Consider the following 108,470-nt stretch of genomic DNA (forward strand, 5'->3'; position numbering starts at 1 on the left):
TTGGGTCCCGGTGTCAGTTCGATGAGCGTGACCGTGAGAACGAAAGCAAATAGAGAGTTTTCGCTCATAGCTCAATTCGTGCGCTGCCAATGCAAGGTTACCTAGCTATCGGTCTAATAGCTTGATCTGGGTCAAACATTCCGTGGTATGCCGCCGCTCCCACGATTGCGCGTTAACACGGATGCGGCGGTTGCCAGTAGGGGCCGCAACAGCCGCGAGCTTCTGCGAGTAGCGTCCGACGTGGCCATTCAGGGTGACGACCTCACCTTCGCCGGCGATTGCCGTATGAGCTAACAGCTTGCCGAATGGTGCTGCGGCGAAAAACCAGCGGGTAAAAAAAAACCGCACGGCTTTGTTGATCCAAATCAGTCCGGCCCGTCGCTCTTTGACCGATGCTTGGCAGATCATCGCGTACATGAAGCTCTGTGGAGTTTGCCATGCTGGCTTTGGATGTCATGCGCACTTCTTTCACGACCATCAAACCGGGCGCGCCATTGCTCGATGCTATCCGTTCGCTGTTGGAAACTGGCCAGCGCGCCTTGCCTGTGCTCGAAGGCTCAGGGGCGCTGGTCGGTGTCATCTCCGAAGGGGACTTCCTTCACCGTCGCGAACTCGGTGTGCATTCGCCAGAGGGATTCTGGCTCGAATGGCTGCTGAGCAGAGAGGAGGGGCGGCAGCTCCGCGAGCGGACCCGGGCCCTGAGCGTCGACGCCGTGATGAGCCACCAGCCCGTTTGTGTCGACGAATGCGCGACCGTGGACGAGATCGTCGCCGAAATGGACAAGCATCAGATATCGCAAGTCATGGTTCTCCGGGATACGCGGGTCGTTGGCATCGTTGGCCGCGTGCAGTTGATCGTCGCTCTTGAGCGAATACTCGCGCGATCGGAGGGCGACTGACGCGGGAACCGCGGCAGGCAATTGTGGAGCGTGGGATTGATCCGAGAGCGCCTCTCGTCGAGCGCAAGAACAGCGAGAAGTAAGCTCAATGCCGTGCCTTGCCATTAAGAAAGCTATTGCTGAGTTGACCTTGCTCAAGATGTCTCTGGATGCGGTCTCGGATGCTGGGCAATGCCACTCGAATGCTGATGAGGCTTACCATGATTGACCAAGGAAAGTTGTCTGCCGTCGAACAGCGGGCGAACGGGACGGCCGTTGGTTGCGAGAAGCCAGGCGACCGCCGCTGGCTTCTGGATGCGTTGGAAGACGACGAGGTTCGTGAGGCTCTGAAGCATAGTGAGGCCCAGCCTCTCCAAGATGAACGGCAGGTCGGCGCATGACTGATGAGGACGGTCTGCGATCAAGACGTCCCAGCTCAATCCCGAAGGCGGCGCACGGTGTCGACGAGACGGTCGCATTTCCATGCGAGCAACCCGAGGGCGTCGAGGAGGACACCCGCACGCCCGGCGCTCTGCGCAGCATCCTGCAATCGTCAAGCTATCAAGAGGCGGATCAGGACGAAATTTTCCTGAAGAGCGAAGCCACCCGCGGCATTCGTCTACAGCTTGATTTCCTCAAGGCTGAGACCCAGCTACGCGAGCATCAGATTGCTCACACGATCGTCGTCTTTGGCAGTACTCGCATTTGCGAAGCGCAGGCGGCGCGCCGAACCGTCGCCTCGATAGTTGACGAGCTTTCGTTGAATCCCGATGATGACGGCTTGCAGCGCCGTCTCAAGGCGGCACGGAGTATCGCGGCGAAGAGCAAATATTACAGAATCGCGCGCGAGTTCGGGCAGATCGTCGGTGCCGCAGGCGAAAAGGCCATCGGCGGCCGCCTCATGGTCATGACAGGTGGCGGCCCGGGCATCATGGAAGCAGCCAACCGTGGTGCGCACGACATCGGGGCCCAGTCGATCGGACTAAACATCACCCTTCCGAAGGAGCAGAACCCTAACACATATGTCACGCCAGAGCTCTGCTTCAGGTTTCACTATTTTGCGATGCGAAAGTTGCATCTCCTGATGCGTGCGCGGGCGCTGGTGGCATTTCCGGGCGGCTTTGGCACGATGGACGAGCTGTTTGAGGTGCTGTCGTTGGCGCAAACCCGAAAGATCGGGCCGGTGCCGGTAGTGCTGGTCGGCGAGTCGTATTGGCGTCGCGCGTTTGATCCAGATTTCCTCGTCGAGGAGGGGGTCATCGATCCGGAAGACAGAGACTTGTTTTGGTTCGCAGAGTCCGCCGAGGAAGCATGGCTGGGCATTCTGCGGTGGTACGAAGCGGCCGGCCGGCCGCTTCTTCCGGTTGGCAACGATGCCTCTCGGGGAAAGTCGATCAATCAAGAGGTCGGATCGTGAAGCTATCCTTTCATGGCGCCGATCGAGTGGTGACCGGGTCCTGTCACCTGGTCGAATGCCTGAACCGACGCATTCTGATCGATTGCGGTCTTTTTCAGGGAGGCCGCGACCTGGTGGAAGACAATATTGCCGCCTTCGGGTTCGAGCCAGCAACCATCGACTATGTTCTACTGACCCACGCCCATCTGGATCACTGCGGCAGGATTCCATTGCTCGCCAAGCGAGGGTTCAGGGGTGAAGTGGTCACGACTGCGGCCAGTCGCGAGCTGGCTCGCCTCGTGCTTGTCGACGCCGCGCATCTCCAGGAGGAAGATGCGCAGCGGAGAGCCCGCCAACGGCGCAGGCGTGGGGAAGAGGATACGCCGTCGCCGCTCTACAGCGTCGTCGATGCGCTTAATTGCTTCGATCGATTTGGAAGGACGGCTGAATATGGACGGCCCGTGGAACTCGCAGATGGGCTCCGCGCGACCTTCTTCGATGCCGGCCATATCCTGGGTTCAGCGAGCATCCTGATCGAGGCTGCCGAGCGGGGCCGCCCACGTTCGGTCCTGTTTTCGGGTGACCTTGGCAACGCCGGTCGACCGCTGCTGCGGCTCCCCAGTCCTCCAGCTCGCGCCGACATGGTCGTCATGGAATCGACATATGGAGACAGGCGTCATCGGTCGCTGAAGGACTCCATCGAGGAGCTCTACGACGCGATCAGCAGCACGCTGGCACGCGGCGGCAACGTCATCATCCCGACTTTCGCGCTCGAACGCGCCCAGGAGATCCTCTACGTCCTGCGCCAGGGGATGGAGTGCAGCAGGTTGCCGCCGGCCATGCAGATCTTCCTGGATTCGCCGATGGCGATCTCGGCGACCGAGATATTCAAGCGGCATCCCGAATGCCTCGGCTCCGAGGCCGCTTCGATGTTTCGTGAAGGGCGGGACCCGCTGCACCCTGCAAACCTGCATCTGGTCCGCGAGAGCGCCGATTCGGTCGCCATCAACAGGGTAACCGGCGGTGCCGTCATCATGGCGGGGTCCGGGATGTGCACGGGCGGCAGAATTCTCCATCATCTGCGACACAACATCTGGCGCAAGGAGTCGGCTGTCGTGTTCGTCGGATACGCCGCCTCGGGAACGATTGGGCGGCAGATCATCGACGGGGCCAAGTCCGTGCGGCTGTTCGGCGAGGACATTGCGGTTCGCAGCACGGTCTACACGATCAACGGATTTTCAGCTCACGCCGATCAGCCGGAGCTGCTCGCATGGCGACGCGCGATCGAAGGATGCGAGGCAACATTCCTGGTCCATGGCGAAGAGCCGGCGATGCACGCACTCGCCGCGCATCTGGAGGGACAGCGGGTCGAGCTGCCGCGTCTGGGCGACGTATTTGATCTATAGACGAGCTGTGCAGCCGAACCGGACAATCCGGGCTAAATGATTGTTTTCAGCGGTTTGTCGTTTCAGCTCGCAGTCTTCATATCCTCGGGAGATTCGACGTAGAAGCCGGTATAGGTATCCACGAAGCAGAGGTGGTCGTGTACCTTCTTGACGCCGGCCGTGTTCTCCGCGACCACGATGGTTGCTTCGCGTGCATGGTCACTTGTGACGATGCCATGCAGATGGACAACGCCGTTGCAGACGGTTACCTCAAACCCGATAGGGCGCCAGCTCACAGCGTCGATCTGCCGGAGGATACGATCGCGGATATGATCGTCGTCTACGGTCGGATCCGGGATCTGGCGCGCCAGACTGGTCACGGCCTGGAGCAAGTTTGACCGCGTCACGATGCCGACAAGGTCCTTGCCGCGCATCACGGGTAGCCGCTTGATGTCCTTTTTCTCCATCAGGCGCACCAACTCCTCGAGCGGCGTTTGTTCTCCGACTGTAACCGGATCCAGTGTCATCACGTCCTCGATCCTGCGACCGCGCTCGTGGACGAAATCCTCGGCTGCACGGCCGGGTCCGAACAGGAACTGGAGAATCGCGGAGCGCTTGCGTTCGGTTCCGATCTCGCCCCGGCGCAAGAAGTCGCTTTCCGACACAATTCCTACCAACTTGCCGCCGTCGACGACCGGCAGGCCGCTGATGTGATTTCGCAGCATGATGTTGGCGGCGTCCTCGATCAAGGTCCGGGACGTAACGGTGACGACATTCCTCGTCATGATCTGGTGGGCGCGCATCGATGCCTCCGATGAGTCCTTTGAAGTCAAATTATGAGCTCTCGTGGGCTCAACCGCGGATTGTTGCCCTGAGTCAACAAAGCGACACGGGATTATGGGATTTGTCCGTGCCATCAGCGTTCGCCAAACAGCTGAGATATTCCTCGCCAAGTTGCTTTCAGTGAGCCTGCTTCTCCTCAAGCTTCTGATCCTCGGGGGACTTTAAGTAGAAGCCCGAAAAACTATCGCCCCAGCAGAGATGGTCATGCACCTCGAGTACTCCGGGAACATTCTCGGCCGCGACGATCGCGGCCTTTCGAAATCTACTTTCAGTAATCACGCCGCTCAGGTGGACGACGCCGTTTAGGACGATGACGTTCAGTCCCAACGGGCACCAGGCGTTCTGCTCGATCTCGTCGAGAATCCGTCGCCGGATCTGGTCGTCGTTCTCGGTCGGAGCGGGTACGTCGCGTGCAAGGCTCGCCACCGTTCGCAGCAAATTGCCGCGGGTGATCATACCGACAAGCCTGCCGTCGCGAATCACCGGCAGTCGCTTGACGTTGTTCTTTTCCATCAACCCGACGACCGTCGACAGCGGTGCATCCTCGGTCACGGTCACCAGCGTGCGAGTCATGATTTCCGAGACCTTGCGCCCATGTTCGAATACGTAGTCTTCGGCCCATTTTCCTGGTCCGAGGATGAAGGTCGCCAACCAGTTACGCTTCCTTTCGGTGCCGGTCTCGCTGCGATGAAGGAAATCGCCCTCTGTGATGATGCCGACGAGGACGCCGTCGTGATCGACCACCGGAAGCCCGCTGACGCGGTGCCGAAGCATGATGTTTGCCGCGTCGAGGATGGTTCTGTCAGGTGTCGTCGAAAGCACCTTCCGGGTCATGATCTGGTGCGCGTACATCGGAATACCTCACGTCGTTCTGAAGCGTAGCTTCCAGCTTAGCTTCTGATGCGTTGGGCACGTTGATCTGACGCAAGCGGCAAAGTGCGCGCGGTTTGATCTGGCGCAAATATCACGTGCGATCGCTGCGTTATAAAGCGTAGGTCCTTGCAGGCCGAACACGCACGTCCTTCAGAGAGGCCAGATCGTGTTGCCGGGCTGCGTTGGATGAAGGGCGGCGTTCGCCGGTGCATCCCCGTCGGTAGAGCCGCCCTTCCCCTGGACCGTTCCAATCTCGAAGACCGAGGGTCGCATGCAAAAGGACTATGCCGACGTCTGCAAGCACATCTCCAGCAATCTGGACCAGCTCCGCAAGGGTATTCCGGAAACCATGCGGGCGTTCTCGGCCATGGCGCAGGCGGCAACCAGAAATGGCGCGCTTGATGCACGAACAAAGGAGTTGATCGCGCTCGCGCTGGGCGTTGCCGCTCACTGCGACGGCTGCATCGGCTTCCACGCCGAGGCCCTGGTCAAACTTGGGGTCAGCCGCAAGGAACTCGAGGAGACGCTCGGATTGGCGATCTACATGGGCGGTGGACCATCTCTGATGTACGCCGCTGACGCGCTCGGGGCCTACGACGAGTTTCAGGAGCGCGCGGTCGTTGCCGAGCCCGCGATGGATTGATCCGATCGACACCACGCGCGGCGAGGCGGAGGGCGAAACTACCGGAAAGGACCGGAGCTGTCGTGCATCGATGACTGGGAGATTTGGGTGACGTGCTCTGGATATGTCAGGCAGCGGTCGTCGCAGCAACACGGGACCGAAGTGCAGCCGCCACGTCAGGCGGCGAAGAATGCCGTTGAGGTCGCGCAGGAGAAGTCGCGTGCCGAAAAGCCGCAGGACGACGCTTCCTATTGGGCGTCCCGCGCCGAGCGGACGAAGCGCCAGGCTGCGCGACATGAAGACCAGGCGACTCGCGATCTGTTCATGAAGATTGCGGCCGGATATGAGGCGCTCGCATGCTCGGCTCGCAGCGTCCGGCAGGATCCGGACTAGGCTGGCGACCGACGAAGAGTTCAGGGGATCGAGGCAATCTTGAACTGGCTCAACGTTGGCGGCGCCGCCGTGCGCAACGATAGGTGATCATTTCAGCTTGGTGGAGCAGGCACATGTATTTGGCCAATGTGATGGTTTACGTCGACCCTCAGCAACAGGACGAGGGACAAATTCGTGTCGCCGAAGGTATTGCGGATAGGTTTCATGCATCGCTCATCGGCGTTTCAGCGGTCGCTGTCGATCCGCCCTTTGTCGCCGAAGGAGTGATCATCGAGCAAACTACCAAAGATGACATCAGGCGGATGCGGGCTGATCTCGCGGCCAAGGGCGAGTGGTTCAGGAAGGTGGTCGGACGGGACCGCCATCAAGTGGAATGGCGATGGGGGCTGAAATCCCCGACTGAGTTCTTGTCGGAACAGGCCAGGGTGGCAGATCTGATTGTTTTCAAGCGGCAGAAAGTCCATTCCGACAATTTTCCCTATCTCGATTCGGCCGAGGCCATCCTGCGGATGGGGCGTCCCACGCTGTCGGTGCCGGAAAGCGTAACCAGCTTGTCGGCCGACCGCATCGTCGTGGGTTGGAAAGACGCCCGAGAGGCGCGTCTGGCGATCCGGGACGCGTTGCCCCTCCTGACCCACGCTTCGAAGGTGACCGTCGCTGAAATCTGCACGTCTGACGAGCAGGACGCAGCGACTCGCCGCCTGCGAGATGTCGCGAGCTATCTCGAACGGCATGGCGTCAATTGCCGATTCGACGTTCGCGTCCATACGGCTGAGTCGGACGCAGAGTATCTTGTCAGATTGGCAGGAAACGAAGGCGCCGACCTCATCGTCGCCGGAGGCTATGGACATCGGCGGCTCGGTTATTGGATGTTCGGTGGCATGACGCGCGGATTGCTGCAGCACGCTCCAATCTGCCTGCTGATGTCGCATTAGCTCGGCCGTGTCCCCCGGACCGCCGCCGGTTGGTGGTCTGCAGACCGTGTGAATTGATCACGATCAAGAGCCGTGAGCCGGAATGCGTTCAAGATGGGAATGCATCAAAGGAGGCACATTGCCATGACACGCAACGTCGGACTCATTGATCAGTACGCCCGGATCATCATCGGCTTGGCTCTGATCGCATACACACTGAAGGACGGCTCGCTTGGAGCGGGGTGGCTGGTCGCCGGGACCCTCGGATTCGTCCTGATTGCGACAGCATTCTTCTCGTACTGTCCGCTCTACACGTTGCTCGGAATCAACACTCAGCAGAAGTCCAGCTCGGTCTAGAGATCTGGTAGCGGAAATGAAGGAAGGCCTCACTCTCGCCGAGTTGCGAGCGCGACTCGATCGTCTCGGCGACGGCGCTGTTCTAAGGATCTCCGATCGTGATTATGAGCGGTTATTTGGGATCAACGAGATCGCAGCCGCCAAGGTCGCACAATTTGCCAGGAAGCATCATTGTGTGAGCGTTCCGGGAGCGGCCTCGGTGTACTTCCGAAAGTTGAACTCCAACGCGTATGGTTCGGTCGAGTTGGTGCAGGACGCGCCCCCGATGTCCAGCTGAGCCCGAAAACCGTTCAACGAACCTTCAGTCGAGAGTGATGATAGTCAGAAGCAGCTGGAAGATCTGCCAGCCGGCGGCGACCAGCAACGCTCCAACGATCAGCAGACGGCCGTACCATGAGACGGTCGGGCCGTTTCGACGATGGCGGCGTCGGAACAGCTGGTTGAATGTTGGGGTCGCTGTAAAGGCTGTGGCGGCCCGAGCATTGCTATCGCTCGTGTCGTCAAGTCTCTGTGCGTTCCGTTGCCGTGGTCGATCCATTTGTGGTCAAAGCCATTTATCGCACCAGTGCAAGGATCGCATTCGGGGGAAGAATGGCCTTGATGCGGATCAACTCCGATCCGCGATCCTGCTAATGGGTAGTGTCTGTGGGTTATCCAGCGTAGACCGTTTTGGCCGTGCGGCGGCTGGGAGCGCAAGATGCTTTCCAGCCTCGGCCATGGCGAGGTAGCCGATCGTTATCAAGGCAATCGCGCCGAGGAGCACAGGCGGCAGGTTCGCGAAACCGAACCAGGAACCGAACGGTCCCAGCGCCAGGAAGATGCCTGAAGCAAGTGCGCCAAGCGAGCCCAACGCCAGGATGCGATGCGGGCGGCTGGCGCGCCACGGCGGTCGCCGCGAGCGGATCAGAAAGATCACGAGGATCTGCGTAGCGATCGATTCCAGGAACCAGCCGGTTTGGAACGCGGCCGCATCGGTGTGGAAGACCTTCAGGAGAATGGTGAAAGTCGCAACGTCGAATAGCGATGAAATCGAGCCCATGACGAACGTGAACCGTAGGATATCCGCCATATTCCATGTTTGGGGGCACTCGGCATCCTCCTCGTCGATTTCATCGAATGGAATGCCGATCTCGGAGAGATCGTAGAGCAGGTTGTTGAGAAGAATCTGCAGCGGCAACAGCGGCAGGAACGGCAGCGCAATGGATGCCAGCGCCATCGATAGCATATTGCCGAAATTCGAGCTGGTTCCCATGCGGACATATTTCAGGATGTTGGCGAACGTGCGGCGTCCCTCGATCACGCCCGCGCCCAGCACCGACAGGTCCGGCGCCAGCAGGATCATGTCCGCGGCGGCGCGTGCCACTTCGGTCGCGCCGGCGACGGATATTCCGACATGGGCGGCATGAATCGCCGGAGCGTCGTTGACGCCGTCGCCCATGAAGCCGACGACGTGACCGCGCTGGCGCAGGGCTCGGATAATCCGCCTCTTCTGCTCGGGATCAATCCTGGCGAACAGGTCGATATCCTCGATCTGCGCAGCGAGCGCCCGATCGCTCAAATCGGCGATCTCGCCACCGGTCAGGATGCGACCCGAGGGGAGGCCGACGGCGTCCGCGACATGCGCGACCACCGCAGCGTGGTCTCCGGAGAGGACCTTGATGCCGACGCCTCGTGCCCGCAGCTCCCTGACCGAGTCGGCCGCATCGCGCTTGGGTGGGTCCGCGAAGGCGCAGAAGCCTACTACCGTAAGGACGGCTTCGTCCTCAGGGGTGACGTCGACCTGATCCAGTGCCATGGTCCGGATAGCGACGGCGAGCAGCCGAAAGCCTTGCCGGGCGTGGTCATCCTGCAGACGAACGAGCTGAGCGCGGTGGTTGTCATCCAGCGGTCGGGCCAATCCATCGACCTCGACCGCGACCGCGCGGGCCATGATCGCTTCCGGCGCGCCCTTGACGATCAAAAATCGGTCGTTGCCGCGCGCCGCAAGCACCGAGAGGCGGCGCCGCTCGAAGTCAAACGGGATCTCGGCGATCCGGGTCCAGGCGCCGCTTCCCGGCGGGCTGTCTGCGGCAAGTAACGCCTCATCAAGCGGGCTGTGGATGCCGGTCTGGAACGCGCTGTTCAATCGGGCCAGCTCGAGCACCCGATCGCTGGGGTGTCCCGCAGGATCCAGATGTGCCGCGAGCGTGATCTTGGCTTCGGTCAGCGTGCCGGTCTTGTCGACGCATAGCGTATCCATCGCACCGAGATCGTGGATCGCGGACAGTCTCTTGACGATCACCTGCCGCTTCGCCATCCGTTGCGCCCCGCGCGCCAACGTCACCGTCATCACCATCGGCAAGAGTTCGGGTGTCAGGCCGACGGCCAGCGCGACGGCAAACAGGAATGATTCCACGGCCGGCCGATGCGCCACGAGGTGGGCGAGCAGCACGAACAGCGTCAAGAAAAGCGTCAGCTTGAGAATGAGCAGGCCAAGCTTCTGGACGCCCTGTTCGAGGGCGCTTGGGGGATCGTTCGCCAACAGCTCGGCGCTGATCATGCCGAAGCGCGTACGACGCCCGGTCTCTACGACAAGCATCACCCCGCTACCGCCGACGACGCTGGTGCCGGCGAACAGGGCATTGTTCGCTTCCGCGGGCAGACTCGTGGCGCATGGCTCCGTCGTCTTCGTGGCCGGAAATGGTTCACCCGTCATGAGGGCCTCGTTCAGCTGGAAATCGTGGGCCATAAGCGCGACTCCGTCGGCCGGCACGAGGTCGCCGGTCCGCAACTCCACGACGTCTCCGGGAACGAGTTCGCTGATCGGCAGCGCCACAATTGCACCATCGCGAATGACATCGGCCTGGATGGCAACCGAGCGCCGCAAGGCATCGGCAGCGACTTCAGCGCGATGCTCCTGCAGGATGTCCAGCGTCAGTGACAGGCCCACCACTATCGTAATGATCACAAAGCTCGCGAGGTCGCCGCTGAACCCCGACACGGCCGCCGCCACGATCAGGATGGCAATCAGCGGATTGACCAAACGATGTACGATCTTCTGCAGGATCGATCGCGTGCGCGATGGCTCCGCGAGGTTCGGGCCGATCAGGGCGCGCCGCTTTTCGGCCTCCTGTTGGCGCAGACCGCACCGTTCGGTATCGAGACTGCGCAAGAGCGAATTGGTTGGCTCCCGCCAGAACGCTTCGACGGCTGGGCCATACGCAGACGGCTTGAGCGGCATGAGGATCTCGCGCGGTGCTGGAAGGATTAACAACGCAACCTAGTGCGGGCGGTTGGGTCCGAGATTGATGTGGCTCAAGCCAGCCCGGCCAGGACACGCATTGCCGGCAATCCATTGTTATTGAAACTCGCGATTCGATGGAGGCGAGGCCAGAATCTGGCAACGCCGCTCGCGACTTGACGCCCGGAGTGGCTTTGTTGTTTCTGGCCTGTCTCCGACCGCAATGGCTTGAATTACTTGGGATAGCGGTCTCAGTAGGGCGGAATTGCTGACGTTTGGCCGACAGCGAATTCGATAGGAGACACCGTAGTTTTACGGTGTACACAGTAACGTATGTTGTTATCCGCGTGTCAGTTCGACAAGATCGTTTTTGGCTCCTGTGCGAGGGGATTGAGCCATGGCTGATTTCGTTTTCAAGGCGAACATCGCCCACTACAAGGAGCTGCTGGCCACAGAGGCTGACGCACAGAAGATCGAAATGCTTCACAAGCTGCTGGCTGAGGAAGAGGCCAAGCTGGCCGAGTGGCGCAAGCAAAACCCAAGGCCAAAGGCCGCGGAATAAGGACCGGTTCACGATGGGCGCGGCGGTGGGTAGCCCATTGGGCGGCTGCGGGCCGGGCTGCTCCCGCCTGCATCGAGGCAGATTGCGTCGCGAGGCGGGACAGAAAATCGCAAGCTGGGTTGATGGAGATCAAGTCCGACACGCCTGGAATCCGCTTTGCTTGGGTCGCGCAGATTCACCCCCAACTGCGCACAGCCAGCCCCACTGAAGCTGCCGGCAGGCGTAAGCTGGCAGCTTCTTTGGGGAGGGTGTTTGGTCGGAGGCCTGTAGATCCTGATGAGAACCTACTACTTCGACACGAAGGACGGTGTCCCGGTCCGTGATCGGGTCGGACTTGAATTCGCGAACGCCTCCACTGCGATCACGCACAGCAAGCAAATGGCGAGCAGGATTCGCAGCGAGAAACCTTCTGGCGACCTCGATCGTCACGTGGTGGTCATCGACGAGTCGGGCGAGGAAGTTCACCGGGAGGCGATCGATCCTGCCTGAAAACCGAGCTGGCGCCTGATCTGGCGACGCCCAGGCGCCATCGGCACAATAATCGGGGCCTCTCGCCAGCTTAAAAGGGCTGATCGTCTTCCGTCGAAGGCTCTTCCTCCAACGAGACAAAGTCGCCGCCGCCATAGTCCTCCTCCGGCGGCGGGTAGTTGATTTTCACCAATTGGTCGTCGACCCGCTTCACACCCGCAACGTTCTCCACCGCAACGGTCGTGGCCTTGCGCGCATTGTCGTTCCGGATGTTACCGCGCAAGCTGACGACCCCGTCGCGCACACTCACGTTCAGCGCAGCCGGCCGCCAACGCGCATGCGCCAGTACTGCAATGACAGATGCGCAAATCTGGTCGTCGTTGCCGGAAGAGGAGGATAGGTCGAGACGAAGGTTCGCGATGGCGGTCATGAAATCCGTGCGTGTGACCATCCCGACCAGCTTTTTATCGCGTATGACCGGAAATCGCGTCACGCCGTGCGATTCCATGAGTTGGACGACCTGCTCGAGCGGGGTGTCCTCCTCGACCGTGATCGGGTTGGGCGACATGATCTGATTAACCGTGCGGCCGTGTTGACGGGCGAAGTCGAGTGCGACCTGGCTTGTGCCCGCGAGCATCGCAAGCCAGCGGCCGCGGCGCTTCTCGGTTCCAACTTCGACGCGGCGGATGAAATCTCCATCCGACAGGATCCCGACGAGAGTTCCATCCCGATCGACGACAGGAAGGCCACTGATGTGATGGGACAGCATCGTCTTGATGGCATCGATCGCCGAAGCATCGGCATCGATTGTGATGACGTTCCGTGACATGATCTCCCGTACGCGCACGGCGTAGACCCTCCGACATGAGCTGACAAATCCCAGCTAACTCCTGGAAGGAGCAACGTGCGTTGATCCTTATCAACCGGACGGTCGTGCAATTGCGCTGATATATCCGCCATTGGGCAGGCAACCGAGTTGGGCCAGCCGCCGACAGCTGGTAACAGTCCATGCCTTCTGATTGTTCGACCGGCCGCCTGAACGGCCGGAATATTCACCGGAATGCCGCGCGCCTGACGGTTCAACCGGGGAAGGGCGACGGCGTGCGCTTGGACCGCGATCTCCGGCTCGACCTGTGCCGAGGTCTTGCTCTCTGGTGCATCTTCCTCGATCACATTCCCAATAATGTCTACAGCTGGTTGACCCTGCGCCATTATGGTTTCAGCGATGCAACCGAAGTCTTCATGTTCGTGTCCGGCGTGACCTGTGCGCTGAGCTACAGCGATGTCCGTCGTCATGATGGGTGGGCTTCAGTCTTCGCGCATACGCTGCTGCGAAGCTGGGAGATCTATGTGGCCTTCCTAATCCTGACCGTGGCGCTTGCCGTGGTCGTGCATAGCTCGGGTAGCGACCAACTGGCGGACCAAGCCAACGTGAAGATTGTGCTGCAACAGCCAGGTGCAGCGCTGGCCCATGCCGCCATCCTGATGTATCGCCCTGTGAATACGGATGTCCTGCCGACCTTCGTGCTGTTTCATCTATCGTTTGCGCCCGCCCTCTGGGGAGTGTTGAAGTTTCCGAACGCGTCCCTGCTGGCCTCCGCGTTCATCTATGCGCTGGTTCAATTTTACGGCTGGAACCTGCCGGAGTGGCCAATCAACCAGTGGTACTTCAATCCGCTCGCCTGGCAGTTGCTGGTCGTCCTAGGGGCCTGGTGGGCGATCCGGGGCCATCGAATGTTCCGGCAGAACATCGCCTCGTGGCCTGTCGTTGCACTCGCGATAGCGTACCTCGGCTTTAGTCTCGTGATCACATTGAGCTGGGAGATCGAGCCACTGGCGGCCGCGATCCCGAGCTACATTGCGCGGGTGATCTATCCGATCGACAAGACGGATCTGGACCCGCTGCGGCTCCTGCATTTCCTGGCAATCGCTATCGTCGTGGCGAGGTTCGTGCCGTCGAATTGGCGGGGATTCGCCAGGCGTGGCCTGAAGGGCGCAATTCGTTGCGGCGAGCGTTCGCTCGAAACCTATTGTGTAGGCGTCGTGCTATCCCTGCTGGCGAGCTTGTATCTCATCGAAGTGTCCAGCAGCATCATGTCGCAGTTCGTGGTGAGTGCCGCAGGGATCGCGGTGCTCGTTTGGCTCGCCACATGCCTGGCCTGGATCAGCAAGCGAAGCAGGCAACATCCGCGACTGCTTTAGACGATGAGCCGGCCGCTATGGTCGCAATTTGGATCGCTCAGCTATGCCTGCTGAGGCGTGACCAAGGTGAGCATCGAACGCCGAGGCGACGCTTCGGGTGAGGAATTCCGCGTCATCGCTAATCGAGAGGTCATTACGACATCGTCCGCGATTAGCCTGTCGAGCCGAGAACGATCGATGAACGGCCGAACTCCGATTAAAGCGGTGCCGGCGGCATAATCGCAGCCGGTCGACGGCCATGTCGCACATGATGCGCTCGATGATGCCGGCGCGGAAACGGTCCCCCGCGGTCAGTATGTCCCCGCTGACCGGCCGCTTGCGCAACGAGGTACGCTTCGGTGCGTAGGCCGGCGACGTAGATGGCGACCGGTTCGTCACGTTTGGTGAGGGAGGTGTGGCACGCGCAGTACCAGCACATCGACCCGTAAAACGGCACATGCAGGTAGATCGAGGCCGGTCGCCGGGGGCGCAACCGACTTGAGCCATGTCCGGCAAACGGCCTCGCCGACCTCCGCAGCAAAATGCGGAGCCGCGTGATAGCTGTTGTAGCGCGCTAGCCTGTCCTGCCCATAAGTGATCGCCAGATTCGACAGCATTCGATTCCCTGCCTCGCGCTTGCGGCCGGTCATCGGAGCTTGGCGCGCCCTTCGCTCAGGCGGCCACGATCCGGTTCGACATCGCACACTTGCGCAGTTCCACCCGTCGCGAGGTCAGAAGTGAGATCACGCCGTTCTGCTCGAGCTGGGTAAAGGTGCGTGACACCGTTTCGATCGTCAGACCGAGGTAGTCGGCGATATCCTGGCGCGACATCGGAAGTTCGATGGCTGCATTCTTGACGGCGCGGCGCGCCATGTCATGAAGGAAGCCGACGACACGATCCTCGGCGCTGCAGATCAGAAGCATCAGATGCTCCTGGAAACGACGCAATTCCTGGGCCGTAGCATCCCACAGTTGCCGTGCCAGGTCCTTTTCGTGAGTCGCACGGACCATGAGCGCGGCGCGCTTGACCACGATGACCCGCGTCTCGGAGATGGCCTCGGCCGAGGAAATATGGGTCTCGCCGGCTTCGAAGCCGAAGATGTCGCCGGGCAGATAAAATGCGCCGATCTGGCGACGTCCGTCCTCCAGAACCTTGTAGGTTCGGACGGCGCCGGAAACGACCTGGTAGAGGTATTCTGCGGCCTCGTCCTCGCCGTAGATCTCGCTGTTGCGTGCGAACCGCATCGGCGTCCCAATCATGCCGAAGGGCCCCTCGACGCGCGCCTGCCGGTTGAGGATGCTGGTCGCGTAACGGCTATTCTCGATAGAAATGGCGTTCTGGGTCTGCATGGCGGCACTCCATGGATGGGAAGATCGATGGAGGCAGATTGATCGCATCTCCTGGATCAGGAAATTTGGATATTTCCCCTAAGTAGAAGCCACTTACGTACTTATACGTAGGCGCCGGAAAAAGTAGCCGCGCGGCGAGTACATCGGTCGCGCGGCGCGTCGCTCAAGAGGAGAGACTAGCGGCCGTTCTTGTCGGGATAGGCAGCGCGTGTGCTGGCTCCATTCCCGTCCTGTTCCCGAAGCCAGCGTGTCGTGCTGCGATCGGTCACGGCGAGCACGAGCGCAAAGATTGCGAAGATGAGACAGACGACCGTGACGACAAGCAGTGTGCTCATTGCCATGTTGGGCTCCTCGATCTGATCAGCTAGCTGCCTTGACGTCTTCCGGCGATTCCACGTAGTAGCCGGAATAACCGTCGACGAAGCAGAGGTGATCATGGACCTCCTTGACGCCCGAGGTGTTCTCGGCGAGCACGATCGCGGCCTGGCGCGCGCGGTCATCGAAGATCAGGCCGTGCAGATGCACGGCGCCGTTGCGCACCCAGACCTGGAAGCCGGCCGGCCGCCAGCCGGTGGCGTTGATTTCGCGCAGAATCCGTTCACGGATATGGCTGTCATCGGCGGTCGGATCGGGAACCTCGCGCGCCAGCGAAGCGACGGCCTGCAGGATGTCCGCCCGGGTGACGATCCCGACCATGGTCTTGCCGTTCACGACCGGTACCCGCTTCACGCCATGCTTGTGCATCAGGTGCACGATTTCGTCGAGCGCCGTCTGCTCTCCGACGGTGATCGGGTTCGCCGTCATGACATCCTCGACCCTGCGACCGCGTTCGTGCACGAAATCAGTCGCGGCTCGACCCACGCCAGTGAACAGCTCCAGCCATGCCGAGCGCTTGTGTCCTGTGCCGATCTCGCCGCGTTCCAGGAAATCTCCCTCGGACACCATGCCCCTGAGCGTGCCGTCTTCGTCCATCACCGGCAGGCCGCTGAGATGACATCGCAGCATGATGTTGGCTGCGTCCAGGATCTTCGTGTGCGGACTGACGGCGATGATGTGTTTGGTCATGATCTGATGCGCACGCATATCGGACCTCCGTGTTGAGAGTTGAAAAGTGAAGCTTAATGCATCCCGCGCATTGACCTTGCTCAACGGTCTGTTTGGCCACGCTCCAGAGATTTCAGGAATAGAATGAAATCGCCCACCTGGTCCGGCTCGAAGCTGAACTGGGGCATCGTCGGATGGCCGGTGACGATGCCTTCCGCCAGCGCTTCCTGCAGCATCTCGACCGGATAGCGTTCGTGCAATGTTCGGAACGGTGGTGCTATTCTCAGCGGGCTCGGGCTCACCCGATCGATTGCATGGCAGCGAGCGCAGTAGAGCTGCGCAAGGCGACGGCCCTGCTCCTGGTCCGCAGCGGCTGGAGTCAGCGCGGCGCAGATCGCGCTAATGACCACGAAGCCACGAGCGATATGGCTCTGGAATGTCCCGGCTGGATGCTTCACAGTTCGGCCCGCGCTTAGTGAGACATCAGGACCGGGACGGTCATGGCACGCAGCATGTCGCGCGTCACGCCGCCGAGCAGGTTTTCCTGCAGGCGGGAGTGGCCGTATCCGCCCATCACCAGAAGGTCGAGGCTCTCATCCGCCGCGATCGACAGCAGGATCGACTGAACTTCTGACCTGGACGCCGGCAACGACGTGATCTCGGCCGGAAGCCCCTCCTTTGCAAGGTAGCGCACCAGATGGTCGGTGGAGCTTTCAGAGGGGATCGGATCGGCCCCATCGATGGTGATGACGGCGAGAGCATCGGCTGCGCGCAGCAGCGGCATTGCGTCGTGGAGGGCGCGGGCAGCAAGCCGGCTGCCGTCCCAGCAGATCCCGATTCGTTTCGCTGAAAATGAGCCATGGAACGTGTAGGGCATGAACAGGACGGGACCACCGGCCTGGAACAATAGCTCCCGTGGAATCACGTTATCGTAGCTGTTGTGCTCGCCCTGCGGCTGCACCACCACGGTCAGGTCATGCAGCCGCGCGCTGGCGCAGATCATCTCGCGCGCATCGATGGGGAGTGCCCCCACGGCGCGGGTTGCGTAGGATATTTCTGCATTTCGTGCCTCGATTTCGAAGACGCGGAGCGCAGCCTCGGCGCGTTCCAGCGCCTGTGCATGTTCAGTCTCGAACAGCGAGGCGACCGCCACGCTCCCTTCAACGACGAACGGTACGCTGGCCGTTTCGTAGCCGATCGCCATTGCATCGAGATGTGCGCCCGTGCCGAGCGCGAGGGAGACTGATCCGTCGACCGCTGGACGTGGCGACAGCTCTGTCGGAATGTGGACGAGGATGTTCTTGAACATGGCCGTTCTCCAAAGGGTGGAAAAGCAAGTGCCATCAGAGCACGGGTCGAGGCTGGCCAATTTGATCTGCCTCATGCGCGTTCGTGGATTCTGATTGAGCGAGATCAATTCATCGAACGTGTACTTCGCGCAAATATTGCGTCGAGCTTGGAGGAGCCGGCATGGCGCGCGTCGCATTGGTTACGGGGGGCAGCAGGGGAATTGGCGCGGCGATTTCGCGCGCCCTCGCTGCTGCCGGATGTCGGGTTGCGGCCTGCTATGCCGGAAACGCAGGGGCCGCATGGTCGTTTCAGGATCAGACCGGAATTCCCGTATTCCAGTGGGATGTCGCGAACTTCCAGGCCTGCGCAGCCGGTGTCCGCGAGGTGGAGGCGGCGCTGGGCCCGATCGACATCCTGGTCAACAACGCCGGTATCGTGCGCGACGCCACACTGCATCGAATGACCAAGCCGCAATGGGACGCGGTAATCCGAACCGATCTCGATTCGTTGTTCAACATGTGCCGGCCCCTCATCGAGGGTATGCGGGCGCGCAAGTTCGGGCGGATCATCAACATCTCGTCGATCAATGGGCAGAAGGGCCAGATCGGCCAGACGAACTATGCCGCGGCGAAGGCCGCCGAACTCGGCTTTACCCGCGCGCTTGCGCTCGAAAGCGCGCGGTTCGGAATCACGGTCAATGCGATCTGTCCGGGCTACATCAATACCGAGATGCTGGCCGCTGTGCCGGCCGATGTCATGCAGAACTCCATCCTGCCGCAGATCCCGGTCGGGCGGTTAGGACAGCCGGAAGAAATTGCCCGTGCCGTTGCGTTTCTTGTCGGAGACGAGGCAGGGTTCATCACCGGATCGACGCTTTCGATCAACGGCGGCCAATACATGTGAAGAAGAGGAGGGATGACGATGCTCGCAACCGATGTGATGCGCAGTTCATTCGCGTCGATCAAGCCGACCGCCACAGTGCTCAATGCCGTCGAGCTGCTGCTTGAGACCGATCAGCGCGGCCTGCCGGTGATCGACGACGCCGGCGACCTCGTCGGCATGGTGTCCGAGGGCGATTTCCTCCACCGCGACGAGCTTGGTATCAGCCCGCCGTCAGGAAATTGGCTGGAGTCTCTGCTTGGCATCGCGGAGAATACGCCTGAACGCGAGCGCATGCGCACCCTGCAGGTCGGCTCGCTCATGAGTAGTTCACCGATCACTGTCGATCTCGATGCATCGATCGAGGACGTCGTCACGAAGATGGATATCTACAATGTCGCCCAGATTCCGGTGCTCGGCGCCGGAACGGTCGTCGGTATCGTCAGTCGCAGGGAGCTGCTTGCGGCATTGGCGCGCCGATTGAGAGAAGCAGAGAAAGCAAGCACCGGAGTTACTTCATGAGCGAGATGACCCTGCAATCACATGCGCACGCTGTCGTTTGGATCGATCACCTTATCGCGAAGGTTTTCGGCATTGGGTTGACAGGCGTCAGCGCGACGGCCGTCCATGCGCATGTGGCGTCGCAGCATCTGCATCACAAGGCGAATACGATCGGCGATGGTCGCGTCCAGGCCGATGCGACATTTCTTGCCAGGGTAGGCGAGGCCGTAAGCGGTTGCAGCGATTTGCTCGTCATCGGTCCAGGTATCGAGAAGGCCGAGCTGACGCAATTTCTCAGGGCGGAGCGGCCCGACCTCAATTTGCATGTCGAGCCGAGCGATCATCCCACCGACGCGGAGATCGTGGCGCTGGGTCGGAAGCGATTCCGCCTCGGCTGAGCGGCAAGGGCCGGCGTCTGAGCAGCTGCCAGACCGAAAGATAAATTGCGCCCGAGCTTGTCCGGCTCGAGCAAGGAGACGAGCGATGACAGTCCAAGCAGTTCTCGACCAGCCCACAACTCCTGCCAATGACGATGTGACGGGTGCCGAAACGTCTGCTCCAGTGCAGCGCGGGACCGAGCCATTGACGGGTACCGAATCGCTCGACCAGCTCGTTCACGCGGCAATGGCGCGATGGACCGGCGGGCTCTCGCCGGCCGGCCTTGCGCTGCCTTTTGCCGACTGGCAGCTCCATCTAGCGGCCTCACCCGGTAGACAGTTTCAGTTGGCTTTGAGCGCGCTTGCTGATGCTGCACGCTTCGCGCGCATGGTGTCGACGCCGCATGCTGCGTGGCAGCCTTGGTTCATGGTTAAGCCTCAACCAGGTGACAACCGGTTTGCCGACCAAGACTGGACATTGCCGGCCTTCAACATCATGGCACAGGCGTTCCTGCTGGCGGAGCAATGGTGGCATTCGGCGACGAGCGGCCTGCACGGCGTCTCGAAAGCAAATGCGGCCGTCGTGGATTTCACCGTCCGGCAATGCCTCGACGTCGTTGCGCCGTCCAACTTTGCATTCGGAAATCCCGAGGTGGTGCGCGAGGCAATGAATTCAGGTGGCGGCAACTTCGTGTCGGGCTGGCATAATTGGCTGGAGGATTGCAGGGACCTGTTGAGGGCCAAGCCATCGGGACCCGTCCCGTTTGTGGTCGGCAAGGATGTTGCGGCGACCAAAGGCAAGGTTGTCTATAGGAACGAGCTGATCGAGCTTATCCAGTACGCGCCGGCAACAGCCGACGTGTGCCCCGAGCCGGTGTTGATCGTGCCGGCGTGGATCATGAAGTATTACATTCTCGATCTCTCCCCGCGGAATTCGCTCGTACGGTTCCTGGTCGAGCGCGGCTTCACCGTGTTCATGATCTCGTGGCGAAATCCAGGGCCTGATGACCGCGACCTTGGCCTTGACGACTATCGCAAGCTTGGGGTCGACGCTGCGATCGACGTGATTCATCAACTCGCGCCTGAACGCGCAATCCATGCAGCGGGCTATTGCCTCGGCGGTACGCTGCTCGCGATTGCGGCAGCTCGGCTGCAGAAAGAGCGGCCCGGCTGCCTGCGCTCGGTGACACTCTTGGCAGCTCAGGTCGATTTCACCGATGCAGGTGAGCTGACGCTCTTCATGAATGAAAGCCAGGTTGCGTTCCTGGAAGATGTGATGCGGCAGCGCGGCGTGCTCGAGGCGGCCCAGATGGCCGGTGCGTTCCAGTTGCTACGGTCGAACGACATGATCTGGTCGCGCCTGATCCGCGACTATCTCATGGGCGAGCGTGCCGCACCGAGTGATCTGATGTCATGGAACGCCGACGCGACCCGCATGCCTTATCGGATGCATTCCGATTATCTGCGCAAGCTTTTTCTCAACAACGACCTTGCCGAAGGCCGCTATCTGGCGGAAGGGCAGCCGGTGGCACTTTCCGACCTTTGTGCCCCGATGTTTGTGGTGGGCACTGTCCGCGATCACGTCGCGCCCTGGCGGTCGGTTCACAAGATTCACCTGTTGGCCGCTGCCGATATTGCCTTTGTGCTGGCGAGCGGCGGTCACAACGCCGGCATCGTTGCTCCACCGTCGGAGGAGGGGCACAGCTATCAGTTGTTGGAGAAGAAGGCGGATCATCCCTATGTCGGCCCCGACGAGTGGCTGCGGACGGCGGTGAATCGCGACGGATCCTGGTGGCTGGAGTGGGTTCGCTTCCTCACGGCGCATTCCGGTGCGTGGGTGCCGGCGCAATCGGTGCTTCACGCGCCCGAGGATTTATCGTCGCTTGGTGATGCGCCGGGACAGTACGTCCTCCAGCATTGAACGTCACACCGGCTTGATCTGTCGCAAATCCCTCACCGCCGCGAGCCGTTACCATGGAAGAGGCACGCCAGGTTGCAGCGAGGAAGCCATGAGTCTGATCCTTCGCATCTTCTTCATATTTGCGGGATCCATCACCGCGCTGTTCGTCGCGCGCGATTCTCTGAACTTTGACGTCATGCAAATGTTCGTGGCCATCCTGCTCGTGATAGGGCTCCTGTTGGCCGGTAGTCTATGGAGCCTGTGGCGGCAAACGTGACAGCTCGAGCTCGGTCGATGGCCTTAAGATTAGGCGTCCGCTATGGTTCGCTGGCATCGGTGCCATTCGTGCACAATATTGCTATTGCATTTCACTTACGCGCTGGATCGGTGATGCAGCAGTCTCGAAAAGACTGAGCGCGGCGTCGGGTCCTGAATCGGAAGGCATGTCGAAGAGGCTTCGCTGGGTTGGCTCAGATCGTTTCCGCCCAGTTCGGAACGGTATCGCCACGGAGCGATCCACCAGCCGAGGGCCGGCTGTTCAGGCCGGCCCTCGGAAAGCAGATGGCGGATGTGTCGACGCGTCCGGAATGGAAGCGTCTATCGTCCTTCGAACTCGGTAGACCCCTTGGTGATGTTCATGAACATCAGGGCTACTGCCGATGCGGCAGCAACAAATGCTGCGGTCCATCTGACGGTGGAGACGGCAAAGGCGGCGTCAAGCCGCCAGCTTATGGGTGCCGGCTCGGTCGAGGCAAGCGGTACCACGTCGGGAAAGTACCAATTGCAGAATAGAGCGAGCACGACCGCGAGGATCGCACTACCGACAAAGATGAAGGTTAATCGCCGTTTCATGGAACTCCTCCTGTCAATGGGAGAATGTTGCCAGACCTGACGGCATCGACCAATTCAGGAGTTTCCCTTAGGAGATGTACCGCTCGTCCGTTCCGTTGGGGACGTCAGCAGGCGGGAAGTACTGCGTTCAAGCGTGGTGGAGGGCGCGCCGGAAGCGTCTACAACATCCCAATCGATCATTCCGGTTGCAATGTTGTCCTGGGTCAGGATCACATCGGACGTCGCGTCCGACGCGTCGTTCTGCCGCGATGCCACTCGGTGCAGCCGTGTGGCGCGCCCGGCGGTCAAGAAAATGCCGCGAAAGTCGACTTTTGCGTCGCGAGCAACGGCTTCCGCGGCACCACGCTCCACCGGCTTCAGGAAGGCCGCATCGAGTACTACCGAAACTCCCTGGCCTAATGTGTGCCCGCCACGATCGAGCATGGCCTGGTAGACGCGGTCTGATGCTTCGGGAGTGTAGGTCTCCGGCGGTAACGTGGCGTGCTCGGCAACGTGATAGAGCTGCTTGCGAATGACATCCGAACGCAGAACCAGCGCGCCCGGGGATGGCGCGATCAGATGCGCCATATCGCGCGCCAGCACGCTCTTGCCGGTACCGGACTTCCCGCCAACTGCAATTAGGCGGGGCGGCTTCGGTTCAATGAGCCGGCGCGCAAACTCGAAATAACGCCTCGCTTGGGCGCCGATCGCTTGATCGAGCTGCTGTTGCCGTGCCTTGGTGAAGAGCACGTTGGCCCGGATCGCTGCGCGCAATGACAGGAACAGTGGCAGCAAACACAACGCATCCGATTGCGTGTCCCAGGCGGTCTGCATGTAGCTATTGAACAACCTGTTGGCCACGGTCTCTCGTCTGAAGTTCAGCAGGTCCATCAATGGAAATGCGAGGTCGTAGAGGACGTCGGTCGTCGCGATATTGGGGTCAAACTCGATCGCATCGAACAGAATGGGTTCGCCGTCGTGCAGGACGATGTTGCCGAGATGTGCATCGCCGTGACAGTGACGGACCTGCCCAGCGGCGGCGCGGAAGCGCAACAGTTCGAGGTTGCGCGCGAGGGCCTGATGGCTCAGTTCGTGCAATCGATCAATTTCCTCCCGGGACAGAGCTGGCGCGGTGCAAAACTGCTCCGTATTTCGGTCGATGATGACCGGGAGCGAGGCAAGCCATGAGGATCCTCCGCGTCCGGTTGCGGTTCGATGGGATTCGAGCAGGATGGTGGCCAGTCTCTCGCCAAGCTCCGGGCGGATTGCATCCCGCTCTGCGAGATGATCGAGCGTCTTTTTCTCATCAAAGCGGGCCATTTCGACGGCCCATTCGACAACCGGACCGGTCCCTCCGACTGCAAGCCCATCGCGCCCGCGCGTGATCGGAACCACCCTGCGATAGATGGCGGGGGCGTGGCGCTTGTTGACCGCAATCTCATCGTCGCAAGCGCGCTGCCGCTTCTCTAAGGTCGAGAAGTCGAGATAGGGGAGCTTGACCGCTCGCTTGATCTTCAGGACGCGCGAAGGTTCGAGAAAGACGATCGAACAATGGGTGTCGACCCGCTTTACCGGCGCGTTCGGTTGGACAGGTCTGGCCAGGAAGGACAGTACGGCGGTCTGGTCGGTCTCGCCTGTGGCAGCCTCGGTTGATGATGCCGGCGTCATCATGGCTTCAGGACGGCTGCGCCGACGAGCTTGCCATCCCGCAACTGCGCTAGTGCTTCATTCGCCTGGTCGAGGGGAAAGACGGTGACGTGCGTCCGGATTCCAGCCCTTGCCGCTGTCTTGAGAAAGTCGACGCCATCTTGTCGCGTCAGGTTGGCAACGGAGACGATCTGCCGTTCACCCCAAAGGATATCGTAGGGAAAGCTCGGTATATCCGACATGTGAATGCCGGCACAGACCACCCGTCCGCCCTTTCGTAGCGTGCGCAGCGCAAGCGGCACAAGCGGCCCGATGGGGGCATAGATGATCGCGGCATCGAGCTCGGCCGGCGGCCGATCGTCCGAAGCGCCGGCCCAGCATGCGCCGAGCGATAATGCCAAGCGCTGGGCCTCGGTGTCGCCCGCGCGGGTGAAAGCGTACACATCCCGCCCTTGCCAGCGCGCCACTTGCGCCACGATATGTCCGGCCGCGCCAAAACCGTAGATGCCGAGTTTGCGGCCGTTGCCAGCCATCACCAGGGAGCGCCAGCCGATCAGGCCGGCGCAGAGCAGCGGTGCCAGCTCCGCATCCTCGCCGTCTTCGCCGAGCGGAAAGCAGTAACGCGCGTCTGCCACCAGGTGCGTGGCAAAGCCGCCGTCCCGCGTATAGCCGGTGAACAGGGGGGCGTCGCAGAGGTTTTCCTTGCCCTCCCGGCAGTAGGGACAATGCCCGCATGTCGATCCAAGCCAGGGAACACCGACGCGTGTACCGAGATGCGCATGGTCTACGCCGTCACCGATCGCATCGACACGGCCAACCACCTCATGGCCGGGAACGATCGGATAGGCGATGTCGGGCAGTTCTCCGTCGACGACATGCAGGTCGGTGCGGCAAACGCCGCAGGCATGGATATTGACGCGCACCTCGCCCGGGCCGGGAACGGGATCGGGCCGCTCGATATATTGCAGCCGCGCGCTGCGCGCTGGAAGGATCATGGCGTGCATGATGGAACTCGCCTGGGTCTGTGCCTCTCTTTTGATCACATGACATTGGTCCGGCTTTGATCCTGGTCAACGGCCGGGCGGCTGTTCCTGACTAGCTTTGGTTCACGAGCGACACTCAAGCAGGAGGTACTGATGGCGAATGACGCGATCCCCGTTCGAACCGAGCGCGCCATGATGCGGCGGGAAGACAACCCCTTCACGTTTCTGCAGCAGGAGATCGACCGGCTGTTCGACGGATTCGGCCGCAGTTTCCCAGCGTTCGCCCCGCCGCAGGCGATGATGCCGCGCATGGACGTCAGCGAAACCGACAAGACCATCGAGATCTCCGCCGAGCTACCCGGCCTCGAGACCAAGGACGTTCAGCTCAGCCTCGCCGATAACACGCTCACGATCCGGGGCGAGAAGAAGAGCGAGCGCGAGGAGCAGGACAAGGACTATCACCTGATCGAGCGCAGCTTCGGCGCATTCTCGCGGTCCGTTGCATTGCCCGAGGGCGTCAAGGCGGAAGACGTCAGCGCCGAGATCGCCAAGGGCGTGCTCAAGGTCACCGTCAAGAAGCCGGCTCCCAAGCAGAGCAGGCAGATCGACATCAAGACGGCGGCGTAGCCGCCCTGCGGGGCGCGTCGCTCGTCAGGCAGCGACGCGTCCGCGGAAAAGTCATCCATCCAAGGGGATCAGCCATGTACGAGTTTCTTCAGGAAACGGTTGCGAGCAACATGACGAGGTCGGTACGAAGCATCGCTCCCGAAATGACCGTCGGCGACTTGTACCGGTTGTTCGCAAAGGACGACTATGACGGCTATCCCGTACTCCGCGACGATGTCGTGGTCGGGTTCGTCACGAAACTCGACGCCCTGAAGGTGTTCGCCTGTCCGACCGATCACATCTTGCCGCGTTACGACGATCGCATGGGAACAATGGTCGATGAGATCATGTCGTCCGATGTCATCGCGGTTGAGCCGGACACAAGTCTACAGCGGGTTCTGCAACTGATGGTCGCACATCGGCTCAAGAGCCTGCCCGTGATAGACAAGTATCGCCACCTGGTCGGGATCATTGCTCGCGAGGATGTCATGCGGGCTCTGGCGCGCTGCACGAAGCGACAGACGCCTCCGCTCGTTCCCTGCGAGACGGTCCGATGTCTACGTTTGGTCTAGAACGGGTTCTTTCGCCTCGAACGGTCGCACTTGTCGGCGGTAGTTCGCGTCCATCTTCGCTCGGCTTGGCGGTGCTCATGAACCTCAAGGCGTGCGGCTTTTCCGGCCGCATCGCCGTGGTCAATCCAAACTACGCTGCGATCGACGGCGAGACTACGTCCCCGGATCTCAAGTCACTTCCGTTCGTTCCGGATCTCCTCGCGATCACGGCGCCGGCGGCCGCGATTACCGGAATCATCTCGGAAGCCGCCGCGCTCGGTGTCGCCGGTGCGGTAATCCTGACCGCCGGTCTCGGGCATGGCTCCGGCTCGATTGCCGAGACGGTCGCGCGGACCGCGCACATGCACGGCATGCGCCTGATCGGGCCGAACTGTCTCGGCGTCATGGTGCCGCGCGCGAAGCTCAACGCGAGTTTTGCCGCGCATCAGCCTGCCGACGGGCGTCTTGCCCTGATCTCGCAGTCCGGCGCCGTCGCTGCCGCGATGATTGAATGGGCGGCAGAGCGGCGGCTCGGCTTCTCCGGCATCGTCTCGATCGGAGACCAGCTCGACGTCGATGTTGCTGATTTGCTCGACTATTTCGCGCAGGACGATCACACCAACGCGATCCTGCTCTACATCGAGGCCGTCAAGGATGCGCGCAAGTTCATGTCGGCCGCCCGCGCCGCGGCGCGGCTTAAACCGCTGATTGTCGTGAAGGCAGGCCGGATGGCGCAGGGCGCCAAAGCCGCAGCCACCCATACCGGCGCGCTGGCCGGCTCGGACGCAGTCTATGACGCGGCGTTCCGCCGGGCCGGCATGCTGCGCGTGTACGATCTCCGCGAATTGTTCGATTGCGCCGAGTTGCTGGGCCGAGGCTTCGTTCCGCGCGGCAACCGGCTGTCGATCCTGACAAATGGCGGTGGGCTCGGCATCCTCGCGATCGACCGGCTCGTTGAGCTCGGCGGCGTTCCGGCGAGCTTGTCGGCGGAGACGATTGCGGCGCTCGATCGGGTCTTGCCACAAGGCTGGTCTCGCGCCAACCCCGTCGATATCTCCGGCGACGCCGATGCTGCCCGCTACGTGTCTGCGCTCGACGCATTGCTCGAGGACACTAACAGCGACGCCGTGCTGGTCATGAACGTGGAAACGGCGGTCGCGCCGACCGAAGGAATCGCCGAAGCGGTGGCGCGATACGTTCGTGACCGTCGGACCAGGAAGAGTGACGTTGCCGCGCTGGTGCTTGCATCGTGGGATGGTGCCGACGAGCGCACCGCAGCAACCTTCGAAGCTGCCCGCGTCCCGCATTTTCCTACCGAAGATGACGCGGTGCGCGCTTTCATGTACTTGGTGAGATATCGCGAGGCCTCCACCGCGCTGGCCGCAACTCCACCGAGTATCGCTTCGACGTTTGCGCCGGATACGTTGGCGGCGCGGCGCGTGATTGCGAAAGCGCTTTCCGAGGGGCGGGGATGGCTTGACCCAGTCGAAATCGCGGCGATGTTCAAGGCGTACGATATTCCAATCGTTCCGACGGTCGCTGCCCGCGACGCCGACGATGCCGCAGACAAGGCTGCGCCGTTTCTGGCCCAGGGACTTGCGGTTGCGGTCAAGGTGTTCTCCCGCGACATCAGCCACAAGTCGGATGTCAGCGGCGTTATCCTCGGCTTGCGGACGCGCGAACGTGTCGCCGAGGCAGCGAGGGCAGTATTGTCGCGTGCGCGGAACGCGCGGCCGGATGCCATCCTGCAAGGCGTGACGATTCAACCGATGATCGAGCGACGGGCGGCACGCGAATTGCTCCTTGGCATTGCCGACGATCCGACCTTCGGGCCCGTGATCGTATTTGGCCGCGGCGGCACCGCCGTCGAAGTAATCAACGACAAAGCACTGGCGCTGCCGCCGCTCGACATGAACCTCGCGCGCGACCTGGTCGGGCGTACCCGGGTCTCGCGGCTGCTTGCGGCCTACCGCGATGTGTCTGCAGTGCCGGCCGAAGCGGTGCCGCTTACCCTCGTCAAGCTGGCGCAGATGGCGGCCGATATTCCGGAGGTCGCCGAGCTCGACATCAATCCGTTGCTCGCGGACGAGACGGGTGTGCTGGCGCTCGACGCGCGCGTGGCGATCCGCAAGCCCTCGCGCTTGTTTGCCGGTCGGACGCGGTTTGCGGTGCGGCCCTACCCATCGCAATGGGAAGGAGAGCTCGCCCTGAGGAACGGCTCGCGCGTCGTGGTTCGGCCGCTTCGGCCGGAAGATGAGCCGATGGTCGAGAGCTTCTTCAGGAGAGTGACCGCCGAGGATCTCAGGCTTCGCTTTTTCCAGGCAATGAAGAATTTTTCGCACACGTTCATTGCGCGGCTGACCCAGCTCGACTACGCGCGCGCGATGGCCTTTGCGGCGCTGGATCCTAGCACCGGTGCCATGGTGGGAGCAGTCCAGCTTCATTCGGACTCGCTCTACGAGAATGCCGAATACGCTATCCTGCTGCAGTCCGACCTCAAGGGCAAAGGACTTGGATGGGCGCTGATGCAGCTCCTGATCCATTATGCGAGGTCGGAAGGACTAAAGCGGCTGTCCGGCGAAGTGCTGGCCGAGAACACCACCATGCTGTGCATGTGCCATGAGATCGGGTTCACCGCGGCCACAGAGCCCACCGACCACAGGATCGTCAATGTCGTCCTCGACCTCTCCCTTCCGGTGGTGGATGCCCTGGGGGCCGACATCCTGATCCGGCGCAGTCGCGATCAGAGCGGCGTAACGGCAACGACACGATAGGGATGCATGCCGTCCGCCTCGCGGACGGACACATACTCACCGAGCCGGAAGCGCTCATTGCCGAAATGATAGCCGGCTTCGTCCGCGACCGCGCCGGCGACATCATAGTGGAAGCGCCAGCTATTGTTCGGTCCGTGCACGACGTGGCCGAGCTGATCGGGTTCGTCGGGCCGTTGGCGAACGACGCGGCAGGCATCACGATGGGCTTTCGATGTCTCGGCGTCGATTCGTGACTCCGTGTCCAGCGGGGCGACGATGATGTAGCCGATGGCGGATGTGCCGTCGGGGTGATCGTGCTCGCGTGCACGTTCGAGCCGGACCTGTCTAAAGGAGGGCGGCAATGCAGTGTTTTGCAGAGGCTTGAAAGCGGCACGGTTCATCGAAATCTCCCTGAGCGGACCCGGCGCTGACGGGCCAAACATGTCAAATCGTAAGGCTTCGGCATGCAATGCAGTTGATTTTCGTCAAGAAACGCCCTTGAGACCGCTCAAGCCAAATTGCGTTGTGTCAAACACCGCCGGCGCCAGCCTCCTATGCTTGATGGACGAATTTGGAGTTGGTCCCTTGCTCAACGTACCGGCATTGACAGCGAATCCGGACGATCCGCGCGTGCTAACCGCATGCGGCGCTTGGAACGTTGCCAATGTCGAGCGCTTGGAGCGGCTGTGCGAGAGGGCGGCGCGCACCGACATCGGGGCGATTGATCTGCGTCGCGTCACCGCACTCGACACGGTTGGGGCTTGGCTGCTCGAAAGGCTGGCCCGCGGCGGTGCGGCTAGAGCATCCCTCACCGCTGCCGATGGTCCATATGGCGACCTGCTGGAAGAGGTGCGAGGACTGAACCGTTCCGGCCCCGCCGAACGCCGATCGGTCAACCCGCTGCTGCAGAGGATCGATCAGCTTGGCCGCGGCAGCAGGCGGCTGGCGTCGGATTCGGCGGCATTCCTGCATATGCTTGGCGCCTTCAGCACAGCGCTGCTTGGCATCTTCAAGCATCCGCGCTCGTTTCGCCTGACATCGACCGTTTATCAGCTCGGCCGGGTGGGATGGCAAGCGGTACCGATCATGGTGCTGATCACGTTCTTGATTGGCGCCATCATTGCCCAACAGGGCATCTTCCATTTCCGTCGCTTCGGCGCGGAGTCCTACGTCGTCGACATGGTGGGCATCCTCGTGCTGCGCGAGATCGGCGTGCTGATCGTGGCCATCATGGTGGCAGGACGCTCGGGAAGCGCCTATACCGCCGAGATCGGCGCGATGAAAATGCGCGAGGAGATCGACGCGCTCAGCACCATGGGGCTCGATCCCGTTGCAGTCCTGATCCTGCCGCGAATCCTGGCACTCGTGGTGGCGTTGCCGATCCTCGCTTTTCTCGGTTCGCTCGCGGCGCTTTATGGTGGCGGGCTTATCGCCTGGCTCTATGGCGGTATGAGTCCAGCGATTTTTATCGCACGGCTTCATGACGCGGTTTCGATCACTCATTTCGAGGTCGGTATCATCAAAGCGCCATTCATGGCGCTCGTGATTGGACTTGTCGCGGCGGTGGAAGGATTGAGCGTCAAGGGCAGCGCGGAGTCGCTTGGACAGCAGACCACTGCGTCGGTCGTGAAGTCGATCTTTCTCGTGATCGTCCTCGACGGCCTGTTTGCGGTCTTCTTTGCCTCGATCGGGATGTAGTCATGGCCGACACGCCAGCGATTCATATCCGCAACCTCGTGGTCGGATTCGGCGAGAAGATCATCCTCGATCATCTCGATCTCGACGTGACCGATGGCGAAATTCTCGGCCTCGTGGGCGCGTCGGGCGGCGGAAAGTCGGTTCTGATGCGGACATTGGTCGGCTTGCTTCCGAAGCGGAGCGGGCAGATTGACTTCGCGGGCGACAGCGAGGGCGAACGCCGCTGGGGCGTGCTGTTCCAGCAGGGGGCGCTATTCTCGGCCTTGACGGCGCGCCAGAACATCCAGTTTCCGCTGCGCGAGCGCGCGCGGCTGTCGCCAGGGCTGCTGGAGGAAATTGCGGACGCCAAGCTCGAGATGGTCGGTCTGACGCGCGAAGACGGGGACAAGTATCCGTCCGAGCTCTCGGGCGGCATGACCAAGCGGGTTGCGCTCGCGCGGGCACTGGCGCTCGATCCTTCGCTGTTGTTTCTCGATGAGCCGACGTCCGGACTCGATCCCATCGCAGCGGGTGAATTCGATACCTTGATCCGGACGCTACATCGGACGTTGCGCTTCACTGTGTTCATGGTGACGCACGACTTGAACAGCCTGCAAGCCATCTGCGACCGCGTCGCCGCGCTTGCCGACGGCAGGATCGCGGCAATCGGCCAGCTGTCATCGGTGCTCAAGTCCGATCACCCCTGGGTCCAGGCTTATTTTCATGGAGCCCGGGCGCAAAAGCTTGGCCTCGGCAACTAGGCAGAGAGAGACGCACATGGAAATCCGCGCGCCCTACATTGTCGTTGGTGCATTCGTATTGTCAGCGATCGTCGCCGTTTTCGCCTTCGTCTACTGGCTGAATAATTTCGGCGGAATCGGAAAGCGGGAGACATACCAGCTCGTCTTTACCGATCCCGTGCCGGGGCTGCTCGTCGGGGCAGGCGTTCTCTTCAACGGCATCCGCGTCGGCGAGGTCACAGCCCTTGAACTGGTTCCGGAACGCCCGCGCGAAGTTCGCGCCAGGATCGCAGTCGCCGAGCGCACGCCGGTGCATACCGATACGCGTGTCGGCCTCGATTTTCAGGGATTGACCGGTGTTCCGGTGATCGCGCTGGAAGGCGGCGATGATCCCCAGGCGTCGCCGGCACGCGAACCTCTGGTGGCCGAAAAGGGCGCCGGGCGGAGCATGACGCAGGCCGCCCGCGATGCGCTACGCCGGGTCGATGCCGTCCTGTCCGACAACGCCGCGCCGCTGCACAGCACGATCGACAATCTCAGCACGTTCGCCGAAGGCCTCGCGCGCAACACGCCGAAGCTCGATGGAATTGTTGCCGGACTTGAGCGCATGACCGGCGGTGGTACGCCCGCGCCGCGCAAGGTGTCGTATGATCTTCGCGCAGTGGATAGCTTCGGCGCGCAACGGCATGCGAATCTGCCCGAGCAGCTGGTCATAGCGGAGCCGACCGCGATCGCCCGCCTCCAGACTCAGCGCTTTTTGTTCACGCCCGATGAGGAAGCCCAGGGCTTCGAAGGTGCGCAGTGGAGCGACAGTCTCCCGGTGCTGGTGCAGGCGAGGTTGCTGCAGAGCTTCGAGAATTATGACGTCGAGCATGCGCCACTGCGCGCCGACAGCGGCATAGAAGGTGCGCCGCGTCTGCTGATCGACCTGCGCCGGTTCGACATTGTGCAGGGGTCCCAACCGCGCGCGACGATTTCCTTGTCCGCGAAGATCGTGGATCGAAATGGTATGGTGAAGGCTGCAAAGCTTCTCGAGAGTTCGGAAGGAATTGGCTCACTTGCACCGTCCGAGGCGGCCGCTGCATTCGATAAGGCTTTCGGCACCCTCGCACGGGAGCTCGTGATGTGGATTGCGGCGACGGACTGACCGCTGCAGCGTCTCACAACGATCGCCATGGATCAGAACTTGCCCGGCGGCTGCCGCCGTGCCAAGGGCGCCCCGGCCTAGCGACCTGTGGCCAGCAGGCTGCGGCAATGGCGGGCAATACTAACTTCCTCATTGGTCGGAATGACCAGTACGTCGACCGGACTGCCCTTCGCGGCGATACGCTGCGCGCCCTGAGCATTTGCGGCCGCATCGACGCTGACCCCGAGCCAGGAGAGGCGATCGCAGATGCTCTGACGGATTTCCGCGGCGTGCTCGCCGATGCCGCCGGTGAACACCAGGCCATCGAGGCCGGCGAGGGTATTTGTCATCACGGCGACTTCGGCGGCGACGCGAAATGTGAAGAGATCGACGGCTCCGCGAGCTGCAGGATCGTGGCTCGCCAGCAGGGCGCGCATGTCGGCTGACACCCCGGAGACGCCGAGCAGACCCGAACGTTCGTAGAGCAGGTGCTGCACGTCGTCGACCGACATTTTCTCTTCCTGCATGAGATAAAGCAGCACGCCGGGGTCGATCGTTCCACAGCGTGTGCCCATCACGAGACCATCGAGTGGGGTCAACCCCATTGTGGTGTCGACGCTGTCGCCCTTTCGCAAGGCGCAGAGGCTCGCACCATTGCCGAGGTGTGCTACGACGACGCGCTTGTCGGCCCATTGCGGCGCGATCGCGGCGAGCCGGCTGGCAACGTATTCGAAGGAGAGGCCGTGGAAGCCGTAGCGGCGGATGCCACGCTCCTCAAATTGCCGCGGAATGGCAAAGCGGCTCACCGGCGGCGCCAGGCGGTGATGGAAAGCCGTGTCGAAGCAGGCGATCTGCGTCAGCTCCGGCTGCAGCGACAGCACGGCCCGGACCGGCGCCAGACAGCGCGGCTGATGCAGCGGCGCAAGCGGCGTCAACGCCTCCAGCGCAGCGAGAGTCTGTTCTGCGATGACGACCGGTCTATAGAACTCGCGCCCGCCATGGACGATGCGGTGGCCGACGGCGGCGAGCCTGCTGCCGTCGAGATAATCCTCGATCCAGGCAAATATGTCGCTGAGCAGGCCGTTGTCCTCCAACGTGCCGGTCGCGCGGCGCTTCTCGAACAGCTGCTTGCCCGAGGCATCGATCACCACGATGCGCGGGGTCTTCTCCTGCTCGTCAAGCAGGCCCCTGCATTGCAGCTTTGGTTCGGCCGGCGCGATGTCGAACAGGCCGAACTTGATGCTGGACGAGCCGGCGTTGAGCACCAGGACGCTGTCGGACATAGACGGTCTCTCTCTCGCGCGCGTGGTCCCTGCCTCAGTCAATGGATTTGTGGTCTTTCGTGTTGTAGGGCCAGACCCAGTCACGGATCTGCGGCATGTCCTCGCCATGCTCGCGCACGTAGCGCGTATGCTCGATCAGGGCATCACGGAACTGCTGCTTGACATGGGCGGCCGCGATGTCGAGCCCCGGCACACGCTCGATTGCTTCGATGGCGAGATGGAAGCGGTCGAGGCCGTTCAAGACCACCATGTCGAACGGCGTCGTGGTGGTGCCTTCCTCCGCAAAGCCCCGCACGTGCATTCCGTCGTGATTGGTGCGGCTGTAGGTCAGGCGATGGATCAGATAGGGATAGCCGTGATAGGCGAAGATGACAGGCTTGTCGCGGGTGAACAGGCTGTCGAAGTCGCGGTCGGACAGGCCGTGCGGATGCTGGTCCGTCGGCTGCAGCGTCATCAGGTCGACCACGTTGACGACGCGGATCTTCAACTTCGGCAGCGTCCTGCGGAGCAGATCGACGGCGGCGAGCGTCTCCAGCGTCGGAACGTCGCCGGCGCAGGCCATCACCACGTCTGGCTCGGCGTCGACTGCTTCGGTGCCGGCCCACTTCCAGATGCCGATGCCCGCCTCGCAATGGGTAATCGCATCGCACATCGAGAGCCATTGCGGCGCGGGTTGCTTGCCGGCGACAATCACGTTGATGCGGTCATAGGTGCGCAGGCAATGGTCTGCGACCCAGAGCAGGCTGTTCGCATCGGGCGGGAAGTAGACGCGGACGATATCGGCCTTCTTGTTGGTGACGAGATCGACGAAGCCGGGATCCTGATGACTGAATCCATTGTGGTCCTGACGCCAGACATGCGAGGTGAGGAGATAGTTCAGCGACGCGATCGGCCGCCGCCAGGGTAGCGCCCGCGAGACCTTCAGCCATTTGGCATGCTGGTTGAACATCGAATCCACGATGTGGATGAAGGCCTCATAGCAGGAGAAGAAACCGTGGCGACCGGTAAGAAGGTAGCCCTCGAGCCAACCCTGACAGAGATGCTCGCTTAGAACTTCCATCACTCGCCCGTCGTGAGCCAGATGGATGTCATAGGGCTCGATGCCCTCCATCCAAACCCGGTCGGTGGCCTCGAACACCGCGTCGAGCCGGTTGGATGCGGTTTCGTCCGGCCCCATGATGCGGAAATTGCGGGCCTCCGCATTCAGCTCCACGACCCCGCGCAAGAACTTGCCGAGTTCTCGCGTGGCTTCGGCGGCGGCGCCACCCGGTGCGATGACCTCGACTGCATGCGCCCGGAAATCCGGCAGCTTTAATTCCCGCTTCAGGAGGCCCCCATTTGCGTGCGGGTTCGCTCCCATCCGACGGTTCCCTGCGGGCGCAAGGGCTTGCAATTCGGGCACGAGCCGGCCCTTCGAATCGAACTGCTTGTCGGGATCGTAGGAGCTCATCCAGTGCTCGAGCAGTCTCAGATGCTCGGGGTTGCCGCGTGGATTGGCGATCGGCACCTGATGCGCACGCCAGAAGCCTTCGACCTTCAGCCCGTCGACTTCCTTCGGTCCGGTCCAGCCCTTCGGGCTGCGCAGCACGATCATCGGCCATCGCGGACGCTTGAAGCCGCCGGTCTGCCGGCGCGCGGCTTGCCGGATTGAGCGGATGCCGGCGAGCGCGGTGTCGAGCGTGTCGGCCATCAACCGATGCATGGCACGGGGATCGTCGCCTTCGACGAATAGCGGCTCGTAGCCGTAGCCGATGAAGAGGCTGCGGATGTCCTCGTCATCCATCCGCCCCAGCACGGTGGGATTGGCGATCTTGTAGCCATTAAGGTGCAGGATCGGCAGCACCGCGCCATCCTGCACCGGGCTCAAGAACTTGTTGGAATGCCAGGACGCCGCGAGCGGACCGGTCTCGGCCTCGCCGTCGCCGACGACGCAAACAGCGATCAAATCGGGATTGTCGAACACTGCGCCATACGCGTGAACCAGTGCATAGCCGAGCTCACCGCCTTCGTGGATCGAGCCGGGCGTCTCCGGCGCCGCGTGGCTCGGAATACCGCCGGGGAAGGAGAACTGGCGGAACAGCTTGCGCAAGCCGTCCGCGTCGCGCGTCACCTCCGGGTAAATTTCCGTGTATGTGCCTTCGAGATAGGTGTTTGCGACCATGCCGGGACCGCCATGGCCGGGACCGCAGACATAGATGACGTTGAGGTCGGAAGCGCGGATTGCGCGATTGAGGTGGGCATAAATGAAATTGAGCCCCGGCGTGGTGCCCCAATGTCCAAGCAGGCGCGGCTTGATGTGCTCGGGCTTCAGCGGCTCTTTCAGGAGGGGGTTCGCCAGCAGATAGATCTGTCCAACGGAGAGATAATTGGCGGCTCGCCAATAGCGATCGAGCAGTTCAAGATCATCCGTGCGTGCTTGCTCGTTTGGAGTGGTCGCAGATTGCATGTCGCTCTCCCGGAATTCGAAGATGACCTCGGACGCCGCTATCGGTTCCACGTTAGAGGGCGAATATGACGAGAATGGCTTGAGCCAGCTCAAAGATGCACGCCAATTCGGACCGGATCGTCAACGTTCCCCCTGACGTGCATCACCACGGGACGTTCAAGGAACGGAAAGCTCGATGCCGCAAACGGAACCGGACGCCCGCGAGGTCAGTTTCGCTCGCGCTCCAGGAGTTCCGGTGATGCGTCGCTTCGTGAGCATGCCTGCATTGGCGTGGCGCTACGCGGTTGAGGACAACATCCGTCACCTGCCTGCGCTCTGTCGTCAGCCCTCCGGCGGACAAAAAGATGCCCGGCAAAAGCGAGCCGGGCATTAAATATCGAGACAACCTCACGGGAGTATGGGTGCTCGTCCTAGTAACTTCATGTAAGCATGCGGCGGCGCGCGGCGATTTGAGCCAGCGCAAGGAATCGCAGATTGCCCTTCACCGCAAATGGGGGGCGGATGGCTCTTGTTCCAGGTCGTTTGGCACCATTCCATATGTCCTCAGCACGGTGGTTCTCGGCTCTGGATAGCCGGTACAGACGATAGCTGCGGCACCAGCGTGGCCGAATGTCTTCCATAAATGTTTGGCATGCTCTATCGCCGCTGCAGGGCTACCGCACTTGGCCTGCGGGCCCGGAACGAGCCCGCCATCGGTCCGGTCATACGGCAGGGCAATGAAATGCGTGATCCCGTCCATTGATGCCCCTTTCTCGTTTGGTCGACGTCACTCAGCAAAGCATTGTGCGGTGATAGCTATTTTGATCTGCCTCAGCTCATTTCGTTTGATCCGCATCAAGGCGGAATAGGCGCATCTCGTAGCTGTTGAGGGTTCGAAACGGAGCTTGCTTGCCATTGAGCTCCCTCCTCTCGAAGATGGGCTGGTGAGCGTCATGGGAAACCTCGTGCATTTTCCGCAATCGCGTCGGACGAACCACGAAGAGGTGGCGTGGAGAGCGGACATTCGCCATTCCTTCCGTCAAGTGTTGTTGATGCTCGAACTGCAACTGCTCCAGGTCAGCGGCATGGTCGCCGGGTGTCCGGCCGGAGAGGCCAGGACGAAGCTGCAGCAGCAGCACGACCAACTACTCGGGCGCCTTGCGGCCACGCGACAGCATGTGCGAGCGCTCATCGGCGATTGATCTCGGCCCACATTACGGTCGGAACCATTCGCCGAGGCGCAACATTTCATCGGACTGACGATAGATCGCCCTGCTCCTCGCCATGCGAAAAATGAGCCCTGCTGCAGGATTCCGATAGCGGATTTTACGTGAGCTAAATCTCGCGGCCCAATAGTCCGCACCGGACCAGGCGGTCCATATTGACATGCCCATACCCAGGTCAGATCTCGCAACCTGTTTGCGGTAAATCAGTTGGTGAAAAGCGATGAATTTCAGGATCTCTCTGGCGCAGCGCATCTACGCAATTGTTGGGCTGAGCTTTTGCGGGCTCGCCGGCCTCGCCGCTATCCAGACGAGCAACTTGGCGGACGCTTTGCGCGGGCAGCGGCAGAGCGAGCTAAAGCACCTGACCCAGTTGGCTCTGAGCATTGCGCAGGAAGAGCATGATGCCGTCGCGGGCCGCGGGGTAGATGGAGACATTGCCCGTCGCAACGCTGCAGCCAGAATCGGCGCATTGAGGTTCGGCAACGGGGATTACTTCTGGATCAACGATCTCAGCCCCACGATGATCAAGCATCCGATCAAGCCGGAGCTCGATGGGAAAGACTTGCGTGACATTAAGGATCCGACCGGCAAGCGGCTCTTTGTCGAGTTTGTCGAGATCGTGAAGCGGAAGGGCGAAGGGTTCGTCGACTATCAGTGGCCGAAGCCGGGGTTGGATGCACCTCAGCCGAAGCTATCATTTGTCGCGGGTTTTCAACCGTGGAATTGGGTCATTGGGACAGGAGTGTATGTCGACGATCTCCAGGCGCAGCTTTGGGAACGGGCACGAAGCATCATCACGATCGCCGCAGCGATCGTACTTTCCGTGGGGCTGGTAACACTGCTGCTTGCCCGCCGGGTATCCAAGGCTCTCGTCACGATGACGGGCGCCCTCAACCGGTTAAGCGGCGGTGATTTCGACATGAAGCTCCCAGGGCTAGAGCGGCCAGATGAGCTGGGCGACATGGCGCGTTCGATCGAACAGTTCAGGGTCAGGGCTTCTGAAAAGGTGCGTGACGAGGCGAGGCGGGACGAAGAGAGGCGCCGCGCGACCGAGGAAGTCCGGGCATCAGCTTTGCAGCAGATGGCCGCAAATGTCGAGAACGCTACAAAAGTCGCTGTCGGCGAGGTTGCTTCCGGTACGGATCGGATGGCAAGGAACGCTTCCATGATGAGGGATACGGCACTTACGTTGGAGAGAAACAGCAGCAGTGTCGCTGCGGCTGCCGAAGAGGCACTTACAAATGCCCAGACCGTCGCAAGAGCGTCCTCGCAGCTGGCCGCCTCGATATCGCAGATCGCCGATCAGGTGGGGACGTCGCGTTCCTTGACGCTGGAGGCCGTGACGGCATCGACGGAAGCTCAGGCCACAATCGCCAAGCTGTCGGAAGCGGCGTCAAAGGTAGGCACTGTGACGAGCCTGATCAGCGAAATCGCCGGCCAGACGAACCTCCTGGCTTTGAACGCCACAATCGAGGCCGCACGAGCTGGAACGGCTGGCCGTGGTTTCGCGGTCGTTGCGGCCGAAGTGAAGTCGCTGGCCGAACAGACCGCGCGAGCAACCAATGAGATCGCGTTGCAGATCAACGAGATCCAAGAAGCGACGCATGCCTCGGTTGCATCCATCACGACCATTGGTGAGGTCATCCGCAGCGTCGAATCTGTGTCAGCCGCAATCTCGGCCGCGGTCGAGGAGCAAAACGTCGTCACGGCTGATATCTCGAGGACGGTCGAAGAGACGTCAGTCGCCGCCCGGGAGGTCGCATCCCAGATTGCATCAGTGTCGGCCGAAGCGGTTGAAACCGGCCGACGCGCCTCGGAAATGCACGATGGATCGACGGCTATTGCGGAGAATGTCGCCGAACTGCGCACGACGCTCATTCGTGTCATCCGCACGTCGACAAGCGATGTTGATCGCCGGCTGTTCTCGCGCGTGGCCTTTCGGCGGCCTGGAGCATTGTTGTGGCGCAGCGAGACGAAGCGTATCGAGGTCCGTGACGTGTCGCTCGGCGCGGTATTGATCGAGTGCAGCTTGCCGGACGCAGCGATAGGCGAGTCAGTCGAGCTGACGATCGAGGGGCTTTCATTCCGGCTTGGCGGTGTTGTCGGGCGTATGGACCGCGGCTCGGTGTTGATCAATCTGAATCTGACGGCAGAGAGCGAGCAAAAACTGTCCGAGATACTCTCAACCGAGCGCGCGCGGGCCGTAGCGGCCTAGAGACGGCTTCTCGGGAACGATTTTACTCGCAAGGCTGCGGCTTGCCTTGCGCCTCGGTGAGCGTCCTGGATGGTACTTCTCCAAAGGCAGATCGATACATCCTTGAGAACTCGCCCATGTGCCAAAAGCCGTGGGCCAGTGCAGTCGCCTTCACCGTGAGGCCGGGGTAGCCCATGCGCAAATGCTGTCGGACAAGCCAGAGCTGACGTAGCCTTCGGTATTGATTAATACCGGCGCCACAGATCGATTGTGCCGCGGTATGAAGCGTGCGAACCGAGATCCCGAGTTCGTTTGCTAGCTCATCGCATGTCTTGTTGGAGGCGGGGTTCGAAAAGATTGCATCGTCTATGCGATCAATGATCCGCTTGTAACGTTCCGCAATATTGGCTTTACCTCCTTCAAATGCCCCCCGACGAAGCACTTCATCGAGCGTGGAGAATAATGTTCCTTGTATTGCCGACAACTGGTGGCCGTTGACCGGCTTCGACTGGCGGGCCGCGAACGTCAACGTCGATTGTATAAGGGTCTGAAGGTATGCCAGCGAATCTTGTGGCAATACAAGCAACAGGTAGCCCGCGCTCAAATCTGTCCATTTCGGAGCAAGATATTCCGGTCGCATGGAGAGAATGGCAACCAGCCGCGGCTCCGGTTCGTACACCGTACAGTTTGCGCTCTTGTTGAGAACGATTATCGAATGACGGACCTCTTGTCCGTTGAGACGCGCAGACGTGACTTGGTCCATCGGGACAACGAAGATGAGACGCCCGGACAGCTCGTAGCCGTTGATGATCCGCGGGAACGTTCGTACGAGAGATAGAGTAGCCGACGGCAACGACAGACTGGCCCGCAGGACCGAGAATGGTTTTGCCGTGAGCGGAATGCTCGAAGCCTGCACATAATGCTCACTTTCGCGGAAATGATCGATGTCGGCATAGGCCTGCAGGTCGAGCGCGGGCGATGCCGAGAGGCCTTCGAAGAGCATTTGCTGTAACTCGATTGGGCGATCCGCGCACTATTGTACCGGCGGCGCCCAATTGAAAATTACGTACAATTACTTATGCCTCGGGGAGCGGAGCCCCACGGTTAGAGCCCGGCAGCGATCGCGATCCGCATCAGCTCCGACATGCTGCGGACGTTGGTCTTGGCCATCAGATTCGCTCTGTAGACCTCGACCGTGCGCGGGCTGATGCCAAGGTCATGGGCGATCACCTTGTTGATCTTGCCTGCTACGAGCCCTCGTAGGACATCGCGTTCGCGCGGCGAGAGGTCCACCAGACGAGCTTCAGCGTCGCGCTTGACCGTTCCGTCGGCCGGTGCTGCCGACTGCGTTTGCAGGGCTTCGCCGATTGAACGCAACAGAGCGTCGTCCTCAAACGGCTTTTCGATGAAGTCAACCGCGCCGGCCTTCATCGCCTCGACCGCAAGTGCGACGTCACCATGTCCGGTCATCAGAATGACCGGACATGTGGCTGCATCAGCCCTGAGTTTGCGGACGAGCTCGAGGCCGCTCATGCCGGGCATGCGTATGTCGGATACGATGCAGTCGACCGTCCCGTTGGCGAAATGATCGAGAAACTCGGTTGCCGTCTCATAAGTCGTGACGGCAAAGCCCTTGACATCGAGCAGGAAGGCCAGTGAGTCCCGCATCGCCGGATCGTCGTCGATGACAAGAATTGTACGCCGCGTCGTCATGCTTCTTCTCCGTCCTCCGCGAACGGGAGGATGAATTGAAAAACCGTGCCGCCTCCAGAGTTTGGCATCACATCGATGCGTCCACCATGGGATTCGATGATGGTCCGGCAGATCGAGAGGCCGACGCCCATGCCATGCTCCTTTGTCGTGATAAAGGGCTGAAACAGGCGGTCGGCGATGTCAGGGCTGATGCCCGGACCGGTATCGGCAATGGTGAACGTCGCTACACCGTTAGTCTTGGTGACGCCGACGGTCAATTCGCGGCGTGGGCTGGAGGCCATCGCCTCGATCGCATTGCGAATCAGGTTAAGCACGACCTGCTGAATCTGGATCTTGTCGACGATGATCGAGGGCATGTCCCGGTCGCTGCGGATCGCGAACCTGACGCCCTGCTCCTTGGCGCCGAGCAGCGCTAATGCGACAGCTTCTTCAAGCAGGGTGGCCGGGCTTTCCAGGGAGTGTTGGGTTTCGCCCTTGGCGACGAATTCGCGCAGACGCTTGATGATGTCGCCGGCCCGTAGCGCTTGCTGCGCGGCCCGCTCGAGCGCGTCCCGGATGCGGGCAGCTTCCGGCGTTTCCGGCGTCAGCAGCGCCCTCGCACCGCGCATGTAGTTCGTGATAGCCGAGAGTGGTTGGTTGATCTCATGCGCGATTGAGGACGCCATCTCCCCCATGGCGGTCAGTCGCGACACGTGAACCAGCTCGGACTGCAGCTCCTGAAGCCGCCGTTCCTGCGCACGACGCTCGGTGAGATCGCGGATAAAGCCGGTGAAAAAGCGTTCTCCGCGTACCTTGGCCTCGCCCACGGCGAGCTCCATCGGAAAGGTCGAGCCGTCGCTCCGTTCTCCGACCACGATGCGGCCAATGCCGATAATGCGCCGCTCGCCGGTCGTAAGGTAACGTTCGAGGTACCGATCGTGCTCGCCGCGATACGGCTGCGGCATCAAGCTCGAAATGTTCTTTCCGACGACTTGGTTCGCCTTCCAGCCAAACAGGCGCTCGGCTGTCGCGCTGAAGGAGCGAATGATGCCGTGGTCGTCGATGACGATCATGGCGTCAGGGACCGTGTCGAGGATCGACTGCAGATGGGCTTGGCGATTTCGCGCCTGATCGCTTTCCTTCAATAGCCGGTCGCCCATAAAGCCAAGGATCGGGCCGAGGACGGCAAAACAGGCGATATCGATCAGATTCGCAGGTTCAGTGACCAGACTTTTGCCGAGGAATTTGGCGCTGACGACGAGGCATAGCAGGGTGGTGGCGATCGCCGGACCGCGCCCGCCGGCGAACGCGGCAAACAGCACGGCGGGCACATAGATGATCGTGAAGGTTCGGTCTTCGAAATAGTTATCAAGCCCCGCTCGAACCGCGAATACGAGCGCGGCCGCTGTCGCGGCAGTGCCATAGCGATACCAGATGCGGTCGGTCATATTCCCCCGGCGAGACCCTCAGCCTGCCCAATTCTACAACGTTCGGACGCTTCATGCCACCAGCCGCTCAATCCAAGGCAGTTGCGACCTCGCCTATTTGACCCAGGCTCGCCAATGTGTGGGCTGTACCAGGAAGCGTTCGGCGGTCCCCGCCTTCACCCAGCCGCCCAGGATGCGGCGGCAGGGGAAGACGAGCTTGTGGATGGCGTTGCCCTCGATCACGGCGAGTTCAAGGTCTCGATCGAAGGGGGCCGTCGTGACCCCCTCCCATGTCGCGCTGAGGGCGCTCTCCGGGCGCTCTGGAGCGTCTCGTCCTGGCACGTCAAGCTGCCTCCTGAATAGCCTCTTCGACGGCGCGGGTCTTTCGTGCAAACAGGTTCAGCTCGATCGTACCCAGCGAACGCGCGGTCTCGATCGCGTACGTCGCGTCGTTCGCGCTACGCGCGGTCGCGCCCTTGGCCCAGTCCTGCAGAGCAGTGATCTTCTCGGCCACCGAGGCGGTGGAATTGAATCTGCGGAAAAGCTCCCAGGCTTCGTTCGATTCGATCTGGATCTGCTCGAACCAGTGCCGGTTTGCCTCGATCAGTTTCTCCGAGAATTCCGACTGAACCGCCATCGCGCGCTTCGCGTAGCTCTGGATGGCGTCGGAGACGGGACGGGCTTCGCTAAAGTTTGTCATTTCCAACATCCTTCGTTGTGGGGAGCATTGTTTCTCATGCGGGCGGCTCATGCGCGTTGACGCGTGTCAACTCGATAGCTTTTGGCCCGCGTGATTCTCGCGATCAGGCTAGCTGCGCTTGGGACTGACGACGGCACCGGTTCGCAGATTGATGAAGTGGACGCCGTCGCAGGCAGCGCAGGAGATCGAGTGCAGTTCGTCAGCCAGGGGCTCGGATGCGTCGGCAGGTAGCAGGCCTTGAACTCGATCGCCGGTGTTTGGACACGAGAAGATGATGGGGCGCCAAGCCCTTATGTCTGCCATTTGCGCGATCCTGACGGATGACCATCCTAAACGGTGGCGCGGCGCTCCGTTTTGACGCAGGTCAAAATTCCGGTCGGTTGGTCGGATCGGGGGCAGGCGGCGGCCTAGAACGGTCGGCGCCGATGGAGCTGGCGGGTGCTCGACTTGGCGGGCTGCCTGAGCGGCCGCCTTGGCGGCAAGTGCATCCTGGCGAACGTCACGACGACGACCGCCAGCACTCCCATCGAGGCAAGCAGGTTCTGCAACATGATTTTGATCTCCTGACAGGGCGTCAGCATCGTCGATCATCGGTCGCGTCGCCTTGATTTCCGTCAAGCGCAGGCGTTGAGGGAGATCAAAGCAGATGAGCCTGTTGCGTGTGACCTTGGTCGCGGGCGATGGAAGGAGATCAGAAATGCGCGCACATCAGATCATGGCAAGACACGTCATCACCGTTACAACCGAGACATCCATTCTCGATGCCGCCAAGCTGATGATGGATCACCATATCAGTGGCCTGCCGGTGGTCGATGTGGCCGGAAGACTGGTCGGAATCCTGTCGGAGAGCGATTTTCTGCGGCGAAGCGAGATCGGCACGCAACGCCGGCGTGGCCGTTGGTTTCAGTTCCTTCTCGGCTCCGGCTATGCAGCTTCGGACTTCGTCCACGAGCGCGGGCAGAAGGTCGGAGAGATCATGTCGTGCGATCCCGTCACCGTGACGGAGGAAACGCCTCTGCCTGACCTCGTCGATCTCATGGAAAAGAAGGGCGTTAAGCGCCTGCCGGTGATGAGCGATGGGCGCCTCGTGGGCCTCGTGACACGCGCGGACCTGCTGCGGGCAGTAGCGTCCATCGCACACCAGGTTCCGGATCCCACGGCGGATGACGAGCACATCCACGATCGTATCGTACGGGCACTCGACGGTGCAAACTGGTGTCCGCTCGGACTGCAAGTCTCGGTGCGCGACGGCGTGGTGCATCTCCGTGGGGTCATCTTGGATGAGCGGGCGAGGCAGGCGGCGATTGTTGCCGCGGAGAATGCTGCCGGCGTCAAGGAAGTGCACGATCATCTGTGCTACGTCGATACCTATTCCGGCTTCTATATCCAATCCGCGGAAGACGAACGAGCGGGGACCGCCAAAGCGGCGAAGGAGACGGTAGGATGATCATCCGTCCCGCAGTCATACTGATCCCGTTGATCGCGACCGCCGTGGTCGGCGCCGATGTCGTGGGAATCGCCGCAACGCTGCTTACGATCTGCGCGATCATTGGTTTCGCGATCGCGGCCGCCGGATGGACCGTCAACGGTAAGACGAAGTCGATACCGGCGGTCCGGCCGTCGTCCGCGGACTGGACATCTCACCACAAATAGCACCTCGTCTGATCTGGTCTCAGCTCCGGATGATGAGAGTTGGACGTCGCGGAAAGCGCGTCACCCGTGGTCCTTGCGGTCGAGGTCGTTCAAGGGGTTTGGTCGCCCCGGATGTCCTCCGCAACAAGGCAGCCGCTTTCAGGGCAGTCCGTTGCGACAGATCAATACGGGCATCGCGCGCCAATGGCAGCATGAGGATAGAATCAGCCCACGTGAGGGTGCCATGCCATCATTCGACGTTCGTTTCATCAAAACGGTTTGCGACGATACCGGCCACGAACACCGCGCCTGCCAGGCAGCGTTCAAGGTCGACGCCGCCTCGCTTTCCACGGCTGCACAACTGGCCGAAGCCGACTTCTGCAGACAAAAGGGTGTTCGCGACTGGACGATCTTTGCCGACTCCATGGAGCTTCGAACACCGCCGGCATTGGAATCAGCCTGGGGCGGCTAGCGATCTTGAGCGCGGTCGCGATCGATTGCCGCGACATTGCGCGTTTGACCAAGATCAAATCGGAGACCGGATCTCTCCGCTAGAGGTGGAGAACCAGAACGGGGCTTGAGAAATGACCGACCGATCAGCTGGCAATAGCTCGCCGCAATTCGAGAATCTACTCGGCCGCTTGCGAGCATTTCTTGCTCGGCGACACGAATTCGATCTCATGACGCCCCGAGAGGTCGACGAGATCGCTCACGAGCTCAACCTCTCGACGTCGGACCTTCGTGCGCTTGCCCGTGAGCAAGGCTCGCCGGAGCTACTCAGAAAGCGTCTTGCGCATGCAGGCTTGTCCGAGCAGATGCTCGCGTCGTCCCATTGCGATGTGCTGCGTGATCTGCAGCGGGTGTGCGGTCTATGCCGCGATAAGCCACGCTGCGCCGAGGATCTCGCGCGGGAGCGGCGGGCAAGTCCGGCAAAATATTGTCCGAATGAAATGACCCTGACCGCGCTGAGCCGCGGCGCCGGCGGCACGCAGCATGGCGCCGAAATTGATGCCGATCAAGCGGCTGGCAGCGAGACTGTGATTTTCATGCCGTCAGCGCATCCAAAGAAGGCCTCCACATGACAAGTCCATCTTCCGTTTCCAAGTCGATTTCCAAGTCGATGACGATGGGCGAAGCCGGTTTGGCATCGGGACTCGCGGTTTTTGCCTTCGTCTCCTTTCTCGGCGCGGCGATGGGGCACGATGCGGCGTTCAGTTTTCACGCGTCGCTTGCTTGCGCCGCCAGCCTGATCTCCGTGATCATGATCGGCAACCGCTATCTTGATCGTCCGGCCGAACTGCCTCCGGCTGAGATCGGCGGACGCCCCAACTACAATCTCGGTCCGATCAAGTTCGCTTCCGCCATGGCGATGTTCTGGGGCATCGCGGGTTTTTCCGTGGGTCTGATCATTGCCATGCAGCTGGCGTGGCCGGCGCTTAACTTCGACTTGCCCTGGACCACATTCGGCCGGCTGCGACCGCTGCATACGTCAGCCGTGGTCTTCGCGTTCGGCGGCAACGTTCTGATCGCAAGTTCGCTTTACGTCGTGCAGAAGACTTGCCGCACGCGCCTCGCCGGCGACCTCGCGCCCTGGTTTGTCGTGGTCGGGTACAACTTCTTCATTCTGATTGCGGGTACCGGCTATTTGTTGGGTGTCACGCAGTCGAAGGAGTACGCCGAGCCGGAGTGGTACGCCGACCTCTGGCTGACGATCGTCTGGGTGACGTATCTGCTCGTCTTCCTGATGACGTTGGTGAAGCGCAAGGAGCCGCATATCTTCGTCGCCAACTGGTTCTACCTGGCGTTCATCATCACGATCGCGGTGCTCCATCTCGGCAACAATCCAGCGCTGCCAGTCTCCTTCCTCGGCTCGAAGTCCTACATCGCCTGGGGCGGCGTGCAGGACGCGATGTTCCAGTGGTGGTACGGGCACAACGCGGTCGGCTTCTTCCTGACCGCCGGCTTCCTGGCGATCATGTACTACTTCATTCCGAAGCGGGCGGAGCGTCCGGTCTATTCCTACCGGCTGTCGATCATCCATTTCTGGGCGCTGATCTTCCTCTACATCTGGGCGGGTCCGCATCACCTGCACTACACGGCACTACCCGATTGGGCGCAGACCCTCGGCATGACGTTCTCGATCATGCTCTGGATGCCGTCCTGGGGCGGCATGATCAACGGCCTGATGACGCTGTCGGGAGCCTGGGACAAGCTGCGCACAGATCCTGTGTTGCGCATGATGGTCGTGTCGGTCGCCTTCTACGGAATGGCGACGTTCGAAGGCCCGATGATGTCGATCAAGGTGGTCAATTCGCTGAGCCACTATACCGACTGGACCATCGGCCATGTGCACTCCGGTGCATTGGGCTGGGTCGGCTTCGTGTCGTTCGGCGCGCTGTACTGCCTCGTCCCATGGCTCTGGAATCGCCAGCTCTATAGCCTGAAGCTCGTCAACTGGCACTTCTGGATCTCGACGATCGGCATCGTGCTCTACATTTCCGCGATGTGGGTATCGGGGATCCTGCAGGGCTTGATGTGGCGTGCCTACACCTCGCTCGGCTTCCTTGAATACTCCTTCATCGAGTCGGTCGAGGCGATGCACCCCTTCTACATCATCCGCGCGGCCGGCGGCGCGCTGTTCCTGGTCGGCGCCCTGATCATGGCCTTCAATCTCTGGATGACGGTCAACGCCGGCCGAGCCAGCGAAACCGAGGGTGCCGGCGCCCTTCAGCCTGCCGAATAGGTCACACAATGTCTCTCTGGAACAGACACAAGATCTTTGAGAAGAACTCGATCATCCTGATCGTCGGCATCCTGGTGGTCATTGCGATCGGCGGACTGGTCGAGATCACGCCGCTGTTCTACCTGAAGAGCACGATCGAGGCGGTCGACGGCGTGCGGCCCTATACGCCGCTCGAACTCGCGGGCCGCAACATCTATGTCCGCGAGGGCTGCTACCTCTGCCACTCGCAGATGATTCGACCACTCCGCGACGAGGTTGAGCGTTATGGCCATTATTCGCTCGCTGCGGAGAGCATGTACGACCATCCATTCCAGTGGGGTTCGAAGCGCACCGGGCCGGATCTCGCGCGCGTCGGCGGCAAGTACTCCGACGATTGGCACGTGACTCACCTGATCAATCCGCGGTCGATTGTCCCCCAGTCGGTGATGCCCGGATACCCCGCGCTCGCGAAGACGGAGATCGACCCGTCCGACGTCGCAGCTCATCTGCGGACGAATCGCGCAGTCGGCGTGCCCTACACGGACGAGCAGATCGCCAACGCGGCCGCCGATCTGAAGGCGCAGACCGATCCTGACGGTCCCGGCTCCGACGCTTTCCAGAAGCGTTATCCGAAGGCCGTGGTTCGCAACTTCGACGGCAAAGCGGGAAATCCGACTGAGCTCGACGCGCTGATCGCCTATTTGCAGATGCTCGGCACGCTGGTCGACTTCAAGCTCTACAACGAAAAAGCCAACCTGCGCTGAGGGCACGAGCATGAAAGCAATCATTCAAGTCGAGAATTTTGCGTCGAGCCTGGTCGGCACGCTCTGGACCCCTGTCTTTGTCGGAATCTTCATCGCCATCGTCGCCTACGCGCTTTGGCCCCGTAACAAAACCCAATTCGACGCCGCAGCTCGGATGCCGCTGAGTGAGGACTGAACGATCATGAGCGAGCACGACGAGATTGACCGCGTGTCCGGCCGCAGCACGACCGGTCACGAGTGGGACGGCATCAAGGAGCTCAATACGCCGCTGCCGCGGTGGTGGGTCCTGACGTTCTATGCGACGATCATCTGGGCAATCGGCTACTGGGTCGTCTACCCGGCCTGGCCGCTGGTCTCGGGTTACACAACCGGCTTGTTCCAGTATTCCACCCGCGCCAGTGTCGTCACCGACCTTGCCGATCTCGAGAAGCTGCGCGGCGAGAAGATGGCGGTGCTCGGCAACGCGTCGCTGGCCGACATCGAGAAGGATCCGGCCCTGCTGGCGTTGGCGCGTGCCCGCGGCAAGACCGTGTTCGCCGACAATTGCGCGCCCTGCCACGGCAGCGGCGGCGCCGGTGCAAAGGGCTATCCGAACCTGAACGACGACGACTGGCTGTGGGGCGGCTCGCTCGACCAGATCATGCAGACGATCCAGTTCGGTGCACGGTCGGGACACGCAAAGACGCATGAAGGGCAGATGCTGGCATTCGGCCGTGATGGGGTTCTCAAGAAGGACGAGATTGTTACGGTCGCCAACTATGTGCGCTCGCTCTCCGGTCTCTCCACCGCGCCGAAATTCGACGCTGCCGCCGGCAAGAAGATCTTCACCGAGAATTGCACCAGCTGTCACGGCGATAACGGCAAGGGTAACCAGGAGGTCGGTGCGCCTGATCTCACCGACAAGATCTGGCTTTATGGCTCCGACGAGGACACGCTCGTCGAGACCATCACCAACGGCCGCGCTGGCGTTATGCCCGCCTGGGTCGGCCGGCTGGATCCGGTCACGGTCAAGGCGCTCGCGGTCTATGTGCACTCACTGGGCGGCGGCAAGTAGCCGCCGCCGCAGGGCGGAGCCCGCAGGTTCGTTGACCAAGGTCAACTCCAGTCTTGGCGCGGGGATGTAGGCTTGAAGGATAGCCTCATTCGAGCAAACCGATGAACAAGCCCGTGTCGCCTGATGAACTCATAACCGACGAGGATGGGCCGCTCTACGCGCCTCGCAAAAAGGTGTTCCCGCAGAGCGTCTCCGGCCGCTTCCGCTCGATCAAATGGCGGTTGATGATCGTCTGTCTCGGTGTCTACTACTTTTTACCCTTCGTGCGCTGGCATCGCGGCCTCGGCGCGCCGAATCAGGCGGTTCTGATCGATTTTCCGAATAGCCGCTTCTATTTCTTCTTCATCGAACTCTGGCCGCAGGAGGTCTATTACTTCACTGGCCTGCTGGTGCTCGCCGCACTCACCTTGTTCCTGATGAATGCGCTGGGCGGCCGCATCTGGTGCGGCTATCTCTGCCCGCAGACGGTGTGGACCGATCTGTTCTATGCGGTCGAGCGTCTCGTCGAGGGCGACCGCCGCGCGCAGATCAAGGCCGATGCGGGGCCGATGACCGTCAAGCGCGCCGGTCGCCGCCTGCTGAAGCATGCGATCTGGCTGGTGATCGCCTGGTGGACAGGCGGCGCCTGGGTGCTCTATTTCGCCGATGCGCCGACGCTGGTGCATGATCTGGCGACCTTTCAGGCCCCGGCGGTCGCCTATATCTGGATCGCGGCCCTGACCGCGTCGACCTATCTGCTGGCGGGCCATATGCGCGAGCAGGTCTGCGTCTATATGTGCCCGTGGCCGCGGATTCAGGCCGCGCTGACCGACGAATGGGCACTCAACGTCACATACAAATACGATCGCGGTGAGCCGCGTTGCTCGGTCAAGAAGGCGTTCGACATTCGCTCGCTCGGCGAGAAGGCCGGCGATTGTATCGATTGCAACCAGTGCGTTGCGGTGTGCCCGACCGGGATCGACATTCGCGATGGCGCGCAGCTTGGCTGCATCCAGTGCGGCCTATGCATCGATGCCTGTGACGCCGTCATGACCAAGGTCAGCCGCAAGACCGGTCTGATCGGATACGATAACGATATCAACGTTCAGCGGCGCGTCGCCGGCAAGCAGGAGATATTCAAGCCCGTTCGCGCCCGTACCGTCGTCTATGCCAGCCTGATCACTATAGTCTGCGCGGTGATGCTCTACGCCCTGATGTCGCGGACGCTGCTCGACGTCAACGTGCTGCACGACCGCAATCCCATCGCGGTGCGTCTCAGCGACGGTGAGATACGCAACGGCTACACGATACGTTTCCTCAACAAGCGCGGCTTCGACCGCGTGATCGCGATCGATGTCGATGGACCGGCCGACGCGAAGCTGCATGTCATCGGTGCGGACTCCGTGACGCCAGACCGGCCGATGATCGTCATTGGCCGCGACACCACCACCGAGCTTCGCGTGCTGGTGACGGCGCCGTTCGATGAAAAGGCGGAAAAGTCGGTGCCGGTCACGTTCCGCGTCACTGATATCGGCCTCGGAGAGGTCGCTTCCGCGACCGACCACTTCGTGCTTCCCTAACCACGGAAACCTCGTCATGGCAGCCTCTCGTCCAGCCGCGCGGCCCATCACCGGACGTTTCGTCCTGGTCGCGACGATCGCATTCTTCGCCGTCATCATCAGCGTGAATATGGTCATGATGCGCCTTGCCATTTCGACGCTTCCGGGCACAGAGGTCGACAGCGCCTACAGTGCGAGCCTCGCCTATCAACGCGAGATCGATGCGGCCAGGCAGCAGAACGAGCGCGACTGGCGGGTCCAGGCCCATGTCGATCGGCGGCCTGACGGCAGCGCCGCAATTGCACTCGAGGCGCGCGACCACGCCGGCGCACCGCTTACGGGGATGAGTTTCCTTGCCCGGCTCGAACGACCGATCGATCGTCGCGCCGACCGGGCAATCGAGATTGGCGAGGCTGGAGGTGGGAGCTATAGCGGCCGCGCCGAAGGCGTCGCGGCAGGGCAGTGGGACCTCGTAATCGAGGGCGACGCCGATGGCCGGCGCATGTTCCTGTCGAAGAACCGAATCCTGCTGAACTGAAGGTGCATCCCATGCAGGCGGATATCGATTTCTCTCACTATCTCAAGAGCGCGGGCACCGGGCTCATGCATCTCGATCTCGCAGTCGAGGGCATCAACTGCGCGGGCTGCATGGCCAAGATCGAGCGCAATCTGTCAGCCATACCGGACGTCACCTCGGCCCGCGTGAACTTGACGGACAGTCGCCTTGCGCTGGAATGGAAGGCGGGTGCTCTCGAACCGGCGCTGTTCGTAAGTCGGCTCGCGGAGCTCGGCTACAAGGCCTATCCCTTCGAGCGCGATGATGCCGAAACCCTGGAGGCTCGACGTGCGCAAGGCCTGTTGCGCAGGCTAGGCGTCGCGGCCTTTGCCGCCATGAACGTGATGATGCTGTCGGTCCCGGTGTGGTCCGGCAACGTCTCCGACATGCTGCCGGAGCAGCGAGATTTCTTCCACTGGCTGTCGGCGCTGATCGTGCTGCCGGCCGCAGCCTATTCGGCGCAGCCCTTCTTCTCGTCGGCGCTGTCAGCCCTGCGAGCGCGCGGCGTCAACATGGACGTTCCGATCAGTATCGGCATCATTTTGGCGCTGGCAACCTCGGTGATCGAGACCGTAAACCACGCCGAACATGCCTATTTCGATGCCGCGATCATGCTGATCGCTTTCCTGCTCGCCGGTCGCTATCTCGACCAGAACATGCGGCGGCGCACTCGCGCCTTTGCCGGCAACCTGGCTGCCCTCAAGGCGGAGACCGCGACAAAGTTCATCAGTCCGACCGAGATCAGAACGGTCCCGGCAGCTGCGATCCGGCCCGGCGACGTCGTGCTGCTGCGGCCCGGCGAACGTTGCGCGGTCGATGGTAACGTGATCGAAGGCCGCTCGGAGATCGACCAGAGCCTGATCACGGGCGAAACCTTGCCAGCGATGGCGACGCCTGGCAGTGCTGTGTTTGCGGGGACGCTGATCCGTTCCGGCACGTTGCGTGTCCGCGCATCGGCCGGCTCGGGTGGTACATTGCTGGATGAGATATCTCAGCTGCTCGATCGCGCGCTGCAGGCGCGCTCGCGCTATCTTCGATTGGCGGAGCGCGCCTCGAGGCTCTATGCCCCGGTGGTCCACGCCACCGCATTGCTCACGATGCTGGGCTGGCTGGCCTATGGCGCGAGCTTTCATGATTCGATCGTGACAGCGATTGCAGTCCTGATCATCACCTGTCCCTGCGCACTAGGTCTTGCCATTCCGGCGGTGCAGACCGTCGCATCCGGTGCGCTATTCGGCTCGGGCGTGCTGCTCAACGTCGGCGATGCGATCGAGCGGACTGCCGAGATCGACCGGGTGATCTTTGACAAGACAGGTACATTGACGCTGCCCGAGCTCGACGTCGCCAATCTCGCGGAAATCCCGGACGATGTCGTGCAGCTTGCAGGCCGGCTGGCGCTCTCGAGCCGTCATCCGGTCGCTGCCGCGGTCGCGCGTAAGGCGGGTGTGGCCTCACCGTTGCCCGATATCCAGGAAGAGCCGGGCCAAGGTGTCTACGGCCTTTACGAGGGACGTCCGATCTGGCTGGGCCGCCCGTCATTCTGCGGCGCTGATGACCTGGCCAACGAGATCCTGTGCCACGATCCGGAAGCATCCGTCGTCGCATTCAGGTATGGCGAGAGCAGATATGCCTTCGCGGTTCGGCAACGGCTGCGGCCGGACGCGGCCGAGGTCGTGGCGGCGCTGACGCACATGGGCATCGCCGTCGAGATCGTGTCCGGAGATCGCGAGCCCGCGGTCCGGCTCGCGGCTGAGGTGCTCGGCGTGCATGAATGGCGTGCCGAGGTGTCCCCGGTCGACAAGATCGACCGGATCGAGGAGCTGGCGCGCCAAGGCTGCAAGGTGCTGATGGTCGGCGATGGTCTAAACGATGCGCCGGCCCTGGCCGCAGCGCACGCCTCGATGTCACCTGTTACGGCCACGGATATGAGCCAGGCGGTCGCCGATGCTGTCTTCCTTGGCGAGCGTCTTGCGCCGGTGCTGGCCGCGGTCAAGGTGTCGCGCAAGGCGTTGCGCTTGATGCGACAGAACCTCTGGCTTGCCGTCGTTTACAATGTGCTGGCGGTCCCGATCGCCGTTGCCGGCCTGGTCACACCGCTGATCGCCGCGGCGGCGATGTCGGGTTCATCGGTGATCGTGATGCTGAACGCGCTGAGAGCACGAACGAGGGAGATGGGCTGATGGAAGTTCTGATCATCCTGGTGCCGTTGGCGCTCGCGCTTGGCTTTGCCGGGCTACTCGGCTTTCTATGGTCGCTCAAGAGCGGCCAATATGATGACCTCGATGGCGCGGCATGGCGCGCCATCGCCGACGATGAGCCGGTCAACGGTCAGGGTCAGTCCAAATAATGAAAATACACAAGTGAAACCGCCGATGCGATCGTCAATGCGGTGCAGGCGAACGCCAGCAGGAGTGTCCAGTCCGTTCGCCGCGATTGCGGCACCCGAGATCGCAGGAGCAGGACCGAGACCAGCCGGTTGATGGCGCCAAACCGCGCCATCGTCAGCAGCAGCACATTGGCAGCACGTCGGGCTGCCAATAGCGCCAGTGTGTCGCGGACACTGTGACGGGTCGCATCGTGGTGGCATCGAACCATCCGTCGGCGTGCCGAATGCAGGGGAAACCGAGCGGATCTTGATCGGCATCGATTGCGGCAAGCTGGATCGCGCAACCGAACGGGGCGGATGCGATGTCTCGCCATCCTATCAAGGTCAGCCGTCGAATCATCGAGGTCAAAAGCCAACGCATATCGCAAGTTACTCCGCTGATGCAGCCATCGTGCCATGCTCACTCGCTTGAACCGTTGACGTAGCGCAATTGCAGAGCTGCGATCCGACACTTTCGATGAAACGATTGAGGCTTTGCTTGAGCGCCTACCCGCGAAGGCCCACTTAGCACAGAAATGAGGCCCGCAATGTCTCCAAATGGAGAAGTCCCCGGGCCTTGTCCTAGGTCAAAGCGCCACCATCGATCCGCTATAGATTGAAATTCTAGTCCGACCAATTCCCGTTCTATTGCTGGAACCTGTCGCCTCAAATAGCGAGGCTGTGTCAGGCACGTCGAGAGAGTGATGATACTGCTAGCTGATGCCGAAGCAATACTCGACGAAATTGAGCGCGACGCTGCCGAGTTGCTATCCGCGGAGCTTCGGAAACGAGTACAGCAATACGTTGACGAACAACGCGCAGCCCTCAAGGTGCTTCGCAAGCTCTATCAATAGGAGTTTGGCTCGACAAAGAAGAGGTGTCTGTGTGTCTGTGGTCTCGAGTGGGAGGCAACTGAAGCTTGTCGTGCAGGCAAACGCAAACTCTTCAATGCGGGCGGTTACGGCCGGTCGGCATATTTGGATCGCTGGCGCTGTGCTGCGGGACCTTTTCGCGAACGGTGTGGGTCGTGCGTTGTTAGATAGCGACAAGCCTTGTTCAGCCTTTTGCGCCGGCTTCGTGGCGGATGCCATGATCTTCGTGCCCGGGGGCGTCGAGCAGGAACGCAAACGAAGAATTCTCGGTTTCGACTCCTTGGAGCGATACGTCCAGTCGCGGCATGCAGGGCAGCCCGGCAGGAAGTTTCCCTGCCGGGCCGCGTCATCGGCGTTCCCGAGGGCAGGTCGGGCCGCTCAATGACCGGTGATCGCAGTTGCCTTTGTGGCGGCGCGTTGGACGTTCGGCGCCCATCGGACTGTCGAGTTTTCTTTTAGGCGCCAATGAGCATCACGGCTGCAATCGGATGAGCAAGGAGGCGACGCCCTCCGAGCTGAACAGGGCACCAGCGCTCAGATATCGCCGAGTCGGCACCAGGCGAGGTCGATTAACGTCCCGATCCGCCTAGATTGCGCTTGTAGTTGTTTGCGGTTCTCCGGATTTTCGATCTTTCCGATCACGATGGATGTCCGGGCATGAGTGATCTGAAGAGCGAAAACCGCCTCTTGTAGCGCTTCGCGCGCTTTCTGCCGGTGAGCGCTACAAAGCTCAAACGAATCGATCGGTGCTGTTCCGCATGCCAGCGACAGCGTGGGGCGGTGACGTTTACGTCGATCGAGGTTCGCGATGTCAGGCATGGCGCTTCTCCCTTGGCGTGTGCTCGGTGTTGATGTCCTTTCGAGAGGATATTGAGGGCGCCGCCTTAATTGCTTGATCAATCCGATTATCGGAATCCGGCAAATCGTGGGAATTTTGTGATTAACCTTTTGAAAACGGCATATGCCGATAGATTATCGGTATATGCAGATAATGCAGGTGCTCGATGAAGCAGGTTGTGTTGCCAATGCCCGAGGAACTGGCCGTGGTGGGCAGTTGCTGCGCCGCATTCAATGTCCGGAAGGCAAGCCGGGTGATTACTCGGCTGTATGCCGAGGCCTTTGCGCCCGTCGGCATCGAGCCGACGCAATTTATGCTGCTCGCCGCCTGTGCACGGCAGAGGACCGTGACCGTGGGAGCTCTTGCGGAGAGGATGGCGATGGACCCGAGCGCGCTTGCCCGCAATATTGCGGTACTCGAGCGCCGTGGGCTGGTGAAGGTCGCATTTGGAGTGGACCGGCGGGTGCGGAATATCTCGATATCCGCCCGAGGCAAGCAAACTCTGTCCCGCGCGCTGCCCCGCTGGCGGGCCATGCAGGCGAAGCTGGCCGCACAGTTTGGCGAAGACAATTTTCAGGCGACCATCGATCTGATGAAAAAGATGAAGCAGGCCGGCGAGGCGCTGCTCATCGATCCAAACCCATAAGAGGTCACGATGCCCGTCCGCTGGCTCGATCCGTCGCCGGTGCTGCGTGTCGAGCGTTTCAACAGTTTCGACGAATTTCGCCCCAACGATGTTATCGGCGGAATGAGAAGCACGCCGCTGGATGCGTCGCCCATCTCGGTCTCGCGGAGCATTCTGGCGCTTCCTGATTGCCTTCTCGTGCTACAGCGATCTTTCGCCCGGCGAATGGAGGGCGATCTCGGCGCAAATCGCGGCGTTGGGGTCGTTGTTCCTTTAGCCTTCCACGCAACGCTGAACGGCAGTGAGGTCGGCGATTCCACGATCGGCGTCATCCGCGGCCGAGCACCCGTCGATGTCGTCGAACGGCATGCAAACACCTATCTCATGCTGCGCTTCGGCTCCGACATGCAGAATCGCGGATGGACCAACTCCGGGAGAGGAATCGAGCTGTTCAGGCTGACGTCGGCGAAGATGCTGGCAATCCGATCGGCAATTCTTGACATGTTTTGCCTGGCGTCCACCTGCAGCGAACTCAGGGAATTCGAGCTGTTGAGCGGAAAGCTGCAGGAAACGCTTATCGCCGGGCTCGACAGCGCGCTCGTCGAGGATAGCGTCAAGCGAGCGCTTCCCGGCTCTTTCGACCGGCATCGAAAGCTGATCGAGCGCCTGGATGAACTGGTGGCGGCCGCCGCCGAGGCCGATCTCTACAGCGCCGGCCTCGCGCAGACCCTGGGCGTTTCCGTTCGTACGCTCCAAACCGCCGTACAGCACGTCTGTGGCGTTAGCCTGCATCAACACTTGCGATCGAAACGCATGTGGTCGGTCCGCAAGCTCCTCGTCAAAGGAGGCCCGCTCCTCACCGTGACCGCGGCGGCACGGGCCAACGGCTTCTGGCACATGAGCGACTTCGCTGGAAGCTATAGCCGTGCATATGGCGAGATGCCCTCGGAAACCCTGGCACGGGCGCGAGGGCTCTAGTCCGGCAAGAACGTCATGCGTCCGTTAATCCTTAACCTCTCCGCCGTCAGTCGGATTGCGTTCGTTGCCGGTTCGATCATGCAGCCCGACAGCCGTCGCGGGACATAGCGGAGGTGCCGCCTGCGCGGGAGGCCTCGAGATGACGTGCCTCTTTGATCAACCAATCTGCCGCTCGCAACCCCTTGGGCTTGAATACACACTCACGAATTTGGGTCGTCGATGAACCTTTGTGGACGCGCGAAAGCCTCCAGCAGGTCTCTTCGGTCTATGATGATTTCTCGGCCACGGATGCGCACGCCATGCTCGGTCAGATGCGCTAGATTGCGCGAAAGGTTCTCGCGGGTCGTGCCGATGTGGGATGCCAGGGTGGCGCGGTCGAACGGCAGGACGAGATGCTTGCCTGATGCGGCGCTTTGCGCCTCTGACAGGATCCAGTTGGCCAGACGTTCGACGCTTGATCGCGCCACATAGCCCTTCAATTTCTTCACTGCGCCGCGATAGGCCGATGCAAGCTCGCTCGTGACCGTCTGGGCAAACCCGATCTCCCGCCCCAGGATCGTCCGCACGCTTTGTGCCGGGATCAGCAGAATGCGGGATTCCTTCAACGTTCTCGCCGAGTTCAGGTAGCGCTGGTCGCCCACGACGGCCGCAAGGATGAAGGTCGAGACCGGTGCGAGCAGGGAAATTCCCCACTCGACTTCGTCTTGTTCGGTAAAGATTTCAACCAGACCATCGACCAGGACGTGCAGGAAGTCGGGAGGATCGCCCTCGTGAATGAGGTGCACACCGATCGGAAACTGCTGCAGCAGCGCGCCTTGCAGCAGGTCATCGAGACTTTGCTCGGTCATCCGCGCGAACAGAGGCAAGGACTTCACCTGGTCGAAATCATCAGAGCGCAACTGGTCAATCTCCGTGACGTGTGACAAATATCAAATCATGATGCCACAAATTGCAATTAGAGGGACGTGTTTTTGCAAATTCAGGGTGCCTTTCTCACACCATCGACGAGATCATTGATCTGGAACAACCACGGACGCGCTGATCTTTGCGCATGAGTACCTCCAATGCCGGTGGGTGATTGGAGACATCAATGGGCGCAACTGGTTCAAGCTCTTCGCATAGTGGTCGAGCGCTCTGGCTTTCGACAATTTCCTTCACGATCTGCTTTGCGGTCTGGACGATATTCTCGATCATCGGCATCCGGATCAAGCAGGAGCTCGGTCTGAACGACACCGAGTTCGGGCTGCTGGTAGGCACCCCGATCCTCAGCGGCTCGCTGATCCGCCTCGTGCTTGGTATCTGGACTGACCAGTATGGCGGGCGGCGCGTCTACACGGTTGTGATGCTCGCTGCCGCGGCCGCTACCTACCTGCTGACGTGGGCGCACACCTATCCTGAATTCCTAATCGCCGCACTTTTCGTCGGTGTCGCGGGAGGGTCCTTTGCGGTCGGCGTCGCCTACGTGTCCCGCTTTTTCCCGACCGCCAGGCAGGGCACGGCGCTCGGCATTTTCGGCGCCGGCAATGTCGGCGCCGCGGTCACGAAATTCCTCGCTCCGTTCGTGCTGGTTGCCTATGGCTGGCAGACGACTGCGCAGGTCTGGGCGGCCGTGATCGGCGTGATGGGTATCTTGTTCTGGCTCCTTTCCGAGGAAGACCCGGTGGTGCGCGAGCGGCGTGCCAGAAACGAGAAGCCGAAGAGCGCCTGGCTCGAGCTCGAGCCGCTCAAGAACATCCAGGTGTGGCGCTTCTCGCTCTATTACTTCTTCGTGTTCGGGGCCTTCGTCGCGCTCTCGCTGTGGCTGCCGCAGTATCTGATTAAGGTCTACGGCGTCGATATCAAGATTGCCGGGATGCTGGCGGCGATGTTCTCGTTTCCGGCGAGCGTTTTCCGCGCCTATGGCGGCCATCTCTCGGACCGCTATGGCGCGCGTCGCGTCATGTATTGGACGTTCCTGGTCGGAGTAGCGGCAACCTTTGTGCTGTCCTACCCGCCGACCGACTATCTCGTGAAGACCGTGAACGGCACCGTCGGCTTCCATCTGGAGATGGGGCTGGTGCCGTTCGTGGTGACTGTGTTCGTTCTGGGCTTCTTCATGGCGCTCGGAAAGGCTGCGGTCTACAAGCACATCCCAGTCTACTATCCGCAGAACGTCGGCGCGGTGGGCGGTCTGGTCGGCATGATCGGCGGTCTCGGCGGTTTCGTGCTGCCCATCGCCTTCGGCGCGCTCGTCGATCTGACTGGACTCCGGACCAGCTGCTTCATGCTGCTGTTCCTTTTGGTCACGATCGCGCTGGTTTGGATGCACGTCTCCATCAGGCAGATGGAGCGCGGCGTGGTCGGCGAAGCACTCAAGAAACTTCCAGAACTCCCGGAGATGCAGGAGATTCACCGACCGCAGCATGTCGGCGCTCTGTCCGGCGCCGTCCTCACCGACTGGCGGCCGGAGGACGCGGCGTTCTGGGCGGGCGGCGGCCGTGCCATCGCCCGGCGCAATCTCTGGATCTCGATCCCGGCGCTGCTGCTGTCTTTCGCGGTCTGGCAGGTCTGGTCGGTGGTGGTGGCCAAGCTGCCTTCGGTCGGATTCAGCTTCACGACTGACCAGCTGTTCTGGCTTGCGGCGCTGCCCGGCATATCGGGTGCGGTGCTGCGGATCTTCTACTCCTTCATGGTGCCGATCTTCGGCGGCCGGCTGTGGACCACGCTTGCCACTTGGTCGCTGCTGCTGCCCGCTGTCGGTATCGGCTATGCCGTGCAGAATCCGGCGACGCCGTATCCGGTCTTCCTGGGGCTCGCGCTGTTGTGCGGATTCGGCGGCGGCAATTTTGCCTCCTCGATGGCCAACATCTCGTTCTTTTTCCCTCGCGCGGAGAAGGGAAACGCGCTCGCGCTCAATGCGGGGCTCGGCAATCTCGGCGTCAGCGTCGTGCAGTTCGTCGTGCCGATCGTGATCACCGTGGGCGTGTTCGGTTGGTTCGGCGGCGATCCGACCGCGGTCAAGAGCGGGAGCACCGATGTGCCGCTCTGGCTGCAGAATGCCGGCTTCGTCTGGGTGCCGTTCATCGTGGCCAGCGCCTTTGCTGCCTGGTTCGGCATGAACGACATTGCGTCCGCCAAAGCCTCCTTTGCCGACCAGGCGGTGATCTTCCAGCGTAAGCACAACTGGATCATGTGCTGGCTCTACACCGGCACATTCGGTTCGTTCATCGGCTATTCAGCCGGCTTCCCCCTACTGACGAAGACCCAATTTCCCGCTGTCGATGCGTTGCAATTCGCCTTCCTGGGCCCGCTGGTCGGTGCGCTCTCGCGCTCGGCCACGGGGTGGATGGCCGACAAATGGGGCGGCGGCCGCGTCACCGTCGGCGTGTTCGCGCTGATGATGGTCGGCGTGCTTGGGGTGCTCTATTTCCTCGGCATCAAGGATCAACCTGGCGCGTTCTGGGGCTTCTTCGCGATGTTCCTGCTGTTGTTCTTCGCGACCGGGGTTGGCAACGCGTCGACCTTCCAGATGATCCCCAACATCATGCGGCGGGAGATGGACCGGCTGATGCCGACCGCTGATCCCGCGACCCGGCTGCGGCAGGCCGAGAAGGAATCGGCCGCCATCACCGGCTTCACCTCGGCGATCGCTGCGTTCGGTGCGTTCTTCATTCCGAAGTCGTTCGGTACTTCGATCGATCTCACTGGCGGCGTTCAGGCGGCATTGTGGGGATTTTTCATCTTCTATGTAACCTGCATCGTCATCACCTGGGCTGTCTATACCCGCAAGGGTGGCCTGCTTCATGACATTGAACGGCGCGCTCGGATCTCGCCCGCCACCCAGCCCGCGGAATAAGGAGACGAGGGATGAGCCATTTCCTGGACAGGTTGACATTCTTCACGCGCGCCAAGCCGGATTTTGCCAACGGTCACGGCGTCACAACAACCGAGGATCGCTCCTGGGAGGACGGCTACCGGAGACGCTGGCAGCACGACAAGATCGTGCGGTCGACGCATGGCGTGAACTGCACCGGCTCCTGCTCGTGGAAGGTCTACGTCAAGGGTGGCATCGTCACTTGGGAAACCCAGCAGACCGACTATCCGCGCACGCGCCCGGACCTGCCCAACCATGAACCTCGCGGCTGCGCGCGCGGCGCCAGCTACAGCTGGTACCTCTATTCCGGCAATCGCGTGAAATATCCGCTAGTGCGCTCGCGGCTGCTGAAATTGTGGCGCGAGGCGCGCGCAGTGATGACGCCGGTCGTTGCCTGGAAATCGATCGTCGAAGATCCGACGAAGCGAGCCGCTTATGTGCAGAAGCGCGGCCTTGGCGGCTTCGTCCGCGCCAGCTGGACCGAGGTCAACGAGATCGTGGCCGCCGCAAACGCCTACACCGCGAAAACCTATGGTCCAGACCGCGTCTTCGGTTTCTCGCCGATTCCGGCGATGTCGATGGTGAGCTACGCGGCAGGCGCACGCTATCTCTCTTTGCTCGGCGGCGTCTGTATGTCGTTCTACGACTGGTATTGCGATCTGCCGCCGGCCTCGCCGCAGACCTGGGGCGAGCAGACCGATGTGCCCGAAAGCGCGGACTGGTACAATTCTGGCTTCCTGATCCTGTGGGGATCGAACGTCCCGCAGACCCGCACGCCGGACGCCCATTTCTATACCGAGGTCCGCTACAAGGGCGCCAAGAGCGTCGTGATCTGCCCGGACTATTCAGAAGCTTCGAAATTCGCCGATCTGTGGGTGTCACCCAAGCAAGGCACCGACGCGGCGTTGGCGATGGCCATGGGGCACGTGATCCTCAAGGAATTCCACGTCGATAGGCAGACCAGATACTTCAACGACTATGCGCGCCAGTATACGGACATGCCATTTCTGGTGCGGCTGGTGAAATCCGAGGGACGGCTCGTACCCGAGCGGTTCGTGCGCGCCTCGGATTTCGCCACTTCTCTCGACGAAGCCAACAATCCCGAGTGGAAGACTGTGGCCTATGATGAGGCGACCGGTGAGATCGTGGTGCCGAACGGCTCGGTCGGCTTCCGCTGGGGCGAGCAGGGCAAATGGAATCTGGAGGAGCGGGACTCAAAGAGCCGCGACACCAGGCTGCAGCTTTCGCTCGCCGATACCAGGGATGAACTGGCCGAGGTCGCATTCCCTTATTTCGGCAATCGCGAGCACGATCATTTCCAGGGTACCGATCATCCGGACGTCTTGACGCGCAAGGTGCCGGCCAGGCGCATCCAGCTCAAGGACGGCGAGGCGCTGGTGGCGTCCGTCTATGACCTGTTCGTCGCCAATTACGGTGTCGATCGCGGCTTCGGCGACGATCATCTCGGCAATACCTACGACGAGGTCGAACCCTACACGCCGGCCTGGGCGGAGAAGATTACCGGCGTGCCACGCGACCAGATCATCACGGTGGCGCGCGAATTCGCCGCCAATGCCGAGAAGACCGGCGGCCGCTCCATGGTCATCCTCGGCGCCGGGTTGAACCACTGGTACCACATGGACATGAACTACCGCGGCATCATCAACATGCTGGTAATGTGCGGATGCATCGGACAATCCGGCGGAGGCTGGTCGCACTACGTCGGCCAGGAGAAGCTGCGGCCGCAGTCCGGCTGGACGCCGCTCGCCTTCGGTCTCGACTGGGGCCGTCCGCCGCGTCAGATGAACTCGACCTCGGCCTTCTACGCCCACACCGATCAATGGCGTTACGAGACATTGGACGTGAAGGAAATCCTGTCGCCGACGGCGCCGCAAGGTCCGTGGGATGGCGCGCTGATCGATTATAATGTTCGCGCCGAGCGGATGGGATGGCTGCCTTCCGCACCGCAACTCGAGACCAATCCGCTGGAGGTTGCGAAGCTCGCGGCAGCCGCCGGGCTGGAGCCCAGGGACTACGTCGCGAAATCGCTTCGGTCGGGCGATTTGAAGCTGTCATGCGATGATCCGGACGGACCGAAGAACTGGCCGCGCAACATGTTTGTCTGGCGCTCGAACCTGCTGGGCGCATCAGGCAAGGGGCATGAATATTTCCTGAAACATCTGCTCGGCACCAAACACGGCGTGCTGGGTAAGGATCTCGGCGAGGACGGCAGGAAAAAGCCGCTTGAGGTCAAATGGCACGAAGATGCCCCGGAGGGAAAGCTCGACCTGCTGGTTACGCTGGACTTCCGGATGTCCACGACCTGCATGTACTCGGACATCGTGCTGCCGACCGCGACCTGGTACGAGAAGAACGATCTCAATACCTCCGACATGCATCCCTTCATTCACCCGCTATCGGCGGCGATCGATCCAGTCTGGGAATCCCGCAGCGACTGGGACATCTACAAGGGAATCGCGGAAGCCTTTTCGAAGGTCGCGCCGGAAGTCCTGGGCGTCGAGAAGGACGTCGTCCTCACCCCGATCATGCATGACAGCCCCGGCGAGATCGCCCAGCCTTTCGACGTCAAGGACTGGAAGACGGGTGCGATTGATCCGATCCCGGGCAAGACGATGCCGGCCGTGACCGTGGTCGAGCGCGACTACCCGAACCTCTACAAGCGTTTCACCTCGCTCGGGCCGCTGATGAACAAGCTCGGTAATGGCGGCAAGGGCATGAGCTGGAACACCGATCATGAGGTCGAGCTGCTCAAGAAGCTGAACGGCGTCGTAACGGAGGAAGGCGCGTCCAAGGGGCTTGCCCGCATCGAGAGTGCGATCGACGCCTGCGAAGTCATCCTTAGCCTCGCTCCGGAAACCAACGGTGAGGTCGCGGTCAAGGCATGGTCATCCCTCGGTAATTTCACCGGGCGAGATCACACCCATCTGGCCGTCCCGAAGGAAGACGAGAAGATCCGCTACCGCGACGTGGTCGCGCAGCCGCGCAAGATCATCTCCTCGCCGATCTGGTCGGGCCTGGAATCCGAGAAGGTCTGCTACAACGCCTGCTACACCAACGTCCACGAATTGATCCCGTGGCGCACGCTGACCGGCCGTCAGCAGCTCTATCAGGATCATCTGTGGATGCGTGCCTTCGGGGAAGGTTTCTGCGTCTACCGGCCGCCGATCGACACCAAGACGGTCAAGCCGGTGATCGACCGCAGGCCGAACGGCAACGACTCCGTGGTCTTGAACTTCATCACGCCGCACCAGAAGTGGGGCATTCACTCGACCTATACCGACAATCTCCTGATGCTGACGCTGTCGCGCGGCGGTCCGATCGTGTGGATCAGCGAACTCGACGCCAAGGCGGCGGGCATCGTCGATAACGACTGGATAGAAGCCTACAACACCAACGGCGCGCTGGTCGCACGCGCGGTGGTCTCGCAACGCGTCCGACAAGGCATGTGCATGATGTATCATGCACAGGAGAAGATCGTGAATGTCCCGGGCTCCGAGCAGACCGGCCAGCGCGGCGGCATCCATAACTCGGTTACCCGTACCGTGCTCAAGCCGACCCACATGATCGGCGGCTACGTACAGCAAGCCTACGGCTTCAATTACTACGGCACGGTCGGCGCCAATCGCGATGAATTCGTCATCGTTCGCAAGATGTCGAAAGTCGACTGGCTCGACACGCCCGCCGCAGATCAACCCGGGACGTCCCAGCTGGAGGCCGCACAATGAAGATCCGCGCCCAGATCGCAATGGTGCTGAACCTCGACAAGTGCATCGGGTGTCACACCTGCAGCGTCACCTGCAAGAACGTGTGGACCAGCCGCGAAGGCATGGAATATGCGTGGTTCAACAACGTCGAGACCAAGCCCGGCATCGGCTATCCCAAGGATTGGGAGAACCAGGCGCGTTGGAAGGGTGGTTGGAAGCGCAATCGCAACGGCTCGATCCAGCCGCGCATCGGCGGCAAGTGGCGGGTGCTGGCGAACATCTTCGCCAATCCCGACCTGCCCGAGATCGACGACTATTATGAGCCGTTCACCTTCGACTACCAGCATTTGCAGCAGGCGCCGGAAATGAAGGCGATGCCGACGGCGCGGCCGCGCTCGCTGGTGTCGGGCGAGCGGATCGAGAAGATCCAGTGGGGCCCGAACTGGGAGGAGATCCTCGGTGGCGAGTTCGAAAAGCGCGCGCAGGATTACAATTTCGAAGGGGTGCAGAAGGACATCTACGGTCAGTTCGAAAACACGTTCATGATGTACCTGCCGCGGTTGTGCGAGCACTGCCTTAATCCGGCGTGCGTCGCCGCTTGTCCATCGGGCGCCATCTATAAGCGCGAAGAGGACGGCATCGTCCTGATCGACCAGGACAAGTGCCGCGGCTGGCGCATGTGCGTCTCCGGCTGCCCTTACAAGAAGATCTACTACAACTGGTCATCGGGAAAATCGGAGAAGTGCATCTTCTGCTACCCGCGCATCGAAGCCGGCCAGCCGACGGTGTGTTCGGAGACCTGCGTCGGCCGTATCCGCTATCTCGGCGTCGTGCTGTACGACGCCGACCGTATCGCGGAAGCAGCGAGCAAGCCTGACGAACGTGATCTCTACCAGGCCCAACTCGACATCTTCCTCAATCCGAACGATCCGCAGGTGATCGCCGAGGCCGAGCGGCAGGGCATTCCGCATGCCTGGCTCGAGGCGGCGAAGACCTCGCCGATCTGGAAGATGGCGATGGAGTGGAAGGTCGCATTCCCGCTGCATCCGGAATACCGTACCTTGCCGATGGTCTGGTATGTGCCGCCGCTGTCGCCGATCACTTCGGCCGCCTCCGCGGGCAGGATCGGTCTTAACGGTGGCATGCCGGACGTGAAGTCGTTGCGGATTCCGATGCGCTACCTGGCCAATCTGCTGACCGCGGGCGATGAAGCGCCGGTGACGCTGGCGCTCGAACGCATGATGGCGATGCGCGCCTATATGCGGGCCAAGACGCTCGACGGAGTCGTCGACGAAGCCATCGCCAGACGGGTTGGGCTGGAGCCGGCCCAAATCGACGAGATGTACCAGATCATGGCGATCGCCAACTACGAGGATCGTTTCGTGATCCCGACTGCGCATCGTGAACTTGGCGCCGACGCCTTCGACATCCGTGGCTCCTGCGGCTTCACCTTCGGCAATGGCTGCTCCGGCGGCGAGACTGAAACCAACCTGTTCGGTTCGCCCCGCAAGGCAAAGAATCCGATGGAGATCGCGTAATGAAGACGTTCAAGGTCCTGTCGGCCCTCCTGAGCTATCCGACTGAGGCGTTGATCGCGGCCGCGCCGGAATTTCCGGCGGTGCTCGATGCCGAGAGACTGGTGCCGGCGGCGTGCCGTGGTGCCGTCGATGTGCTGATCGAGGAAATCGCCATCGGCGATCTCTACGACCTGCAGGAGCGTTATGGCCTGCTGTTCGATCGCAGCAAGACGCTCGCGCTGCATCTCTTCGAGCATGTCCACGGTGAAAGCCGCGATCGCGGCCAGGCCATGGTCGATCTCAAAGCCATGTACGAGAATGCGGGGTTGGCGATCGCGGCAAACGAATTACCTGATTACGTGCCGCTCTTCCTTGAATTCCTGGCGACGCAACCGTTTGCGGAGGCACGCGAGCTTCTCGGGCAGACCGCGCATATTTTCGCGGCGCTCGCCGAACGGCTCGGGCGACGCGAGTCGAGCTATAAGGGCGTTTTCGACACGCTAGTCAAGATCGCTGCCGAAGCGCCGCGCCGCGATATTGTCGACGAGCTTCTGAAGGCGCCCGAGACCGACCCGATGGACCTGGTGGCGCTCGACGCAGCTTGGGAAGAGGAAGAAGTCCGCTTCGGGCCCGGCGCCCAGGGTCAGAGCGCCTGCGGTCACGAAACCCTGATCGCAAAGCTTCGGCACGCCCGCCGCGCCGTGGGGCCGGCGCCGTCACACCCGCAGTAGAGGGCCAGATCATGCAGACGCTCAATGCCATCGTCTTCGGCTGGTATCCGTACCTCTGCCTCACCGTCTTTCTGTTCGGAAGCCTCATGCGCTTCGACCGCGAGCAGTATACCTGGCGCAGTGGATCCAGCCAGTTGCTGCGGCGACGGCAGCTCGTCTGGGGCTCGAACCTGTTCCACGTCGGAATTCTCTTCATCTTCTTCGGCCACCTCGTGGGACTGCTGACCCCGATCTGGGTATTCGACATGCTCGGCGTCTCGCATGGCTTCAAGCAGATGCTGGCGATCGTCGCGGGCGGCACCGCCGGACTGATGTGCCTGGTCGGGATTTCTCTGTTGACGCACCGGAGGCTGTTCGATCCGCGCATTCGCGCCAACTCCTCCTTCGGCGACACTGCAATCCTCTTGATCCTGTTTGTCCAGCTGCTTCTCGGCCTTGCGACCATTCCCGTATCGCTCGGGCATCTGGATGGGCATGAGATGGTGAAGTTCATGGGATGGGCGCAGGGCATCCTGACGCTGCAGCCAGGCATCGCCGCCAACGTTCTGGACGTGCACCCGATTTTCAAGGCGCACCTCGTATTGGGTATGACGATCTTCCTCATCTTCCCCTTTACGCGATTGGTCCATATCTGGAGCGCGCCGGTCTGGTATCTCGGCCGCCGCGGCTATCAGGTCGTGCGCCGCCGCGACGCTGCGTCGCGCGGCGCCAGCCGTCCTGTGCAACCTGCGGAGTAGAGCCATGGATTGCTCGCTCGCCGACAGCCTCCCCAAGCCGAAGACCGTCAGCGTCAATGGCACCATCATTCCGCGCGAGGCAATCGCGCGCGAGGTGCAGAACCACCCGGCGGAAAAGCCGATCCTGGCCTGGCAGGCAGCAGCACGGGCTTTGGTCGTGCGGGAATTGTTGCTGCAGGAGTCACGGCGCCTCGAAGTTTCCGCGGAGCCGCTGCGTGACGCCGAAGGTCGGAGCGAAACCCCGGAAGAGGCGGCAATGCGCGCACTGATCGAACGGGAGGTCGTCACGCCCGAACCGAACGATGCCTCATGCCTGCGCTTCTACGAACAGAACCAACATCGTTTCAGGACCGGTGATCTCTACGAGCCAGCCCATATCCTCATCGCGGCTCCGCCGAATGATGCTGCTGCGCGAAGTGGAGCCCGCGAGATCGCGGAGAAGATATTTTCATCCGTGCGGGAAGGCCCCGCCCTGTTTGATCAGCTGGCGCGCAGCCGTTCCGATTGCCGGACCTCGGCGGAGAACGGAGGTCGCCTCGGCCAGGTGACGCGTGGCCAGACGATCGAGGAATTCGAGGTGGCGCTGGCCCGCATGCACGAGGGCGAGCTCGCTATCGTCGAAACCCGCTATGGCTTACATATCGTTCGGCTCGATCGGCACGCGCCGGGGCAAGTCCTGCCGTTTGAACTCGCCCGCGACCGCATCGCCGACTACCTCGCAACAAGCGTGCAGCACCGATCGCTCGCTCAATATGTCGCCGTACTGGCCGGCCGTGCAGAGATCACCGGAATTGCACTCGCGGGCGCCAGCTCGCCGCTTCTGCAATAGGGAAACACCATGCAGCTCGGGCAAATCATCAGGAATTTCAGCGAAGAGGCTGTCGCGGCCGATGCGCTGCTCAGCTGTGGTGATCTTACTCTGTTGGCGCGCATCGGTTCCACGGCTGATCGCTTTGACGAGACGGTCGGAGAATACGCCGCAGGCGCGGTGCGGCGTTTTGCCAACTCAGCATCGAGCGAGGACTGGCTTGCGTTGATGAATACGGTCGAACGCACCGACGACCCGGGCTTCCGCTGCCTGACGCACATGCTGCACTGGTCACTGAAGCGGGACGAAGCCCAGGGCACCGTATCGCACGTGGGGTGTTCATGTGGAGGCGGCGGGGGGTGCACATGAGCGACAAGCGTGAAATCGGCGGCACGGGCTGCTCCCGAAGCCTTGCGCGGATCGGCATTCTCGTGGTGTCTGACCGCGCCAGCCGAGGCGAGTACAAGGACCAGGGTGGGGAGGCAATCAACAGCTTCCTAGCTCGGACCATCCGTTCGAACTGGATCGCGATCGTCAAGATCATCCCGGATGGTGTTGAAAGCGTTGCCGGCGCACTGATCGAAATGTCGGATCGGGAGACCTGCGACCTGATATTGACGACCGGCGGGACAGGGCCGGCGCCGCGCGATTTGACACCGGAGGCCACACGCAGCGTGATTACACGCGAGCTTGCCGGCTTCGGCGAACTGATGCGCCGGGTCAGCCTGGAGCAGGTTCCGACCGCGATCCTCTCGCGGCAGACCGCTGGGACACGAGGCCACTGTCTGATTGTCAATCTGCCCGGGCGGCCATCGTCGATCGACATCTGTCTCGGCGCTGTCTTCCCGGCCATTCCCTATTGCCTTGATTTGATAGGCGCACGTCCCATTGAGGTGAATCAAGATGTCTGTCACGCTTTCCGCCCGGACGCCTGAAGTCGTACCGCCGCGCACGCCATCGCTGGCGGCAATCGTTTATCCGCAGAACAAATACCCTGCGGCGGCCTTTGAGGCGCTGGTCGCATCGTGTCGTCGCAGCAGATTGTCGCTTGCCGGCGTCTTGCAGCATCTGGTTGACGCGGCGTCGGAGCGACGATGCGATGTCCTCCTGGAGGATCTAAGCACCGGTCATCGCACGTCGATCTATGAGGATCGCGGTGCCGGCGCGTCGGGCTGCCGGCTCGACGAGTCGGCGCTTGCAGAGGTCGCCGCGCAGATCGAAGGCTGCCTGGCAGATGCACCGGATGTGCTGGTGCTCAACAAATTCGGCAAGGCCGAATGCGGCGGTGGCGGACTGCTCGACCTCATCGCCAAGGCGATGGAGCGTAATATTACCGTAGTGATTGGCGTTCCCCAGAACAATTTGGCCGCGTGGCGCGGTTTTGCTGGTGATTTCGGAACGGAGCTGTCGACCGACACCAGCGAGATCGAGAGATGGGTGAAGGTCCTGCGCGAGCTCGCGGTCCCACGTAGTGGATAGGACGTCGTCGACGTCGAAGCCGCGAGCGAGTTCGAACCGCGGGAAAACGGATGGGGAGTCTTCGCTGAGTTGCCGGCCGACCCGATGATGTGGGTGCGGATATTCAGCGAGCTCGCAGTCTTCGGTCTCCTCCTCGGAGCCTTTTCGGTCGCTTGAGCGGTGGACCCCTCGCGCGGCGCTGCCTGCGATCTATCGCTAACTGACACAGCAAACGGCGGAAAAAAGAAGCCCAGCAACTCGGCCGGGCTCTGAGTGTCGAGACAACGCCAAAGGGAGGAATGGGTCGCTCGTCTTGAACGGTGCAATTGAAGCACGCTGCGGCTCGATCGTATTTGAGCCAGCGCAAACTAAACCTACGATCCTTGTCTACTCGGAGCCCGCTCCCGATTCGGGGAGTTTTCGTCGTGCAGATCGTCTTCGAGCGGGTCGCGATCATCGACCAATAGACGCATCGGCATTGCGAAATCGGTCGCAACGAACCAAGTCTTCCAGGCAAGCCGTTGCCGGCGACGCCTGGCCCGAAGGCGAATTGCGGAACTGGAGAGCATCCTTGGTCCTCGTGTTTCGGTCATGAGAACCCGTCACCGCATTGCCATGGTTGACGTGGCGCAAGAAGTGATGGCCGCGGTAATACGGGTGACAGGCCAGACGATGAGCATTCGCGAAGATATGCAGGTGCTGCGCCTGTTGACGGCGTTCTTGAGGATCGGAGGCCCGGATGCGCCGGCGGATCATGCCCAACTGTCTTGAGGAGGGGACCGCCCGAACGGATCGAGATCCGGACGAACGCCGTTAGCCGGTTCGATCAGCAGAAACGGCAGCGTACTTGCAGATTGCGCTTCTCAGACGGCGCGGCTGTGGAGCGCCGTGGACCGGGCGAGATGAGCGTCAAATGCGGAAGCCAAGCTCCGGACCAGAAATTCAGCGCCAGCGGTTACCGAGATCAGATCGTTCCTCATGGTCACCGCTCCATCCGCGACGAGGCTTTCGAGTCGTGATCGGTCCACGATGGCCGCATCCGGATCGCGGCCGTGCGACCTGGCGATCTTGGAGAGATCGACGGCCATGTCGCACATGACACGTTCGATAATGTCGCCGCGGAAGCGGTCGTCTCCGGTGAACGCGTAGCCCTTGATGGTCGCGAGTCGCTCCTCGGCGATGCGCGCTAGGTAGTCGCGTGTCGCGACCGCGTTCTGAACGAAGCCCTGCCGCATCCGCCCGATGGCGCTTGCGCCGAGGCCGACAAGCGTTTCGGCGGCATCGTTGGTGTAGCCCTGGAAGTTCCGCCGCAATCGGCCCTCCCGCTTCGCAACGGTGAGTTCGTCCGAGGGGAGTGCGAAGTGATCGAAGCCGATGCGCACGTAGCCCGCATCGGCGAGCGCCTCGGCTATCGCTTCGGACTGCAGATGTCGTTCGGTGCTGTCAGGCAATGCGCCTTCATCGATCTTGCGCTGGTGCTTCTTGAACGAGGGGACATGCGCATAGCCGAACACGGAGAACCGATCCGGCCGAAGTTCGATGCACCTCGCGACGGTGTCGAGGCAGGAACTCACCGTCTGAAGCGGCAGCCCATACAGCAGATCGAAATTGAGTTTGCCGATGCCGTTCCTTCGCAGGCCCTCGACGCACCGGGCAGTCTGGTCGAAGCCCTGTAAGCGGTTGATGGCGCGCTGGACCGCGGGGTCGAAGCTCTGCACGCCCAGGCTGGCGCGGTTGACCCCACTGAAGCCCAGAGCCTCAGTCATCGGCTCGGTCAACGTGCGCGGGTCGATCTCGACGGCGATCTCGGCTTCGGGTACCACGAAGAAGGAATAGCGCAGCGCGCCGACCAGATCGGCGAAGGTCTCGGGTGTCATGATCGTCGGCGTGCCACCTCCAAAGTGGATGTGCGAGATCGGCTGCCGATGGCCGATACTTTCCGCAACAAGATGCGCCTCGGTGCGCAGGCCCGAGGCGTAGATGGCGATCGGATCGTCCTTCTTAGTGACCGAGGTGTGGCAGCCGCAGTACCAGCACATGGACCGGCAGAACGGTACGTGCAGGTAGATAGAGGCCGACCGTCGTGGGGAGATCGACTTCAGCCATCCGCGATATTCGGCTTCGCCGATCGACGGATTGAAGTGCGGGGCCGTTGGATAGCTGGTGTAGCGGGGGAGCCGGTCCTGACCGTACCGTCTTGCGAGATCCGAGCGCATCGTCTGCCTTTCCATTGTACGAGGACATTGCCGGATGCGGCGTTCCCGAACGTTGCGTCAGGTCAACTTCGGAGCAGTTGGAAGGGACGCCGGACAGGTCAAGGCCGTGTCTCTCAAGGCGTGTCGTTCTTCCAATGACCCTGCTTCTTCAGAGCGTCGGCTACCTCCCTGGGCATGTAGTTTTCGTCGTGCTTCGCCAGAACAGTGTCGGCGCGAAACACGCCGGCTCCGTCCAGGGCGCCTTCGGCGACGACGCCTTGACCTTCCCTGAACAGATCGGGGAGGGTGCCTCTGAAGCTCACAGGGATGCTGCCTCCTCCATCAGCGATACTGAATGTGGCGGCCAGACTGTCTCCGCGCGTCAGCGAGCCTGGCTGGACCAGCCCGCCGAGGCGGAAGCGCTTGCCTGATGCGATGTGCCTCTCCGCTGCCATCGTGGGTGTGGTGAAGAACACGATGGAGTCGCGGAGCGCGTTGAGGACAAGTCCCGTCGCGATGGCGAGCACCGCGAGCGAACTTCCGATCATCGCCATCCGTCGTTGTCTACGTTTCATGCCTTAACCGCGATCGGTTTGCGCCGTGCGCTCGGAGGACATTGCGACAGCCCTTGTAGGGGCTGAGCCGCGGCCGGACCTTGCGCCAGCTCAAGATGGGTTCCGAATTGTCTATGCCCGTCGCAGCAGCTTCACGGCTTTCCGGAAAGCGTCGGCGACGGCAGCTCCGGGACGTTCGACGATCAGGCGGAAGCCGAGGTTCGTCGGCGGAACTCCGGCCGCGCAACCGCCCGACTTCGGATCGCGGACGAAGTCGGTCATGTAGGCGCGATGGGCCCCTTCGACGACGCGTACGCCGCAATTGGTGTTCGTCACCTGCTCGCGATTCCCCTCCAACGAGGCGCGGATGAAGCACGTATTCGTCCACTCCCAGATGTTTCCGGCCAGGTCGTCGAGGCCCTTGCTATTGGTCCCGAACGTGCCGCCGGGCTGCGGGGCGGTCTCGGCCGGTTTCGAACGGTTCGATTCGGCTTCGTAGCGCGCGATCCATGCCTGGGCGGGGTCGGCGGGGTCGACGACCGGCAGCGCTTCGTCGCGTGCCTTTTCGGCCGCGGCGAAAGTCCATTCCTCGTCGGTTGGCAGCCGATGCGTGACGCCTGTCTTCAGAGAGATCCAGGCTGCGTAGGTTGAAGCGTCGTGCCAGCTGACGCCGACTATGGGAACGTCCCGCCGTCCGGACTGAAATCCGACGCGCGGACAGGCGCCTTCTTCGACGCATCGGTCGTATTCCGCGACCGTGACCTGCCGCTTCATGACGAACAGGTCCGCCGGCAGGCCGAGCCTGCGCAGCGGCCCTTCCACCGGCTTGCCGCTTCGCGAGAAGTCGCCGGCGGCGCGGTAGCTGAAGGAGGCTGGCGCCAGGCGGCTGATCCCCTCCGGATCGACCTGGGTCGGAGGCGTAAGAACGGTCGCGAGCGCGGGCGCGGCCAGCGCGCCGGCGAGCATCGCAATCTTGATCTTCATCAGCATCAGCATCACGGGTCTCCTCAAGAAGAACGGCCCGCGGCGAACCGCGGGCCGCGCTCGACGCCACCTACCGGGTGACGGCCACCGGATCGGCGGCGCCGACCTTGTCGGGGGGGACGGGGCTGGGAGGGGTGACCTGCTTCATCAGGTCATCGTTCCACTTTCCTTCGACCTTGAAGTGTGCGGCGGCACCCAGTTCGACCGCCTCGATCAGGTTATGGTTCACGTAGGCGTAGATTCCGGGCTCGCGGAAAGTATAGAGTGCGGCACCGGCCGAACCGCCCCGGACGAACCAGGTCTCAAGGTCCTTCTCCGGCGGATTGTTGAATTTGCCGGTCTCCCAGACGTAGTCGCCGTGGCCACCGATCAGGTGCGGACGGGTGTCGCGATTGGCCTGCGAGTGCACGATCAGCACGGTCTCGCCGACCTTCGCGGTCATGGCGTTCTTGCCGGTAAGCGAGCCGACGCTGCCATTGAAAACGACATGCGTCGGAATCAGCTTGCGCATGACCTCGGTCGTGTCGGCATAGGATTCACCGAGCGTCTCATAGGTCTTGTATTTACCGTTCTCGTCCTTCGGCACGTAGAGATCGTTCTCGCCGATGTAGTAGATCTTGTCGTAGTGTAGCGACCTGCCCGCGCCGTCCTTCAGACCGTCGCGCGGCAGCACCATGACGGTGCCGTGCATGCCCGACACGACGTGCCAGGGGATCATGCCTTCGGGCGCGCAGTGGTAGACGAACACGCCGGGACGCGTGGCCTTCCAGCGCAGCTTCACTTGCTCGCCCGGATTAACCTTCGTCAACGCGCCGCCGCCGAGGCCTCCCGTCGCCGAATGCAGGTCGATATTGTGCGGCATGGAGTTGGTCTCGGGATTGACCAGTGTGAGCTCCATATAGTCGCCTTCATGCAGCACCATCATCGGGCCCGGCATCGAGCCGTCGTAGGTCATCGCCCAGAACTTGGTTCCTGCAGAATCGATCACGACCTCCTTCTCGCGGATCGTCAGCTTGAACTCGACGATCTTGGGGCCTGACTTGGTCGCCTGGTCGTGAGGATGCACGGCGGGCGGCGCCACCAGCGTCACCTTCTCGCGCGGAAGATTCAGCTCGTCCGCAGTCTCCGCGATGGCCGGTGCCGTCATCATCAACGCCGCGATCGCGGCGCCCATCAAAGCAGTCCTTCGCGTGAGCATGATCGCTCTCCATCGGTTGATCTCTGCAATTCGATGGGTGGATCATGAGCCATGCAGACGCGAAGGTCTTTGTGCTGGAACAACGTTCGCGATGGATCTGCGAAACAGTTCTTCGGCGGAGGGTTGCGTTAGGAGCAAAAAGAGCTTGAGCGCGACCGGTTACGGTGGCTGCATGGCAAAGGATGCAATCCCAAGTACTGGGATGCCCGTCGACGACGTGATGCACCGTTGGCGCTCACGGTCCGCGTTTTCCTGGATTCTAGGATGCGATGCGTCGGCTGTCCGATCGTATCATTTCAATCGATCGCCGAGGCGTGCGCCGAGCATTCCGTTGATGCCCGAAGTCTTTCTGCCAAAGATACTGGCTGCCAAGGATACTGGACGCGGCTGCCTAAGGTCCGCGCCGGCGTAACTGGATGGCTTCGTCGCCTTCGGCGAGGCCGTGCAGCCGATGCGCGTTGCGGAGCACGATGCGCTGCCTGCCGCCCTCGACCAGCCCCTCGTTTTCCCAGGCGCTGAGGATCCGACTGACGGTGTGCAACGTCGTTCCGGTCATCTCGGCGATGTCTTGTCGGCTGATCGGAAAATCGATCTCGACGCCGGTATCGACCTTCTTTCCGGCCTGCTTGGCCAGGCGCAGCAGCGCATGCGCCACCCGCTGCTCCACCTGCTCATTCGAGATCTCGATCACACGTGCCTGGGTGTCCTGAAGGCGGCTGCCCACCGTCTGTAGTGCGCTCGCGGCAAGCGTCGGATACTTGACGATCAGCCGCTGCCACGACGATGACGGCCACGCCAACGCGATGCTGTCGACGGCGGCGACAGATGTCGCCGGATAATGCGTCATGTTCATGGCCTGCGCGACGCCGAAGAGTTCGCCGGCGGAGACGTAGCGTACCACGGTCTGCTGGCCTTGCGGTGTCGTCTTCTCGACGCGGAGGTGGCCGTGCAGCAGTAGAAAGAAGCGGTCGGCGTGAGTGCCTTGGTCGAAGACCGCGCTGCCTTTGATGTAACGGACCGAACGTGCCTCGCGCAGCAACTCGTCCTGCTCGAGGGGAGACAACCCCGCGAACATGGGCAGATTAGCGACCAGCGACCGGTCGACTGCGGCCATAAGAAACCCCTCAGATAAGGCCGGGAGACTACCCGCCTGGGAGCAAGCCTCAACGTGCTGGCCTGTTTCTTACCCCGGCAAACCGTCCAGAAACTTGCGCTGGCGCAATCTCTGGGACCTGGAAGCGGTTTATGTGCTGCTGCGGGGCCCGACCATCCCGGGCTGGATGTTTCATAGGAACGCGAAGATGAGAATGATCGCGAAGATGGCTGTCGCGGCGGCCCTCGTTCTGGCCGGGGGCACCGCGCGCGGAGCCGAGGTCGAAGTCAAACTGCTTAACAAGGGAAGCGACGGCGCCATGATGGTGTTCGAACCGGCGCTGGTGAAGGTTGCACTGGGCGATACCGTGAAGTTCGTCGCGACTGACAAGGGCCACAATGCCGAGACCATCAAGGGCATGCTGCCCGAGGGCGCGGCTGCGTTCCAGGGCAAGAACGGCGAGGACGTCGCCGTGAAGTTTGATCAGGAAGGCGTCTACGGGGTGAAGTGCCTGCCCCACTACGGAATGGGCATGGTGGCGATGATCGTCGTCGGGTCGCCCACCAATCTCGATCAAGCCAGAGCCGTGCCCCAGGTCGGCAAGGCGAAGCAGGTGTTCGCGACGCTGTTCGACAAGCTCGAAGCGAGTAAGACCGCGGCCAAGTGATCGCTGCGGCTATCGCCGCCATACGCCCCAGTGCGGATGGACGAGGACTGCCTCGTCCGACCGTGCGCTGTACTAGACGCTGGAACGGCGCCGGCTCGGGAAGCGAAGGCGTGTTCGATCCCGAACGCGCGTATGTTGCCGAGTTCGCGTTCGCAATCATCGATCGAGCTTACGGCCGCATGAACATGAAATCGGTGTCCGGATCGCAGTTGTCGGCGACGAAGTGCAGTTCGGACTGCACATCGGCGACACCTCTGTTGACCAGATACTGGGACACGACCAAACCGAGTAACGCGCGGCATAGACCATCACGGTCGACGCCCGTGGCATCGGCTTGTTTGAGGGCGGCATCGAAGTGATGCCTGGCGATATCCGAAGCGGACAATTTTGTCTCCTTGCTGAGCTATCGATTCTCCGCTTCCGCCGAGCAGCAGGTGCAGCAGTTCGGCTTGGCGCCGGCTAAGATCGTTGCAGCAACTTCATCGTCGATGCGGCGGAGGGGGTCCGTGACGACGGTCTCGGCCAGCCTCCGCTCGATGCCGCTGTCGTTGCGGCCCTTGCCGCGTAATCTCTCGAAAATCCGCATTTTGCCCTCTGTTTGACGGTTCGAAAATAGCGCGAGTGCCGATCCGATCTTTGTCGTGGATCAAACAGATCGGTGAATGAGGAGCTAGTTTGCGCTCCGACAAAGAAAGGCCGACCGCACGCGTCTAATCTGGCGTCTATTCGATCGGGAACGGCGACCATGGCGACGATGCAGAAGTTGAGGAACTACAGAGGCCCGGCGCTCCTGTCGCATGGCTTCCGACCGTTCTTCCTGTTCGCCGCCATCTATGCCGGGGCGGCGATTCCGTTGTGGCTTGCGATCTTTGCCGGCCATGTTTGGCTGCCGACGGCGTTCGCGCCACGGGACTGGCACGTCCATGAGATGCTGTTCGGCTATGTGGGCGCCGTCGTTGCGGGCTTTCTCTTGACCGCGATCCCCAATTGGACGGGACGGCTGCCGATCCAGGGAGTGCCGCTCGCGCTGCTGTTCGGATCCTGGGTCGCCGGGCGGGCCGCAACGTCGTTCTCCGATATGATCGGCTGGCGAGCCGCGCTCGCGATCGACGCCGCTTTTCTGGTTCTTCTCGCGGCGGCGGCCGCGCGAGAAATCGTCGTCGGACGAAAGTGGAACAACCTGAAAGTCGTCGCGATCGTCTCCTTGCTTGCCGGCGCAAACATCGCCTTCCATATCGAAGCTCATATCACCGGGCTTGCGGAGTATTCGACGCGCGCCGGTGTGGCCTTGGTCGTTACGCTCGTTTGCATCATTGGCGGCCGGATCGTGCCGAGCTTCACGCGCAACTGGCTCGCGCGCCGCCCCCCGGGACGACTACCAGTTCCTTTCAATCGGTTCGACGCGGTCGCGATGGTCGCCGGCGTCTGCGCCATGGCCGCGTGGGTGATGTTCCCGACGGGGCGGTCAACGGCCGTCGCTCTTGCGGCTGCCGGTCTATTGCATTTCGTTCGTCTGCTGCGTTGGGCCGGAGACCGGACCTTCTCCGATCGCCTCGTCTTGGTCCTGCACGTCGCCTACGCCTTCGTGCCAGTTGGGTTCTTCCTCTGCGGGCTTTCCGCGGTCGATTTCGTCTCCCCCGGTGCGGGCCTGCATGCCTGGACCGGAGGCGCGATTGGCTCGATGACGATCGCGGTCATGACGCGTGCATCGCTCGGACATACCGGACAGGCGCTCAAGGCTTCAGGGCCCGTTCAAGCCGTCTACGCCGCCATCGTGATCGCCGCCGTCGCACGTGTCTGCGCCGCGATCGAGCCGAGCCACTCGGTTGCCCTTCTGATGGTGTCCGGCATCGCATGGACGTTTGCCTTTCTCGGTTTCGTGGCCGCCTACGCGCCGCTTCTCTGCCGCGCACGGAAGTTCTGATCATGATCGGCACGAACCTATCCCGATGGACGATGACTTATTTCGCGGCGGCGCTCGCGTGGCTGTTCGTCGCGCTTGGTCTGCTGGTCGCCGGAGTCGGCTATCCCGCCGGCGACATCGCGTCGCCCGACACTCTCGTCCTCGTTCACGTGATCTGCATCGGATGGTTGAGCCTTGCGATGTGCGGAGCGTTGTTCCAATTCGTGCCTGTTCTGGTCGCCAAGCCGCTGTTTTCCGACAAATGCGCTTTGCCGGCGCTTGCCTTGCTGACGGTGGGGCTTCTGTCGCTGCTCGGAGGGTTTCTTTGCTTGGGCGGCCGTCTCCCGCCGACGCTCTGGTTGCTGCCACTCGGTGCCATTCTGCTCGTCGTAGGCTTCGGTTTGGTTGTCCTCGATCTCGGTTTGACGGCTTGGCTGCGTCCAATCGGGCCGGCTCGCTTCGTCCTTGTGGGGCTGGCTTCACTGTGTGCCACCATGGTACTCGGTGCCATTTTCGCGTTCGCGCTCGCCGGATGGGCGGGGTCGGTGGGAGGAGTGGTTCTCGCAAGCGGCATCCCGCTGCACGCCATCGCCGGCCTCGGCGGCTGGCTTACCTTGACCGCCATGGGCGTCAGCTACCGTCTTCTGGCAATGTTCATGCTGGCGCCCGACGTCGACGACCGGCAAAGCGGCGTCACGCTCGCTGTGGGGGCGGTGGCCGTTGCCTTCGCCGTGGCGAGCGGAGCGCTTGCGATTGGGCTCGCCGCCGGTCTGCAGATCGTGCTGTCGATCGCTGGGGTCCTTGGCATCGCATCGGCTGCCCTTTACGGGCGAGACGTCGTCGGCATCTTCAGCAACCGCAAGCGTCGCCATCTCGAGCTCAACATGCGGATGGCGACGCTGTCGTTCGCGAGCCTTGCAGGCGTGGCACTGCTCGGAATCGCGCTCGTCGCGTTCGGCGCCTTCCTCGCGAACGTGGGCGCGTTCGCTTTCCTCGCGATTTTCGGCTGGCTGTCGGGTCTGGTCCTCGCGAAACTCTACAAGATCGTCGCATTCCTGACCTGGCTGGAGACCTATGGCCCCGTGATGGGGCGCGCTCCGACCCCGCGCGTCCAGGATCTCGTTGCCGAGGACCGGGCGACGAAATGGTTCGTTATCTACTATGCGGCCGTTTGGGCCGGTACAGCGGCTCTGCTGGGCGGCGAACCGGCCGCGTTGCGCGTGGCCGCAGCGGCAATGACCGTCTGCGTGGTCGGCATCGTCCACGAAATCGTTCGGATCCGTCGGCTTGCCGACGTCGCTAGACCGCTGCGGCTACCCGTCGGCGCGGTCGCGCCGCACCTGCTGTTCGCAAGAAAATGAGAGATGAATATCATGACCCAGTACATCGACGTCGACGTCCGTCCGATCCTGCGTGCTGGAGGCGAGCCGTTCTCGGTGATCATGTCGGCGCTGGAGAACCTCGCGCCGGGGCAGGGATTGCGACTCTACGCGACGTTCAGGCCGATTCCTCTGTTCGCGGTGATGCAGAAGAAAGGCTTCGCGCACACCGAACAGTCTCTCGAAGGCGGCGAGTGGGAAGTCCTCTTCACTCCCGCCGAGACGCAGTCCGAGGAGCACGCGGTGGCGGCATCGAGCTTCGACAACTGGCCAGACCCCGCAGTCACGCTGGACAACCGGGATCTCGACCCTCCGGAGCCGATGGTCCGGATCCTCGCGGAAGCGGACAAACTTGGGCCCGGTGAGACGTTGTCGGCACTGCTGCGCCGGGAGCCGGTGTTCCTGTTTCCGCAGCTCGAGAAGCGTGGTTTCCGCTGGCTCGGCGGCTTCACTTCGGACGGCACCGCTTACGAGCTGACTGTCCGGGCCCCATCATGACCAGCGAACTCGTCGACCGCGTGCGCGATGCGCTGCGGGCCGTGATCGATCCGGAACTCGGCGAGAACATCGTCGATCTCGGGTTCGTCTACGACATCACCGCCGAAGCAGGGGCGGTCCGGATCACAATGACGGCGACGACCCCAGGATGCCCGGCGACCGGTTTCCTGAGGGAAGGGGCACAGGCTGCCGCGTCCACCGTTTCAGGGGTCGTCTCTGCCGACGTGACGATGACTTTCGAGCCGGCATGGGACCCGTCCTACATCGAACCCGCCGTCCGGGCCTCTCTCGGCTTCGCCGCAGTGAACTGACCGCCATGGCCCTTACCATCGAGATCGATCACGCCAAGACCCGCGCCAGGGCCGCAGCCGCCGCCGGCCAGCCGGTCGTGCCCCAGTCCGTCAAAGGCCCGATCCGCAGGATCAAATGGGCTGTCCTGCTCCTGACGTTGTCGATCTACTACGTCACGCCGTTCATCCGTTGGGACCGGGGGCTTAACGCACCGGACCAGGCTGTCCTGCTCGATTTCGCCAACGGTCGCCTTTACGCCTTCTTCGTCGAGATTTGGCCGCAGGATCTCTATCTCGTCACCGGTCTGTTGGTGCTCGCGGCCACCATCCTGATCCTGACCAATGCGCTTGCGGGCCGCCTGTGGTGCGGATTCGCCTGTCCGCAGACGGTCTGGACCGACCTGTTCCTGCTGGTCGAGCGGCTGATCGAAGGTGATCGCCGCCTGCGGCTGAAGAACAGAGATGCGTCCCTGACTCCGAAGCGGGCGGCGCAGGTCGTCGCGAAGCACGCGGCTTGGCTGCTGATCTCCTTCGCGACCGGCGGTACGCTGATCTTCTACTTCACCGATGCGCCGGGCCTGCTACGGGGGTTCGCTTCCGGAGAGGTGTCCACGAACGCGTTGACCTGGATCGTCGTCTTCGCCGGCACGACCTACGGCCTGGCCGGCTTCGCGCGCGACCAAGTCTGCACCTTCATGTGTCCGTGGCCCCGGCTGCAGGGTGCGATCTGGGATCCGGAGGCGTACACCGTCAATTATCGCGACTACCGCGGTGAACTGCGGATGTCCGCGAAGAAGGCCGCGGCAGTCCGGCTCGAGGGCAAGCCCGCCGGCGACTGCGTCGATTGCGGCCAGTGCGTCGCCGTTTGTCCGATCGGTATCGACATCCGCGAGGGACCGAACTTCGCATGTATCAACTGCGGGCTCTGCGTCGATGCCTGCGACGGGGTCATGTCCAAACTCGGTCGTGCCCGCGGTCTAATTGACTACGAAAGCTGGACCAACATCGAGCGCGGCCGTCGGAAGGAGGCGCCCGTCAACCGCCTGGTGCGGCCGAAGACGATCGGCCTGACGGCCGCAAGCCTCGCGCTTGCCGGCATCATCATGGTCGCGTTCGCGACCAAGACCACGGCGATCCTTTCGGTCCAGCACGACCGGGATCCCGTGGCGGTCAAGCTCTCGGACGGCTCGCTGCGTAACGCCTATACGGTGAAGCTTCTGAACAAGTCGTCGGCTCCCCACACCTATGCGCTGTCCGTCAGCGGCGTCGATGCGAGGCTTGCCATTGTGGGCGTCGAACACGGCTCATCGGTCGTGATTGGGCCCGAGACTTCCGAAGCGTTGCGGGTCACCTTGACGGGGGCGGCGGACAGTCAGGGCGACGTCGTGTTCACGGCGCGGGACGAGACCAACCTCGTCCTTTCAGCAAAGGACAGATTCGTCGACCGATGACCGCATGTCTCGATCGACGAATCTTCGACGCGCTCGACTTCGTCAAGGAGACCGTAAAGTCCCGGATTAGGGCTTTACCGGATTTGCAAGTTCGCCCGAAACGGACCTAAGTCGGTTACCTTTGGAGCATGCGCATGACAACCGTCGAACACTTCGAGCCCTACGCCGCCGGTCCGTCCCGGTCGAGCGAGTTTGCGAAGACACGCGATGCGACGCCGACGAGGCGCATGGGCCTGCGTCCTCTGATTTCGTTGTATCCCTATATCGCCCGCTATCGCGGGCGCGCGATGCTCGCATGCGTGTCGCTCACGGTTGCGGCGGTCACCACGCTCGCGATTCCTGTTGCGGCACGACGGATGGTCGATTTCGGCTTCGATCCGGATGGCCTTTCGGCGATCGACGGCTACTTCGCGGCCATGATCGCGGTTGTGGCCGTGCTGGCCTGCGCCAGCGCCTGCCGATATTATTTCGTGGCGACGTTGGGTGAGCGCGTGGTGGCTGACGTCCGGCGGGATGTCTTCGGTCATTTGCTCCGACTGTCACCTTCTTTCTTCGATCGATCGAGTAGCGGCGATCTCACGTCGCGGCTGACGGCAGACACCACGCAGATCAAGGCGGCGGTCGGCGCATCTGCTTCCGTGGCTTTGCGCAACCTGATCATGCTGCTCGGGGCGATCGTCATGATGACGGTCACAAGCCCGAAGCTTTCCGCAATGGTCCTGCTCGTCATTCCTGCCGTCGTGATCCCCCTGATCGCATGCGGTCGGTGGGTCCGGCGGCTTTCCCGCAACGCTCAGGATACGCTCGCCGATGCAACCGCCTACGCTTCGGAGCTGATCGGCGCGATCAGAACGGTACAGGCCTACAACGGCACGACGATCGCCACCGATCGCTTCGGTCGCGAGGTGGACGAAGCCTATGAGGCCTCTCGCGTTTCGACCAGGGCGAGGGCCGTTCTGACCCAGATCGTCATCTTCATCGTATTCAGCAGTGTTGTGGTCATTCTCTGGGCCGGCTCTCGCGACGTGGCGATGGGAGCCATGAGCGCCGGACGTCTCGGTCAATTCATACTCTACGCGGTCTTGGCTGCGACGAGCCTCGGCCAGCTCAGCGAGGTCTGGGGCGAAGTGTCCGCGGCCTCGGGCGCAGCGGAGCGCCTGTTCGAGATACTGCGCCTCAAGCCCGAGATCGCAGCCCCGAGCCGGCCGTTGAACCTGCCGCTGGCCGGTCAGGGAAGCCTGGCGTTCGAAGCCGTCAGCTTCGCCTATCCGGGAAGGCCGGACGTTCGGGTGCTCGACGACGTCGCGTTCTCCGTGCGCTCCGGTGAGAAAGTCGCCATCGTCGGGTCGTCTGGAGCCGGCAAGAGTACGTTGTTTCACCTTCTCTTGCGGTTCTATGATCCGAGTTCGGGACTGGTCTCGCTCGACGGAGTTGCCGTCCACGAGGCCGATCCCGAAGAAATCCGCTCGCGCATCGCCCTGGTTCCGCAGGATCCGGTCATCTTTGCCGCCTCCGCCCGAGACAACATCCGCTTCGGGCGCCCCTCCGCGACGGATGCCGAGGTAGAGCGCGCCGCCGACCTGGCCTCAGCTTCCGGGTTTCTGGCCGTGCTGCCGGATGGACTCGATACGCGACTGGGCGAACGTGGCGTCATGCTGTCCGGTGGGCAGCGCCAGCGTATCGCCATCGCGCGCGCGATACTGCGCGATGCTCCCCTTCTGCTGCTCGACGAGGCCACCTCGGCGCTCGATTCCGAGAGCGAGGCCGTGGTCCAGGCCGCGCTGCAGGGGCTCATGAAGGGACGAACCACTCTCGTCATCGCGCACCGTCTTGCTACCGTCCTGTCCTGCGACCGCATTCTGGTGATGGATCGCGGCAAGATCGTCGAACAGGGCACCCATGAGGAGCTGTCGTCGGCCGGCGGTCTTTACGCCCGCCTTGCGCGGTTGCAGTTCGGAACGAACTGAGCCGACGCTTCGGATGTCAGATGCTGTGAACATCGAAGATGAACCGCAGGCGCGATATCGAAGCTCGCGGTCGTTCGACTCGAGCGCGTTTCCGTCGTCGTGTTCGGATCTCGATTTTCTGACTGCATTGGGCGAACGTCTTCGCGAACTTCGTACGGCTCGCGGCATGTCGCGCAGCGAGCTCGCCGACGCCTCGGGAGTGTCCGAACGCTGGATCGCGCGGATCGAGAGCGGCAAGGGCAACGTCACGATCCTCCTGCTACGGCGTCTGGCTTCGGTGTTTCGTCAACGACCGGTTCAGCTGGCGGTGGATATCGAGACGAGTTTGCGCTGCAACAAGGAGTTGTCGGACGGTATGTGAGACCTTCGTTCAGGAAGGCTTCGGCGTGAGCCTAACGGAGATGGACGATGAATATCGATATCAAGGCGGATGAGACCTTCTGGCGCAATACCATGCTGCCTGAGGGCTTCGTGACGAAGTGGCTGGTTGCCGACGGTGAACTGGCAAAAGAGGGGCACGGCATCGCCGTTGTCCGTATCGAAGGCGCGCTGCACGATATCGTCGCTCCGTGCCACGGCCGCGTGAAGATCGAGACGGGCGTCAACCACGTTATCGAGCCCGGATCGCTGCTCGCCACGCTCGTTCCCGCCTGACGGGAGAAACGCCATGCTGAAGGTCGCAAGCATCATCTTGGTCGCTGTAGCGCTGCTCGCATTCGTAAGCTCCGCTCCATCGCTTGCCGAGCATGAACGCGTCGCCGTCAGCCAGGCCTGGACCCGTGCCACGCCTAAGGGTGCCAAGGTCGCGGGCGGCTATCTCGCCGTCGAGAACCGCGGTGCTCGCGCTGATCGCCTGCTGTCGGCAGTAAGCCCCGCCGCCCGCAAGGTCGAAATTCACAGCATGACCATGCAAGACGGCATCATGACGATGCGTCCCCTCGACGACGGGCTGGCAATCCCTCCGGATGCGACGGTCACTCTCGCGCCAGGCGGCGACCACATCATGTTCATCGGATTGACCACGCCGTTCGAGGAGGGACAACGTATTCCGGTGTCGCTGAATTTCGAACGCGCAGGCAGGGTCGAGGTCACGTTCGAGGTCGTCAGCGTTGGCGCAAAGGGGCCGCGGCTGCAGATCGTGTCGGGCGATCCGGCACCGCTGACGGTCTTGCCGGCAAATGCGGTCCCGCGCGGCGAGCCCTTCTTCACCCATATCTGCGGAACGCGGGTGATGGCTGACGTCACGGTCACGCCTCGCCCCGGCGGGCCTGTCGAGATCGACGTGAAGCTGGAGGACGGCGATGAGAAGCCGCTCGCGGTCGATGGGCTCTCTGTGGCCTTGTCGAATCCGGACAAGCACATCGCTCCGGTAGAGGCCACGGCCGAACGAATCGCGGCGGACAGCTGGCGCGTCCGCATGACGGCCGCAGTAAATGGCAAGTGGTCGCGGTCTCTCGGAATCGACACGACGAAGGAGGATCACATCGACATTGCGGCTCCAATCATCATCGAGTGATGGGTAATCCGTCGAACTGGCAGCTGCGCCAGGGACATGCCGGTAAGGCTCTCCGCCGACGTCAGCGAGATCGAGCGCTGGCGGCGCTCCTGCGGATGGGATGGGCAAGTCGCCCAAGCTCTACTTGTTTTCGGCATTCCTCGTAGCCCAGCTTGCCGCTACCAGCGCCTTCTGAATGCTCCGGGGCGGCGTTTGCACCTGAAAGAACAAACTAGGCCGTGTACCCAGAAGCCCGGCGGCGTGATGCGACTAAGACAATGTCTGCTTTGCTCCTATAGCGACCGACTTCGGGCGGCAGCGCAATATGTCGCGATGGGCCAGTACCGGACGACAGGCTGCTATCGCGCCATGGTAGCGTTAAGGGCAGCAGGGCCGCTTGGATCTCGGAGCACGGCAGGCTTGCTGTTCCTGCAGCCATCGGTCGCGCGGTTTGCAGCTTGACGGACGTGCCGAGAGATAAATCCGGACCACAGTGTCCCTGTTATCCATGCGCTCCGCACGATAGATTTGCATCGGCCGGACGCCGTCGCTCACCTCAAAGGTCAGTTTGGCTTGCGGATCAAAGCCGACCGCCTCGTCGACCTTGCGGATGATCGCGAGAAACTTCCCGGCGGGCATGTGGCCGCTGTTCTCCTCCTCGATGTCCCAGAGCTGAATGAAGGTCTCGCTCCAGGCCTCGGGGTTCGCGCCGCAGTCGAGCGCCTTGAACGCGCCGGTTTTGACTTCGGTGACGTGGTAGCTGGGACGGATGTCCCTGCCGTCGTAACTGAAGATCAGCGGCTTCGCCTTGTGTGCCTCAAGGTTGGATAGGAGAACGGCGAACGAAAGTTCTTCCACCGGCAGCAGGGCCCCAACCGTCGAGCGGGTATTGGCAAGCGTGTTCATGGCTGCTATCCTCATTTCAATGATTGTTGAATTATAGGATTGTCGAAAGATGGAGGAGCGTCAAGCCCGAACCGCCTTTGCCGCGCTGTCGCAGGAAACGCGGCTGCGGATCGTGCGGTTGCTGGTCCAGGCCGGCCCCGATGGGATGGCTGCGGGAGCCATTGCCGAGGCGGTCGACGTATCGCCATCCAACGTCTCCTTCCATCTGAAGGACCTGGAGCACGCCGGCATGATCGTTCCCCGCCGCGAGGCGCGCTCGATCATCTACTCGGCGGATTTCACCGGCCTGCGCGATCTGATCGCATTTCTGATGAAGGATTGCTGCGCAGGCCATCCGGAAATCTGCGCGCCAGCGCTCGCCGATGCCCAGTGCAAGCCCTCCATAAAAAAGAAGAAGGCGCACGCCTGATGCGCGGCTTCGATCTGCCACGGCGCCTGGTGGCCGAGGGCCTCGGGACGTTGCTGCTGGTCACGACCGTCGTAGGCTCCGGCATCATGGCCGAGACCCTGACCAGGGACGTGGCGCTGGCGCTGCTCGGCAACACACTTCCGACCGGCGCCATTCTGGTGGTGCTGATCACGATCCTCGGTCCGATATCCGGCGCACACTTCAATCCGGCGGTCACGCTCGTGTTCATGCTCAAGGGTGAACTCCGCCCGCCGCACGCGGCGCAATACATCGCGGCACAGGTGCTTGGCGGAATTCTGGGGGCGATGGTCGCGCACGCCATGTTCGGCCTGCCGCTCCTGGAGTTCTCCGCAAAGGCCAGGACAGGGTTTCCGCAGTGGTTTGCGGAATTCGTTGCCGCATTCGGACTGCTCGCAACGATTATCGGCGGCATTCGATTTCGTGAGGCCGCAATCCCGTGGCTGGTGGGGCTCTACATCACGGCCGCCTACTGGTTCACCGCGTCAACGTCCTTCGCCAATCCGGCCGTTGCCATCGCGCGATCATTCACCGACACGTTTTCCGGCATCCGCGCGCAGGATCTGCCGGGATTCATCGTCGCCGAACTGTTGGGGGCCATGGTCGCGCTGGCATTCATGACATGGCTGCTGCGGGGCGCGGAAACCACAAAGGAAGCGATCCGATGACGATCACGATCTATCACAATCCAAGTTGCGGGACGTCGCGTAACACCCTGGCCATGATCCGCCAAAGCGGGGAAGAGCCGGAGATCGTCGAATATCTCAACAATCCGCCTTCGCGCGACAAGCTTGTCTCGCTGATCGCCGTCATGGGCATGACCCCGCGCGCGCTGCTCCGCGAGAAGGGTACGCCTTATGCCGCGCTCGATCTTGCCAATCCGAAATGGAGCGATGACGAACTGATCGATGTCATGATGGCGCATCCGATCCTGATCAACCGGCCGATCGTGGTCTCGCCGAAGGGTGTCAGATTGTGCCGGCCGTCGGAGGCCGTCCTCGATCTGCTCGCCGCCGACATCGGCCAATTCGTCAAGGAAGACGGCGAGGTGATATCGCCCAAGGAACCAGGCAAGCCGCCGGGTGCGCGCGCCGGATGAGCCACCGTGCCGATAACGTTCTGATCGTCGCGCTCGGTACCACGCAAACCCTTGCCTGGGCGTCGAGCTATTATCTGCCTGCCATTCTCGCGGACCCGATTGCGCGGGACCTCGGCATCTCGACCAACTGGCTGTTCGCCGCGTTCTCGATGGCGCTGGTGATTTCCGGACTGCTCGGTCCGCGCGTCGGCCGCCAGATCGACCGCATGGGTGGGCGCGACGTGCTATGCGCGTCCAACCTCATTCTGGCGTCCGGTCTGATCCTGCTCGGGCTTTCGCAGGGTGGCTTCCTGATGGCGGTGAGCTGGCTGTTGCTCGGCGTCGGCATGGGGCTTGGCCTATATGACGCGGCCTTCGCCGCGCTCGGGCGCATCTACGGCAACGCCGCGCGCCGCTCCATCACCGGCATTACCTTGATCGCGGGGTTTGCCAGCACGATCGGCTGGCCGCTCAGCGCGTGGGGACTTGCCACCATCGGCTGGCGCTGGACCTGCTTCGGCTGGGCGGCTGCGCACATTCTGATCTGCTTGCCGCTCAATGGTCTCCTGATCCCCAAGCTGAAGCGGGAGCACCGGATCGCGGCCGATACGCCGAAACCGCATATTCCGATCGACCGTGCGATGGTGCTGCTCGCGTTTGCGTTCGCGGCGGCCTGGAGCGTCACGTCGGCGATGGCGGTTCATCTGCCGCGCATCCTGGAGTCACTCGGCGCGACGCAAACGCAGGCGATTGCGGCGGGCGCGTTGATCGGCCCGGCGCAGGTGGCAGCGCGGATTGTCGAGGCGAGCCTGCTGAAGCGCTTCCATCCGCTATGGTCGGCGCGATTGGCCTGCATCACGCACCCGCTGGGCGCCTGCGTCATCGGCCTGTTCGGCGGTGGTTTCGCCGGAATCTTCGCGCTGTTGCACGGCGCGGGAAACGGAATCCTGACGATCGCGCGCGGCACGCTGCCGCTCGCGATATTCGGTCCAAAGGATTACGGCTATCGCCTCGGATTGCTCGGCGCTCCGTCGCGCCTGTCGCAAGCTCTTGCGCCTCTGATATTCGGCTTCCTGATTTCGCCGCTCGGCGGCTATACGCTTGCGGTCACATCGGCGCTCAGTCTGGCCGCGCTTCTGGCGCTGATCGTACTTACGGCGGAGAAAAAGTCTTCTACGTAACAAGATCGCCTGGATGACCGTCGTCCGCTTCGGGTCACAAGGCGACATCCCAGGGGAATGGGGTCGCGTGCGGCTCAGCCCTCGAAAGCGGACATCCCGGATTCATGAGTACGCGCCCGAGCAGTCCCGTGGGAGAAGCCAGGATGAGAGTGGCCGGCTCCCGCTATCACGGTGTCAACACGTCCCGACCTTTGGGCGGGCAGGGCCGCGACATGTCCTGCCCAGCGTTCAAGCGCCTCGCGCATCTCGGCTGCGTACCGGGCGCGGTTATATACGCCGGCAACGCCCGCCCGATGGCCGCTGACATGGTTTAGGATCGCCTCCACGATGTGAGGCAACACGCCAAGCCGATCGGCCATCACCGTGGACGCTGATCTCCGAAGATCATGAACCGTCCAATGGGGCAGGGGTTCGCCCAGAGCATCCGCGATACGCGCATCAAGCGCTGCCTTCGATTTTGACCAGCCGGAGAACCCGCGGTGCGGGTCACCACTGCGTCGGGGTCCCTCGCCAAAGAGGAAGTCTCGGCCATTTCGGCGGGGTGGGACCAGGGCCAAGGCCGCGGGAACCAATGGCAGCAAGTGCTCGCGATGGTTCTTGGTCCGAGTGGCTGGCAGCGTCCAGAGTCCCGAACTGGTATCAAGTTCGGCCCATTGCATACTGCCTACTTCGTCACGGCGTTGGGCTGTGAGTAGCAACAACCGCACGATGCGACCGTAGTCGTCATCGCCACAGGCCTGCCAAATGGCTGATAGCTCCGTTTCCGTGAGGACCCGTTCGCGACTTCCCGGCTGCGTTGGTCGATTGGTGCCGAGAACCGGGTTCGCGGCAATGTCGAGCCCCTCGCGTATTGCCCAATTGAACATTGAGGACAGGGCTGTGCGTGCGCGGGCTGCTGAGACGGCTCCATGAGCTGATGCGATGTCAGCGATACGAGCCGAGATATGACGGCGGGTGATTTGGAAAACCGAGACCGGATGTAGGGGTTTCCAGCTGACCAACAAGTAGCGTTCGACTTCCGAATAGGTCCGGGGCTTCAGCCTTTCTTTGGCGTTCCGGAGATATTGATCCGCGATTACCGAAAGCGTGTCGGCCGCCTGCAGGCGCGCCTTGGCTTTCTCGTCCGCGGGGTCTTTGCCGTTGGCAACCAGGCCCAAAAGCCGCTTGGCTTCCTTGCGTGCCAGCTCGGGTGTCCACGGCGCGCCGTGAGGACCGATGGTGACAAAGCGCTGCCGACCGAACACTCGATACTTTAGGACGTAGGTCGCTTGGTCGCGTTGACGCCGAACACCAAAGCCCCGCACCGCTTCGCGGTGGTCTGCATCCCAAATAGTCTCGCCCGGCTTGAGCGCTTGCACTGCGCGGATCGTTATACTCGAAACAGCCATCGATCGCCTCTGTAGCTACCACGTAGCTACCACCATAGCGGTAATTGCAGCGCAGGTAAGGCGAGAACCGGCGGACTTATTTATTGATAATACTACAGTTTTCGCACGAAGGGCGGGAATGGCGTAGCTCCGGCGGAGCCCTTGCTGTGTCTGTGGAACAGGAGGTCGGTGGTTCGAGCCCACCCAACTGTACCATCCACACGACCACCACCCAACGCGATATCGCTGGATCGGACCATCGCAGGCTCGCTTGCCGCGTCGTTGATCGCCGCCAGCGTGTCATTGCGTCCGCTTGCACTTCGTCGTCGCATCACCCACACTCCGCGCAACGACGCTTAAGCAGCACCTTGGGGGGACGCATGGGGACCGCCGGTTCAAGGAGTTTTTCGTTTGCGTTGATATCAGCTGTCGGGCTTGCCGCGTTGCTGCTGCCGGGCCGAAGCGAGGCCTACACGGCCGACCAGCAGCAGGCCTGCACCCCGGACGCATTCCGGCTCTGTGGCCCCGAGATTCCCGACGTCGATCGCATCACGGCCTGCATGATCAGGAACAGGGCGCTGCTGTCGCCGGCCTGCCGCGTGTTCTTCCGCGGCGGTCCCGAGCTGCGTGAGGCGAGCGAACGCGTCGAGCGACGGCCAGCCAAGCGGAAGGTCGTCAAGCCGCACAAGCCGAAGAAGTCGGCCCACTGAAGTCCAGCTTCCTGGTTCCCACCGCGCGCACGCCAAAGCCCGGCGCGTTGTCGTGACACGAATTGCTTTTCGCTCCGCGCGACGCGCGTGGTGGATCGCGCGGTGGCGATTTCAAGACTGCGATGCGCGACAGACTGACGCCTTGTGACGCTGTCACGCAGCATCATCTCTGGGCTTGTGTTGTTTGCCAAATTCGTTCCGCCTTTTGGAACGGATGGAGTGAGATGCGTGAGCGAAGACTACAAGCAAGAGATCGATCGGCACTTCGCCTGGTTCGAGGCCAAGCTTCCGGACAAGCCGTCGCGCTTTGTCGCGTGGCTGCGCAAGCCGTCGTCGCGCTATGTGCGGATTCCGCTCGCGGTCCTCCTGATCATCGGCGGCATCTTCAGCTTCCTGCCGGTGCTCGGACTCTGGATGCTGCCGCTCGGACTCCTTTTGTTCGCGCAGGATGTTCCGTTCCTACAGAAACCCACCGCGCAATTGCTCGGCTGGATCGAGCGCAAGTGGATCGCGCGCGAACGCGCCAAGGATGCTGCAAAGGCTGCCGAAAAGCGCTAGGCCTTGAGTCAAATCAATCGCTTAGCGCTTCCATTTTCGGTTGTGTCATAAGTGCAGTGTGACTCAAAAAGCAAAATGCACCGGTAATCTTGGCCGCTTTGCGGATTGCAAGAAGTTTTTTCTTTCGCGAATCAGCGCGCTGATTCATTTTCGCCTCCTGGGGTCAATCTGGAGGCCAACGTATGAACGTGATTGTTTTCGCTTCGCGTAAGGGGGGCTCGGGAAAAAGTACCCTGGCTGCTCACCTCGCTGCGCAAGTGCACAAGGCAACGAAGCCCTGTCTGCTGATCGATGCCGATCCGCAGGGCTCGCTGACGCTCTGGCACAAGCTGCGCGGCACCAACGAGCCGGCGATCAAGACGGCGGTGAACTCGGTCAGCGGGATCATTGCTCAAGCCAAGCGCGACGGCATCGAGTGGGTGTTCATCGACACGCCGCCGAATCTGTCGGCCGTGGTCGACGACTCGATCAAGAACGCCACGATGGTGATCATTCCGGCGCGGCCCGGCGTGTTCGACGTCAACGCGGTGCAGGAAACCATTCAGACCTGCCGCTCGATGCGCAAGCCCTATGCCGTCGTGATCAACGGTGCGCCCGCGCAGCGTGACGGCGCCGAAAGCCGCATCGTCGCGATCGCGCGCGAGGCGCTGGCGAAATTCCGCGCGCCGGTGTGGAGCGGCCAGATCACCAACCGCGCCGATCTGCTGATGGCGCTCGGCCAGGGTGAAGGCGCCCGCGAATATTACGCGGAAGGCCGCGCCGCCGCCGAGATCAATCGGCTGTGGGCTGCGATCGAGCGTTCGATCAAGGCGATTCGCGGCACGGCGTCGGCGTCCGGCGCGATGCACAAGCAGGCGGCGTAACAACGCCGCTTTCGTTCGAACCGGAAGAACGCGCGGTGCCCGCGCGTTTTTTGCGCGCTGAAGCGACGAGGCAATCGCTGATTGTCTCGCTTGCGCCTGCGGCGGGATGGATGGCGCTAGGCCACCATCAGCAGATAAAATACGATCACCGGCGCCAGGGTCAGGATCACCGACCAGATGCCGACAGCCCATAAAATATCCTCGGTCGTGAAGCCCGGCTCGGCACCCGGCCTCACGGCAGCAAAACCATTCCTGGAATTCACGACGCCCCCGCGTTGGTCTTGGCAATGCGGAGGCTGATACGCGGCCGGCTTTAAGATCCCGGCCGGAATTTCGCTGGCATTTGCGCGCGGGCACTACTTCGGATTAACCACGGCATGGGCGGCACGCCGCCTCCGGCCGGGCCGAAAGCCTCAGTGCATTGCCCCATCCCGGTCGCGGATCGCGCCGAGATGCTCGTTGATCCGGAATACGATCAGGATGAACTCGGCGCAGATGCGCGAGAACACGACGCCGACGAACACGCTGGCGATCGACGCGAGCAGCTGGATGAAGCCGACGAACGGGCTGATCGCCATCGCGGTGAGGCTCCACAGGATGCCGGAGATCCCGAACAGCACGATCACCGCGATCACCAGCCAGTAGAACGTCTTGATGATCGTGGGCGTGATGAAGCGGTCCCACTGAAACAGATCCTGGAAATCGAACATCATGGTTCTCCCGGCCACCGAAATATGATTCGCGTCTCGTGCATCCTACTGCGTCACCCCCGGCGTGATCACTTCATCCCGGGAGCCCGCAAAGAGGCGTCGATCAGGACGAGGCGTTACGCCGGCCAATGGTTCGGGATCGCGCCGGAGCGCCTCCGCACCAGGGGGATCGCAGAAGCCCAATCGGTCTCGCCTGCGCGAGCCCCGGACCGGGCGCCGGCAGTCCAGGGGCGAGCTATGCGAGTGGGCCGGTTGTGATTGCCGCAAATAACGGCCACAATCGGGCTTCCCTCCGGCATATCCTCATCCAATGACCACGCTGACCTTCGAAGACTTCAAGCCCGGCCGCTTCGGCACGTTCGGCCCGCGCCACGTTTCCCGCGAGGAAATCCTCGCCTTCGCCGCCGAATTCGACCCGCAGCCGATGCATCTCGACGAGGAGGCGGCGAAGAAATCCATGCTCCGCGGCCTGTCGGGCTCGGGCTGGCATCTCGGCTCGCTGATGATGCGGATGCTGTTCGACGGCTTCATCGGCCGCACCGCCTCGCTCGGCTCGCCCGGGGTCAACGAGATGCGCTGGGTGGCGCCGCTGCGTCCGGGCGACGATTTGACGCTGGATGTCGACGTGGTCGAGGCGCGGGTCTCGAAGAGCCGGCCGGAGACCGGCATCGTCACCTTCAAGGGCACCATCCGCAACGCGCGCGGCGAGATGCTGTGCGAGATGGAGTCGCCGATCATCATCAGCCGCCGCGACGGCGCGGGCGCATAGGAGACATCATGCGCTTTTTTGAAGATATCGAGATCGGCGCGCGGCGCGAGTTCGGCTCATTCACCTTCACGCCCGAGGACATCAAGCGCTTTGCCGCGCAGTTCGATCCGCAGCGCTTCCACCTCGACGAGGAGGAGGGGCGCAACTCGCTGTTCGGCGGGCTCGCCGCATCGGGCTGGCATGTCGCCAGCGTCTGCATGAAGCTGCTCGTCGCCGACGGCAAGCGGCTTGCGGCGGAAGCCGCCGCGCGCGGCGAGAAGGTCGCGGTGTGGGGACCATCGCCCGGCTTCCGCGAGTTGCGCTGGATCCGCCCGGTGCTGGCAGGCGATACCATCAGCTTCACCAACCAGGTCGAGACCAAGCGCACGTCCGAGAAGCGGCCCGAATGGGGCATCCTTCAGGCCCGCAACACCGGCGTTAATCAGCGCAATGAGGTGGTGTTCTCGTTCCTCGCGACCGCCTTCGTGCCGCGCCGGAATCCCGGTTCCTGATGTTGCCCGCACGCCTCTGATGTTGCCCGGACGCCATGGTGGCAGACTAAGTCTGCTGCCGACGGAGTTGTGCGTTGCGTGGAACTCATTTTTTGCTAACGCATTTTGAACCTTTGTCACTGCTCTATGATTTGAGAGCACGGACATCCGGGCAAGGACGACTGGGGATACCATGGCAGATCGCAGCGCGCTGAAACTCGTCGGCATTATCTTCGCGACGGTAACGCTGGTGGTGATGCTGGCGACCGGATTGGTCGTGAAGGGTTTTGCCGACGGCAATTATTCCTTCGAGACCACCGCGAGCATCGATCGCTGATCGACCGTCTGTAACCGTCGGCGCTCGGGGGAGCGCCAGCCAGCGCCTGTTTGCGCCCTTCAGTGTGACTCGTCGGCGGACCGCGTCACACTTCGTCTCCCCGGATTAACGATTCCAGATCAGCACCATCACGACGGTCGCGGCGGCCAGGATGCCGATGAACCGGATCATGATCGTGCCTATGCCCTGCTGCCGCTGGCGCAGCGGGATGGGATCGGCGGCGTTGTCCGGCCGGACGCTCTGCATGAATGCTCTCCAAATCGATGCCCCGCTCAGGCGCGGTCCGGTGGTCAACTCCGGATTGGACGCGGGCCCGGCATCTCCAGTTCAAATCGGCTTCGGCAAAAATGACGTCGCCGGAGTTTACACCGCGACAAATAACGAATTGTTCTACGCGGAGCCGGGCACGCAAAACGAAGCCGCCGCCTCACGAGGAGGCGGCGGCTTTTGCCGGTTTGCAGACCTGATCGGGATCAGCTGTTGCGCAGGCCGTCGGCGGCGCGCTTCCACTGCGAGACGTTGTCGGCGATCATGCGCGTCGACTTCATCGCGGCCTGGCTGAGCTGGGCATAGCCGGAGATCTCGCGCTGGACGCGCTGGCCCTCGGCATGCAGCAGGTCGCGCAGGCTCTCGAGCTCGCCGATCAGCTTCTCGATCTCGGCGAGCGAGGTGCCGGCGACGCGCTGGATCAGCGAGTTGACGTTGCTGACGGTGGCGTCGGTGTTGGCGTCGGTCGGCGCGGTCTCCGGGCTCGCCACCGGGCGGCGCAGATAGGCGATGTCGTTGCGCACGAAGTCGCGGATGCCGGCTTCGACTTCCGAGACCGCAGCGAGGTTGGTGTCGACCTCGGAAGCAGGCGTTTCAGCTTCCTCGGTCCGGTTGGTGGCGTTCATCGGCTTTCCCCTGGTCGCAATAGCGAAGCGCGGCTTGTCCCCCGCACGACGAATTGATGAAGTTACGGACCTATCAGTGCCGCCGAATTTGACCGCATCTGGGCCAAGTTGGGGCAATGCCTGATCATTAGCGCGACAGGGCTAACAGATCGTTCACCATGTGCGCTTGTAGCCGGCGCTGATGCTCTTGCTGGTCGTGCCCTGGGAGGTCTCGCCGACCGAGCCGGAGACGGTGACGCCGTCGAACAGCTTCTGCTCGGCGCCGATCCGGCGCAGCCATTTGTCGTCGGAGGTCGACAGGGTCTGGCCCGCGGTGATGCTGGTGCCGGTGTCGTTCACGGAGAGGCGTGCCGACTGATCGGTATCGTAGCTGCGCGATGGGTGGCCGTCGATGCCGGGCACCGGGACTACGCCCTGCTGGATCAAATTGTAGCCGCTCTGCAGCGTCAGCGAATACTGCTCCGACAGCGGCACCGACTTGCTCAGGGAGGTGCCGACCTTGCTCTGGTCGGCGCCCGGATCGACCCGCGCCTCGACCGAGGTCTTGTCCCAGATCGAAGCCACGCCGCCGGTCGAGATCGAAGCCCAGGCCGAGCCGCCGGATTGGGGCAGGCTGCCGCCATTGGCGAGCCGCTCCGACAATTGCTCCGATGTCGTGGTCGAGCCCTGCTGCCTGGCGACCGTCATGTCGGCGCCGATGCGGGTGTCGAGGAAGGGCGAGATCGACTGCTTGACCGACACCGCCGAGGAGCCGTTGGCGTTGTTGTTGGTGGTCCAGGACGGATCGTTGCCGGCGATGCCGCTGCGCTTGGCCGCGCTCTTCGGCGCCAGCGTGGGCAGGCTGGTGGAGTCGGTGTCGAGCTGGCTCCAGTCGAGCTTGCTCTCGTCGATGTCCTTCAGGAGGTCGGCATCATTGGCATCGGCCGCCGGCGGCGCCTCGTCGGCCGCGGCACCCGCGCCAGCGTCGGCGTCGTCCTTTACGCTGTCCTTGGCGTCGTTCTGGGCGGCGGGCGTGATCTGCAAGGGCGGGCTCTGCGCCGCGGCCGAAACCGCTATCGCCACGCTGAAGCCGGCCGCCAGCACCGGCAGCCTCGCCCAGCCAAATCGCAATGTGGAGGTCATTCCCAGCCCGCAAATTCCAGAGCGGCAGCATGCATTTGCCGTGGCGCAAAATTGTGGCAACGGCGCCGCGAAAGCAAGTGATAGGCCCGTGATATGCGGGTGCAATCGTCACGTCCCGGGCGGGCCCGGGACATGACGAAGCCGTGAAATCGGGAAGCCGTCAGACCGCGATGCGCGGCAGATGGATCGGGTAGCCGACGGTCTGCTCGACCAGGTCGAAACTGTCGACCATCATGCGGAAGCTGGTCAGCTTGCCGGCCTTGAACTGCGTGAAATGCGCCACCCGCAGCGAGATCGGCTTGTTGGAGTCGAGCGCGGTCAGCGAATAGCGCAGCATCGAGGCCGCGGAGTCCGCCCCCAGCATGATCGACTCGCGGTCGAAACGGTGAACCCTGAGGTTCTCGCCGATCTGCCTGATCACCTCGAGCACGGCGGCCTTGCCGCGGCGCGCGCCGAAGAAGGAAAACAGGTCGATCGGCCCGTAGATGGCCCACTCGACCTCGTCATCGAGCAGCGGCTCGATGTCTGCAAGCTGGCGTTCGTTGATCGCGCGATGCAATGCGCGCGAAAAACGCCAGAGGCTATGCTCTGTCATTTCGGTTCTCGTCCTGAAACTGGATTTTCAACGCAAACGAATGGCAGGGGGTCAGCGCCGACGCCCTGCCAGGTTGCTGCACATCGCTATTGCCGGCTGAAATAGTGCGGAACGGCAAAAACGCAAATGACATTTTTGCAATGCACAATTGCAGCGGTCATGACCGAAATGTGTGACCACCCGCTAGGTTGCCACCGCAATTCAGCGGTCGCGCTGCCGCAGCGGTTGCCGTTCGATCACGATCTCGGCGTCGCGGATCGCCACCACGGCGAACAGCAGCGCGCCGCCGACGCCGCCGATCGCGGCGCCGAGCGGCATGAAGGTGAAAAACACCAGCGTTCCGCTGTCGATGCCGGAGGTTTTGGCCATTCCGATCCAGGTGAGCCCGGCTCCGATGCCGAGCGCGGCGCCGCCAAGGGCGCCCAGTGCAAGACCAAGCACAGCGAGCAATGCGACTTTCATGGTAATTCCAGCCCCGACCGCAACAAGCCCAGTGATAGGTCAGCGCGGGGCCGTCGAGGTTCAACGCCGGCGGGGGAATTTGCGGGACGGGGCGGGCGGATGCGCTGCCGTGGTTTTCCGGCAGCTTACTCCGCGGTCTGCCCGATCAGCGCTGCGGCGATGTCGCGCTCCAGCACCTGCTGGACGAGGTCGTAGGTGTCGATGATCTCGCGGATCTCGGTGATCTTGCCGTCGCGCAGCGTGTAGAACACCGCGACGTCGAACTGCACCACACGGCGGTTGCCACGCTTGCGCAAGAACACGCGCAGCTGGGCTGCGACCTTGTCGCCCTGGGCCACCACGACCGGTGCCTCGTAGCGCATCTCGGAATAGCGTTCGTGGATCGTGGTCCACATCTGGCGCAGCGCGGGCTTGCCGCGGTGCTGGCCCATATGCGGGAGAATGTCGATCGGGGCGTTGGCCAGGAACGCGACGTCGTCGCTGCAGCGCTCCAGCGCGCCCTCGATGCCGCCGGCATAGTAGACGTCGAGGAAGTTCAAGACGCGCTGCCGGTTCAATTCCTCGCCCATGATCGACTCCGCCGGTTCCATCCGACTCGCCTTGATTTGCTTGGCCCACATTGTGACCCGAAGCCTTGCACAATCAAACACATGTTTGACGCGCGAAAGGCGATTAGGTTCGGCAACCAACGCGTGCATTGTGGCGTAAAATGGGTGCCATGCCCCGGGTCGCCGCGGGTGGCCAGGACGGCGTGGCCTGCAATTTATTCCGCGCCGGCGCGGCCGAATCTTCGCCTTCGTGACCTTGCCGGGACCAGGCCGGCCCGTATGCTTCGCGGCGGAAGGCGGCCGGACAGAGCCGCCACACTGGGGAGAAACCGATGAAGCGCATCGCCCGATTTGCCGCCGTGCTGTCGCTGCTCGCATGGCCGGCGCTCCTGCCCGCCCTCGCACACACACCGCAGCAGCCGCCGCACCAGCTCTACAATGAAGGCGACCTCAAGCTCGAGAGCGGCGAGGCGATCAAGGACTTCTCGATCTCCTACGTGACGCACGGCACGCTGAACGCGAAGAAGTCCAACGCCATCCTGATGGTGACCGCGATCTCGGGCAATCATCACCGGCTCGATTTCATGATCGGCCCGGGCAAGGCGCTCGACACCGACAAATATTTCATCGTCTGCACCGATGCGATCGGCAACGGGCTGACCACGTCGCCGAGCAATTCGAAGGCGCAGCCGCGGATGCAGTTTCCGAAATTCGTCATTCGCGACATGGTGGAATCGCAGTACCGGCTGATGAAGGAGAAGCTCGGCATCGACCATGTCGTCGCCGCGGTCGGCCCCTCGATGGGCGGCATGCAGGCCTTGCAATGGGGTGTCAGCCATCCGGATTTCATGGACGCGCTGGTCGCGATGGTGCCGCTTGCGAAGACGCCGGCCTGGTCCGTCGCGGTGATGGAGGCCTCGCGCAAGGCGATCATGAACGACCCGGCGTGGCAGGACGGCAATTACCAGGCGCCGCCGGAGAAGGGCCTGAAACTGTTCCGCGACATCGTCGCGCTGCTCGCGGCGCGCACGCCCGACATGTATGTGGCGCAGTTCAAGTCCGGCCCCGACGTGCTGCCCTGGATGGCCGAGCAGGAAACCGCGCTGTGGAAGCTGTTCGACGCCAATGACTGGATCTACCAGAGCTGGGCCTATGACCGGCACGATGTCGGCACCACGGCCGGTTTCGGCGGCGACACCGCCAAGGCGCTGGCCTCGATCAGGGCGAAGACGCTGATCCTCACCGGCACCAAGGATTTGCTCAATCCCGAGTTCGAGCCGAACGAGATGGGCAAGAATATCCCCGACGTGACGATCAAGACAATCAGTCCGGGCAGCGTGACCGGCCACGCCTCGGCCGGCGGCTTCTTCCCGGCGGATGTCGCGTTTCTCAACCGTGAAACCGGCGCGTTCCTCGACGGCGTGACCGACAACGGCAAGAAGCTGAACTGATGAAACCGCACTGATCGCGTCTCAAAGACGTGAAGAACCGCGGGGCAGGTGGCCGCGAATTAATGAAACCTCGCCCTGCGCGCCCGGTTGGTCCGGCATGGGCGACGCATCCGCGATCAGGAGTTTCGTCATGAGCACCACCATGCCGCTTGCGGTCGCCAGTTTTCCTGTCTGCAGATAGCTCATGTGAGCGCGCGCCGCGCGACGGTGAGCCGGCGCCGACGCCGGTCCTGGCCTTGAGCTCCTCCGGGGCCGATCGGAGCCATCACGCCGGCTCGCTGTCGCGGCGCGCCTAGCTTTCCCTCGCCCCGCTTGCGGGGAGAGGTCGGATCGCATCGCAAGATGCGATCCGGGTGAGGGGGTACAGGTCTAACCTCGTTCCCAACTCGCGGAAGCAGCCCCTCACCCCAGCCCTCCAAGAGCAAGCTCGCTTGTCTCGGCCCCATAAGAACGGGGCGAGGGAGCGCGCCGCCATCGCGGCTGCTGCTCAACCTAATCTCGCCACGCTAATCCGCCGGCGCGGCCTTTATTCCGCCGGCGCGGCCTTGCCGCTCACGAGGTCGATGATGAAGCGCCTTTTCTTCTCGTTGCCCTCCGGCACGAAGGCCTCGCCGGGCAGCAGGTCGTGAAACAGTTCCTTCGGCTTCGCAAAGCCTTCGCCGCAGGCGGTGCGGATAATCTCGTCGTCGGCATAGTCGACGTCGACCGCAACCGTGTTGCGGCGCGGGCCGGCGGCGAGGTTGGAGAGGCCGAAATATTTCGGGCCCTCGTTGCACATCACGACGTTGGCGCCATAGGCGCTGACCGCATCCTCGGCGCGGAGCAGGAAGTCCGGCGCGATCTCGATCCGCTTGCCGGCCTTCTTGGCAAACTCCATCCGCGCCACCGCGCTTTCGAGGATGCCCTGTCCCATGTGACCGACCGAGCACACCAGCGCATCCTGCTGCTCGTTCCTGGGGACCACGATGCAGTCGTGGCCCTGCGCGCCGGGCAGGAAGCGCAAGAAACGGTTGGCAAAGCGGGTGGCCGCGCCGTTCTGCTCGAACAGCGCGACGCCGCCGAAATCGGTCGCGTGTGGCTCGCACTCGCTTTCATAATTGACGACGAGCAGCGCATTCCCGGCGATGAAGCGTCCAGTGTAGCGCTCCTTGGTCAGCTTGACGTCGCAGGCGCGGCCGCCGGGATAGGATTTGGCCCGCGTGCAGGTCGATCCCTTGATGTTGGCGGGCGCGCAGAATGTCGCGAGCAGCGCGCGGTCGCTGTCCTCGGCGCGGGCCGGGCTGGAGATGAACTGGCTGGTGACGAACAGGATCGCTGCGCCAAGCGCCGGCGCGAGGAGGGCAATATGTGATGTCCGCATGATTTTCAAAACACTGTCCGCAATGCGGCGGCATTTAGAGCATGATCGAGGCCTGTGCGCAGCGTATTTCTGCGGCGAAGCGGCGGGAACCGGCGGGGTGGCTCGGCCGTTGATGCCTGACAATTCCATTGGAGCTGCATCATGAAATCCATTCTTGTCGCATCCATTATTGCAGTCAGTGCGCTTGCCGCAACTTCGCCCGCCGACGCCAAGGGCTGCATCAAGGGCGCAGTCGTCGGCGGCGTTGCCGGCCACTACGCTGGCCATCACGGCATGCTCGGCGCCGCCGCGGGATGCCTCTACGGCCGCCATCATGCCAGGCAGCAGGAACGTCAGCGCCAACAGCAACAGGCGCAGCCCTCGCAGCAGGAGAAGCTGTGAGGCCCGGCCTGTTGTAATGTCGCGTTTCCGGAACGCCGCCCGTACGGGCGGCGTTGTCTTGTTGCGTAACGGAGACGATGATGACGAAACCAAAGACAAAGACCATCCAGCCCGTTCCCGACGATAACAAGAGCCACAAGGGCCCCGGCAGCGCCCCCGCCGTTCCCCTCGACACCACCAAGGGCCATCGCGACGACGAGAAGCACAACATCCGCGAGCAGGCCGCGCACGGCAACCTGACCCAGAACACGAGCAACAAGCGGTCGGGGTAGGGGCGTGATCGCTCGGTAATCTCCGCCGTCGTCCCGGCGAAAGCCGGGACCCATAACCACCGCATTCGATTGTGAACGGGATCGTGGCCCCCAGCGTGGCGCAACAATGCGCATCTTGGGTAATGGGTCCCGGCCTTCGCCGGGACGACGGTAGGAATCCGTTTCACCTCTCAAACAGCGTACTCGGCGTCATCACCCGCGCATGCGGGTGATCCAGTATTCCAGAGGCCGCGGTGCTTGAATCGAGAAGCCGCGGCGTACTGGATCGCCCGGTCGAGCCGGGCGATGACAGTTCCTGGGATGGGTGGAGCGAATTCAGGAGCGAAGCGATACCCATCATCTCGCCACGCGGCATACGTGACCCGCATCACGGCACCGGCGAGGGGGCGCCGCTAGCGTGGCGGCATCGGATCACCCGATCGCCAAGGAAACGCCGCCATGAACGCCATTGCTGCACCGAAATCGCCTGCACAGAACCGGCTCGAAGGCTTTGCACTCACCGCCATCCTTCAGGGCCTGCCGATCTTCGCCGCCGCCGTGCTGGTGCTGAAGATCATGGACGCCCCGGAAATCGTCGGCGAACGCTATGGCGCGGTGATCTACGTCGTGCTGGCGTCACTGGTCTACGCCGCGATCACGCCATGGCTCGCCGCCAGATTTCCGAACCGGCTCGCACACGCCTACGCGCCGGTGTTCTTCGATGCCAGCCTCACGTTCTCCGAGAAGATCGCGCAATGGCGGAGCCAGCCGAATGTTTCGCTGCAACTCATGACCACGATGATCATGCTGTCGCTGCTGGCGGTCGCGGTGGTGAGCGCGGGCTGAGCTTGCGCTTCCGTGCCGACCGGCCTTATCTGCGCGCATGCAGATCAGGGACGAACGCCCCGAGGACACTGCGGCGATCAGCGCGATCACGGCGGCAGCCTTCGCGAACGCGCCGCACGCCAGCGGCACCGAAGCCCGCATCGTCGAGGCACTGCGCGAGGCCGGCGCGCTGACGCTCTCGCTCGTGGCGACATCGGATGATGGCAGCATCCGCGGCCATGTCGCGTTCTCGCCGGTGCAGATCGACGGCGCAGCAGGGCGTTGGTATGGCCTCGGCCCGGTGTCGGTCACGCCGGACATGCAACGCCAGGGCATCGGCCGCGCGCTGATCCGCAAAGGGTTGGATCGGCTCGCAGCACTGGGCGCCGACGGCTGCGTCGTGCTCGGCGATCCCACCTATTACGGACACTTCGGCTTCGTCAGCGATCCCGCGCTGACCTATGGCGGCGAACCGAGTCGATACTTCCAGCGCCGCGTGCTGAAGGGCGATCCGCCGGAGGGGGGTGTCAGGTACCATCCGGCGTTTGATGTTGCGTGATTGAGCGATGCACGCGAACTACGGCACCGTCATCTCCTCGATCCTTGTCGGCATCGCGCCAAAATCGCTGAACCGCACCCAGTTCGGCTTCACGCGCACATAGCCGATGTTCGGCCACGCCTCGCGGGTCGGCCCGTCGGGCCACGCTGCGAAATACACCTGCTTGCACGCGGCGAGCTCGGCGCCGCTCGGAAAATCGGCGACGCCCTCGACTTGCGCGGTCTGCTCGGCATCCCAGCCGATCACCAGCGCTGTACGGGGATCGGCGCGGAGGTTCTGGTATTTGCGCGAGGTGGTCAGCGTATCGAAGATGATCTCGAGATCATCGCTGACCGCGATGCCGACCACGGCGGCCTGCGGCGCGCCGTCGTGAACTGTACTGACCACCGCGAGCCGATGCATCCGCAGAAACGCGAGAAGCTCGGCGCGCGTCATGATCTACCTCTTCTTCCACCCGCCCCGTTTCCCCGGCGCGCCTCCGCTGCTTCGCGGCGACGGCCCGAACTCCGGCCCCGACTGCCGCGAGTCTGTCGGCTGAATAATCCGGCTGGTCGTGCCGAACGGCTTGGCCGGCAGCGCGCCGCTCGGGCGGAACGGCAGCGATTCCGGGCCGTGCATTTCGTCGAGATCGGGCTTGTGCACGCGGGAGCCGGATTTGCCGCTGCGGCTCGCCTTGAGCGAGGTCTGCGCGGTCTTGTTCTTCAGCGCGCTGACCGGGAGGTTGGCGGCATCGCCGTACTTTCTGGTGCCGGCATAGGCGCCGGCCTGCTTCTGCACGTTGCGCTGCTTGGCAGTGGGGTCGTCGACCACGGCCATCTCGGTGGCGCGCAGCCGCTTGACCTCGTCGCGTAGGCGGGCGGCTTCCTCGAAGTTCAGATCGGCCGCGGCCTCGCGCATCCGCGTTTCGAGGTCGCTCAGCACGGCCTCGAAATTGTGCCCGATCGAGATCACGTCGTCGGCCATGCCGCCGTCGCCGATCTCGACCAGCACGTGGTCGCGCTCGTAGACCGAGTTGAGGATGTCGCCGATCGACTTCTTCACGCTCTCCGGCGTGATGCCGTTGGCCTCGTTGTATTCGACCTGCTTCTCGCGGCGCCGCGTGGTCTCGGCCATCGCGCGCTCCATCGAGCCGGTCATCCCATCGGCATAGAGGATCACCTTGCCGTCGACATTGCGCGCGGCGCGGCCGATGGTCTGGATCAGCGAGGTCTCGCTGCGCAGGAAACCTTCCTTGTCGGCGTCGAGGATCGCGACCAGCGCGCATTCGGGAATGTCGAGGCCCTCGCGCAGCAGGTTGATGCCGACCAGCGCGTCGAACGCGCCGAGGCGAAGGTCGCGGATGATCTCGATGCGCTCGATGGTGTCGATGTCCGAGTGCATGTAGCGGACGCGGATGCCCTGCTCATGCAGATATTCGGTGAGGTCTTCCGCCATGCGTTTTGTCAGCACCGTGATCAGCGAGCGATAGCCGGCCGCGGCCGTGGCACGCACCTCGCCGACGAGGTCGTCGACCTGGGTGCGGGCCGGGCGGATGTCGACCGGAGGATCAATCAGCCCGGTCGGGCGGATCACCTGCTCGACGAACACGCCGCCGCTTTCGTTCAGCTCCCAGCCGCTCGGCGTCGCCGACACCGCGACCGTCTGCGGCCGCATCATGTCCCATTCCTCGAAGCGGAGCGGGCGGTTGTCCATGCAGGAGGGCAGGCGGAAGCCGTATTCGGCCAAGGTCGCCTTGCGGCGGAAGTCGCCGCGGAACATGCCGCCGATCTGCGGCACGGTGACGTGGCTCTCGTCGGCGAACACCAGCGCGTTGTCGGGCACGTATTCGAACAGCGTCGGCGGCGGCTCGCCGGGGCGGCGGCCGGTGAGATAGCGCGAATAGTTCTCGATGCCGGCGCAGCTTCCGGTCGCCTCCATCATCTCGAGATCGAAGGTGGTGCGCTGCTCGAGCCGCTGCGCCTCCAGCAGGCGGCCCTGGTCGTTGAGCTGGTCGAGCCGCATCTTCAATTCGCTCTTGATCGACTTGATCGCCTGCACCAAGGTCGGGCGCGGCGTCACATAGTGCGAATTGGCGTACATCTTGATGAATTCGAGCTCGTCCTGCTTGTGGCCGGTGAGCGGATCGAACTCCTCAATGGTCTCGATGGTGTCGCCGAACAGGTTCACGCGCCAGGCGCGGTCTTCATAGTGCGCCGGGAAGATGTCGATGACGTCGCCGCGGACGCGGAAGGTGCCGCGGGTGAACTCGGCCTGGGTGCGCTTGTATTGCAGCGCCACCAGGTCGGCGATCAATTGCCGCTGGTCGATGCGCTCGCCCTTCTTCAGCGCGAAGGTCATCGCGGTGTAGGTCTCGACCGAGCCGATACCGTAGATGCACGACACCGAGGCGACGATGATGACGTCGTCGCGTTCGAGCAGCGCACGCGTTGCCGAGTGGCGCATGCGGTCGATCTGCTCGTTGATCGAGGAATCCTTCTCGATATAGGTGTCGGTCCGCGGCACGTAGGCCTCGGGCTGGTAGTAGTCGTAATACGAGACGAAATACTCGACCGCGTTGTCGGGGAAGAAGCTCTTGAACTCGCCATAGAGCTGGGCGGCCAGCGTCTTGTTCGGCGCCAGGATCAGCGCCGGGCGCTGCGTCGCCTCGATCACCTTGGCCATGGTGTAGGTCTTGCCTGAGCCGGTGACGCCGAGCAGCACCTGGGTGCGGTCGCTGCGCTCGATGCCCTCGACCAGTTCGGCGATCGCGGTCGGCTGGTCGCCCTTCGGCTCGTAGGAGGACTTGATCTCGAAGCGCACGCCGCCTTCGGATTTTTCCGGGCGCGGCGGGCGGTGCGGGGTCCATACCCGCATCGAGCCGTCGTCCTTGCGGAACTCGGGGCGGCCGTCGCGGATCAGGTTTTCCAGCGCGTCGGCGGTCGCCTTGACGCCGAGCGCCTCCATCTTGCTGCGCGGCGGACGGGCCAGCGCTTCGTCGTCGTCCTCGGCGGTCGGCAGGCCGAGCTGCCGCGCCAGTTCCGGATCGAGGGTCGGGATCGTGGCCGAGGTGCCGTAATTGGCCTGCGGGGCTTCCTCGAGGCCGGACGCATCGCGCTTGGCAACGCCCTCGCTGGTCTCGCGCGTCGACGCCCGGGCGCGATGCGCCGCGGCCTCGCCGCCGGCGCGGCGGTCCCAGGAATTGTCCGGCGGCGGCTGCAAGCCGGTGCCCGAACCCATGCCGGCATCGCCGCGGTTGATCGCGGGATTGAGCAATTCAGCGAGCGCCGGACCGATCGGCTGGACCTCGGGCCTCGACGCCTTAGAACTTGGCGCTTTGGATTTGGGGGATTTGCCGGGCTTTTTCGGAGTGTTCGGTGTCTTCGCCATGGCCGGAATATGGGACGAGTCCGGCAGCGAGAAAAGGGTAATCGACGCCTGGATTTGCGCCCAGGCGAGGCTGCTGACAGCAGGGTGTCAGCAGCAAGCCACTCGGGCCGTCAGGCCCGCGGCAGGTCGACGATGTCGAGATGGATCCCGCCGCAGCCGTCGCAGCGCATGGTCCAGTATTCGGCGGCACGGCCGGGAATCACGCGCAGCAGCGAGAGCCGGGCGGCACATTCCGGGCAGCTGGTGCGGACCTGCGCCGGCCAGACCGGATCCGGCTCGCATTGCGGAACGGCGGCAATCACGACGTTGCCGGTCACGCCGACGGCATTGTCATGCCATACCGCTGTGGGAACCGGTCGATAGCTCGCTTCGCGTCGTTGATCGCCGCATCCGGATCGGACCACGCAAAGCCGATGTCGAGCATCGGAAACGGCATGCCATCGATGACGACCGGCCTTTGATCGACCCGTTGAATCCTGGCGTGCCATTGCCCCTTCCCCACTTCGAACGACTTGATCTCAAAACCGCTGTAAATCATGCGCGACCTCGGGATGCCCTTCTCATACGAAGCACGAGCGCACGGTGCTCTATGTGAACTAGATCACAAGTCGCGCGGTTTATTTCCGGGGAGCAAAGGAACTCGATGGGAATAGGTCAAATGGCAGTCGCAACGGCAGTGTGCTCCCTCGCCCCGTTCTTACGGGGAGAGGGTTGGGGTGAGGGGCTATCTCCGCGTGCATGTGCGGAGGATCCCCCTCACCCGGATCGCATTCCGCTGCGCTGCATGCGATCCGACCTCTCCCCGCAGGCGGGGCGAGGTGAACCGGAGCCCGCTCACTCTAGCTGCGGTCCGCGATGTGGTCGGCGAGAGCGGCGGCGTCGTCGCCGACGCCCGACAGGAACGAGGATTTCATCTTCGACAGCCATTGCAGGCCGAGAAAATAGAGGCCCGGCACGTCGGCGACGCCGTGGCGGTGCCGGGGTGCGCCATCGGCGTCGAGCACCGGTATGTCGATCCAGTTCAGATCGAGGCCGTAGCCGGTGGCCCAGATCACGCTGCTGATCTGTTCGGCGCGCAGGCCGATTGTATCCAGCGGCGAGGTGAGGCAGGGCGGATCGGGTAGGCGGACGCGCGCCAGGGGATCGTCGGGCTGATCGAGGCCGCGGGCCGCGACGAAGTCGTCGACGATGCCGAGGAATGTCGCGTAGTAGGCGTCGCCATTGGCGATGTTGGTGGCGAGGTCGGGCGCGATCGCGAGCACGCCGTCGCGCGCCGCCGTCACGCGGCCGAGCAGCGTCACGCCTTCGGCAGCGAAGCGGCGGAAATCGATGGTGTGGCCGCCATGGGCGCCGGAAATCACCGGCAGCAGGCGCGACGGGCCGCGCTGCTCGACCGGCGTCTGGTCGATGCCCATCTCGGCCAGCCACCAGAACAGGTCGCGCCCGCGATAGCGGCGCGGCAGGCGGTTGTGACGTCCGACCGAGAGGAAGACATGGCGGCCGGCGCGCATCAGTTCTTCGGTGATCTGCGCGCCCGAGG

General features: G+C 62.4%; 125 protein-coding genes and 1 pseudogene (2 of these 126 cut by a window edge). 74 read left to right on the plus strand and 52 right to left on the minus strand.

Annotated features, from left to right (window positions below; genetic code table 11):
- Both BI327_RS15640 and BI327_RS15645 read right to left on the minus strand, forming a co-directional pair.
- Nucleotides 1-68 carry the 5' portion of a LysE family translocator gene (locus tag BI327_RS15640; protein ID WP_076861365.1) on the minus strand. Its footprint begins 559 nt before the window's first position, so only the first 68 of its 627 coding nucleotides appear in the window; the start codon lies at nucleotides 66-68; its stop codon lies beyond the left edge, outside the window.
- 37 nt (nucleotides 69-105) lie between these two features.
- Nucleotides 106-417: a hypothetical protein gene (locus BI327_RS15645; RefSeq protein ID WP_076861367.1), complete on the minus strand. Its 312-nt coding sequence runs from the start codon at nucleotides 415-417 to the stop codon at nucleotides 106-108.
- Between the two features lie 20 nt (nucleotides 418-437).
- On the opposite strand from BI327_RS15645, the gene BI327_RS15650 reads away from it, so the two are divergent.
- From BI327_RS15650 to BI327_RS15665, 4 genes are all read left to right on the plus strand, one after another.
- A complete protein-coding gene (locus BI327_RS15650) occupies nucleotides 438-899 on the plus strand; it encodes a CBS domain-containing protein (RefSeq protein ID WP_076861369.1) in 462 nt (153 codons plus the stop codon).
- A 161-nt stretch (nucleotides 900-1,060) separates the two neighbouring features.
- Complete coding sequence (locus BI327_RS15655) at nucleotides 1,061-1,279, plus strand: hypothetical protein (protein WP_076861371.1); 219 nt, start codon at nucleotides 1,061-1,063, stop codon at nucleotides 1,277-1,279.
- Nucleotides 1,276-2,295 (plus strand): LOG family protein, encoded by a 1,020-nt coding sequence (locus BI327_RS15660; protein ID WP_076861373.1) that lies wholly within the window; start codon nucleotides 1,276-1,278, stop codon nucleotides 2,293-2,295. Before BI327_RS15655 ends, BI327_RS15660 begins: the two co-directional genes overlap by 4 nt.
- Nucleotides 2,292-3,680: an MBL fold metallo-hydrolase gene (locus tag BI327_RS15665; protein ID WP_076861375.1), complete on the plus strand. Its 1,389-nt coding sequence runs from the start codon at nucleotides 2,292-2,294 to the stop codon at nucleotides 3,678-3,680. The genes BI327_RS15660 and BI327_RS15665 overlap by 4 nt, the downstream gene beginning before the upstream one ends.
- Nucleotides 3,681-3,742: 62 nt before the next feature.
- On the opposite strand, the gene BI327_RS15670 is transcribed toward BI327_RS15665, so the two are convergent.
- Nucleotides 3,743-4,462 carry a CBS domain-containing protein gene (locus tag BI327_RS15670; protein WP_076861377.1) on the minus strand — a complete coding sequence of 240 codons (720 nt, stop codon included), beginning with the start codon at nucleotides 4,460-4,462 and terminating at the stop codon, nucleotides 3,743-3,745.
- Nucleotides 4,463-4,619: 157 nt separating this feature from the next.
- Nucleotides 4,620-5,354, minus strand: a complete 735-nt coding sequence (locus BI327_RS15675; protein ID WP_076861379.1) for a CBS domain-containing protein — start codon at nucleotides 5,352-5,354, stop codon at nucleotides 4,620-4,622.
- A 292-nt stretch (nucleotides 5,355-5,646) separates the two neighbouring features.
- On the opposite strand from BI327_RS15675, the gene BI327_RS15680 reads away from it, so the two are divergent.
- The 5 genes from BI327_RS15680 (at nucleotide 5,647) to BI327_RS15700 (ending at nucleotide 7,938) form a co-directional block, all read left to right on the plus strand.
- A complete protein-coding gene (locus BI327_RS15680) occupies nucleotides 5,647-6,018 on the plus strand; it encodes a carboxymuconolactone decarboxylase family protein (protein WP_076861380.1) in 372 nt (123 codons plus the stop codon).
- An 87-nt stretch (nucleotides 6,019-6,105) separates the two neighbouring features.
- Complete coding sequence (locus BI327_RS15685) at nucleotides 6,106-6,390, plus strand: hypothetical protein (RefSeq protein WP_143271610.1); 285 nt, start codon at nucleotides 6,106-6,108, stop codon at nucleotides 6,388-6,390.
- Between the two features lie 113 nt (nucleotides 6,391-6,503).
- A complete protein-coding gene (locus BI327_RS15690) occupies nucleotides 6,504-7,325 on the plus strand; it encodes a universal stress protein (protein ID WP_076861384.1) in 822 nt (273 codons plus the stop codon).
- A gap of 123 nt (nucleotides 7,326-7,448) precedes the next feature.
- Complete coding sequence (locus BI327_RS15695; protein ID WP_076862159.1) at nucleotides 7,449-7,661, plus strand: YgaP family membrane protein; 213 nt, start codon at nucleotides 7,449-7,451, stop codon at nucleotides 7,659-7,661.
- A 16-nt stretch (nucleotides 7,662-7,677) separates the two neighbouring features.
- Nucleotides 7,678-7,938 (plus strand): hypothetical protein, encoded by a 261-nt coding sequence (locus BI327_RS15700; protein WP_076861386.1) that lies wholly within the window; start codon nucleotides 7,678-7,680, stop codon nucleotides 7,936-7,938.
- Between the two features lie 330 nt (nucleotides 7,939-8,268).
- Here BI327_RS15700 and mgtA read toward each other — a convergent pair whose 3' ends face one another.
- Nucleotides 8,269-10,881 carry a magnesium-translocating P-type ATPase gene (mgtA, locus tag BI327_RS15710; protein ID WP_076861390.1) on the minus strand — a complete coding sequence of 871 codons (2,613 nt, stop codon included), beginning with the start codon at nucleotides 10,879-10,881 and terminating at the stop codon, nucleotides 8,269-8,271.
- A gap of 397 nt (nucleotides 10,882-11,278) precedes the next feature.
- On the opposite strand from mgtA, the gene BI327_RS42705 reads away from it, so the two are divergent.
- Both BI327_RS42705 and BI327_RS15715 read left to right on the plus strand, forming a co-directional pair.
- Nucleotides 11,279-11,443, plus strand: a complete 165-nt coding sequence (locus BI327_RS42705) for a hypothetical protein (RefSeq protein WP_167386877.1) — start codon at nucleotides 11,279-11,281, stop codon at nucleotides 11,441-11,443.
- Nucleotides 11,444-11,719: 276 nt separating this feature from the next.
- The gene (locus tag BI327_RS15715) at nucleotides 11,720-11,932 is read left to right on the plus strand and encodes a DUF6894 family protein (RefSeq protein WP_076861392.1); all 213 of its coding nucleotides are present in this window, start codon (nucleotides 11,720-11,722) and stop codon (nucleotides 11,930-11,932) included.
- A 70-nt stretch (nucleotides 11,933-12,002) separates the two neighbouring features.
- Here BI327_RS15715 and BI327_RS15720 read toward each other — a convergent pair whose 3' ends face one another.
- Nucleotides 12,003-12,740: a CBS domain-containing protein gene (locus BI327_RS15720; protein ID WP_083742092.1), complete on the minus strand. Its 738-nt coding sequence runs from the start codon at nucleotides 12,738-12,740 to the stop codon at nucleotides 12,003-12,005.
- Nucleotides 12,741-12,919: 179 nt separating this feature from the next.
- On the opposite strand from BI327_RS15720, the gene BI327_RS15725 reads away from it, so the two are divergent.
- A complete protein-coding gene (locus tag BI327_RS15725) occupies nucleotides 12,920-14,113 on the plus strand; it encodes an OpgC domain-containing protein (protein WP_076861396.1) in 1,194 nt (397 codons plus the stop codon).
- Nucleotides 14,114-14,487: 374 nt separating this feature from the next.
- Here the strand turns inward: BI327_RS15725 and BI327_RS41665 are convergent, their stop codons facing one another.
- The 6 genes from BI327_RS41665 to BI327_RS15745 all read right to left on the minus strand — a co-directional run bounded on the left by BI327_RS41665 (nucleotide 14,488) and on the right by BI327_RS15745 (nucleotide 17,795).
- Nucleotides 14,488-14,742: a hypothetical protein gene (locus tag BI327_RS41665; protein WP_143271611.1), complete on the minus strand. Its 255-nt coding sequence runs from the start codon at nucleotides 14,740-14,742 to the stop codon at nucleotides 14,488-14,490.
- A 22-nt stretch (nucleotides 14,743-14,764) separates the two neighbouring features.
- A complete protein-coding gene (locus tag BI327_RS15730; RefSeq protein ID WP_174683048.1) occupies nucleotides 14,765-15,442 on the minus strand; it encodes a helix-turn-helix domain-containing protein in 678 nt (225 codons plus the stop codon).
- 176 nt (nucleotides 15,443-15,618) lie between these two features.
- Entirely contained in the window at nucleotides 15,619-15,783 is a 165-nt protein-coding gene (locus tag BI327_RS42335) for a hypothetical protein (RefSeq protein WP_159450456.1), read from the minus strand.
- 19 nt (nucleotides 15,784-15,802) lie between these two features.
- Nucleotides 15,803-16,525 carry a CBS domain-containing protein gene (locus BI327_RS15735; protein ID WP_076861398.1) on the minus strand — a complete coding sequence of 241 codons (723 nt, stop codon included), beginning with the start codon at nucleotides 16,523-16,525 and terminating at the stop codon, nucleotides 15,803-15,805.
- A 62-nt stretch (nucleotides 16,526-16,587) separates the two neighbouring features.
- Complete coding sequence (locus BI327_RS15740) at nucleotides 16,588-16,896, minus strand: c-type cytochrome (RefSeq protein ID WP_076861400.1); 309 nt, start codon at nucleotides 16,894-16,896, stop codon at nucleotides 16,588-16,590.
- 62 nt (nucleotides 16,897-16,958) lie between these two features.
- A complete protein-coding gene (locus tag BI327_RS15745) occupies nucleotides 16,959-17,795 on the minus strand; it encodes a universal stress protein (protein WP_076861402.1) in 837 nt (278 codons plus the stop codon).
- 161 nt (nucleotides 17,796-17,956) lie between these two features.
- On the opposite strand from BI327_RS15745, the gene phbB reads away from it, so the two are divergent.
- From phbB to BI327_RS42710, 5 genes are all read left to right on the plus strand, one after another.
- Complete coding sequence (gene phbB, locus BI327_RS15750) at nucleotides 17,957-18,679, plus strand: acetoacetyl-CoA reductase (protein WP_076861404.1); 723 nt, start codon at nucleotides 17,957-17,959, stop codon at nucleotides 18,677-18,679.
- A 12-nt stretch (nucleotides 18,680-18,691) separates the two neighbouring features.
- Entirely contained in the window at nucleotides 18,692-19,177 is a 486-nt protein-coding gene (locus BI327_RS15755) for a CBS domain-containing protein (protein WP_076861406.1), read from the plus strand.
- On the plus strand, nucleotides 19,174-19,554 hold the full coding sequence (locus BI327_RS15760) for a hypothetical protein (RefSeq protein ID WP_083742093.1): 381 nt from the start codon (nucleotides 19,174-19,176) through the stop codon (nucleotides 19,552-19,554). The genes BI327_RS15755 and BI327_RS15760 overlap by 4 nt, the downstream gene beginning before the upstream one ends.
- A gap of 85 nt (nucleotides 19,555-19,639) precedes the next feature.
- Nucleotides 19,640-21,454 (plus strand): PHA/PHB synthase family protein, encoded by a 1,815-nt coding sequence (locus BI327_RS15765; RefSeq protein WP_245334825.1) that lies wholly within the window; start codon nucleotides 19,640-19,642, stop codon nucleotides 21,452-21,454.
- An 88-nt stretch (nucleotides 21,455-21,542) separates the two neighbouring features.
- Nucleotides 21,543-21,710, plus strand: coding sequence for a hypothetical protein (locus BI327_RS42710; protein ID WP_167386878.1), 168 nt, complete (start codon nucleotides 21,543-21,545; stop codon nucleotides 21,708-21,710).
- A gap of 320 nt (nucleotides 21,711-22,030) precedes the next feature.
- On the opposite strand, the gene BI327_RS15770 is transcribed toward BI327_RS42710, so the two are convergent.
- From BI327_RS15770 to BI327_RS15780, 3 genes are read right to left on the minus strand one after another with little or no spacing between them, the layout of a single operon-like run.
- Nucleotides 22,031-22,285, minus strand: a complete 255-nt coding sequence (locus tag BI327_RS15770; protein ID WP_076861410.1) for a hypothetical protein — start codon at nucleotides 22,283-22,285, stop codon at nucleotides 22,031-22,033.
- Between the two features lie 54 nt (nucleotides 22,286-22,339).
- Nucleotides 22,340-23,935, minus strand: coding sequence for a bifunctional aminoglycoside phosphotransferase/ATP-binding protein (locus tag BI327_RS15775; RefSeq protein WP_076861412.1), 1,596 nt, complete (start codon nucleotides 23,933-23,935; stop codon nucleotides 22,340-22,342).
- A complete protein-coding gene (locus BI327_RS15780; protein ID WP_076861414.1) occupies nucleotides 23,932-24,915 on the minus strand; it encodes a zinc-dependent alcohol dehydrogenase family protein in 984 nt (327 codons plus the stop codon). Before BI327_RS15780 ends, BI327_RS15775 begins: the two co-directional genes overlap by 4 nt.
- Nucleotides 24,916-25,047: 132 nt before the next feature.
- Between BI327_RS15780 and BI327_RS15785 the strand changes: the two genes are divergently transcribed.
- The 3 genes from BI327_RS15785 (at nucleotide 25,048) to BI327_RS15795 (ending at nucleotide 28,825) form a co-directional block, all read left to right on the plus strand.
- Entirely contained in the window at nucleotides 25,048-25,521 is a 474-nt protein-coding gene (locus tag BI327_RS15785; RefSeq protein WP_076861416.1) for an Hsp20/alpha crystallin family protein, read from the plus strand.
- 74 nt (nucleotides 25,522-25,595) lie between these two features.
- Nucleotides 25,596-26,072, plus strand: a complete 477-nt coding sequence (locus BI327_RS15790) for a CBS domain-containing protein (protein ID WP_076861418.1) — start codon at nucleotides 25,596-25,598, stop codon at nucleotides 26,070-26,072.
- A complete protein-coding gene (locus BI327_RS15795; protein ID WP_076861420.1) occupies nucleotides 26,054-28,825 on the plus strand; it encodes a bifunctional acetate--CoA ligase family protein/GNAT family N-acetyltransferase in 2,772 nt (923 codons plus the stop codon). The genes BI327_RS15790 and BI327_RS15795 overlap by 19 nt, the downstream gene beginning before the upstream one ends.
- Here BI327_RS15795 and BI327_RS15800 read toward each other — a convergent pair.
- Nucleotides 28,795-29,205, minus strand: coding sequence for a hypothetical protein (locus tag BI327_RS15800; RefSeq protein WP_076861422.1), 411 nt, complete (start codon nucleotides 29,203-29,205; stop codon nucleotides 28,795-28,797). The genes BI327_RS15795 and BI327_RS15800 overlap by 31 nt on opposite strands.
- A gap of 160 nt (nucleotides 29,206-29,365) precedes the next feature.
- Between BI327_RS15800 and BI327_RS15805 the strand changes: the two genes are divergently transcribed.
- Genes BI327_RS15805 through BI327_RS15815 form a run of 3 tightly spaced genes read left to right on the plus strand, consistent with a single transcriptional unit; the run spans nucleotide 29,366 to nucleotide 32,368 of the window.
- Complete coding sequence (locus BI327_RS15805; RefSeq protein WP_076861423.1) at nucleotides 29,366-30,502, plus strand: MlaE family ABC transporter permease; 1,137 nt, start codon at nucleotides 29,366-29,368, stop codon at nucleotides 30,500-30,502.
- A gap of 2 nt (nucleotides 30,503-30,504) precedes the next feature.
- Nucleotides 30,505-31,242 carry an ABC transporter ATP-binding protein gene (locus BI327_RS15810; protein WP_076861425.1) on the plus strand — a complete coding sequence of 246 codons (738 nt, stop codon included), beginning with the start codon at nucleotides 30,505-30,507 and terminating at the stop codon, nucleotides 31,240-31,242.
- Nucleotides 31,243-31,258: 16 nt separating this feature from the next.
- Nucleotides 31,259-32,368 carry an ABC-type transport auxiliary lipoprotein family protein gene (locus tag BI327_RS15815; RefSeq protein ID WP_076861427.1) on the plus strand — a complete coding sequence of 370 codons (1,110 nt, stop codon included), beginning with the start codon at nucleotides 31,259-31,261 and terminating at the stop codon, nucleotides 32,366-32,368.
- 77 nt (nucleotides 32,369-32,445) lie between these two features.
- On the opposite strand, the gene BI327_RS15820 is transcribed toward BI327_RS15815, so the two are convergent.
- Together BI327_RS15820 and BI327_RS15825 are read right to left on the minus strand one after the other, a co-directional pair.
- Nucleotides 32,446-33,630 carry an acetate/propionate family kinase gene (locus BI327_RS15820; protein ID WP_076861429.1) on the minus strand — a complete coding sequence of 395 codons (1,185 nt, stop codon included), beginning with the start codon at nucleotides 33,628-33,630 and terminating at the stop codon, nucleotides 32,446-32,448.
- A gap of 34 nt (nucleotides 33,631-33,664) precedes the next feature.
- A complete protein-coding gene (locus BI327_RS15825; protein ID WP_076862162.1) occupies nucleotides 33,665-36,076 on the minus strand; it encodes a phosphoketolase family protein in 2,412 nt (803 codons plus the stop codon).
- Nucleotides 36,077-37,008: 932 nt separating this feature from the next.
- On the opposite strand from BI327_RS15825, the gene BI327_RS15835 reads away from it, so the two are divergent.
- Nucleotides 37,009-37,257: a hypothetical protein gene (locus tag BI327_RS15835; protein ID WP_245334827.1), complete on the plus strand. Its 249-nt coding sequence runs from the start codon at nucleotides 37,009-37,011 to the stop codon at nucleotides 37,255-37,257.
- A gap of 244 nt (nucleotides 37,258-37,501) precedes the next feature.
- Complete coding sequence (locus tag BI327_RS15840) at nucleotides 37,502-39,496, plus strand: methyl-accepting chemotaxis protein (protein WP_076861434.1); 1,995 nt, start codon at nucleotides 37,502-37,504, stop codon at nucleotides 39,494-39,496.
- A gap of 22 nt (nucleotides 39,497-39,518) precedes the next feature.
- Here BI327_RS15840 and BI327_RS15845 read toward each other — a convergent pair whose 3' ends face one another.
- The 5 genes from BI327_RS15845 to BI327_RS42715 form a co-directional block, all read right to left on the minus strand.
- Nucleotides 39,519-40,478, minus strand: coding sequence for an AraC family transcriptional regulator (locus tag BI327_RS15845; RefSeq protein WP_076861436.1), 960 nt, complete (start codon nucleotides 40,476-40,478; stop codon nucleotides 39,519-39,521).
- A 101-nt stretch (nucleotides 40,479-40,579) separates the two neighbouring features.
- A complete protein-coding gene (fixJ, locus tag BI327_RS15850) occupies nucleotides 40,580-41,188 on the minus strand; it encodes a response regulator FixJ (RefSeq protein ID WP_076861438.1) in 609 nt (202 codons plus the stop codon).
- Nucleotides 41,185-42,615 carry a PAS domain S-box protein gene (locus tag BI327_RS15855; RefSeq protein WP_076861440.1) on the minus strand — a complete coding sequence of 477 codons (1,431 nt, stop codon included), beginning with the start codon at nucleotides 42,613-42,615 and terminating at the stop codon, nucleotides 41,185-41,187. Before BI327_RS15855 ends, fixJ begins: the two co-directional genes overlap by 4 nt.
- Nucleotides 42,616-42,937: 322 nt before the next feature.
- Entirely contained in the window at nucleotides 42,938-43,303 is a 366-nt protein-coding gene (locus BI327_RS15865; protein ID WP_245334828.1) for a hypothetical protein, read from the minus strand.
- A 398-nt stretch (nucleotides 43,304-43,701) separates the two neighbouring features.
- Complete coding sequence (locus tag BI327_RS42715; RefSeq protein ID WP_167386873.1) at nucleotides 43,702-43,845, minus strand: hypothetical protein; 144 nt, start codon at nucleotides 43,843-43,845, stop codon at nucleotides 43,702-43,704.
- A gap of 146 nt (nucleotides 43,846-43,991) precedes the next feature.
- On the opposite strand from BI327_RS42715, the gene BI327_RS15870 reads away from it, so the two are divergent.
- The 12 genes from BI327_RS15870 (at nucleotide 43,992) to ccoS (ending at nucleotide 53,907) form a co-directional block, all read left to right on the plus strand.
- Nucleotides 43,992-44,741 carry a CBS domain-containing protein gene (locus BI327_RS15870; RefSeq protein ID WP_076862163.1) on the plus strand — a complete coding sequence of 250 codons (750 nt, stop codon included), beginning with the start codon at nucleotides 43,992-43,994 and terminating at the stop codon, nucleotides 44,739-44,741.
- Nucleotides 44,738-44,947 (plus strand): hypothetical protein, encoded by a 210-nt coding sequence (locus tag BI327_RS15875; RefSeq protein WP_076861446.1) that lies wholly within the window; start codon nucleotides 44,738-44,740, stop codon nucleotides 44,945-44,947. The genes BI327_RS15870 and BI327_RS15875 overlap by 4 nt, the downstream gene beginning before the upstream one ends.
- Nucleotides 44,948-45,170: 223 nt before the next feature.
- Nucleotides 45,171-45,398, plus strand: a complete 228-nt coding sequence (locus BI327_RS15880; RefSeq protein ID WP_076861449.1) for a hypothetical protein — start codon at nucleotides 45,171-45,173, stop codon at nucleotides 45,396-45,398.
- A gap of 112 nt (nucleotides 45,399-45,510) precedes the next feature.
- Nucleotides 45,511-46,008, plus strand: coding sequence for a hypothetical protein (locus BI327_RS42340; RefSeq protein WP_159450457.1), 498 nt, complete (start codon nucleotides 45,511-45,513; stop codon nucleotides 46,006-46,008).
- 38 nt (nucleotides 46,009-46,046) lie between these two features.
- Nucleotides 46,047-47,669: a cytochrome-c oxidase, cbb3-type subunit I gene (gene ccoN / locus BI327_RS15890; protein ID WP_089025493.1), complete on the plus strand. Its 1,623-nt coding sequence runs from the start codon at nucleotides 46,047-46,049 to the stop codon at nucleotides 47,667-47,669.
- 8 nt (nucleotides 47,670-47,677) lie between these two features.
- Entirely contained in the window at nucleotides 47,678-48,412 is a 735-nt protein-coding gene (gene ccoO, locus BI327_RS15895) for a cytochrome-c oxidase, cbb3-type subunit II (protein WP_076861454.1), read from the plus strand.
- A gap of 10 nt (nucleotides 48,413-48,422) precedes the next feature.
- Nucleotides 48,423-48,587: a cbb3-type cytochrome c oxidase subunit 3 gene (locus BI327_RS15900; protein WP_076861457.1), complete on the plus strand. Its 165-nt coding sequence runs from the start codon at nucleotides 48,423-48,425 to the stop codon at nucleotides 48,585-48,587.
- 6 nt (nucleotides 48,588-48,593) lie between these two features.
- Nucleotides 48,594-49,466, plus strand: a complete 873-nt coding sequence (gene ccoP / locus BI327_RS15905; protein WP_076861459.1) for a cytochrome-c oxidase, cbb3-type subunit III — start codon at nucleotides 48,594-48,596, stop codon at nucleotides 49,464-49,466.
- Nucleotides 49,467-49,567: 101 nt separating this feature from the next.
- Nucleotides 49,568-51,025 carry a cytochrome c oxidase accessory protein CcoG gene (gene ccoG / locus BI327_RS15910; protein WP_076861461.1) on the plus strand — a complete coding sequence of 486 codons (1,458 nt, stop codon included), beginning with the start codon at nucleotides 49,568-49,570 and terminating at the stop codon, nucleotides 51,023-51,025.
- Nucleotides 51,026-51,041: 16 nt separating this feature from the next.
- Entirely contained in the window at nucleotides 51,042-51,542 is a 501-nt protein-coding gene (locus BI327_RS15915) for a FixH family protein (protein ID WP_076861463.1), read from the plus strand.
- Nucleotides 51,543-51,553: 11 nt separating this feature from the next.
- Nucleotides 51,554-53,740: a heavy metal translocating P-type ATPase gene (locus BI327_RS15920; RefSeq protein WP_076861465.1), complete on the plus strand. Its 2,187-nt coding sequence runs from the start codon at nucleotides 51,554-51,556 to the stop codon at nucleotides 53,738-53,740.
- Nucleotides 53,740-53,907 carry a cbb3-type cytochrome oxidase assembly protein CcoS gene (gene ccoS / locus BI327_RS15925; protein WP_076861467.1) on the plus strand — a complete coding sequence of 56 codons (168 nt, stop codon included), beginning with the start codon at nucleotides 53,740-53,742 and terminating at the stop codon, nucleotides 53,905-53,907. Before BI327_RS15920 ends, ccoS begins: the two co-directional genes overlap by 1 nt.
- On the opposite strand, the gene BI327_RS15930 is transcribed toward ccoS, so the two are convergent.
- Complete coding sequence (locus tag BI327_RS15930) at nucleotides 53,895-54,074, minus strand: hypothetical protein (RefSeq protein WP_076861469.1); 180 nt, start codon at nucleotides 54,072-54,074, stop codon at nucleotides 53,895-53,897. The two genes, ccoS and BI327_RS15930, sit on opposite strands and share 13 nt — an antisense overlap.
- A 555-nt stretch (nucleotides 54,075-54,629) precedes the next feature.
- Here BI327_RS15930 and BI327_RS42720 point away from each other — a divergent pair.
- Nucleotides 54,630-54,779: a hypothetical protein gene (locus BI327_RS42720; RefSeq protein ID WP_167386874.1), complete on the plus strand. Its 150-nt coding sequence runs from the start codon at nucleotides 54,630-54,632 to the stop codon at nucleotides 54,777-54,779.
- 552 nt (nucleotides 54,780-55,331) lie between these two features.
- On the opposite strand, the gene BI327_RS41675 is transcribed toward BI327_RS42720, so the two are convergent.
- A complete protein-coding gene (locus BI327_RS41675) occupies nucleotides 55,332-55,616 on the minus strand; it encodes a hypothetical protein (RefSeq protein WP_143271613.1) in 285 nt (94 codons plus the stop codon).
- A 185-nt stretch (nucleotides 55,617-55,801) separates the two neighbouring features.
- Here BI327_RS41675 and BI327_RS15945 point away from each other — a divergent pair, with 185 nt between their 5' ends.
- Nucleotides 55,802-56,281 (plus strand): MarR family winged helix-turn-helix transcriptional regulator, encoded by a 480-nt coding sequence (locus BI327_RS15945; RefSeq protein WP_083742094.1) that lies wholly within the window; start codon nucleotides 55,802-55,804, stop codon nucleotides 56,279-56,281.
- 9 nt (nucleotides 56,282-56,290) lie between these two features.
- A complete protein-coding gene (locus BI327_RS15950) occupies nucleotides 56,291-57,238 on the plus strand; it encodes an AraC family transcriptional regulator (protein ID WP_076861474.1) in 948 nt (315 codons plus the stop codon).
- A 200-nt stretch (nucleotides 57,239-57,438) separates the two neighbouring features.
- On the opposite strand, the gene BI327_RS15955 is transcribed toward BI327_RS15950, so the two are convergent.
- Nucleotides 57,439-58,137, minus strand: a complete 699-nt coding sequence (locus BI327_RS15955; RefSeq protein WP_076861476.1) for a helix-turn-helix domain-containing protein — start codon at nucleotides 58,135-58,137, stop codon at nucleotides 57,439-57,441.
- A gap of 191 nt (nucleotides 58,138-58,328) precedes the next feature.
- On the opposite strand from BI327_RS15955, the gene BI327_RS15960 reads away from it, so the two are divergent.
- From BI327_RS15960 to BI327_RS16000, 9 genes are read left to right on the plus strand one after another with little or no spacing between them, the layout of a single operon-like run.
- On the plus strand, nucleotides 58,329-61,073 hold the full coding sequence (locus tag BI327_RS15960; protein WP_076861478.1) for a nitrate/nitrite transporter: 2,745 nt from the start codon (nucleotides 58,329-58,331) through the stop codon (nucleotides 61,071-61,073).
- An 11-nt stretch (nucleotides 61,074-61,084) separates the two neighbouring features.
- On the plus strand, nucleotides 61,085-64,837 hold the full coding sequence (locus BI327_RS15965; protein ID WP_076861480.1) for a nitrate reductase subunit alpha: 3,753 nt from the start codon (nucleotides 61,085-61,087) through the stop codon (nucleotides 64,835-64,837).
- Nucleotides 64,834-66,354, plus strand: coding sequence for a nitrate reductase subunit beta (gene narH, locus BI327_RS15970; RefSeq protein ID WP_076861482.1), 1,521 nt, complete (start codon nucleotides 64,834-64,836; stop codon nucleotides 66,352-66,354). Before BI327_RS15965 ends, narH begins: the two co-directional genes overlap by 4 nt.
- Nucleotides 66,354-67,064 carry a nitrate reductase molybdenum cofactor assembly chaperone gene (gene narJ / locus BI327_RS15975; RefSeq protein ID WP_076861484.1) on the plus strand — a complete coding sequence of 237 codons (711 nt, stop codon included), beginning with the start codon at nucleotides 66,354-66,356 and terminating at the stop codon, nucleotides 67,062-67,064. Before narH ends, narJ begins: the two co-directional genes overlap by 1 nt.
- 11 nt (nucleotides 67,065-67,075) lie before the next feature.
- Nucleotides 67,076-67,801, plus strand: coding sequence for a respiratory nitrate reductase subunit gamma (gene narI / locus BI327_RS15980; protein WP_076861486.1), 726 nt, complete (start codon nucleotides 67,076-67,078; stop codon nucleotides 67,799-67,801).
- Nucleotides 67,802-67,805: 4 nt separating this feature from the next.
- Nucleotides 67,806-68,630, plus strand: a complete 825-nt coding sequence (locus BI327_RS15985) for a peptidylprolyl isomerase (protein WP_076861488.1) — start codon at nucleotides 67,806-67,808, stop codon at nucleotides 68,628-68,630.
- Nucleotides 68,631-68,639: 9 nt separating this feature from the next.
- Nucleotides 68,640-68,978, plus strand: coding sequence for a hypothetical protein (locus BI327_RS15990; protein ID WP_076861490.1), 339 nt, complete (start codon nucleotides 68,640-68,642; stop codon nucleotides 68,976-68,978).
- On the plus strand, nucleotides 68,975-69,544 hold the full coding sequence (mog, locus tag BI327_RS15995) for a molybdopterin adenylyltransferase (RefSeq protein ID WP_076862166.1): 570 nt from the start codon (nucleotides 68,975-68,977) through the stop codon (nucleotides 69,542-69,544). Before BI327_RS15990 ends, mog begins: the two co-directional genes overlap by 4 nt.
- The gene (locus BI327_RS16000) at nucleotides 69,513-70,088 is read left to right on the plus strand and encodes a DUF2478 domain-containing protein (protein ID WP_076861491.1); all 576 of its coding nucleotides are present in this window, start codon (nucleotides 69,513-69,515) and stop codon (nucleotides 70,086-70,088) included. Before mog ends, BI327_RS16000 begins: the two co-directional genes overlap by 32 nt.
- A gap of 432 nt (nucleotides 70,089-70,520) precedes the next feature.
- On the opposite strand, the gene BI327_RS41685 is transcribed toward BI327_RS16000, so the two are convergent.
- The 6 genes and pseudogenes from BI327_RS41685 to BI327_RS16030 form a co-directional block, all read right to left on the minus strand.
- Nucleotides 70,521-70,823 (minus strand): hypothetical protein, encoded by a 303-nt coding sequence (locus BI327_RS41685; RefSeq protein WP_143271614.1) that lies wholly within the window; start codon nucleotides 70,821-70,823, stop codon nucleotides 70,521-70,523.
- A 107-nt stretch (nucleotides 70,824-70,930) separates the two neighbouring features.
- Entirely contained in the window at nucleotides 70,931-72,283 is a 1,353-nt protein-coding gene (gene hemN, locus BI327_RS16005; RefSeq protein WP_076862167.1) for an oxygen-independent coproporphyrinogen III oxidase, read from the minus strand.
- Nucleotides 72,284-72,405: 122 nt separating this feature from the next.
- Nucleotides 72,406-72,837 (minus strand): annotated as a pseudogene (gene ccmE / locus BI327_RS16010) (cytochrome c maturation protein CcmE); the annotation flags it as partial.
- 111 nt (nucleotides 72,838-72,948) lie between these two features.
- Nucleotides 72,949-73,812 (minus strand): SUMF1/EgtB/PvdO family nonheme iron enzyme, encoded by an 864-nt coding sequence (locus tag BI327_RS16015; RefSeq protein ID WP_076861493.1) that lies wholly within the window; start codon nucleotides 73,810-73,812, stop codon nucleotides 72,949-72,951.
- 58 nt (nucleotides 73,813-73,870) lie between these two features.
- Complete coding sequence (nirK, locus tag BI327_RS16020; RefSeq protein WP_076861495.1) at nucleotides 73,871-74,998, minus strand: copper-containing nitrite reductase; 1,128 nt, start codon at nucleotides 74,996-74,998, stop codon at nucleotides 73,871-73,873.
- A gap of 391 nt (nucleotides 74,999-75,389) precedes the next feature.
- Nucleotides 75,390-76,112, minus strand: a complete 723-nt coding sequence (locus BI327_RS16030) for a Crp/Fnr family transcriptional regulator (RefSeq protein ID WP_076861498.1) — start codon at nucleotides 76,110-76,112, stop codon at nucleotides 75,390-75,392.
- A 187-nt stretch (nucleotides 76,113-76,299) separates the two neighbouring features.
- Between BI327_RS16030 and BI327_RS16035 the strand changes: the two genes are divergently transcribed.
- Nucleotides 76,300-76,758, plus strand: coding sequence for a pseudoazurin (locus BI327_RS16035; protein ID WP_076862168.1), 459 nt, complete (start codon nucleotides 76,300-76,302; stop codon nucleotides 76,756-76,758).
- Between the two features lie 169 nt (nucleotides 76,759-76,927).
- Here the strand turns inward: BI327_RS16035 and BI327_RS16040 are convergent, their stop codons facing one another.
- Both BI327_RS16040 and BI327_RS16045 read right to left on the minus strand, forming a co-directional pair.
- Nucleotides 76,928-77,143 (minus strand): hypothetical protein, encoded by a 216-nt coding sequence (locus BI327_RS16040; protein ID WP_076861500.1) that lies wholly within the window; start codon nucleotides 77,141-77,143, stop codon nucleotides 76,928-76,930.
- A gap of 18 nt (nucleotides 77,144-77,161) precedes the next feature.
- Nucleotides 77,162-77,344 (minus strand): hypothetical protein, encoded by a 183-nt coding sequence (locus BI327_RS16045; protein ID WP_076861502.1) that lies wholly within the window; start codon nucleotides 77,342-77,344, stop codon nucleotides 77,162-77,164.
- A gap of 159 nt (nucleotides 77,345-77,503) precedes the next feature.
- Between BI327_RS16045 and BI327_RS16050 the strand changes: the two genes are divergently transcribed.
- From BI327_RS16050 to BI327_RS16090, 9 genes are all read left to right on the plus strand, one after another.
- Complete coding sequence (locus BI327_RS16050) at nucleotides 77,504-78,682, plus strand: NnrS family protein (protein ID WP_076861504.1); 1,179 nt, start codon at nucleotides 77,504-77,506, stop codon at nucleotides 78,680-78,682.
- A 2-nt stretch (nucleotides 78,683-78,684) separates the two neighbouring features.
- Complete coding sequence (locus BI327_RS16055; protein ID WP_076861506.1) at nucleotides 78,685-80,022, plus strand: hypothetical protein; 1,338 nt, start codon at nucleotides 78,685-78,687, stop codon at nucleotides 80,020-80,022.
- Nucleotides 80,023-80,034: 12 nt separating this feature from the next.
- Nucleotides 80,035-80,538 (plus strand): DUF2249 domain-containing protein, encoded by a 504-nt coding sequence (locus BI327_RS16060; protein WP_089025520.1) that lies wholly within the window; start codon nucleotides 80,035-80,037, stop codon nucleotides 80,536-80,538.
- Nucleotides 80,535-80,849: a metal-sulfur cluster assembly factor gene (locus tag BI327_RS16065; protein ID WP_076861509.1), complete on the plus strand. Its 315-nt coding sequence runs from the start codon at nucleotides 80,535-80,537 to the stop codon at nucleotides 80,847-80,849. Before BI327_RS16060 ends, BI327_RS16065 begins: the two co-directional genes overlap by 4 nt.
- Before the next feature lie 5 nt (nucleotides 80,850-80,854).
- A complete protein-coding gene (ccoG, locus tag BI327_RS16070; protein ID WP_076861511.1) occupies nucleotides 80,855-82,279 on the plus strand; it encodes a cytochrome c oxidase accessory protein CcoG in 1,425 nt (474 codons plus the stop codon).
- A 134-nt stretch (nucleotides 82,280-82,413) separates the two neighbouring features.
- Nucleotides 82,414-84,246 (plus strand): ABC transporter transmembrane domain-containing protein, encoded by a 1,833-nt coding sequence (locus BI327_RS16075; protein WP_076862170.1) that lies wholly within the window; start codon nucleotides 82,414-82,416, stop codon nucleotides 84,244-84,246.
- A gap of 25 nt (nucleotides 84,247-84,271) precedes the next feature.
- Nucleotides 84,272-84,607, plus strand: coding sequence for a helix-turn-helix domain-containing protein (locus BI327_RS16080; RefSeq protein ID WP_245334830.1), 336 nt, complete (start codon nucleotides 84,272-84,274; stop codon nucleotides 84,605-84,607).
- Nucleotides 84,608-84,654: 47 nt separating this feature from the next.
- A complete protein-coding gene (locus BI327_RS16085) occupies nucleotides 84,655-84,900 on the plus strand; it encodes a biotin/lipoyl-containing protein (protein ID WP_076861514.1) in 246 nt (81 codons plus the stop codon).
- A 13-nt stretch (nucleotides 84,901-84,913) separates the two neighbouring features.
- Complete coding sequence (locus tag BI327_RS16090) at nucleotides 84,914-85,762, plus strand: copper chaperone PCu(A)C (RefSeq protein WP_076861516.1); 849 nt, start codon at nucleotides 84,914-84,916, stop codon at nucleotides 85,760-85,762.
- A gap of 357 nt (nucleotides 85,763-86,119) precedes the next feature.
- Here BI327_RS16090 and BI327_RS16095 read toward each other — a convergent pair whose 3' ends face one another.
- Nucleotides 86,120-86,647 (minus strand): DUF6428 family protein, encoded by a 528-nt coding sequence (locus BI327_RS16095; RefSeq protein WP_076861518.1) that lies wholly within the window; start codon nucleotides 86,645-86,647, stop codon nucleotides 86,120-86,122.
- 49 nt (nucleotides 86,648-86,696) lie between these two features.
- On the opposite strand from BI327_RS16095, the gene BI327_RS16100 reads away from it, so the two are divergent.
- The 4 genes from BI327_RS16100 to BI327_RS16115 are packed head-to-tail and all read left to right on the plus strand — an operon-like array spanning nucleotide 86,697 to nucleotide 89,333.
- A complete protein-coding gene (locus BI327_RS16100) occupies nucleotides 86,697-87,056 on the plus strand; it encodes an ArsR/SmtB family transcription factor (RefSeq protein WP_076861520.1) in 360 nt (119 codons plus the stop codon).
- Nucleotides 87,056-87,742, plus strand: coding sequence for an aquaporin (locus tag BI327_RS16105; protein ID WP_076861522.1), 687 nt, complete (start codon nucleotides 87,056-87,058; stop codon nucleotides 87,740-87,742). The genes BI327_RS16100 and BI327_RS16105 overlap by 1 nt, the downstream gene beginning before the upstream one ends.
- Nucleotides 87,739-88,173, plus strand: coding sequence for an arsenate reductase (glutaredoxin) (arsC, locus tag BI327_RS16110; protein WP_076861524.1), 435 nt, complete (start codon nucleotides 87,739-87,741; stop codon nucleotides 88,171-88,173). Before BI327_RS16105 ends, arsC begins: the two co-directional genes overlap by 4 nt.
- Nucleotides 88,170-89,333: an MFS transporter gene (locus BI327_RS16115; protein WP_076861526.1), complete on the plus strand. Its 1,164-nt coding sequence runs from the start codon at nucleotides 88,170-88,172 to the stop codon at nucleotides 89,331-89,333. Before arsC ends, BI327_RS16115 begins: the two co-directional genes overlap by 4 nt.
- A 74-nt stretch (nucleotides 89,334-89,407) precedes the next feature.
- Here BI327_RS16115 and BI327_RS16120 read toward each other — a convergent pair whose 3' ends face one another.
- Nucleotides 89,408-90,721 (minus strand): tyrosine-type recombinase/integrase, encoded by a 1,314-nt coding sequence (locus BI327_RS16120; RefSeq protein ID WP_245334831.1) that lies wholly within the window; start codon nucleotides 90,719-90,721, stop codon nucleotides 89,408-89,410.
- Between the two features lie 395 nt (nucleotides 90,722-91,116).
- Here BI327_RS16120 and BI327_RS16125 point away from each other — a divergent pair, with 395 nt between their 5' ends.
- Complete coding sequence (locus BI327_RS16125; protein ID WP_394329857.1) at nucleotides 91,117-91,410, plus strand: hypothetical protein; 294 nt, start codon at nucleotides 91,117-91,119, stop codon at nucleotides 91,408-91,410.
- Between the two features lie 228 nt (nucleotides 91,411-91,638).
- Nucleotides 91,639-91,968 carry a hypothetical protein gene (locus BI327_RS16130; protein WP_076861530.1) on the plus strand — a complete coding sequence of 110 codons (330 nt, stop codon included), beginning with the start codon at nucleotides 91,639-91,641 and terminating at the stop codon, nucleotides 91,966-91,968.
- A gap of 13 nt (nucleotides 91,969-91,981) precedes the next feature.
- Here BI327_RS16130 and BI327_RS43560 read toward each other — a convergent pair whose 3' ends face one another.
- Nucleotides 91,982-92,116 carry a hypothetical protein gene (locus tag BI327_RS43560; RefSeq protein WP_283807790.1) on the minus strand — a complete coding sequence of 45 codons (135 nt, stop codon included), beginning with the start codon at nucleotides 92,114-92,116 and terminating at the stop codon, nucleotides 91,982-91,984.
- Nucleotides 92,117-92,150: 34 nt separating this feature from the next.
- Between BI327_RS43560 and BI327_RS16135 the strand changes: the two genes are divergently transcribed.
- The gene (locus BI327_RS16135; RefSeq protein WP_021081815.1) at nucleotides 92,151-92,831 is read left to right on the plus strand and encodes a ParA family protein; all 681 of its coding nucleotides are present in this window, start codon (nucleotides 92,151-92,153) and stop codon (nucleotides 92,829-92,831) included.
- A gap of 116 nt (nucleotides 92,832-92,947) precedes the next feature.
- Here BI327_RS16135 and BI327_RS42725 read toward each other — a convergent pair whose 3' ends face one another.
- Together BI327_RS42725 and BI327_RS16140 are read right to left on the minus strand one after the other, a co-directional pair.
- A complete protein-coding gene (locus BI327_RS42725) occupies nucleotides 92,948-93,094 on the minus strand; it encodes a hypothetical protein (RefSeq protein WP_167386879.1) in 147 nt (48 codons plus the stop codon).
- Nucleotides 93,095-93,244: 150 nt separating this feature from the next.
- Entirely contained in the window at nucleotides 93,245-93,541 is a 297-nt protein-coding gene (locus BI327_RS16140) for a DUF4282 domain-containing protein (protein WP_076862171.1), read from the minus strand.
- A gap of 310 nt (nucleotides 93,542-93,851) precedes the next feature.
- On the opposite strand from BI327_RS16140, the gene BI327_RS16145 reads away from it, so the two are divergent.
- The 3 genes from BI327_RS16145 (at nucleotide 93,852) to BI327_RS42730 (ending at nucleotide 95,117) form a co-directional block, all read left to right on the plus strand.
- Complete coding sequence (locus BI327_RS16145) at nucleotides 93,852-94,310, plus strand: MaoC family dehydratase (protein ID WP_028336033.1); 459 nt, start codon at nucleotides 93,852-93,854, stop codon at nucleotides 94,308-94,310.
- 8 nt (nucleotides 94,311-94,318) lie between these two features.
- Complete coding sequence (locus tag BI327_RS16150; RefSeq protein WP_076861532.1) at nucleotides 94,319-94,801, plus strand: MaoC family dehydratase; 483 nt, start codon at nucleotides 94,319-94,321, stop codon at nucleotides 94,799-94,801.
- 172 nt (nucleotides 94,802-94,973) lie between these two features.
- Complete coding sequence (locus BI327_RS42730) at nucleotides 94,974-95,117, plus strand: hypothetical protein (RefSeq protein ID WP_024584466.1); 144 nt, start codon at nucleotides 94,974-94,976, stop codon at nucleotides 95,115-95,117.
- A 105-nt stretch (nucleotides 95,118-95,222) separates the two neighbouring features.
- Here BI327_RS42730 and BI327_RS42735 read toward each other — a convergent pair whose 3' ends face one another.
- The 6 genes from BI327_RS42735 to BI327_RS16175 all read right to left on the minus strand — a co-directional run bounded on the left by BI327_RS42735 (nucleotide 95,223) and on the right by BI327_RS16175 (nucleotide 98,758).
- Complete coding sequence (locus tag BI327_RS42735; protein ID WP_167386880.1) at nucleotides 95,223-95,363, minus strand: hypothetical protein; 141 nt, start codon at nucleotides 95,361-95,363, stop codon at nucleotides 95,223-95,225.
- 227 nt (nucleotides 95,364-95,590) lie between these two features.
- Nucleotides 95,591-96,010, minus strand: coding sequence for a hypothetical protein (locus BI327_RS16155; protein ID WP_076861534.1), 420 nt, complete (start codon nucleotides 96,008-96,010; stop codon nucleotides 95,591-95,593).
- Nucleotides 96,011-96,163: 153 nt separating this feature from the next.
- Entirely contained in the window at nucleotides 96,164-97,132 is a 969-nt protein-coding gene (locus tag BI327_RS16160; protein WP_076861536.1) for a hypothetical protein, read from the minus strand.
- Between the two features lie 160 nt (nucleotides 97,133-97,292).
- A complete protein-coding gene (locus BI327_RS16165) occupies nucleotides 97,293-97,727 on the minus strand; it encodes a nuclear transport factor 2 family protein (RefSeq protein ID WP_076861537.1) in 435 nt (144 codons plus the stop codon).
- Nucleotides 97,728-97,928: 201 nt separating this feature from the next.
- Entirely contained in the window at nucleotides 97,929-98,189 is a 261-nt protein-coding gene (locus BI327_RS16170) for a hypothetical protein (protein WP_076861538.1), read from the minus strand.
- Nucleotides 98,190-98,314: 125 nt separating this feature from the next.
- A complete protein-coding gene (locus tag BI327_RS16175; protein WP_076862172.1) occupies nucleotides 98,315-98,758 on the minus strand; it encodes a nuclear transport factor 2 family protein in 444 nt (147 codons plus the stop codon).
- A gap of 311 nt (nucleotides 98,759-99,069) precedes the next feature.
- Between BI327_RS16175 and BI327_RS16180 the strand changes: the two genes are divergently transcribed.
- On the plus strand, nucleotides 99,070-100,188 hold the full coding sequence (locus tag BI327_RS16180; protein ID WP_076861541.1) for an alpha/beta fold hydrolase: 1,119 nt from the start codon (nucleotides 99,070-99,072) through the stop codon (nucleotides 100,186-100,188).
- Between the two features lie 21 nt (nucleotides 100,189-100,209).
- Here the strand turns inward: BI327_RS16180 and BI327_RS42345 are convergent, their stop codons facing one another.
- Both BI327_RS42345 and BI327_RS16185 read right to left on the minus strand, forming a co-directional pair.
- Entirely contained in the window at nucleotides 100,210-100,374 is a 165-nt protein-coding gene (locus BI327_RS42345) for a hypothetical protein (protein WP_159450458.1), read from the minus strand.
- A 340-nt stretch (nucleotides 100,375-100,714) separates the two neighbouring features.
- Complete coding sequence (locus BI327_RS16185; protein WP_076861543.1) at nucleotides 100,715-101,548, minus strand: hypothetical protein; 834 nt, start codon at nucleotides 101,546-101,548, stop codon at nucleotides 100,715-100,717.
- 141 nt (nucleotides 101,549-101,689) lie between these two features.
- Between BI327_RS16185 and BI327_RS16190 the strand changes: the two genes are divergently transcribed.
- The 4 genes from BI327_RS16190 (at nucleotide 101,690) to BI327_RS16205 (ending at nucleotide 103,564) form a co-directional block, all read left to right on the plus strand.
- Entirely contained in the window at nucleotides 101,690-101,929 is a 240-nt protein-coding gene (locus BI327_RS16190; protein ID WP_076861545.1) for a hypothetical protein, read from the plus strand.
- 80 nt (nucleotides 101,930-102,009) lie between these two features.
- Nucleotides 102,010-102,201, plus strand: coding sequence for a hypothetical protein (locus BI327_RS16195; RefSeq protein ID WP_245334832.1), 192 nt, complete (start codon nucleotides 102,010-102,012; stop codon nucleotides 102,199-102,201).
- Nucleotides 102,202-102,639: 438 nt separating this feature from the next.
- Nucleotides 102,640-103,026: a hypothetical protein gene (locus BI327_RS16200; protein ID WP_076861549.1), complete on the plus strand. Its 387-nt coding sequence runs from the start codon at nucleotides 102,640-102,642 to the stop codon at nucleotides 103,024-103,026.
- Between the two features lie 37 nt (nucleotides 103,027-103,063).
- Nucleotides 103,064-103,564 carry a GNAT family N-acetyltransferase gene (locus tag BI327_RS16205; RefSeq protein WP_076861552.1) on the plus strand — a complete coding sequence of 167 codons (501 nt, stop codon included), beginning with the start codon at nucleotides 103,064-103,066 and terminating at the stop codon, nucleotides 103,562-103,564.
- An 18-nt stretch (nucleotides 103,565-103,582) separates the two neighbouring features.
- Here the strand turns inward: BI327_RS16205 and BI327_RS16210 are convergent, their stop codons facing one another.
- The 5 genes from BI327_RS16210 to BI327_RS16230 form a co-directional block, all read right to left on the minus strand.
- Nucleotides 103,583-103,999 (minus strand): pyridoxamine 5'-phosphate oxidase family protein, encoded by a 417-nt coding sequence (locus BI327_RS16210; RefSeq protein WP_076861553.1) that lies wholly within the window; start codon nucleotides 103,997-103,999, stop codon nucleotides 103,583-103,585.
- Between the two features lie 3 nt (nucleotides 104,000-104,002).
- Nucleotides 104,003-106,930, minus strand: coding sequence for an excinuclease ABC subunit UvrB (gene uvrB / locus BI327_RS16215; protein ID WP_076861555.1), 2,928 nt, complete (start codon nucleotides 106,928-106,930; stop codon nucleotides 104,003-104,005).
- A gap of 110 nt (nucleotides 106,931-107,040) precedes the next feature.
- Nucleotides 107,041-107,247: a hypothetical protein gene (locus BI327_RS16220; protein WP_394329858.1), complete on the minus strand. Its 207-nt coding sequence runs from the start codon at nucleotides 107,245-107,247 to the stop codon at nucleotides 107,041-107,043.
- Nucleotides 107,244-107,468: a hypothetical protein gene (locus BI327_RS16225; protein ID WP_076861557.1), complete on the minus strand. Its 225-nt coding sequence runs from the start codon at nucleotides 107,466-107,468 to the stop codon at nucleotides 107,244-107,246. Before BI327_RS16225 ends, BI327_RS16220 begins: the two co-directional genes overlap by 4 nt.
- Nucleotides 107,469-107,769: 301 nt before the next feature.
- Nucleotides 107,770-108,470: the 3' portion of an NAD(P)-binding domain-containing protein gene (locus tag BI327_RS16230; RefSeq protein WP_076861559.1), read on the minus strand. The gene runs 520 nt beyond the window's last position; only the last 701 of its 1,221 coding nucleotides appear in the window; the start codon falls outside the window, past its right edge; it ends in the stop codon at nucleotides 107,770-107,772.

The sequence above is a fragment of the Bradyrhizobium mercantei genome (genome assembly GCF_001982635.1).
Lineage (GTDB): Bacteria > Pseudomonadota > Alphaproteobacteria > Rhizobiales > Xanthobacteraceae > Bradyrhizobium > Bradyrhizobium mercantei.

Coding starts and splice junctions, on each gene's coding strand:
- BI327_RS15645 (WP_076861367.1), bottom strand. CDS start 417: ATGTACGCGATGATCTGCCAAGCATCGGTCAAAGAGCGACGGGCCGGA.
- BI327_RS15650 (WP_076861369.1), top strand. CDS start 438: ATGCTGGCTTTGGATGTCATGCGCACTTCTTTCACGACCATCAAACCG.
- BI327_RS15655 (WP_076861371.1), top strand. CDS start 1,061: ATGCTGGGCAATGCCACTCGAATGCTGATGAGGCTTACCATGATTGAC.
- BI327_RS15660 (WP_076861373.1), top strand. CDS start 1,276: ATGACTGATGAGGACGGTCTGCGATCAAGACGTCCCAGCTCAATCCCG.
- BI327_RS15670 (WP_076861377.1), bottom strand. CDS start 4,462: ATGCGCGCCCACCAGATCATGACGAGGAATGTCGTCACCGTTACGTCC.
- BI327_RS15675 (WP_076861379.1), bottom strand. CDS start 5,354: ATGTACGCGCACCAGATCATGACCCGGAAGGTGCTTTCGACGACACCT.
- BI327_RS15680 (WP_076861380.1), top strand. CDS start 5,647: ATGCAAAAGGACTATGCCGACGTCTGCAAGCACATCTCCAGCAATCTG.
- BI327_RS15690 (WP_076861384.1), top strand. CDS start 6,504: ATGTATTTGGCCAATGTGATGGTTTACGTCGACCCTCAGCAACAGGAC.
- BI327_RS15695 (WP_076862159.1), top strand. CDS start 7,449: ATGACACGCAACGTCGGACTCATTGATCAGTACGCCCGGATCATCATC.
- BI327_RS15700 (WP_076861386.1), top strand. CDS start 7,678: ATGAAGGAAGGCCTCACTCTCGCCGAGTTGCGAGCGCGACTCGATCGT.
- mgtA (WP_076861390.1), bottom strand. CDS start 10,881: ATGCCGCTCAAGCCGTCTGCGTATGGCCCAGCCGTCGAAGCGTTCTGG.
- BI327_RS42705 (WP_167386877.1), top strand. CDS start 11,279: ATGGCTGATTTCGTTTTCAAGGCGAACATCGCCCACTACAAGGAGCTG.
- BI327_RS15715 (WP_076861392.1), top strand. CDS start 11,720: ATGAGAACCTACTACTTCGACACGAAGGACGGTGTCCCGGTCCGTGAT.
- BI327_RS15720 (WP_083742092.1), bottom strand. CDS start 12,740: ATGTCACGGAACGTCATCACAATCGATGCCGATGCTTCGGCGATCGAT.
- BI327_RS15725 (WP_076861396.1), top strand. CDS start 12,920: ATGCCTTCTGATTGTTCGACCGGCCGCCTGAACGGCCGGAATATTCAC.
- BI327_RS41665 (WP_143271611.1), bottom strand. CDS start 14,742: ATGACCGGCCGCAAGCGCGAGGCAGGGAATCGAATGCTGTCGAATCTG.
- BI327_RS15730 (WP_174683048.1), bottom strand. CDS start 15,442: ATGCAGACCCAGAACGCCATTTCTATCGAGAATAGCCGTTACGCGACC.
- BI327_RS42335 (WP_159450456.1), bottom strand. CDS start 15,783: ATGGCAATGAGCACACTGCTTGTCGTCACGGTCGTCTGTCTCATCTTC.
- BI327_RS15735 (WP_076861398.1), bottom strand. CDS start 16,525: ATGCGTGCGCATCAGATCATGACCAAACACATCATCGCCGTCAGTCCG.
- BI327_RS15745 (WP_076861402.1), bottom strand. CDS start 17,795: ATGTTCAAGAACATCCTCGTCCACATTCCGACAGAGCTGTCGCCACGT.
- phbB (WP_076861404.1), top strand. CDS start 17,957: ATGGCGCGCGTCGCATTGGTTACGGGGGGCAGCAGGGGAATTGGCGCG.
- BI327_RS15755 (WP_076861406.1), top strand. CDS start 18,692: ATGACGATGCTCGCAACCGATGTGATGCGCAGTTCATTCGCGTCGATC.
- BI327_RS15760 (WP_083742093.1), top strand. CDS start 19,174: ATGAGCGAGATGACCCTGCAATCACATGCGCACGCTGTCGTTTGGATC.
- BI327_RS15765 (WP_245334825.1), top strand. CDS start 19,640: ATGACAGTCCAAGCAGTTCTCGACCAGCCCACAACTCCTGCCAATGAC.
- BI327_RS42710 (WP_167386878.1), top strand. CDS start 21,543: ATGAGTCTGATCCTTCGCATCTTCTTCATATTTGCGGGATCCATCACC.
- BI327_RS15770 (WP_076861410.1), bottom strand. CDS start 22,285: ATGAAACGGCGATTAACCTTCATCTTTGTCGGTAGTGCGATCCTCGCG.
- BI327_RS15775 (WP_076861412.1), bottom strand. CDS start 23,935: ATGATGACGCCGGCATCATCAACCGAGGCTGCCACAGGCGAGACCGAC.
- BI327_RS15780 (WP_076861414.1), bottom strand. CDS start 24,915: ATGCACGCCATGATCCTTCCAGCGCGCAGCGCGCGGCTGCAATATATC.
- BI327_RS15785 (WP_076861416.1), top strand. CDS start 25,048: ATGGCGAATGACGCGATCCCCGTTCGAACCGAGCGCGCCATGATGCGG.
- BI327_RS15790 (WP_076861418.1), top strand. CDS start 25,596: ATGTACGAGTTTCTTCAGGAAACGGTTGCGAGCAACATGACGAGGTCG.
- BI327_RS15795 (WP_076861420.1), top strand. CDS start 26,054: ATGTCTACGTTTGGTCTAGAACGGGTTCTTTCGCCTCGAACGGTCGCA.
- BI327_RS15800 (WP_076861422.1), bottom strand. CDS start 29,205: ATGAACCGTGCCGCTTTCAAGCCTCTGCAAAACACTGCATTGCCGCCC.
- BI327_RS15805 (WP_076861423.1), top strand. CDS start 29,366: ATGGACGAATTTGGAGTTGGTCCCTTGCTCAACGTACCGGCATTGACA.
- BI327_RS15810 (WP_076861425.1), top strand. CDS start 30,505: ATGGCCGACACGCCAGCGATTCATATCCGCAACCTCGTGGTCGGATTC.
- BI327_RS15815 (WP_076861427.1), top strand. CDS start 31,259: ATGGAAATCCGCGCGCCCTACATTGTCGTTGGTGCATTCGTATTGTCA.
- BI327_RS15820 (WP_076861429.1), bottom strand. CDS start 33,630: ATGTCCGACAGCGTCCTGGTGCTCAACGCCGGCTCGTCCAGCATCAAG.
- BI327_RS15825 (WP_076862162.1), bottom strand. CDS start 36,076: ATGCAATCTGCGACCACTCCAAACGAGCAAGCACGCACGGATGATCTT.
- BI327_RS15835 (WP_245334827.1), top strand. CDS start 37,009: ATGGGAAACCTCGTGCATTTTCCGCAATCGCGTCGGACGAACCACGAA.
- BI327_RS15840 (WP_076861434.1), top strand. CDS start 37,502: ATGAATTTCAGGATCTCTCTGGCGCAGCGCATCTACGCAATTGTTGGG.
- BI327_RS15845 (WP_076861436.1), bottom strand. CDS start 40,478: ATGCTCTTCGAAGGCCTCTCGGCATCGCCCGCGCTCGACCTGCAGGCC.
- fixJ (WP_076861438.1), bottom strand. CDS start 41,188: ATGACGACGCGGCGTACAATTCTTGTCATCGACGACGATCCGGCGATG.
- BI327_RS15855 (WP_076861440.1), bottom strand. CDS start 42,615: ATGACCGACCGCATCTGGTATCGCTATGGCACTGCCGCGACAGCGGCC.
- BI327_RS15865 (WP_245334828.1), bottom strand. CDS start 43,303: ATGTTGGAAATGACAAACTTTAGCGAAGCCCGTCCCGTCTCCGACGCC.
- BI327_RS42715 (WP_167386873.1), bottom strand. CDS start 43,845: ATGTTGCAGAACCTGCTTGCCTCGATGGGAGTGCTGGCGGTCGTCGTC.
- BI327_RS15870 (WP_076862163.1), top strand. CDS start 43,992: ATGCGCGCACATCAGATCATGGCAAGACACGTCATCACCGTTACAACC.
- BI327_RS15875 (WP_076861446.1), top strand. CDS start 44,738: ATGATCATCCGTCCCGCAGTCATACTGATCCCGTTGATCGCGACCGCC.
- BI327_RS15880 (WP_076861449.1), top strand. CDS start 45,171: ATGCCATCATTCGACGTTCGTTTCATCAAAACGGTTTGCGACGATACC.
- BI327_RS42340 (WP_159450457.1), top strand. CDS start 45,511: ATGACCGACCGATCAGCTGGCAATAGCTCGCCGCAATTCGAGAATCTA.
- ccoN (WP_089025493.1), top strand. CDS start 46,047: ATGACGATGGGCGAAGCCGGTTTGGCATCGGGACTCGCGGTTTTTGCC.
- ccoO (WP_076861454.1), top strand. CDS start 47,678: ATGTCTCTCTGGAACAGACACAAGATCTTTGAGAAGAACTCGATCATC.
- BI327_RS15900 (WP_076861457.1), top strand. CDS start 48,423: ATGAAAGCAATCATTCAAGTCGAGAATTTTGCGTCGAGCCTGGTCGGC.
- ccoP (WP_076861459.1), top strand. CDS start 48,594: ATGAGCGAGCACGACGAGATTGACCGCGTGTCCGGCCGCAGCACGACC.
- ccoG (WP_076861461.1), top strand. CDS start 49,568: ATGAACAAGCCCGTGTCGCCTGATGAACTCATAACCGACGAGGATGGG.
- BI327_RS15915 (WP_076861463.1), top strand. CDS start 51,042: ATGGCAGCCTCTCGTCCAGCCGCGCGGCCCATCACCGGACGTTTCGTC.
- BI327_RS15920 (WP_076861465.1), top strand. CDS start 51,554: ATGCAGGCGGATATCGATTTCTCTCACTATCTCAAGAGCGCGGGCACC.
- ccoS (WP_076861467.1), top strand. CDS start 53,740: ATGGAAGTTCTGATCATCCTGGTGCCGTTGGCGCTCGCGCTTGGCTTT.
- BI327_RS42720 (WP_167386874.1), top strand. CDS start 54,630: ATGATACTGCTAGCTGATGCCGAAGCAATACTCGACGAAATTGAGCGC.
- BI327_RS41675 (WP_143271613.1), bottom strand. CDS start 55,616: ATGCCTGACATCGCGAACCTCGATCGACGTAAACGTCACCGCCCCACG.
- BI327_RS15945 (WP_083742094.1), top strand. CDS start 55,802: ATGAAGCAGGTTGTGTTGCCAATGCCCGAGGAACTGGCCGTGGTGGGC.
- BI327_RS15950 (WP_076861474.1), top strand. CDS start 56,291: ATGCCCGTCCGCTGGCTCGATCCGTCGCCGGTGCTGCGTGTCGAGCGT.
- BI327_RS15960 (WP_076861478.1), top strand. CDS start 58,329: ATGGGCGCAACTGGTTCAAGCTCTTCGCATAGTGGTCGAGCGCTCTGG.
- BI327_RS15965 (WP_076861480.1), top strand. CDS start 61,085: ATGAGCCATTTCCTGGACAGGTTGACATTCTTCACGCGCGCCAAGCCG.
- narH (WP_076861482.1), top strand. CDS start 64,834: ATGAAGATCCGCGCCCAGATCGCAATGGTGCTGAACCTCGACAAGTGC.
- narJ (WP_076861484.1), top strand. CDS start 66,354: ATGAAGACGTTCAAGGTCCTGTCGGCCCTCCTGAGCTATCCGACTGAG.
- narI (WP_076861486.1), top strand. CDS start 67,076: ATGCAGACGCTCAATGCCATCGTCTTCGGCTGGTATCCGTACCTCTGC.
- BI327_RS15985 (WP_076861488.1), top strand. CDS start 67,806: ATGGATTGCTCGCTCGCCGACAGCCTCCCCAAGCCGAAGACCGTCAGC.
- BI327_RS15990 (WP_076861490.1), top strand. CDS start 68,640: ATGCAGCTCGGGCAAATCATCAGGAATTTCAGCGAAGAGGCTGTCGCG.
- mog (WP_076862166.1), top strand. CDS start 68,975: ATGAGCGACAAGCGTGAAATCGGCGGCACGGGCTGCTCCCGAAGCCTT.
- BI327_RS16000 (WP_076861491.1), top strand. CDS start 69,513: ATGTCTGTCACGCTTTCCGCCCGGACGCCTGAAGTCGTACCGCCGCGC.
- BI327_RS41685 (WP_143271614.1), bottom strand. CDS start 70,823: ATGATCCGCCGGCGCATCCGGGCCTCCGATCCTCAAGAACGCCGTCAA.
- hemN (WP_076862167.1), bottom strand. CDS start 72,283: ATGCGCTCGGATCTCGCAAGACGGTACGGTCAGGACCGGCTCCCCCGC.
- BI327_RS16015 (WP_076861493.1), bottom strand. CDS start 73,812: ATGCTGATGCTGATGAAGATCAAGATTGCGATGCTCGCCGGCGCGCTG.
- nirK (WP_076861495.1), bottom strand. CDS start 74,998: ATGCTCACGCGAAGGACTGCTTTGATGGGCGCCGCGATCGCGGCGTTG.
- BI327_RS16030 (WP_076861498.1), bottom strand. CDS start 76,112: ATGGCCGCAGTCGACCGGTCGCTGGTCGCTAATCTGCCCATGTTCGCG.
- BI327_RS16035 (WP_076862168.1), top strand. CDS start 76,300: ATGAGAATGATCGCGAAGATGGCTGTCGCGGCGGCCCTCGTTCTGGCC.
- BI327_RS16045 (WP_076861502.1), bottom strand. CDS start 77,344: ATGCGGATTTTCGAGAGATTACGCGGCAAGGGCCGCAACGACAGCGGC.
- BI327_RS16050 (WP_076861504.1), top strand. CDS start 77,504: ATGGCGACGATGCAGAAGTTGAGGAACTACAGAGGCCCGGCGCTCCTG.
- BI327_RS16055 (WP_076861506.1), top strand. CDS start 78,685: ATGATCGGCACGAACCTATCCCGATGGACGATGACTTATTTCGCGGCG.
- BI327_RS16060 (WP_089025520.1), top strand. CDS start 80,035: ATGACCCAGTACATCGACGTCGACGTCCGTCCGATCCTGCGTGCTGGA.
- BI327_RS16065 (WP_076861509.1), top strand. CDS start 80,535: ATGACCAGCGAACTCGTCGACCGCGTGCGCGATGCGCTGCGGGCCGTG.
- ccoG (WP_076861511.1), top strand. CDS start 80,855: ATGGCCCTTACCATCGAGATCGATCACGCCAAGACCCGCGCCAGGGCC.
- BI327_RS16075 (WP_076862170.1), top strand. CDS start 82,414: ATGACAACCGTCGAACACTTCGAGCCCTACGCCGCCGGTCCGTCCCGG.
- BI327_RS16085 (WP_076861514.1), top strand. CDS start 84,655: ATGAATATCGATATCAAGGCGGATGAGACCTTCTGGCGCAATACCATG.
- BI327_RS16090 (WP_076861516.1), top strand. CDS start 84,914: ATGCTGAAGGTCGCAAGCATCATCTTGGTCGCTGTAGCGCTGCTCGCA.
- BI327_RS16095 (WP_076861518.1), bottom strand. CDS start 86,647: ATGAACACGCTTGCCAATACCCGCTCGACGGTTGGGGCCCTGCTGCCG.
- BI327_RS16100 (WP_076861520.1), top strand. CDS start 86,697: ATGGAGGAGCGTCAAGCCCGAACCGCCTTTGCCGCGCTGTCGCAGGAA.
- BI327_RS16105 (WP_076861522.1), top strand. CDS start 87,056: ATGCGCGGCTTCGATCTGCCACGGCGCCTGGTGGCCGAGGGCCTCGGG.
- arsC (WP_076861524.1), top strand. CDS start 87,739: ATGACGATCACGATCTATCACAATCCAAGTTGCGGGACGTCGCGTAAC.
- BI327_RS16115 (WP_076861526.1), top strand. CDS start 88,170: ATGAGCCACCGTGCCGATAACGTTCTGATCGTCGCGCTCGGTACCACG.
- BI327_RS16120 (WP_245334831.1), bottom strand. CDS start 90,721: ATGGCTGTTTCGAGTATAACGATCCGCGCAGTGCAAGCGCTCAAGCCG.
- BI327_RS43560 (WP_283807790.1), bottom strand. CDS start 92,116: ATGAATCAGCGCGCTGATTCGCGAAAGAAAAAACTTCTTGCAATCCGC.
- BI327_RS16135 (WP_021081815.1), top strand. CDS start 92,151: ATGAACGTGATTGTTTTCGCTTCGCGTAAGGGGGGCTCGGGAAAAAGT.
- BI327_RS16140 (WP_076862171.1), bottom strand. CDS start 93,541: ATGTTCGATTTCCAGGATCTGTTTCAGTGGGACCGCTTCATCACGCCC.
- BI327_RS16145 (WP_028336033.1), top strand. CDS start 93,852: ATGACCACGCTGACCTTCGAAGACTTCAAGCCCGGCCGCTTCGGCACG.
- BI327_RS16150 (WP_076861532.1), top strand. CDS start 94,319: ATGCGCTTTTTTGAAGATATCGAGATCGGCGCGCGGCGCGAGTTCGGC.
- BI327_RS42730 (WP_024584466.1), top strand. CDS start 94,974: ATGGCAGATCGCAGCGCGCTGAAACTCGTCGGCATTATCTTCGCGACG.
- BI327_RS42735 (WP_167386880.1), bottom strand. CDS start 95,363: ATGCAGAGCGTCCGGCCGGACAACGCCGCCGATCCCATCCCGCTGCGC.
- BI327_RS16155 (WP_076861534.1), bottom strand. CDS start 96,010: ATGAACGCCACCAACCGGACCGAGGAAGCTGAAACGCCTGCTTCCGAG.
- BI327_RS16160 (WP_076861536.1), bottom strand. CDS start 97,132: ATGACCTCCACATTGCGATTTGGCTGGGCGAGGCTGCCGGTGCTGGCG.
- BI327_RS16165 (WP_076861537.1), bottom strand. CDS start 97,727: ATGACAGAGCATAGCCTCTGGCGTTTTTCGCGCGCATTGCATCGCGCG.
- BI327_RS16170 (WP_076861538.1), bottom strand. CDS start 98,189: ATGAAAGTCGCATTGCTCGCTGTGCTTGGTCTTGCACTGGGCGCCCTT.
- BI327_RS16175 (WP_076862172.1), bottom strand. CDS start 98,758: ATGGGCGAGGAATTGAACCGGCAGCGCGTCTTGAACTTCCTCGACGTC.
- BI327_RS16180 (WP_076861541.1), top strand. CDS start 99,070: ATGAAGCGCATCGCCCGATTTGCCGCCGTGCTGTCGCTGCTCGCATGG.
- BI327_RS42345 (WP_159450458.1), bottom strand. CDS start 100,374: ATGAGCTATCTGCAGACAGGAAAACTGGCGACCGCAAGCGGCATGGTG.
- BI327_RS16185 (WP_076861543.1), bottom strand. CDS start 101,548: ATGCGGACATCACATATTGCCCTCCTCGCGCCGGCGCTTGGCGCAGCG.
- BI327_RS16190 (WP_076861545.1), top strand. CDS start 101,690: ATGAAATCCATTCTTGTCGCATCCATTATTGCAGTCAGTGCGCTTGCC.
- BI327_RS16195 (WP_245334832.1), top strand. CDS start 102,010: ATGACGAAACCAAAGACAAAGACCATCCAGCCCGTTCCCGACGATAAC.
- BI327_RS16200 (WP_076861549.1), top strand. CDS start 102,640: ATGAACGCCATTGCTGCACCGAAATCGCCTGCACAGAACCGGCTCGAA.
- BI327_RS16205 (WP_076861552.1), top strand. CDS start 103,064: ATGCAGATCAGGGACGAACGCCCCGAGGACACTGCGGCGATCAGCGCG.
- BI327_RS16210 (WP_076861553.1), bottom strand. CDS start 103,999: ATGACGCGCGCCGAGCTTCTCGCGTTTCTGCGGATGCATCGGCTCGCG.
- uvrB (WP_076861555.1), bottom strand. CDS start 106,930: ATGGCGAAGACACCGAACACTCCGAAAAAGCCCGGCAAATCCCCCAAA.
- BI327_RS16225 (WP_076861557.1), bottom strand. CDS start 107,468: ATGATTTACAGCGGTTTTGAGATCAAGTCGTTCGAAGTGGGGAAGGGG.